Origin of the sequence: Actinoallomurus rhizosphaericola, from assembly GCF_024055675.1 — a bacterium.
GTDB lineage: Bacteria > Actinomycetota > Actinomycetes > Streptosporangiales > Streptosporangiaceae > Actinoallomurus > Actinoallomurus soli.
This window is the reverse complement of record NZ_JAMXMW010000009.1, coordinates 1-113779: the sequence shown is the minus strand read 5'-3', so window position 1 is coordinate 113779 and position 113779 is coordinate 1. Positions and strand designations below refer to the sequence as shown.

General features: G+C 69.5%; 107 protein-coding genes and 2 tRNA genes (1 of these 109 cut by a window edge). 45 read left to right on the top strand and 64 right to left on the bottom strand.

Annotated elements, in window-relative coordinates; all coding sequences use genetic code 11:
• A protein-coding gene (locus NE234_RS21065; protein WP_252782184.1) for a helix-turn-helix domain-containing protein crosses the window boundary here: on the top strand, window positions 1-803 show its 3' portion. Its footprint begins 79 nt before the window's first position; only the last 803 of its 882 coding nucleotides appear in the window; its start codon lies beyond the left edge, outside the window; the stop codon is at window positions 801-803.
• A 100-nt stretch (window positions 804-903) separates the two neighbouring features.
• Window positions 904-1209 (top strand): hypothetical protein, encoded by a 306-nt coding sequence (locus tag NE234_RS21060; protein WP_252782183.1) that lies wholly within the window; start codon window positions 904-906, stop codon window positions 1207-1209.
• A 28-nt stretch (window positions 1210-1237) separates the two neighbouring features.
• On the opposite strand, the gene NE234_RS21055 is transcribed toward NE234_RS21060, so the two are convergent.
• Entirely contained in the window at window positions 1238-2104 is an 867-nt protein-coding gene (locus NE234_RS21055; protein WP_252782182.1) for a LysR family transcriptional regulator, read from the bottom strand.
• A gap of 70 nt (window positions 2105-2174) precedes the next feature.
• On the opposite strand from NE234_RS21055, the gene NE234_RS21050 reads away from it, so the two are divergent.
• Complete coding sequence (locus NE234_RS21050; RefSeq protein ID WP_252782181.1) at window positions 2175-2771, top strand: short chain dehydrogenase; 597 nt, start codon at window positions 2175-2177, stop codon at window positions 2769-2771.
• A gap of 166 nt (window positions 2772-2937) precedes the next feature.
• Window positions 2938-4401 (top strand): WGR domain-containing protein, encoded by a 1464-nt coding sequence (locus NE234_RS21045; RefSeq protein WP_406567038.1) that lies wholly within the window; start codon window positions 2938-2940, stop codon window positions 4399-4401.
• Between the two features lie 113 nt (window positions 4402-4514).
• Here NE234_RS21045 and NE234_RS21040 read toward each other — a convergent pair whose 3' ends face one another.
• On the bottom strand, window positions 4515-5600 hold the full coding sequence (locus tag NE234_RS21040; protein WP_252782179.1) for a DUF5937 family protein: 1086 nt from the start codon (window positions 5598-5600) through the stop codon (window positions 4515-4517).
• A gap of 100 nt (window positions 5601-5700) precedes the next feature.
• Between NE234_RS21040 and NE234_RS21035 the strand changes: the two genes are divergently transcribed.
• Window positions 5701-7002: an MFS transporter gene (locus NE234_RS21035; protein ID WP_252782178.1), complete on the top strand. Its 1302-nt coding sequence runs from the start codon at window positions 5701-5703 to the stop codon at window positions 7000-7002.
• Here NE234_RS21035 and NE234_RS21030 read toward each other — a convergent pair.
• Window positions 6926-7363, bottom strand: a complete 438-nt coding sequence (locus NE234_RS21030; protein WP_252782401.1) for a winged helix-turn-helix transcriptional regulator — start codon at window positions 7361-7363, stop codon at window positions 6926-6928. The genes NE234_RS21035 and NE234_RS21030 overlap by 77 nt on opposite strands.
• 121 nt (window positions 7364-7484) lie before the next feature.
• Between NE234_RS21030 and NE234_RS21025 the strand changes: the two genes are divergently transcribed.
• The 5 genes from NE234_RS21025 (at window position 7485) to NE234_RS21005 (ending at window position 11453) form a co-directional block, all read left to right on the top strand.
• A complete protein-coding gene (locus NE234_RS21025; protein WP_252782177.1) occupies window positions 7485-8423 on the top strand; it encodes an alpha/beta fold hydrolase in 939 nt (312 codons plus the stop codon).
• 44 nt (window positions 8424-8467) lie between these two features.
• The gene (locus NE234_RS21020) at window positions 8468-9088 is read left to right on the top strand and encodes a TetR/AcrR family transcriptional regulator (RefSeq protein WP_252782176.1); all 621 of its coding nucleotides are present in this window, start codon (window positions 8468-8470) and stop codon (window positions 9086-9088) included.
• 317 nt (window positions 9089-9405) lie between these two features.
• Window positions 9406-10113, top strand: coding sequence for an SDR family NAD(P)-dependent oxidoreductase (locus NE234_RS21015; RefSeq protein ID WP_252782175.1), 708 nt, complete (start codon window positions 9406-9408; stop codon window positions 10111-10113).
• Between the two features lie 64 nt (window positions 10114-10177).
• The gene (locus NE234_RS21010) at window positions 10178-10549 is read left to right on the top strand and encodes a YybH family protein (RefSeq protein ID WP_252782174.1); all 372 of its coding nucleotides are present in this window, start codon (window positions 10178-10180) and stop codon (window positions 10547-10549) included.
• A 97-nt stretch (window positions 10550-10646) separates the two neighbouring features.
• The gene (locus NE234_RS21005) at window positions 10647-11453 is read left to right on the top strand and encodes an SDR family NAD(P)-dependent oxidoreductase (RefSeq protein ID WP_252782173.1); all 807 of its coding nucleotides are present in this window, start codon (window positions 10647-10649) and stop codon (window positions 11451-11453) included.
• Between the two features lie 98 nt (window positions 11454-11551).
• On the opposite strand, the gene NE234_RS21000 is transcribed toward NE234_RS21005, so the two are convergent.
• Complete coding sequence (locus NE234_RS21000; RefSeq protein ID WP_252782172.1) at window positions 11552-12526, bottom strand: aldo/keto reductase; 975 nt, start codon at window positions 12524-12526, stop codon at window positions 11552-11554.
• Window positions 12527-12738: 212 nt separating this feature from the next.
• Here NE234_RS21000 and NE234_RS20995 point away from each other — a divergent pair, with 212 nt between their 5' ends.
• Together NE234_RS20995 and NE234_RS20990 are read left to right on the top strand one after the other, a co-directional pair.
• Window positions 12739-12906: a hypothetical protein gene (locus tag NE234_RS20995; RefSeq protein ID WP_252782171.1), complete on the top strand. Its 168-nt coding sequence runs from the start codon at window positions 12739-12741 to the stop codon at window positions 12904-12906.
• A gap of 162 nt (window positions 12907-13068) precedes the next feature.
• A complete protein-coding gene (locus tag NE234_RS20990) occupies window positions 13069-13647 on the top strand; it encodes an MmyB family transcriptional regulator (RefSeq protein ID WP_252782170.1) in 579 nt (192 codons plus the stop codon).
• Window positions 13648-13817: 170 nt separating this feature from the next.
• On the opposite strand, the gene ssuE is transcribed toward NE234_RS20990, so the two are convergent.
• From ssuE to NE234_RS46260, 19 genes are all read right to left on the bottom strand, one after another.
• Window positions 13818-14372: an NADPH-dependent FMN reductase gene (gene ssuE, locus NE234_RS20985; protein WP_252782169.1), complete on the bottom strand. Its 555-nt coding sequence runs from the start codon at window positions 14370-14372 to the stop codon at window positions 13818-13820.
• Window positions 14373-14416: 44 nt separating this feature from the next.
• Window positions 14417-15343 carry an alpha/beta hydrolase gene (locus tag NE234_RS45400; protein WP_252782168.1) on the bottom strand — a complete coding sequence of 309 codons (927 nt, stop codon included), beginning with the start codon at window positions 15341-15343 and terminating at the stop codon, window positions 14417-14419.
• A gap of 43 nt (window positions 15344-15386) precedes the next feature.
• Window positions 15387-15809 (bottom strand): cupin domain-containing protein, encoded by a 423-nt coding sequence (locus NE234_RS20975; RefSeq protein ID WP_252782167.1) that lies wholly within the window; start codon window positions 15807-15809, stop codon window positions 15387-15389.
• 32 nt (window positions 15810-15841) lie between these two features.
• Window positions 15842-16291: an RrF2 family transcriptional regulator gene (locus tag NE234_RS20970; protein ID WP_252782166.1), complete on the bottom strand. Its 450-nt coding sequence runs from the start codon at window positions 16289-16291 to the stop codon at window positions 15842-15844.
• Between the two features lie 78 nt (window positions 16292-16369).
• A complete protein-coding gene (locus NE234_RS20965; RefSeq protein WP_252782165.1) occupies window positions 16370-17572 on the bottom strand; it encodes an ABC transporter permease in 1203 nt (400 codons plus the stop codon).
• Window positions 17569-18273 (bottom strand): ABC transporter ATP-binding protein, encoded by a 705-nt coding sequence (locus tag NE234_RS20960; RefSeq protein WP_252782164.1) that lies wholly within the window; start codon window positions 18271-18273, stop codon window positions 17569-17571. The genes NE234_RS20965 and NE234_RS20960 overlap by 4 nt, the downstream gene beginning before the upstream one ends.
• Entirely contained in the window at window positions 18270-19445 is a 1176-nt protein-coding gene (locus NE234_RS20955) for an efflux RND transporter periplasmic adaptor subunit (protein ID WP_252782163.1), read from the bottom strand. Before NE234_RS20955 ends, NE234_RS20960 begins: the two co-directional genes overlap by 4 nt.
• Entirely contained in the window at window positions 19432-19947 is a 516-nt protein-coding gene (locus tag NE234_RS20950; RefSeq protein WP_252782162.1) for a hypothetical protein, read from the bottom strand. Before NE234_RS20950 ends, NE234_RS20955 begins: the two co-directional genes overlap by 14 nt.
• Before the next feature lie 68 nt (window positions 19948-20015).
• Complete coding sequence (locus NE234_RS20945) at window positions 20016-21131, bottom strand: sensor histidine kinase (protein WP_252782161.1); 1116 nt, start codon at window positions 21129-21131, stop codon at window positions 20016-20018.
• Window positions 21124-21831 (bottom strand): response regulator transcription factor, encoded by a 708-nt coding sequence (locus NE234_RS20940; RefSeq protein WP_252782160.1) that lies wholly within the window; start codon window positions 21829-21831, stop codon window positions 21124-21126. The genes NE234_RS20945 and NE234_RS20940 overlap by 8 nt, the downstream gene beginning before the upstream one ends.
• A gap of 190 nt (window positions 21832-22021) precedes the next feature.
• Window positions 22022-23143 (bottom strand): hypothetical protein, encoded by a 1122-nt coding sequence (locus tag NE234_RS20935; protein WP_252782159.1) that lies wholly within the window; start codon window positions 23141-23143, stop codon window positions 22022-22024.
• Window positions 23136-24407, bottom strand: coding sequence for a hypothetical protein (locus NE234_RS20930; protein WP_252782158.1), 1272 nt, complete (start codon window positions 24405-24407; stop codon window positions 23136-23138). The genes NE234_RS20935 and NE234_RS20930 overlap by 8 nt, the downstream gene beginning before the upstream one ends.
• 80 nt (window positions 24408-24487) lie before the next feature.
• On the bottom strand, window positions 24488-25195 hold the full coding sequence (locus NE234_RS20925) for a vWA domain-containing protein (protein WP_252782157.1): 708 nt from the start codon (window positions 25193-25195) through the stop codon (window positions 24488-24490).
• Window positions 25192-26388: a protein kinase domain-containing protein gene (locus NE234_RS20920; protein ID WP_252782156.1), complete on the bottom strand. Its 1197-nt coding sequence runs from the start codon at window positions 26386-26388 to the stop codon at window positions 25192-25194. Before NE234_RS20920 ends, NE234_RS20925 begins: the two co-directional genes overlap by 4 nt.
• The gene (locus tag NE234_RS20915) at window positions 26385-27413 is read right to left on the bottom strand and encodes a hypothetical protein (protein ID WP_252782155.1); all 1029 of its coding nucleotides are present in this window, start codon (window positions 27411-27413) and stop codon (window positions 26385-26387) included. Before NE234_RS20915 ends, NE234_RS20920 begins: the two co-directional genes overlap by 4 nt.
• Window positions 27410-28612, bottom strand: coding sequence for a hypothetical protein (locus NE234_RS20910; RefSeq protein WP_252782154.1), 1203 nt, complete (start codon window positions 28610-28612; stop codon window positions 27410-27412). The genes NE234_RS20915 and NE234_RS20910 overlap by 4 nt, the downstream gene beginning before the upstream one ends.
• A gap of 34 nt (window positions 28613-28646) precedes the next feature.
• Window positions 28647-31019: a hypothetical protein gene (locus NE234_RS20905; RefSeq protein ID WP_252782153.1), complete on the bottom strand. Its 2373-nt coding sequence runs from the start codon at window positions 31017-31019 to the stop codon at window positions 28647-28649.
• 57 nt (window positions 31020-31076) lie between these two features.
• Window positions 31077-32141, bottom strand: coding sequence for an AfsR/SARP family transcriptional regulator (locus NE234_RS20900; protein WP_252782152.1), 1065 nt, complete (start codon window positions 32139-32141; stop codon window positions 31077-31079).
• Window positions 32138-33571 (bottom strand): helix-turn-helix domain-containing protein, encoded by a 1434-nt coding sequence (locus NE234_RS46260; RefSeq protein ID WP_252782151.1) that lies wholly within the window; start codon window positions 33569-33571, stop codon window positions 32138-32140. Before NE234_RS46260 ends, NE234_RS20900 begins: the two co-directional genes overlap by 4 nt.
• A 461-nt stretch (window positions 33572-34032) precedes the next feature.
• Between NE234_RS46260 and NE234_RS20890 the strand changes: the two genes are divergently transcribed.
• Window positions 34033-34857, top strand: a complete 825-nt coding sequence (locus tag NE234_RS20890) for a helix-turn-helix domain-containing protein (protein WP_252782150.1) — start codon at window positions 34033-34035, stop codon at window positions 34855-34857.
• A gap of 43 nt (window positions 34858-34900) precedes the next feature.
• Here NE234_RS20890 and NE234_RS20885 read toward each other — a convergent pair whose 3' ends face one another.
• The 3 genes from NE234_RS20885 to NE234_RS20875 form a co-directional block, all read right to left on the bottom strand.
• Window positions 34901-35092, bottom strand: coding sequence for a DUF397 domain-containing protein (locus NE234_RS20885; protein ID WP_252782149.1), 192 nt, complete (start codon window positions 35090-35092; stop codon window positions 34901-34903).
• A gap of 166 nt (window positions 35093-35258) precedes the next feature.
• A complete protein-coding gene (locus tag NE234_RS20880) occupies window positions 35259-36236 on the bottom strand; it encodes an acyl-ACP desaturase (protein ID WP_252782148.1) in 978 nt (325 codons plus the stop codon).
• 202 nt (window positions 36237-36438) lie between these two features.
• On the bottom strand, window positions 36439-36822 hold the full coding sequence (locus NE234_RS20875; RefSeq protein ID WP_252782147.1) for an STAS domain-containing protein: 384 nt from the start codon (window positions 36820-36822) through the stop codon (window positions 36439-36441).
• Between the two features lie 409 nt (window positions 36823-37231).
• On the opposite strand from NE234_RS20875, the gene NE234_RS20870 reads away from it, so the two are divergent.
• Window positions 37232-37456 carry a hypothetical protein gene (locus NE234_RS20870; RefSeq protein ID WP_252782146.1) on the top strand — a complete coding sequence of 75 codons (225 nt, stop codon included), beginning with the start codon at window positions 37232-37234 and terminating at the stop codon, window positions 37454-37456.
• Here NE234_RS20870 and NE234_RS20865 read toward each other — a convergent pair.
• Window positions 37446-38192 (bottom strand): hypothetical protein, encoded by a 747-nt coding sequence (locus NE234_RS20865; RefSeq protein WP_252782145.1) that lies wholly within the window; start codon window positions 38190-38192, stop codon window positions 37446-37448. The two genes, NE234_RS20870 and NE234_RS20865, sit on opposite strands and share 11 nt — an antisense overlap.
• 135 nt (window positions 38193-38327) lie before the next feature.
• Here NE234_RS20865 and NE234_RS20860 point away from each other — a divergent pair, with 135 nt between their 5' ends.
• A complete protein-coding gene (locus NE234_RS20860; protein WP_252782144.1) occupies window positions 38328-39989 on the top strand; it encodes an ABC-F family ATP-binding cassette domain-containing protein in 1662 nt (553 codons plus the stop codon).
• A gap of 97 nt (window positions 39990-40086) precedes the next feature.
• On the top strand, window positions 40087-42399 hold the full coding sequence (locus NE234_RS20855; protein WP_252782143.1) for an NACHT domain-containing protein: 2313 nt from the start codon (window positions 40087-40089) through the stop codon (window positions 42397-42399).
• A gap of 3 nt (window positions 42400-42402) precedes the next feature.
• Here the strand turns inward: NE234_RS20855 and NE234_RS20850 are convergent, their stop codons facing one another.
• A complete protein-coding gene (locus NE234_RS20850; protein WP_252782142.1) occupies window positions 42403-43425 on the bottom strand; it encodes a LacI family DNA-binding transcriptional regulator in 1023 nt (340 codons plus the stop codon).
• 216 nt (window positions 43426-43641) lie between these two features.
• On the opposite strand from NE234_RS20850, the gene NE234_RS20845 reads away from it, so the two are divergent.
• From NE234_RS20845 to NE234_RS20820, 6 genes are all read left to right on the top strand, one after another.
• Complete coding sequence (locus NE234_RS20845) at window positions 43642-45588, top strand: glycoside hydrolase family 127 protein (RefSeq protein WP_252782141.1); 1947 nt, start codon at window positions 43642-43644, stop codon at window positions 45586-45588.
• A 52-nt stretch (window positions 45589-45640) separates the two neighbouring features.
• Complete coding sequence (locus NE234_RS20840; protein ID WP_252782140.1) at window positions 45641-46885, top strand: sugar ABC transporter substrate-binding protein; 1245 nt, start codon at window positions 45641-45643, stop codon at window positions 46883-46885.
• A 173-nt stretch (window positions 46886-47058) separates the two neighbouring features.
• The gene (locus NE234_RS20835) at window positions 47059-48036 is read left to right on the top strand and encodes a carbohydrate ABC transporter permease (protein ID WP_252782139.1); all 978 of its coding nucleotides are present in this window, start codon (window positions 47059-47061) and stop codon (window positions 48034-48036) included.
• Entirely contained in the window at window positions 48033-48863 is an 831-nt protein-coding gene (locus tag NE234_RS20830; RefSeq protein WP_252782138.1) for a carbohydrate ABC transporter permease, read from the top strand. The genes NE234_RS20835 and NE234_RS20830 overlap by 4 nt, the downstream gene beginning before the upstream one ends.
• A gap of 142 nt (window positions 48864-49005) precedes the next feature.
• A complete protein-coding gene (locus NE234_RS45395; RefSeq protein ID WP_252782137.1) occupies window positions 49006-50718 on the top strand; it encodes an RICIN domain-containing protein in 1713 nt (570 codons plus the stop codon).
• Window positions 50719-51011: 293 nt separating this feature from the next.
• Window positions 51012-54149: an RICIN domain-containing protein gene (locus NE234_RS20820; RefSeq protein WP_252782136.1), complete on the top strand. Its 3138-nt coding sequence runs from the start codon at window positions 51012-51014 to the stop codon at window positions 54147-54149.
• A 160-nt stretch (window positions 54150-54309) separates the two neighbouring features.
• On the opposite strand, the gene NE234_RS20815 is transcribed toward NE234_RS20820, so the two are convergent.
• The 10 genes from NE234_RS20815 to NE234_RS20770 form a co-directional block, all read right to left on the bottom strand.
• A complete protein-coding gene (locus NE234_RS20815) occupies window positions 54310-55854 on the bottom strand; it encodes an alpha/beta hydrolase (RefSeq protein WP_252782400.1) in 1545 nt (514 codons plus the stop codon).
• A 113-nt stretch (window positions 55855-55967) separates the two neighbouring features.
• Window positions 55968-56885, bottom strand: a complete 918-nt coding sequence (locus NE234_RS20810) for a CPBP family intramembrane glutamic endopeptidase (RefSeq protein ID WP_252782135.1) — start codon at window positions 56883-56885, stop codon at window positions 55968-55970.
• A 128-nt stretch (window positions 56886-57013) separates the two neighbouring features.
• A complete protein-coding gene (locus tag NE234_RS20805) occupies window positions 57014-57703 on the bottom strand; it encodes a response regulator (RefSeq protein ID WP_252782399.1) in 690 nt (229 codons plus the stop codon).
• Window positions 57704-57705: 2 nt separating this feature from the next.
• A complete protein-coding gene (locus NE234_RS20800; protein ID WP_252782398.1) occupies window positions 57706-58890 on the bottom strand; it encodes a sensor histidine kinase in 1185 nt (394 codons plus the stop codon).
• Between the two features lie 385 nt (window positions 58891-59275).
• A complete protein-coding gene (locus NE234_RS20795) occupies window positions 59276-59530 on the bottom strand; it encodes a hypothetical protein (RefSeq protein ID WP_252782134.1) in 255 nt (84 codons plus the stop codon).
• 16 nt (window positions 59531-59546) lie between these two features.
• On the bottom strand, window positions 59547-60971 hold the full coding sequence (locus tag NE234_RS20790) for an amidase (RefSeq protein WP_252782133.1): 1425 nt from the start codon (window positions 60969-60971) through the stop codon (window positions 59547-59549).
• A gap of 157 nt (window positions 60972-61128) precedes the next feature.
• Window positions 61129-61875, bottom strand: coding sequence for a GntR family transcriptional regulator (locus NE234_RS20785; RefSeq protein WP_252782132.1), 747 nt, complete (start codon window positions 61873-61875; stop codon window positions 61129-61131).
• A gap of 148 nt (window positions 61876-62023) precedes the next feature.
• On the bottom strand, window positions 62024-63694 hold the full coding sequence (locus NE234_RS20780; RefSeq protein ID WP_252782131.1) for a purine-cytosine permease family protein: 1671 nt from the start codon (window positions 63692-63694) through the stop codon (window positions 62024-62026).
• 996 nt (window positions 63695-64690) lie between these two features.
• On the bottom strand, window positions 64691-66478 hold the full coding sequence (locus NE234_RS20775) for a S53 family peptidase (protein ID WP_252782130.1): 1788 nt from the start codon (window positions 66476-66478) through the stop codon (window positions 64691-64693).
• A 1277-nt stretch (window positions 66479-67755) separates the two neighbouring features.
• The gene (locus NE234_RS20770) at window positions 67756-68406 is read right to left on the bottom strand and encodes a TetR/AcrR family transcriptional regulator C-terminal domain-containing protein (protein ID WP_252782129.1); all 651 of its coding nucleotides are present in this window, start codon (window positions 68404-68406) and stop codon (window positions 67756-67758) included.
• 99 nt (window positions 68407-68505) lie between these two features.
• On the opposite strand from NE234_RS20770, the gene NE234_RS20765 reads away from it, so the two are divergent.
• From NE234_RS20765 to NE234_RS20750, 4 genes are all read left to right on the top strand, one after another.
• A complete protein-coding gene (locus tag NE234_RS20765; RefSeq protein WP_252782128.1) occupies window positions 68506-70014 on the top strand; it encodes an FAD-dependent monooxygenase in 1509 nt (502 codons plus the stop codon).
• Window positions 70015-70275: 261 nt separating this feature from the next.
• Window positions 70276-70707, top strand: coding sequence for an Rrf2 family transcriptional regulator (locus tag NE234_RS20760; RefSeq protein ID WP_252782127.1), 432 nt, complete (start codon window positions 70276-70278; stop codon window positions 70705-70707).
• A gap of 91 nt (window positions 70708-70798) precedes the next feature.
• On the top strand, window positions 70799-71062 hold the full coding sequence (locus NE234_RS46000; protein ID WP_406567037.1) for an SDR family NAD(P)-dependent oxidoreductase: 264 nt from the start codon (window positions 70799-70801) through the stop codon (window positions 71060-71062).
• A gap of 156 nt (window positions 71063-71218) precedes the next feature.
• Complete coding sequence (locus NE234_RS20750) at window positions 71219-71635, top strand: nuclear transport factor 2 family protein (protein WP_252782126.1); 417 nt, start codon at window positions 71219-71221, stop codon at window positions 71633-71635.
• 281 nt (window positions 71636-71916) lie between these two features.
• Here NE234_RS20750 and NE234_RS20745 read toward each other — a convergent pair.
• Window positions 71917-72002 (bottom strand) — tRNA-Leu (locus NE234_RS20745).
• 227 nt (window positions 72003-72229) lie between these two features.
• Here NE234_RS20745 and NE234_RS20740 point away from each other — a divergent pair.
• The 3 genes from NE234_RS20740 (at window position 72230) to NE234_RS20730 (ending at window position 76249) form a co-directional block, all read left to right on the top strand.
• Window positions 72230-73537 carry a M20/M25/M40 family metallo-hydrolase gene (locus NE234_RS20740; RefSeq protein WP_252782125.1) on the top strand — a complete coding sequence of 436 codons (1308 nt, stop codon included), beginning with the start codon at window positions 72230-72232 and terminating at the stop codon, window positions 73535-73537.
• Window positions 73538-73642: 105 nt separating this feature from the next.
• Window positions 73643-74407 (top strand): hypothetical protein, encoded by a 765-nt coding sequence (locus NE234_RS20735; RefSeq protein WP_252782124.1) that lies wholly within the window; start codon window positions 73643-73645, stop codon window positions 74405-74407.
• A gap of 141 nt (window positions 74408-74548) precedes the next feature.
• On the top strand, window positions 74549-76249 hold the full coding sequence (locus NE234_RS20730; protein WP_252782123.1) for a chaplin family protein: 1701 nt from the start codon (window positions 74549-74551) through the stop codon (window positions 76247-76249).
• Between the two features lie 374 nt (window positions 76250-76623).
• Here NE234_RS20730 and NE234_RS20725 read toward each other — a convergent pair whose 3' ends face one another.
• Entirely contained in the window at window positions 76624-76809 is a 186-nt protein-coding gene (locus NE234_RS20725; protein ID WP_252782122.1) for a DUF5703 family protein, read from the bottom strand.
• A 147-nt stretch (window positions 76810-76956) separates the two neighbouring features.
• Here NE234_RS20725 and topA point away from each other — a divergent pair, with 147 nt between their 5' ends.
• The 3 genes from topA to NE234_RS20710 all read left to right on the top strand — a co-directional run bounded on the left by topA (window position 76957) and on the right by NE234_RS20710 (window position 83072).
• Window positions 76957-79590, top strand: a complete 2634-nt coding sequence (topA, locus tag NE234_RS20720; protein WP_252782121.1) for a type I DNA topoisomerase — start codon at window positions 76957-76959, stop codon at window positions 79588-79590.
• A 26-nt stretch (window positions 79591-79616) separates the two neighbouring features.
• Entirely contained in the window at window positions 79617-81635 is a 2019-nt protein-coding gene (gene tmk / locus NE234_RS20715; RefSeq protein WP_252782120.1) for a dTMP kinase, read from the top strand.
• A 282-nt stretch (window positions 81636-81917) separates the two neighbouring features.
• Window positions 81918-83072, top strand: coding sequence for a DNA polymerase III subunit delta' (locus tag NE234_RS20710; protein ID WP_252782119.1), 1155 nt, complete (start codon window positions 81918-81920; stop codon window positions 83070-83072).
• Window positions 83073-83164: 92 nt separating this feature from the next.
• Here the strand turns inward: NE234_RS20710 and NE234_RS20705 are convergent, their stop codons facing one another.
• The 3 genes from NE234_RS20705 to NE234_RS20695 form a co-directional block, all read right to left on the bottom strand.
• Window positions 83165-83446, bottom strand: a complete 282-nt coding sequence (locus NE234_RS20705) for a winged helix-turn-helix domain-containing protein (RefSeq protein WP_252782118.1) — start codon at window positions 83444-83446, stop codon at window positions 83165-83167.
• A 44-nt stretch (window positions 83447-83490) separates the two neighbouring features.
• Complete coding sequence (locus NE234_RS20700) at window positions 83491-83958, bottom strand: hypothetical protein (RefSeq protein ID WP_252782117.1); 468 nt, start codon at window positions 83956-83958, stop codon at window positions 83491-83493.
• A gap of 160 nt (window positions 83959-84118) precedes the next feature.
• On the bottom strand, window positions 84119-85633 hold the full coding sequence (locus NE234_RS20695) for an outer membrane protein assembly factor BamB family protein (RefSeq protein WP_252782116.1): 1515 nt from the start codon (window positions 85631-85633) through the stop codon (window positions 84119-84121).
• A 165-nt stretch (window positions 85634-85798) separates the two neighbouring features.
• On the opposite strand from NE234_RS20695, the gene NE234_RS20690 reads away from it, so the two are divergent.
• The 5 genes from NE234_RS20690 (at window position 85799) to NE234_RS20670 (ending at window position 89779) form a co-directional block, all read left to right on the top strand.
• Window positions 85799-86278 (top strand): low molecular weight protein-tyrosine-phosphatase, encoded by a 480-nt coding sequence (locus NE234_RS20690; RefSeq protein ID WP_252782115.1) that lies wholly within the window; start codon window positions 85799-85801, stop codon window positions 86276-86278.
• A gap of 2 nt (window positions 86279-86280) precedes the next feature.
• Window positions 86281-87138 (top strand): fructosamine kinase family protein, encoded by an 858-nt coding sequence (locus NE234_RS20685; protein WP_252782114.1) that lies wholly within the window; start codon window positions 86281-86283, stop codon window positions 87136-87138.
• 86 nt (window positions 87139-87224) lie between these two features.
• Window positions 87225-88052: a PSP1 domain-containing protein gene (locus tag NE234_RS20680; RefSeq protein WP_252782113.1), complete on the top strand. Its 828-nt coding sequence runs from the start codon at window positions 87225-87227 to the stop codon at window positions 88050-88052.
• 86 nt (window positions 88053-88138) lie between these two features.
• On the top strand, window positions 88139-89644 hold the full coding sequence (locus NE234_RS20675) for an alpha/beta hydrolase (protein WP_252782112.1): 1506 nt from the start codon (window positions 88139-88141) through the stop codon (window positions 89642-89644).
• 62 nt (window positions 89645-89706) lie between these two features.
• A tRNA-Thr gene (locus NE234_RS20670) sits at window positions 89707-89779 on the top strand.
• Here NE234_RS20670 and NE234_RS45995 read toward each other — a convergent pair.
• The 9 genes from NE234_RS45995 to NE234_RS20625 all read right to left on the bottom strand — a co-directional run bounded on the left by NE234_RS45995 (window position 89735) and on the right by NE234_RS20625 (window position 95240).
• Window positions 89735-90877: a tyrosine-type recombinase/integrase gene (locus tag NE234_RS45995; RefSeq protein WP_406567046.1), complete on the bottom strand. Its 1143-nt coding sequence runs from the start codon at window positions 90875-90877 to the stop codon at window positions 89735-89737. The two genes, NE234_RS20670 and NE234_RS45995, sit on opposite strands and share 45 nt — an antisense overlap.
• A gap of 425 nt (window positions 90878-91302) precedes the next feature.
• Entirely contained in the window at window positions 91303-91509 is a 207-nt protein-coding gene (locus tag NE234_RS45390; protein WP_252782110.1) for a helix-turn-helix domain-containing protein, read from the bottom strand.
• Window positions 91510-91601: 92 nt separating this feature from the next.
• Window positions 91602-93362 carry an FtsK/SpoIIIE domain-containing protein gene (locus tag NE234_RS20655; RefSeq protein WP_252782109.1) on the bottom strand — a complete coding sequence of 587 codons (1761 nt, stop codon included), beginning with the start codon at window positions 93360-93362 and terminating at the stop codon, window positions 91602-91604.
• Window positions 93359-93712, bottom strand: a complete 354-nt coding sequence (locus tag NE234_RS20650) for a hypothetical protein (protein WP_252782108.1) — start codon at window positions 93710-93712, stop codon at window positions 93359-93361. The genes NE234_RS20655 and NE234_RS20650 overlap by 4 nt, the downstream gene beginning before the upstream one ends.
• Window positions 93709-93918 carry a hypothetical protein gene (locus NE234_RS20645; protein WP_252782107.1) on the bottom strand — a complete coding sequence of 70 codons (210 nt, stop codon included), beginning with the start codon at window positions 93916-93918 and terminating at the stop codon, window positions 93709-93711. The genes NE234_RS20650 and NE234_RS20645 overlap by 4 nt, the downstream gene beginning before the upstream one ends.
• Complete coding sequence (locus tag NE234_RS20640) at window positions 93899-94519, bottom strand: DUF2637 domain-containing protein (protein ID WP_252782106.1); 621 nt, start codon at window positions 94517-94519, stop codon at window positions 93899-93901. Before NE234_RS20640 ends, NE234_RS20645 begins: the two co-directional genes overlap by 20 nt.
• A gap of 61 nt (window positions 94520-94580) precedes the next feature.
• A complete protein-coding gene (locus NE234_RS20635) occupies window positions 94581-94775 on the bottom strand; it encodes a hypothetical protein (RefSeq protein WP_252782105.1) in 195 nt (64 codons plus the stop codon).
• 7 nt (window positions 94776-94782) lie between these two features.
• The gene (locus NE234_RS20630) at window positions 94783-95049 is read right to left on the bottom strand and encodes a hypothetical protein (RefSeq protein ID WP_252782104.1); all 267 of its coding nucleotides are present in this window, start codon (window positions 95047-95049) and stop codon (window positions 94783-94785) included.
• A complete protein-coding gene (locus NE234_RS20625; protein ID WP_252782103.1) occupies window positions 95049-95240 on the bottom strand; it encodes a hypothetical protein in 192 nt (63 codons plus the stop codon). The genes NE234_RS20630 and NE234_RS20625 overlap by 1 nt, the downstream gene beginning before the upstream one ends.
• A 264-nt stretch (window positions 95241-95504) precedes the next feature.
• Between NE234_RS20625 and NE234_RS20620 the strand changes: the two genes are divergently transcribed.
• Together NE234_RS20620 and NE234_RS20615 are read left to right on the top strand one after the other, a co-directional pair.
• Entirely contained in the window at window positions 95505-96248 is a 744-nt protein-coding gene (locus tag NE234_RS20620; protein WP_252782102.1) for an XRE family transcriptional regulator, read from the top strand.
• A 2-nt stretch (window positions 96249-96250) separates the two neighbouring features.
• Window positions 96251-96727 carry an NUDIX domain-containing protein gene (locus NE234_RS20615; protein ID WP_252782397.1) on the top strand — a complete coding sequence of 159 codons (477 nt, stop codon included), beginning with the start codon at window positions 96251-96253 and terminating at the stop codon, window positions 96725-96727.
• Here the strand turns inward: NE234_RS20615 and NE234_RS20610 are convergent.
• From NE234_RS20610 to NE234_RS20590, 5 genes are read right to left on the bottom strand one after another with little or no spacing between them, the layout of a single operon-like run.
• Window positions 96720-97277, bottom strand: coding sequence for an HD domain-containing protein (locus NE234_RS20610; RefSeq protein WP_256529094.1), 558 nt, complete (start codon window positions 97275-97277; stop codon window positions 96720-96722). The two genes, NE234_RS20615 and NE234_RS20610, sit on opposite strands and share 8 nt — an antisense overlap.
• A gap of 53 nt (window positions 97278-97330) precedes the next feature.
• The gene (locus NE234_RS20605) at window positions 97331-97780 is read right to left on the bottom strand and encodes a GntR family transcriptional regulator (protein WP_252782101.1); all 450 of its coding nucleotides are present in this window, start codon (window positions 97778-97780) and stop codon (window positions 97331-97333) included.
• Window positions 97781-97831: 51 nt separating this feature from the next.
• Window positions 97832-98017, bottom strand: coding sequence for a hypothetical protein (locus NE234_RS20600; RefSeq protein WP_252782100.1), 186 nt, complete (start codon window positions 98015-98017; stop codon window positions 97832-97834).
• Window positions 98014-98259 carry a winged helix-turn-helix domain-containing protein gene (locus NE234_RS20595; protein ID WP_252782099.1) on the bottom strand — a complete coding sequence of 82 codons (246 nt, stop codon included), beginning with the start codon at window positions 98257-98259 and terminating at the stop codon, window positions 98014-98016. Before NE234_RS20595 ends, NE234_RS20600 begins: the two co-directional genes overlap by 4 nt.
• Entirely contained in the window at window positions 98256-98663 is a 408-nt protein-coding gene (locus tag NE234_RS20590) for an ATP-binding protein (RefSeq protein ID WP_252782395.1), read from the bottom strand. Before NE234_RS20590 ends, NE234_RS20595 begins: the two co-directional genes overlap by 4 nt.
• 200 nt (window positions 98664-98863) lie before the next feature.
• On the opposite strand from NE234_RS20590, the gene NE234_RS20585 reads away from it, so the two are divergent.
• Window positions 98864-99595 (top strand): XRE family transcriptional regulator, encoded by a 732-nt coding sequence (locus NE234_RS20585; protein ID WP_252782098.1) that lies wholly within the window; start codon window positions 98864-98866, stop codon window positions 99593-99595.
• 1641 nt (window positions 99596-101236) lie between these two features.
• On the top strand, window positions 101237-103567 hold the full coding sequence (locus NE234_RS20580) for a hypothetical protein (protein ID WP_252782097.1): 2331 nt from the start codon (window positions 101237-101239) through the stop codon (window positions 103565-103567).
• Window positions 103568-103613: 46 nt separating this feature from the next.
• On the opposite strand, the gene NE234_RS20575 is transcribed toward NE234_RS20580, so the two are convergent.
• From NE234_RS20575 to NE234_RS45990, 6 genes are all read right to left on the bottom strand, one after another.
• Window positions 103614-103943, bottom strand: a complete 330-nt coding sequence (locus tag NE234_RS20575; protein WP_252782096.1) for an abortive infection family protein — start codon at window positions 103941-103943, stop codon at window positions 103614-103616.
• An 8-nt stretch (window positions 103944-103951) separates the two neighbouring features.
• A complete protein-coding gene (locus NE234_RS20570) occupies window positions 103952-104509 on the bottom strand; it encodes a hypothetical protein (protein ID WP_252782095.1) in 558 nt (185 codons plus the stop codon).
• Between the two features lie 547 nt (window positions 104510-105056).
• Window positions 105057-105365 (bottom strand): SbtR family transcriptional regulator, encoded by a 309-nt coding sequence (locus NE234_RS20565; protein ID WP_252782094.1) that lies wholly within the window; start codon window positions 105363-105365, stop codon window positions 105057-105059.
• A gap of 107 nt (window positions 105366-105472) precedes the next feature.
• Window positions 105473-107248 carry a hypothetical protein gene (locus tag NE234_RS20560; RefSeq protein ID WP_252782093.1) on the bottom strand — a complete coding sequence of 592 codons (1776 nt, stop codon included), beginning with the start codon at window positions 107246-107248 and terminating at the stop codon, window positions 105473-105475.
• 718 nt (window positions 107249-107966) lie between these two features.
• Entirely contained in the window at window positions 107967-108107 is a 141-nt protein-coding gene (locus tag NE234_RS20555; RefSeq protein WP_252782092.1) for a hypothetical protein, read from the bottom strand.
• Between the two features lie 62 nt (window positions 108108-108169).
• On the bottom strand, window positions 108170-108664 hold the full coding sequence (locus NE234_RS45990; protein WP_256529115.1) for a transposase: 495 nt from the start codon (window positions 108662-108664) through the stop codon (window positions 108170-108172).
• On the opposite strand from NE234_RS45990, the gene NE234_RS45985 reads away from it, so the two are divergent.
• The 3 genes from NE234_RS45985 (at window position 108578) to NE234_RS20540 (ending at window position 111923) form a co-directional block, all read left to right on the top strand.
• Window positions 108578-109351: a zinc-binding dehydrogenase gene (locus tag NE234_RS45985; RefSeq protein WP_406567036.1), complete on the top strand. Its 774-nt coding sequence runs from the start codon at window positions 108578-108580 to the stop codon at window positions 109349-109351. The genes NE234_RS45990 and NE234_RS45985 overlap by 87 nt on opposite strands.
• A 422-nt stretch (window positions 109352-109773) precedes the next feature.
• A complete protein-coding gene (locus tag NE234_RS20545) occupies window positions 109774-111129 on the top strand; it encodes an FAD-binding oxidoreductase (RefSeq protein ID WP_252782090.1) in 1356 nt (451 codons plus the stop codon).
• 2 nt (window positions 111130-111131) lie between these two features.
• Entirely contained in the window at window positions 111132-111923 is a 792-nt protein-coding gene (locus NE234_RS20540) for a bestrophin-like domain (RefSeq protein ID WP_252782089.1), read from the top strand.
• Between the two features lie 127 nt (window positions 111924-112050).
• Here NE234_RS20540 and NE234_RS20535 read toward each other — a convergent pair whose 3' ends face one another.
• Window positions 112051-112644: a tyrosine-type recombinase/integrase gene (locus tag NE234_RS20535; protein WP_406567035.1), complete on the bottom strand. Its 594-nt coding sequence runs from the start codon at window positions 112642-112644 to the stop codon at window positions 112051-112053.
• 418 nt (window positions 112645-113062) lie between these two features.
• Here NE234_RS20535 and NE234_RS20530 point away from each other — a divergent pair, with 418 nt between their 5' ends.
• Window positions 113063-113440: a hypothetical protein gene (locus NE234_RS20530; protein WP_252782087.1), complete on the top strand. Its 378-nt coding sequence runs from the start codon at window positions 113063-113065 to the stop codon at window positions 113438-113440.
• Window positions 113441-113779 lie beyond the last annotated feature (339 nt).

The following is a 113779-nucleotide window of genomic DNA, read 5'->3' as shown; positions in this document are numbered from 1 at the left end:
CCTACGGCGGCAACCGCCGGGTCAAGGGGCTGCGCCGCGAGGAGGTCGCGATGCTGGCGGGCGTCTCGGTCGACTACTACGTACGGCTGGAACGCGGCAACCTGTCCGGCGCCTCCGACGGCGTCCTGGACGGCGTCGCCCGCGCCCTGCACCTCGACGACTCCGAACGCGAGCACCTGTTCGACCTGGCCCGGCGCGCCTCCGCGCCCTCCGCCGCCCGCCGCAAGGCGCCCGCGCGGCGGCTGCGGCCCGCCCTCCAGCACATGCTGGACGCCATCGACGCTCCCGCCTGGATCCGCGACGACCGTCACGACCTGGTGGCCACCAACCGCCTGGCCCGCGCCCTGTACGCCCCGGTCCTGGCCGACCCCCGGCGCCCGGCCAACACCGCCCGCTTCATCTACCTGGACCCCACCGCCCGCGAGTTCTTCCCCGACTGGGACAAGGCCGCCGACGACATCGCCGCGTTCCTCCGCGCGGCGGCCGGACGCAACCCCTACGACAAGGCCCTCACCGACCTCATCGGAGAGCTGTCCACCCGCAGCGAGGTCTTCCGCCGCCGCTGGGCCGACCACAACGTCCGCCACCACCGCACCGGCGTGAAGAGGATGCACCACCCGGCCGTCGGTGACCTCGAACTCCACTTCGAGGCCATGACCCTGACCTCCGACCCGGGCCTCACCCTGATCATCTACACCGCCGCGCCCGGCACCCCGAGCGCCGACAACCTCCGCCTCCTGGCCACCTGGGTCGCCACCCAGGACCAGCCCGCCCCCGACCTCCACGACGACCACCAACCCTGACCGTTCGTCGCGTGGTGACCCCCATGAGGCGGGCCGGTGGGAGGGCCTCCTGACGCGACGCTCGTGGTGCTGTGCGCGGAGGCGCTGCTCGCGGCCGCCAGTGCCGTGCTCGGCCCAGACGCACTTCGCCTCCGCCTCCATCCACCGCACGTCGTCCAAGAGCACCGTCGAAGGCCGGGTCACCGACTGGCACAGCGGGCAGGTCTCCTTCTCGACCCTGCACGGCCTGAAGGTCCGCCTGTACTACCGGGCGCACGGTTCCAAGACCTGGCACTACTACCGGACGGCGACCCTCGGCAAGAACGGGTCCTTCACCGTGTCCGCGGCCAAGGGAAAGAAGTACTACTTCAAGGTCGTCTTCCCGGCCCAGGGCGTCTACCAGACCTCCACCAGCCGCACCCTGTGAGCGGCGCGTCCGCGTTCCGAGGAGGCGGCTATGACCCCGCCTCCTCGGCGCCGGCCATGCGCCGTAGATGGTCGAGGAGGGCGAGGGTCGCCGGATGCGCGGGCGTACGCGGCCAGGCCAGGCGGACCACCACCGGGGGTGCGTCGGAGAGAGGCAGATAGCGGACGCCGGGGTGCGGGTGGCTGTGGGCGGTGGCTTCGGCGGTGACGCCGATCGCGTCCCCCGTGGCGATCACGGTGAGCCATTCGTCCACGTTGGCCACCTCGAACGTGCGGGGGCGCCGCCCCTCGGGCCAGAGTCCGGTCGTGGTCGCGGCGGTGGCGCAGAGCACCACCGCCCGGTCGGCGAGATCGGTCAGGCGTACGGACGGGTGCCGGGCGAGAGGGTCGTCTTCGGGTACGGCGGCCAGGCGCCGCTCCCGGTACAGCGACCGGACCTCCAGCCCGGCGTCCGGGACGGGCGCGGTGCGCAGAAGCGCCGCATCGATCTCCCCGCGGCGCAGCGCGGCCTCCGGGTCGTCACAGCGGTGGACTTCGAGCGGGGTGCCGGGGTGTTCCTCGCGCCAACCGCGCAGCAGCGGCACGGTACGCGCGCCGAGCGCGGCCCAGGGGAAACCGATCCGCAGCGGCCGCGTCCCCGTCGCGGCCTCCGTCAGCGCGTCCTCCAGCTGATGGAGGATCCGGTGGGCTCGCTCGTACAGCCGCCGACCGGCCTCGGTGAGGGCGAGACTGCGGGTGGTGCGGTCCACCAGGCGTACGCCGAGACGGCTCTCCAGTTGCTCCAGGGTGCGCGAAAGCGCGGGCTGGCTGATGTGCAGCACGGCCGCGGCACCGGTGATGGTGCCCTCGTCGCCGATCGCGGCCAGCGCCCGCAGGTGCCGCAGCTCCACATTCATGACCACGGAGCATAAATGCTCCCCGGAAGGCATTTCCCTCCCGCCACCGGCCGGACATAGCGTTCCGACCATGAAGATCCTCCTCATCGGCGCCACCGGCACGCTCGGCACGGCCGTGCACAAGGCCCTGGCCGACCGCGGACACGAGATCCTGACCGTGGGACGCAGCGGCGGTGACCTGCGCTACGACGTCACCGACCCCGCACAGGTCACCGAACTGTACGACCGGGCCGGCCCGGTCGACGCGGTGGTCAGCGCCGCCGGTGACGTGCCGTACAAGCCGGTGATCGCGATGGAGCCCGACGACTACCTGGCCGCTTTCCGCGGCAAGGTGCTCGGCCAGATCGACCTGGTCCGTCAAGGCGTCCCGCGCATCGCGCCGCGCGGCTCCTTCACTCTGATCACGGGCGTGCTGGCCCGCGAGCCGATCCCCACCGGAAGCGCGGCCTCCATGGCCAACGGCGCGGTGGAGGCGTTCGTGCGCGCCGCCGCCATCGAGATCGCCCCGCAGCGCGTCAACGCGGTCAGTCCCACGGTCTTCACCGAGAGCCTCGCCGACTACGGCGACTACTTCCCGGGCATGGCGTCGGTGGATCTCGCCGACGTGGCTCAGGCGTACATCCGGTCCGTCGAGGGCGCCCAGACCGGGCAGGTCTACGCCCTCTAGGAGCCGGCCTGAGCACAAGCCCGCATCAGCGCACCGGCGGGAGTCGGTGAAAGAAGGAGCGACGCTGATTGTCGTACCGGGCTCGTACGGTTCGGGGTGTCGACGCGGAAGGTGACGTTCATCCGCCTTTTCGCTTTCGTGTCCCGAGTCCTCGTTGGAAGGCCCGATGTCCGTGGAAACGACCGCAGAGACCACCTACCTCGAACTCTCCGAAGAGGGCGGGGGAGCACACAAGTTCTATGAGGTCACGGTCGACGGCACGACGATGACCATCCGGTACGGCCGGATCGGTGACGCCGGGCAGCGCAAGACCAGCACATTCCCGGACGAGGTGCGCGCGAAGGAGATGGCCGCGAAGAAGATCGGGGAAAAGGTCCGTAAGGGCTACGCCCCCGCCGTGCGCGGAGCCCGGAAGAAGCGGGGCTTCTCCCGTCGCCAGGCCATGAGCGCCCACGTCGATGGCGCATCCGCCCCCATCAGTCGCGCGGCGACGCGGCGGGCGCCGGTCCTGTGGCGTTACGACTCGGGCTCCGCCGCATTCGGGATCTTCATCGACGACCGGGTCTGCATGGTGGGCAACGAGGCCGGTCTGATCACCTCGCTGACGCATGACGCCCAGGTGGTGCAGCAGGTACGGCTGCCCGACGGCGTGAAGTGCATGGTGGCCGACGACGCCTGGCTCTACGCGGGCTGCGACGACGGCAACGTCTACGACCTGTCCGGGAAGGTGCCCAGGCTGGCCTACCAGATCTCCCCGGCCATCGACATCTACTGGCTCGACATTCACGACGGCGTCCTCGGCGTGTCCGACTCCGGCGGTGGCGTCGTCGCGATCGACCACGAGGACGAGTTCCTGTGGCGCAGGCAGGGCCGCGGAACGGCGGGCTGGATGGTGCGCTGTGACGACGCCGCCGTCCACCACGGTCACAGCGGGGGCGTGACCAGCTATGACTGGCGCACCGGCGAGGAGCTGTGGCACCAGTCCACCGGGTCGGTGCTCTTCGGCTGGCAGGAGCGGTCGACGGTCTATGCGGGGACCGCGACGCGTACGGTGGTGCGGCTCCGCAAGGACGGCGGCCGCGAGCGGACCTATCACTGCGACGCACCGGTCTTCTCCTGCGCGACCGCGGAGGACGGCCGGTACGTCTTCGCGGGGGACAACCAGGCTTCGATCTACTGCTTCGACGAGGCGGGCACCCGTCTGTGGAAGCTCGGCACCGGCTGCGGCGCCGCCTACTCCATGCAGTACCACGATCAGCGCCTGTACATCGTCACCACGAACGGCTCACTGGCCTGCGTCGACGCGAGCGAGGAGGCCATCAGGTCGGCGGAGCAGGGCTCGGTCCCCGACGTCGTGGATGTCAAGGCGCCGGCCGCCGTCGAGACGGTCACCCCGTCGACCACCGTCGACGTCGTCGCCGACAGCAACGGGGGCGTCGTCGTGGAGTGCTTCGAGGAGCACGGCCACCTTCGGGTCCGTGTGCTCTCTCCCGGATACGACCGGAGCTGGCGGGTCCAGTTCCCGAAGGGGATCCGCGAGCACGGTGCCCGGTACGTCGTCAGCGAGGTGCGCGAGGCGGGTCGCGGCGGTTTCTACCGCGCGTACGGCGACATCCACCGTCTCGCCTGAGGAGCGAGGGACCGGCGGGAGGGAGTCGTCGGCCTCCCGCCGGGTCCGGATCAGCTGGAGAAGTAGATCTGGCCGCTGGTGGTGCCGCTGAGCCGCTGCAGCCGCTCACGGGCTCAGCGCAGGACGGCGGAGAGCAGGTCGGTGCCCAGGGCCGCCACCACGGAGCGGTCCAGGGCGTAGTGGACGTAACGGCCGCGGCGGTGAGCGGTGAGGAGTCCGGCGCGTCGTAGGACGGCGAGGTGGCGCGAGACCTCCGGCGGCGTCAGCGCCCAGGCGTGGGCCAGCTCGCCGGTGGTCTGGGGGCCGCGGGCCAGGGTCCTGACCAGTCGTAGGCGCACCGGATGCGCGAGTGCCTCCAGCCGCGCCTCCAGTCTCTCCAGGGGCACCGGCTCACCCGCGCCGGGCTCGGCGAGGGGGTACTGCACCACGGGCTGCCAGCCTGGCGCGTGGACGGTGACGAGATGCGGGCGGCCGAAGGCACTGGGGATGAAGGTGACCCCGGAATCGCGAGCGCTGGTGGCGTTGTCCTGCAGCTTGTCGAGCAGGATGCGGCCGCCGTCCGGAGCGAGTGAGAGGGCGGTGGACACCGACGAGAGCGCCGTGCCGAGTCCCTGGTGCCGGACGAGATCCTTCTTCACCCGTGCGTCGGCCACCAGCCGCGGCCGGACGTCCGGCCAGGCTTCTTCGAAGAAGGCATCGGCGCACTGCTCGAGTGTCTCGCGCACGCGTGTCCGTACCGTGGACGGGTCGGCGAGCAGCCGCTCCGCGAAGGCCTCCTGCAGGAGACCGCGGGCCTGAGCCTGACCCAGGGCGCGGTCGCGCGCGGCCGTGTCGGCCAGTGGGGACGGTCCGGTGAAGAAGACGCGGTTGCTGCCGCAGGTGGTGACGAGCGCCGAGGTCACGTACGTCTCGTCGTCGATCCGGTCCACGTCGTCCAGCTCGTCGGCGAGGGATGTACGGGGCCGGGCGGGGAGCAGGAAGTCGGCGCGGGAGGAGCCCCAGAGGAAGTCGGCCTCGTGCAGGCGCTCCGCCAGCTCGTGCGGCAGCCCGGCCCGCACGCCCGCGGCCCAGTCCGCGAGGCCCGGATGGTGCTCCGGAGCGGCCAGTACGTGCAGCATCGCCGTCAGCTCGGCCAGCGGGGAGATGGTGAAGAGCAGCCGCTCGGGAGGCAGGCCGGTGATGTCGATGCGCAGCGTCACCGGTCCATCATCACCAGCCGGGCCACGGGCCGGCACGCCGGTTGACGCGATCCGTCAACCGGCGTGACGCGGCCGAGGCGGCGGACGCACGGTGGGCGCCATGACGATCTCCGCTCGAATCCGGCGGCCACGGCAGATCCGTGCGCTGGACCTCGTGCGCGCCTTCGGCGGTGCGCGCTACGCCGTCGCGGTGGCCGTGGACGCGGTCGGCACCGGCCTGCTGCGGCCTTTCCTGGTGCTCTACGGGGTCGCCGTGCTGAGGCTGCCCGCGCCGATCGCCGGGGCGGCGCTGACGGCAGGGGTGGTCGCGGGCCTGGCCTGCACGCCCGCCGTCGGCCGGTGGCTGGACCGGGGCGCGCGCAGTACGGCCGTGGCGGCCTCGATGCTGGTGCGGGTCATCGGGTCGGTACTGCTGCTGGCAGCACCGGCGGGCGACGTCGGGCTGTTCACCGCCGCGGCGCTCTTCCTCGGTGTCGGCAACCAGGCGTTCCCCGCGGCCCACTCCGCTCTCGTCGCCACCGTGGCGCACGGCCGGGAACGGGACGCGGCCCTCGCGGCCGGCCGCTCGGTGCGCAACGCGGGCCTGGGAGTGGGCGCGCTGGTGGCCACCGCGGGTCTGGCGGGCGGGACCACGGCCCTGCGCGCGCTGGCGGGCGGCACCGCGCTGACCTACCTCGGCGCGGCGGTCCTGGCATGGTCGGTCCGCATTCGTGCGCACCCGGCGGTCCAGCCCGCCGGCGCTGGGGAGGACGAGCCCGCGCCGCGGCTGCGCGCGCTGCTGGCGGCCAACGTCGTGTACGCCTTCTGCCTCAACGTGCCCGAGATCGCGCTCCCGCTGGTCCTGGTGACCCGGCTGCACGCCTCCGCGATGTGGGCCGCGGGCGTCTTCATCGCCAACACGGTGCTGGTCGTCACGCTCCAGGTGCCGGTGACCGTGCGGATGGCGGTGCTCTCTCGGCGGACCGCCCTGGCCATCGCCGGTCTGGTCCTGGCCGCGTCGTACGTCGGATTCCTCGGCGCCGCCACGTTGGGCGGCGGCTGGGCCGCTCCGGCCGTCGCCGCGGTGTCGGTGGTGTGCACTCTCGGCGAGATCATCTACGCCGGGGCGGCGACTCCCCTGGTGACGGCCCTCGCCCCGCCGCGCTTCGTAGGGCGGGCCCTCGCCCGCTTCCAGCTCTCCACGGGCCTCGGCCTCGCCGTGTCCCCGGCGGCCATCACGACACTCGCCGCGCACGGTTCCCTGGCCCTGTGGGGGACTCTCGCCGTGGCGACGCTGCTCGCCGCCGCACTGATCCGCCGGCACGGCTCGCCCGAGAAGCCGCAGGTCACTCGATGGGCCGGAAATCGCCGAGCCGGGTCTCATCGCGGCGCAGAGGGCGTCCGTCCGGCCGTACGTAGGTGACGCGGGCCAGCGGTTCGCCCGTCGTCTCGTCGATCAGCGTCCGGTACTCCTCGCCGGATTCGAACGCGTTGCGCTCACCCCACTGCCGGAGGGTGACGATCAGATCGAAAAGTTCCAGCCCCTTCTCGGTCAGCACGTACGCGTGGTAGCTCGTCCCGTCCGAGGCCGGTTCGGTGCGCATGATCCCGGACGCCACGAGGGCGGCGAGGCGATCGCTGAGGATGTTCTTCGCGATGCCCAGGCTGCGCTGGAACTGGCTGAAGCGCCGCAGCCCGTCGAAGGCGTCGCGCAGGATCAGCAGCGTCCACTTGTCGCCGATGAGGTCCACCGTCCGCATCACGGGACACGGCGCCGTCCGCATACGGGCCACTCGAAATCCTCCTCCGCGCAGTTGCCGGTTTCAAATCAAGACTAGTAGGTTTTGATTTGAAACCAGCTTGCCCTGCTCTCAGAGAGCCACGACCCGAGGAGCCACTGTCCCGATGATCGGCACCCACGAGACCTTCGACGGCACCTTCCCTTTCCCGCCGCACTTCAGCACCGCTCCCGGCTTCCGCATGCACTACGTGGACGAGGGCGCCGGGCCGGTGCTCCTGTGCCTGCACGGCGAGCCCACCTGGGGCTACCTCTTCCGGCACCTGATCACGGAGTTCTCGGGCACCCACCGGGTCGTGGTGCCCGACCACATGGGCTTCGGCAAGAGCGAGACCCCGGCCGACCGCACCTACTGGCTGCAGGATCACATCGACAACCTCGAGGCGCTCGTCCTCGATCTGAGGCTGCGCGACATCACCCTGGTCATGCACGATTTCGGCGGCCCGGTCGGGATGGGGCTGCTCTCGCGGCACCCCGAGCTGATCTCCCGGGTGGTCAGCGTCAACGGGCCGACGCCCTTCGGCCAGCCGGAGCTGGGAGACACTCTCGCCGCCAACGCGTCCCAGGCCCCGTGGTTTCAGTGGATCATGCGGGCCCAGGAGGACGGGAGCCTCGACGACGTGCTCGGCGCACTGGGATACAACATCCTCAGCACGTTGAAGCTCAACGGCTTCCAGGACGGCGCGATCATCACTCCCACGTGGGTCCGGGCCTACGCGGCCGCCTTCCCGACGCGGACCGAGACCCTCGGGGCCCTCGGCTGGGCCAAGGGCTTCGCCCTGGGCGCACACGTCTTCGAACCCCCCACGGCCGGCGCGCGGGAACTCCTGGCGACGATCCCGGCACTGGCCATCTGGGGGGCGGAGGACCGGACGCTCGACGCGGCGCGATTCCTCCCCCTGTTCCGCGCGGTGTTCCCCCACGGTCTCGTCAGCGAACTCCCGGGCGTGGGGCACTACAGCCTGGAGGACGCCCCCCGTACGATCTCCGCGCTGCTGAGACTGTTCCTCGACGCGACGGACAGGAGTGCGTCCATCGCCGCGTGATGCTCCGGGGTGGCGATTAGTCGACCGGTCGTACAGTTGACGGTGTGGGGCGGAACAGTGATGCGAGACAGAAGATCCTGACGGTCGCACAGTCCCTCGTCGAGCTGCGGGGCTACTCGGCGCTGGGCGTGGCGGAGATCTGCAAGGCCGCGGGCGTGCCCAAGGGCAGCTTCTACTACTTCTTCGAGTCCAAAGAGGCGCTCGCCCTGGCCGTGATCGACGAGCGCTGGACCGCCCAGCTGCGGGACTGGACCCGCATTCTGAACGGCGAGGGCGAGCCGCTGTGGCGGCTGCAGCGGTTGTTCGAGCACACCGAGGAGTCCCAGCGCGCCGGTCAGCGGAGCTGCGGCATCGTCGCCGGCTGCCTGTTCGGCAACCTCACCCTGGAGATGAGCGCCCACACCCAGGCCGTCCGCGACCGCCTGCAGCAGATCTTCGAGGCCCAGGTCGACCTGGTCGCCGCCGTCATCGCCGAGGCCCTGGACCGCGGCGACGTCGCCGTCGCCGACGCCCACCAGGCCGCCCGATCGATCGTCGCCCAGCTCGAAGGCCAAGTGCTCTTCGCCAAGCTCTACAACGACACCGCGCCGCTGGGCGCCCTGTGGGCCAACTGTCTGGCCCTCCTCGGCGCCCACGCCGGCCAGGACGCGCCGGCCGGCACCTGAGACCTCGGCCACCTATTTCCCCTCTGTTCGTGAGCGCGGTGAGCCGCGTGTCCTCTGCCGGGCCTGCCCGGTGATTCATGCCAGCGCAGGCGGCGCGGGTCGTGGCGTCGTGCTGCCGGTCTCCGACGCCCTCGCAAGCAGGACCGTCCCGCTGACCTGCGCTGGGAGGAAATGCCTATCAGCTGGGAGGAAGCCGGTCCCGGCCCGAGCGCCTCTGGCGGTTGTCTTCTCCCCGTCGGGTGACTAAACCAATAGTCGACCGGTCGGCTAGTAGCCCTCCGGTCGCGGAATCCTCACTCATCTCGGAGAAGGTCATCATGAGTTCTCAGAAGGTCGCGGTCGTCACCGGCGCTTCGCAGGGCCTCGGCGCCGCCATCGTCGACGCCTACCGCAAGCTCGGCTACGCCGTCGTCGCCACCTCCCGTACGATCGCCCCCTCCGGCGACCCGGACGTCGTGACCGTTCAGGGCGACATCGCCGACCCGGCCACCGCCGAGCGCGTCATCGCCGCCGCCAAGGAGCGCTTCGGCCGCGTCGACACGCTGGTCAACAACGCGGGGATCTTCGTCGCCAAGCCGTTCACCGATTACACGCGGGACGACTACGCCGCCGTGAAGAGCGTGAACCTCGACGGCTTCTTCCACATCACCCAGCTGGCCATCGAGCAGATGCTCGCCCAGGGGAGCGGTCACGTCGTCACCATCACCACCAGCCTGGTCGACAACGCCGACTCCCGGGTGCCCTCCGTGCTGGCCTCGCTGAGCAAGGGTGGACTGCAGTCCGCCACCAAGTCCCTCGCCATCGAGTACGCCACCCGCGGCATCCGCGTCAACGCCGTCTCGCCGGGCACCATCAAGACGCCCATGCACCCGGAGGAGACCCACGAGTTCCTCGCCGCCCTGCACCCCGTCGGCCGGATGGGCGAGGAGAGCGACGTCGCGGAGGCGGTGATCTACCTGGAGAACGCCCCGTTCGTCACCGGCGAGATCCTCCACGTCGACGGCGGCATGAGCGCGGGCCACTGAAGACCCGGCTCCCGGAGCCGACGGCCGCGATCCCGATGTCCCTCCACTGGACAGGAGAACCGTGATGCATGACATGACGGACACCGAAGAGATCCTGCGCGGCGTCCTCGATCAGTGGAAGGCGGCCGTCGACGGTCACCAGCCGGATCGGGTCGCCTCCTACTTCACCGAAGACGCGATCTTCCAGGGATTGCACCCCTACAGCGTCGGAAGGCAGGGAGTCGCCGACTACTACGACTCCCAGCCGCTGGGCCTGTCGCCCGCGTACCGCATCCTGGAGAGCCGGCGTCTTGCCGACGACATCGTGCTCGGCTACACGGCCGTCGACTTCTCCTTCGCCGACCGGCCCACGCTGAGCGTCAAGCTCGCCGTACTGCTCACGCGTACGGGAGACGACTGGCTCATCGCCCACTATCAGGTCTCCCGCCTCGACTAGGCGGCACCGGTCCCGGTCCTGGTCTCCTCATCGGCCGGGCGGCCTCTCCCGCCGCCCGGCCGCGTTACCGCTGTGCTTGGAAGGAATGACGACAGAAATGAATGAAACGGTGGGAACCGCCCTGATCACCGGTGCCTCCTCCGGCATCGGCGCGGTGTACGCCGACCGGCTGGCCCGGCGCGGTCACGACCTGATCCTGGTGGCCCGCAATCGCGAGCGGCTGGAGGCCGTGGCCGAGCGGATCACGCGTGAGACCGGCCGCTCGGTGGAGGTGCTGACCGCGGACCTCGCGCGCGCCGAGGACCTGCGCCGCGTCGAGCAGGTCCTGCGTTCGAACGAGGACATCTCGGTGCTGGTGAACAACGCCGGCTTCGGCGCGGTGGCACCGCTGGTCGACTCGGACGTCGACGCCATGGAATCCATGATCACTCTCAACGCGACCGCGCTGACCCGGCTCACCTACGCGTTCGCGCCCGGTGCGGTGTCCCGGGGCGGCGGCACCGTGATCAACATCGGCTCGATCGTCGCCATCGTCCCCGAACTGCTCAACGGCGTCTACGGCGCCTCGAAGGCGTTCGTGCTCGCGCTGAGCCAGTCACTCCGCCACGAGCTGGGCGAGAAGGGCCTGCGGGTGCAGGTCGTGCTGCCCGGGGCGATCGCGACGGACTTCTGGCAGATCGCCGGCAACCCGGTGGAGAACCTGCCGCAGGAGTGGGTGATGACGGTCGACGACCTGGTCGACGCCGCGCTCGCCGGGCTGGACGACGGCGAGTTCGTGACCATCCCGGCGCTGCCCGACGTCGAACTGTGGGACGCGTACCAGGGCGCGCGCCAGGCCTTGAGCGGCAGCCTGTCGGCCTCCCGCCCCGCCGAGCGGTACCGGCGCACCACCGCGGCGCGCTGAATCGAGAGCGCCGGGTGAGCGCGGGTGGCCCCACCGCCGGCGCCGCGACGCCGCCGCGACCGCGTGGCCGTCGCCGGTCGGCGCCGGCGGTGGGCCGGTCAGTACCGGGCGCCGACGGGGGCCGGGATGGCGTCGAGCTCGGCGAGGTCGGCCGGAGACAGCCGTACGTCCGCCGCGCCCGCGTTGTCGGCGAGGTACTCCGGGGTCTTGGTGCCGGGGATGGGGACGACGTACGGGCCCTGGGCGATGAGCCAGGCCAGGGCGACCTGCGCGGGGGTGACGCCGATCCGGTCGGCGACCTCGCGGACCTTGGCCGCGATGTCGAGGTTGGCGCGCAGGTTGTCCTGCTGGAAGCGCGGCAGACGCCGGCGCTGGTCCTTCTGCGGCAGCTCGTCGAAGGAGGCGAAGCGGCCGGCGAGGAAGCCGCGGCCCAGCGGCGAGTACGGCAGGAGGCCGATGCCCTGCTGCGCGCAGTAGGGCAGGACCTCGGCCTGGACGTCGCGGCTCCACAGGGAGAACTCGGACTGGACCGTGGTGACCGGGTGCACGGCCTGGGCGCGCCGGATCTGCTCGACGCCGACCTCGGACAGGCCCAGATGGCGGACCTTGCCGGCCGCGACGGCCTCGGCCATGACACCCCAGGTCTCCTCGATGGGGACCGCGGGGTCGACCCGGTGGAGCTGGTAGAGGTCGACATGGTCGGTGCCCAGGCGGCGCAGGCTGCCGTCGATGGCGGCACGGACATGCTCGGGCCGGCCATTGGGCCGGACCAGCGGGGAACCACCCGGCCCGCCGGTGGGGTCGATGGCCTCCATGCCGACCTTGGTGGCGATCACCGCACGGTCGCGGCGGCCGGCCAGGGCCCGGCCGAGGAGTTCCTCGTTGGTGTACGGACCGTAGACGTCGGCGGTGTCGATCAAGGTCATGCCCAGGTCGAGGGCCTGGTGGATGACGGAGACGGAGGTCGCCTCGTCACGCGGGGCGGCCATGTCGTAGGCGAAGCTCATTCCCATGGCGCCCAGGCCGATGACGCCGACCTGCGGCCCGTCGGCACCCAGAGTGGTGTTGCGCATGCCGTGTTCTTCCTTCGTGTCGGACCGGTGGGCTGCCGGGTCACAGCCCGTGTACGGGAGGCCGCTGGATCGACGCTCCCTCGCGGCCGTTCCACTGTCGCGCCCCGGGCGGCACGGCGGCAGGCCGCGCGGTGCAGGGGAGCGGCGTGCCGGGGAGCGACACGGCCCCTCACGGCCACCTCGACCCGGTCAACGGAAAGGAGGACTTCTCGATGAGTCCTGATCAGCACGGCAACGACCTGGCGGGGTTCCTGCGCGCCCGCCGGACCCAGATCACTCCCCGGCAGGTCGGCCTTCCCCCGGGCCCGGGGCTTCGCCGTACCCCGGGACTGCGCCGCGAAGAACTCGCCACCCTCGCCGGGGTCAGCATCGACTACTAAACCCGCCTGGAACGCGGCAAGGAGACGCGTCCCAGCCCCGCCGTCGTCGACTCCCTCGCCCGCGCGCTGCGCCTGGAGGAGGACGAACACGAGCACCTGCGCCGGCTGGCCATCCGGGCCGCGCGAAACACCCTCGGGCCGCCCACCGCGCCCAGCCGCGCGGTGCGGCCGGGTGTCGAACTCCTGCTGGAGGGCCTGCGGCCGAGCCCGGCCTACGTCCTGAGCCGCACCCTGGACGTGCTCGCCGCCAACCCCGGCGGCCTGCACCTTTACGCGGGCATCGACGACTGGCCGGTCGAGCAGCGCAACCTGGCCCGCTACTACTTCCTGCACCCCGCCGCGCGCGACCTGTTCACCGACTGGGGCACCCAGGTCCGCGGGTGCGTCGCACGCCTACGCGCCCTGGCCGGCACCGACCCCGATGCTCCCGACCTGGCCCGCCTCGTCGGCGACCTCCTCCTGAAGAGCCCGGACTTCGCCCGCCTGTGGGAGCGCTACGACGTCCGCGCCCATCGCCCCGGCACCAAGCACTTCCAGCACCCCCGCGTCGGTGACCTGACTCTCGGCTACCAGTCCATGCACCTCGACGGCACCCCCGGTCAGCGCCTCGTCGTCTACTACGCCGACGCCGCGAGCCCCGACCACGACGCCATGGTCCTCCTCGACATGCTGGGCGGCCGGAACGCCCTCGAACCCGCCGACCGGACCACCGGCACAGACGCCCGAGACCGTACGCGCTGACGCGATCGGCGACCGCGCGTCCGTCGCGGGGGCTGACGCCTCCCGTCGTCCCCGCAGAGGCCGCTTGCCGGCCGTCGTCGCTCCGACGGCGCCCGCGCTCACGTCGACGCCGACGTGAGCGGCCGCCCGGCCCGCGGAACCCCCTCATGGGCGCCGACGGGATCGCGGGCTCAGCCGGCGGGCGCCAGTCGTGCGGTGCGGCCGGTGGCCGTGGAGAACTGGTCGATCACGCGGCCGAGGGTCTCATCGGTGCTCGTCTCGATGATCGTCGTGCCGTCCTCGTGCACGGTGATGTCGCGGTCCAGGACGAACCACCCCTGAACGATGTGGTCGGCGCCCATCGACGTCAGAACCGGTCGCAGGGCGTAGTCGATGGCCAGGACATGCGCGGCGGACCCGCCGGTGGCCAGGGGCAGGACCGTCTTGCCCGTGAGCGCGAACTGTGGAAGCAGGTCCAGCAGGGACTTCAGCAGGCCGGAGTAGGCGGCCTTGTAGACGGGTGTGCCGATGACGATCCCGTCGGCGCGTTCGAACAACTCGGTGGCGGCGACGATGGCGGGGTGCCCGAAGTCGGCCCCGAGCAGGGCCTGGCCGGGCAGGGTGCGGATGTCCAGGGTGGTGATCTGGTGGCCGTCGGCGATGAGCCGCTCCGCCACGTGGGTGAGGAGCCGGGCGGTGCGGGAGGTGGTGGACGGGCTTCCGGAGACGGTCAGGATGCTGGCCATGATGACCTCGCCTTACTGTCGAGGGGGGCGGGACGGACTCGTTCTCAGCTGAGGGTCTCGACGGTGACGACGGGGGCGCGTCCCGGGCCGGAGCGCAGGCGTTCCAGCCACTGGACGATGTGGGCGGCGACACTCCGGTGATCGATGTCGTTGAGGACGTCGTGGCGCCCTCCGCGTACGATGCCCAGCTCGGCTCCCGGGAGCCGAGCGGCGATCGAGCGGGCGATCTCCGGTGCGGTGACCGGGTCCGCGTCGCCGTGCAGGAGGAGTACGGGCAGGTCGACCCGGGCGAGCGGGAGTCGCGCGGACAAGAGCGCGGGCGGCGGCGGTCCGGACAGCGCGCCGCGGACGAACCGGTCGTCCTCGGTCAGCCGCGCCCGGTGCGTGGGGCAGGCGGTACGTGCCTCGAGTTCGTCGTCCCACGAGAGCCGGGGCTGCGTGTCCAGGTCGGCGAGACCGGCGAGGATGACCCCGGCCGGCGGCCGGGGGAGCGCGGCGGCCACGGCGAGGGCCTGCAGGGCGCCGGTGTCCGAGCCGGCCAGGACGAGAGGGCCGGACACCGGCGTCTCGCTCACGAGCCGGGCGTGGTCCAGGCCGGGCACTCCCCTCACCGCGTCGAGCGCGCTCTCCATGTCGTCGGCGGGCGTGCCCAGCAGGAAGGTGGTCTCGCGCAGCCGGCGCAGGACGAACGCTGCGGTCTCGGCGCCCTGCGCCTCGGCCGCCTTGGCCGCGAGCGAGGACGGCCGGCTGCTCCGCGCCACCCACCGAAGCCGGGAGGCGTACGGGGCCCCGGTGTGCGCGGCGACTCCGGCGATGTACCGGTGGTACCAGGCGGCCTCCGCGTCGGGATCCGGCGGCGGATCGTCATCGTCGTCGAACAGGATCCCGTAGACGCGGCGCCAGGTGGCCACGTCGTCCAGCGCGGCACGGAGCCAGCGGAACTTCGGCTCCGACCCCAGGCCCACGGGCACGCGGGATCGGTGACCTCCACGACGGTCAGCGGGCCGCCCGCGCTCATGGCCGGTCGACCGGCGACCACAGACTGGGAAGGTTCACCACGACGCCCTCCTGGCTGCTGCGTGAGATGACGACGACCGCCTCGGTGTCGCCGGGGTTCTCCTCCCGGTGCGGGGCGTACGGCGGCACGAAGATGAAGTCGCCGGGCTCGGTCTCCAGGCGTACCTCGTTCTCACCGTCGGCGAAGACGAACACCGGGTTGCCGGACACGACGTAGATGGAGGTCTCCGTGTCGCCGTGATGGTGATCGCCGGAGTTGGTGGCGGGCGCCACCAGCGTCTTGCCCGTCCAGAGCTTCGACGATCCGACCGTCTTGCCGGAGATCGCCTCCAGCCGGGTCATGCCCGTGGTCTGACCGGTGTCACCGGTCAGCTGCGCACCGCGGATGTGCCGCAGCTCGCCGTGCCAGTCGTCCGCCATCGCAGAAACTCCCATCGGTGTGGTCAGGCGCGTCACGCGCTGAGAGCCGCGTCGCGCAGCAACGACACGGCCGGCTCGGGTGGGTCGTCCGCCAGCAGGTCGGCCAGGCTCACGCCGGCCAGGATGTCCTCGAACCGCTTCCGCAGTCCGGCCCACAGCTCCGACAGCCGGGCGGCCGGTCCGGGATAACCCTGATCGCCGAGGGTCTCCCCGTGTACGGTCATCAGCCGGCCGTCGACCGCGGCGACGATGGCCGCCAGCGAGATCGAGGCCGCGTCACGGCTCAGCCAGTAGCCGCCTTCGCAGCCGCGCTGGCTGCGCACCAGTTCGGCTCGCCGCAGGTCGCGGAAGACCGCCTTGAGGAACCGGGGCGGGATGCCCTGGGACTGGGCGATCGCCTCACAGGTCAGCGGTCGGCCGGTGTCGGCGGCCAGCTCCAGGAGCGCCCGGATCGCGTAGTCCGCTCGCGCCGAGATTCGCATAGACCATTACGTTACCAAAATAGTCCTATCCAGGTGTCTTTTGTGGACTTCGGTCGGCGGCTGCGATTCGAATGGTGCTCAGAGCGTCCGCAGCGCCTCGGTGGGGGAGAGGCGGGCGGCGCGGAGGGCCGGCAGCAGGCCGGCGATCGCGCCGATCACGATCGCGGCGCCGATCCCGCCGGCCCACGCCTGGACCGGGATGACCACCGCCCAGCCCTTCGTGTTCGCGTAGATCGCGGTGGTCAGCGCCCCGGCCGCCACCCCGGCCACGCCGCCGAGCAGCGCGAGCACGACCGCTTCGGAGAGGAACTGGGTGCGGATCTGTCCTCGGGTGGCGCCGAGCGCCCGGCGCAGCCCGATCTCCGATCGGCGTTCCAGCACCGAGATGATCATGATGTTCGCGACCCCCACCGCGCCCACGATCAGCGCCACCAGCCCGAGCCCGAGGAACAGACTGTTGAACGCGCCCTTCGCGGCGGCTCGCGCGGTGAGCGCGTCGGAGGGCTGGCTGACGTCGACCTCGTTGGGCGACTCGGGGTTCGCGGTCCGTGCGAGCACGCCCTGCACCGAGTGCACCTTGTCCGTACGCGCCCGCACGTACACCGTCGTCGCGGGTCCGGCCACCGCCTTGCCCTCGTCGACGGTCACGTAGCCGAGATAGCGCTCCGCGGCCGGATAGCCGATCAGGGCACTGGTATCGATGTCGGTCGACAGCGTCGCGGGCCTCAGGATGCCGGCGACGTAGAACCACTGGCTCTTCAACCAGATGCGTTCGCCCGGATCGACGCGATCGATTCCGAGGCGCTGCGCGGCGAGCGCGCCGAGCACCGTGACCGGCTCGCGCTCGGTCGCCGGGTTCAGCCAGCGGCCCTGCGCCACGCCGGTTCCGACCACTTCGGGGAGGTTGAGGCTGGCGGCCCGTACCTTCAGGGCGTTGGTGTCGACCACCGGGATCAGCGGGCTGCGGTACACGTTCGTGTTCTCGATGGCGGCGGCGTGCGCCACGTGCTCGACATCGGGCAGGTGGGAGATCCGTTGCGGTGCGGCGACCGGGAGCTGTGCCGCCCCGCCGCTGAACGACTGGCCGGTGTTCGCGGTCAGCAGGTTCGTGCCGAGCCGGTCGATCTCGGCCAGGAGCCCGGCCTGGGACGACGCGGACAGGCCGAGCACCGCCACGATCGCCGCGGTGCCGATCGCTATCCCGAGCGCGGACAGGGCCGCCCGCAGGCGGCGCGCACGGATCCCGGTACCGGCCACGCGCAGCTGGTCGGACAGCCTCATACGTCCTCCATCGCAGGTGCCGCGCTGTCGGCGACGATCCGCCCGTCGAGGACGTGCAACCGACGGGGGAACCGGGCGGCCAGCCCGCTGTCGTGCGTGATCACGAGGATGGTCGCGCCGTCGGCGTTGAGTTCGTGCAGCAGCTCGATGATGGCCGCCCCCGTCGTGCTGTCGAGGTTCCCGGTCGGCTCGTCGGCGAGCACGATGGCCGGGCGGCCGACCAGAGCGCGGGCGATCGCCACGCGCTGGCGCTGTCCGCCGGAAAGCCTGCCCGGGCGAAAACCCGCCCGGTCCGCCAGCCCGACCCGGGTGAGCGCCTCGGCGGCCCGCTCACGCCGCTCGGCGGGTCTCACGCCGCGGTACAGCAGGCCGTCGGCGACGTTCTCCAGGACGGTGGTGTGCTCGGACAGGTGGAACTGCTGGAAGACGAAGCCGATGCTGCGCGCCCGCAGGGCGGCGAGCCGGCGGTCGGTGAGCGTCGCGACGTCCTGCCCGTCGATCCGTACCGTGCCGCCGCTGGGCCGGTCGAGCGTGCCGAGGATGTGCAGCAGCGTGGACTTGCCCGATCCCGACGGGCCGACGATCGCGACCAGTTCCCCGCTCCGTATGGTGAAGTTCACGCCGCGCAGCGCGTGGACGGGGGGCTGCGAGCCGTACGTCTTGGTGACGCGCTCCAGTTCGAGGACGTTCGTCTCGCTCATGTCGACGGCACCACCACTCGGTCACCGGCCGACAGCGTGCCGGAGACCTGCACCTTTCCGTCGGCGTCATCGAACAGGCCCAGCGTGACCGGCACGATCCGCGTCCGGCCGCCGTCCCCCGCCGCGACCTCGACCGCGTATCCCCCGCCGGCCTGACCGATGAGCGCGGTCACCGGCACGATCAGCGCGTTCTTGACGCCGGCCGTGGTGATCTGCACCTGGACCGGTGCCTCGTCGAGGGTTCCGGCGTCCTTCGGGTGCTTGAGCGTGATGTAGACGGGGATCGTGGCGGATCCCGCGTCGGAGTCGTTCTTGCCGGAGGAGGTCGCGACCGTGCCGATCCGGCGGACCACGCCGGACGTGATCCGGTTGTCCGGCAGGGTGATCTGCGCCTGATCGCCCTTCTCGACCTCGGACTGCTGGGAGGCGTCGAGCTTCACGATCACTTCGCGCCGGTTCGACGACGCCTCCATGATCGGACGGCCCGAGCCCGCGCTGGTGCCGTTCCCGGCCATCACCTTGCCGATCCGCAACGGGCCGGGCAGGAACACCGCCTGGCCGAGGTCCAGCCTGCCCGTCACGTCGGCGCCGCGTTCGTCCTGAAGCTTTTCCAGGGCCGCGGCGGTTCCCGCGCTGAAATAACCCGAATCCGGATCGAGCCCGGACCTGCCGGCATAGCCCTCGTCCACGAGGGTCTCGTTCAGCGCCCGGACGTCCTTGCCGTGGTCGCCCTCCGCCAGGTCCCGGTACGCGGGTGTGCTTCCGCAGATGAGGAGCACCGGCTTCTGATCGACCTTGTACAGCGTCTCGCCGCAGTCGATCCGGGTGCCCGTCGCCGGCACCCAGGTGTACGTCCCGCTCGCCCGGTCGACCACCCTGTACGGGGTCCCGTCGGCACCGGCCGAGTACGAGAGCGTCCCGCTCTGGCTGACCTGCGAGGACAACGGCCCCTCCTGGACCGCCGCCAGCGACGTCCCGTCACCGGCCCTCGTGGCGGGTTCGCCGCCGTCGCCGAACGGGTTCGTCATGGCGAGGACCACGCCACCGACCACGAGCACGACCGCGACGCCGCCGCCGAGTAGTCCGCGCCGCCTGCGTCTCCACCACGGGCGGCCGGGCGGCTCGGCGGGAACACCGGTGCTCGCCGGAGTCCCGATCTCAGCCGTTGCCATTCTCGGAGCCCCCTCCCACGTGGCCCGCGTCACGGCATGCGTTCAGCGCGTTCTTGAACTGCGGTGAGTTGGTGTTGATGCGGTCCCTCGGCACCAGAAGGCGCCCGTCCTTCGGGTCGGGGAAGTCCTGGATGCCGTTCTTACGCATGCACTGCGCGAACTTCAGCCACTCCTTCTGGTCTTTGGCGATCTCCGCGGGATTCTCCTGCAGCCCGGGCGGCTCCTGCGATTTGCACGCCTGCTGTGCCTTCTTGAACTGCGGTGAGTTCCGGTCCGGTCCCCCCGCCGCGATCATGAACCTGCCGTTCTTGTCGGGGTCGGGAAAGCCGGTCACACCGTTCTCGCGCATGCACTGCGCGTACTTCACCGCCTTCTCCAGAGTGGCGTTCGCGTTGGAGCCGGACGAGCTCGATTTCGAGGCGCCGGAGCCGCCGCATCCCGCGGCGGTCAGGGCGAGGGCCGCGGCGGCCAGCAGCACGGAGGCCTTGGTCATCTGGTCCATGCCTCTACTGAAGACGGAGGACCGTTGTGGCGGCGTATGCGATTTTCGATACGTGCGCGATATGCCGGTCAGTCGTCGCTCGGACTTATTCCAGGGAGCCGGATCGTGACGAGGAGACCGCCGGCGGGGCGGGGCGTGAGGTCGAGGGTCCCGTCGTGTGCGCGGACGATGCTGTGCACGATGGCCAGCCCGAGGCCGACGCCGGCGTGCTCGTCGGTGCGGACGCGTTCCGTTCCGCGCTGGAAGGGCTCGGTGAGGGTCGGTATCAGGTCCGCCGGCACCCGATGGCCGGTGTTCTCGACCCGTAGCACGCTCGCGTCGTGCCGCGCTTCGGTACGGACGGTCACGGTGCCGCCGGCGGGCAGGTTGTGGACGATGGCGTTCTGGACGAGGTTCGTCACCATCCGCAGGAGGAGCGCCGCGGAGCCGGCGGTCTGTGCCTGCTCGCCGGTGACGTCGAGGGTGATCTGGCGCCTCTCGGCGAGGGGCAGCAGCGTTTCGGCGGCTTCCTCGGCGATCAGGGACAGGTCGACGGGCTCGCGGGTGAAGCTCCTGCGGTCGGCGCGGCTGAGCAGCAGGAGGGCCTCGGTGAGGTCGATCGCCCGGGTGTTGACGGTGTGGAGGCGATCGAGGACTTCGCGCTGGTCCCGCGTGGGGTCGTTGCGGGCGGCGTCGAGGAGCGTCCGGGAGATCGCCAGCGGGGTGCGCAGTTCGTGGGAGGCGTTCGCGGCGAATCGTTGCTGCTCGGCGACGTGGGATTCGAGTTGTTCGAGCATGGTGTCGAACACGTCGGCGAGTTCGCGGAATTCGTCTTCGGGACCTTCCAACCGGATCCGGTGGGACAGCGATCCGTCCGAGGCCATCCGGGCCGCGTCCGCGATCCGGGTGAGTGGCGCGAGCATCCGGCCGGCGAGGATCCATCCTCCCAGGAGGCCGAACACCAGCAGGAAGGCCAGGGTGATGGCCGCGGCGGGGGCGAAGCCGCGCAGGAGCTCGGTGCGGCTGGTACTCACAATGATCACGCCGCTGAACTTCTTCCGGATGGTCTCGGGGTCGGTGTCGGGCACGTGGCGCAGCACGAACACCCAGAGCACGGCCAGCAGAAGAGCACCGGCGAGGACGAGGAATCCGGCGTAGCTGATGGTGAGTTTCAGGCGGGCGCTGAGCCCTGGGCGTCTATGCACGGGTGCTGCCAGGGCGGGTGGTGTCCATTCCGCGGTCGACGCCGGTGTCGATCCGGTAGCCGACGCCGGGCACCGTGGCGATGAGCCAGGGTTCGCCGAGTCGTTTGCGCAGGGCGGAGACCGTGATGCGTACGGCGTTGGTGAAGGGGTCGGCGTTGGCGTCCCAGGCCCGCTCCAACAGCTCTTCGGCACTGACGACACCGCCTTCGGCGGCGACCAGGACCTCGAGCACTGCGAACTGCTTGCGGGTGAGCGCGACATAGCGTCCGTCGCGGAAGACCTCCCGGCGGAAGGGGTCCAGCCGCAGGCCCGCGATCTCGCTGACCGGGGGCCGGGCGTGCGCGCGCCTGCGGTCGAGCGCCCGCAGCCGCAGGACGAGTTCTCGAAGCTCGAACGGTTTGGTGAGGTAGTCGTCGGCGCCGAGGGCGAACCCGGAGGCCTTGTCGTCGATCCGGTCGGCGGCGGTGAGCATGAGGATCGGGATGCCGCTGCCGGAGGCGACGATCCGCCGGGCGATCTCGTCGCCCGAGGGGCCGGGGACGTCGCGGTCGAGGACCGCCAGGTCGTAGGAGTTGATGCCGAGCAGTTCCAGGGCGGTGTCACCGTCACCGGCGATGTCGGCGGCGATCGCCTCCAGCCGGAGACCGTCACGGACGGCTTCGGCCAGGTAGGGCTCGTCCTCCACGATCAGCACGCGCATGCCCTGAAGCCTAGGCAGCAGGGCATATCGCCGGCATATGCGAACCGGACACCGGCACCGCAGACGTTCCCGGGACCTTCCGACGGACCGCGGACCGCCGGGCACCGGATGCGGGGCACCGGACGCCGGACGCCGGGCACCGGGCTCCGGGCACTGCGCACCGGGCTCCGGGCACGGGGCGGTGCGGCGTTCACACGTCGTCGGGCGTGCGCCGGTCGAGGTGGTACCGGTCGGCGATCGGGTTCCAGAGTCCGATGAACGCCGTCTTGTCGTCCCCGGCCGCGGAAGAGGCGCTCTCTCCCTGGCGATAGTCGCTCGTCACGTCCGCATTGCCGTCACAGCCGTTCGTCTGCGTGTCCTCGGCCCAGGACAGGAACGCCTCGTCCGCGGTCAGGGAGTCCTGGAGCGCCTGCACGAGCTTGTCCTTCATCTCGGTACCGCCGTCGATCCCATCGACCGACAGACCGCGGGCGTCGGCGAGCTCGGACCGCCGATCGTCCGTGATGCTCCGGAGCGTCGAGACCCCGCCGTCCACGTCGGAGCAGTCGAGGATCCCGTCGATGGCGGTGCGCAGATTCGAACGGGTCGCGGAGCTGCGCGACAGCAGCGCGTCGACCGCACCCGCCTGCTCCTCCCCGGTACCGGAGTCACCGACCGGGGAGGCGTCGTTGCCGCCGGTACTCGGGCTGCCGCTGGTCTCCGTGGGGGTGCCCGTCGGGCCGCCGCTCGGGCCGCCGGATCCGCCGGCCGAGAGGGCGGCGATCAGGACCACCACGACGATCGCGGCGGCGGTCACCACGCCTACCAGTGTCTTGGACGACTTCCGGCCGCCCGGCGGCCGCGCGATGGGATAGGGGGTACCGGACCCGGGAAAGTAGGGCTTGACCGGGGGGAACTCATGCGGCAGGCCGAAATCCGCGTCGGCGCCCGGTGACCGGGCCCAGCCGGTGGCGGCCTCGGTTCCGGGCGGCTCGGCCGGACCCGGCGGAACCGGCGGCGGGGAAACGGCCGATGGATCAACGAGGTCCCATGAGGGGCCGCGAACCCGTCTCCGGGCATTGGGCCCCGGCGCCGGCCTGCCGGGCACCGGCTCGGTGTCCGGCTCGGTGGCGAGGGCCCGTCTGGTGTCACAGCCCTGGCAGGAGTTCCGGTCCGCCTCGTTCCACACGTCGCACTGCCGGCACCGCCAGGTCGGCCCCGAACCTCCGTCCGCCGGCGACCGGCCGCGCTGCGTGTCGCAGACCATGCACACGCCGGCGTTCGCGTCGTTGTAGGTCTCGCAGGACGAGCAGCGCCAGGTCACATCAGCCATGCAGCGACCTCCTCTCCTCGCCCGGTGCGTCCGCCGCGCCGGGCCTCTCCCGCTGCGGCAGCCGGGCGATCAGGCGCTCGGTGTCCGGGCCGGGGCGGAAGCCGACCCACTGATCGTTTTCCGGTGCGGTCGTCACCGTGGGGACGCCGGACGGGTCCGCCGCGGGCCGGTCAGCGGACGATGCCGGGAACAGCGGCGGCGCCTCGGACGCCGTCCGGCCGGAGAACGCCGCCTGCCCCGGTGTCCCGTCCAGCGGCGAAGGCCGGTCGTCTCGACCGGGATCGAACAACGGATGGGTCCTTCCCCGCTCTCGTGTCCGCACCGGTTGGGCCGGCCGCCCCGACTCGATCGGCCGCCCCGACTCGATCGGCTGGGCCGGCGGGATCGGTTGGACCTGTTCGGCCGGCTCCCAGGGCTCATCCGGGGGCGGGGACGTATCGATGCCCTGCCAGAGCCCGGGTGCGTCCGCACCCGCCGAAGGCGCGTCACAGGGCGGGTGCGTCCCACCACGTCCCTCGATTCCGCCGGTTGGAGCCGCCGGGCCGGCCGTGCCCAGCCGGTCGGACGCCGCCTCCCGCGGATACCCGTACGCGTCCTCGGGCGTGCCGGGGGAGACCGGCGATCCGCCTGGCGCCCCGCCGAAGGATCCCGGCGCCCCGTACGCCTGGCCTTCCAGGGCCCCGTACGCCTGGCCTTCCAGGGCCCCGTACGCCTGGCTTTCCAGCGCTCTGTACGCCCGGCCTTTCGGCGCCGGGGCGGTGGGCGTCTGGACCGGCAGGTCGGCCGGATCGGCCGGCCGGCTCTCCCCAGGAGCCCATCGGCCGTCGGCATGCCGTTGAGGCTCCCGTACGTGCGACGGCCGTCCGGAGGAGCCGGGCGCGTGGCCGGCCGAGGATGGGCCGTCCGCCGGCGGCGCGCCGTCGGACGCCGCGGGCGGGGACGCCTCCCACCGGTCCGGCGGATCCGAGGCCGCGGAGCCGGCTTCGCGTAGCGCCTGGGCGATCTGGAAGGCGGTCCCCCCGTGTTCGGCCGGCACGGACAGCCGGAACGTGACCAGGTCCGGCGACCCCGAGATACTCGTCGGTGCGGTGAAGCGGCAGCTGAACTGCAGTTCCCCCGCCGCGAAGAGCACCTGCGCGTCCCCGCACCAGGCCGCCGGGAGGCTCAGCATCCCGAACCGTCCCCAGTCGATGGTCAGGTGGCCGTCGGACAGCACAAGGAGGGCGTTCCCGCAGTCGATCCGCATTCCGGGCAGCGGCGGCATCCCACCCCCACGGCGGTGCTCCGGCGCGGTGGACCGGGGACGGACGCTCTCGTGGCGGCCCCGATTGATCCAGCGCGGTGTCACAGGCTGTACGCAATCGTGTTGATGATCTCGTCCATCTCGAACTCCTCGAGGCCGTGACCCGCCTTGGAAGGAAAGTGCATGGCGAGGCTCCACTCCTCGGAGATCTCCGTCCACGGGGAGATGTCCGGCGCGAAGAGGACGAGACGTTTGGCGGCGTTGTCCATGACCGCCGTCTGGCTGCGTCCGTATCCCCACTGGGCGGAGAGCTCGTCCATGCTGCGCGGGATGTTCGGCGGGTAGGTGTGGGCGGCGGTCGAGGCCGGGCTGCCCAGCGGGTGCGCCGGCGCGTCGGTGAACATGACGATGACATGCCGTCGCCGGTCCAGCCCTCGCTCCCAGTCGGCGTTGATGGCCAGGGCGAGGGCCTCCAGGCCGGACTCCGGAGCGTCGCCGCCGCCGTCGGCCTCCAGCCGCCCGACGAAGTCGTCGAACACCGCGGCCTGCTCGGGGAAGACGAGGAAGTCCGTCTGCTCGATGGCGTCGTCGGCGTAGTCCGCGAAGTCGCGGAAGGCGATGACCTTGAGGCGAAGCTGGCTGATCTCCTTCCCCTTCTCGTGCATGACGGACTCGAGCCGGTCGCGGAAGACCAGGGCGCTCTTCTTCACGTTGCCCAGCACCGGGTGCATGCTCCCGGTGACGTCGATGCACATCACGATGTCGACCGCGTACTGCAGGCTCCCCTGGTACTGGCCATTGGACGTCATCGCCGTTCTCCTCTCGTTCTGGGGGATCGGCCGCCGGGGTCCACCGGCGGCGGGAGGTTGATGCGCACCCGGGAGACGGTGGGCCTGTCCGGGGCCACCGGTTCGGTTCTCCCGGTCGTCTCCGCGCTGTCGCTGCCGTCGGTGCCCTCGGTGCCGCCGGTCCTGCCGGTGCCGCCGGGGCCGTCCGGCGTGCCGCGGGTCCTGCCGAACAGGTTCTTCTTCACCCGGCTGTCCGCCGGCCGGGCACTCCCGGCCGGGGGCCGGGCCGGCGGGGTCTCGGCGGTGGGCGCCGGAGTCCGAAGGTCGCAGACGTCGGTGTCCTTCAGCGCGGCCAGCAGCGCGGCGACGTCCGGGCGGGCTCCGGGGGCGCGCGCCGTCATCGCCCGCACCATGTCGGTCATCACCGGGCCGATCCGCGGATCGATGCGCAGCGCCTCACCGGCCGTGACCGCGTCGGCGGGGAACTGGAAGCGGTCGTCGTGGTCGGGCAGGGCACCGGTGAGGTAGTAGTGGATCATCAGGCCCAGCGCGAAGACGTCGGCGGCCGTGGTCAGGTGCTCCGGCTGCACGCTCTCGTCCCCCTGGACGTAACGCCGCCATTCGGGTGCGCCGTAGAACTGGTCCCCGCCGATGACCTCGCGGGCCGGTGGCCGGCCGGAGATGAAGGAGTCGTCGAAGTCGATGAGCTTGGCGACGTGGAACGGACTGCCGGGCTTCTTCTGGACGAGGACGTTGTCGGGCTTGAGGTCGCCGTGGACGACGTCGATGCCGTGCAGCAGCTGCACGCTCAGTGCGAGAGTGCGCAGAAGGATGGCCTTCTCCCGGGAGCCGAGCCGCTCGGGGTGTTCGAGGCTGGACGTCTCGATCCGCTCGGTGACCTTGTAATAGGTGCACCCCTCGTGGAACAGGTCCACGGCCAGGACGAGGTTGCCGCCACCGCTCATGTCGTGCGACAGGCGTTCCATGATCGAGCGGTGCCGCTCCTCGAACTCCTCGCACTCCTCGAGCATCAGCTTCCGGGCGGCGGCGTTCGCCGGCGAACCCTCCTTGGGGCGTTTCGGCTCCAGGAAGCGCTTGATGAAGTACTGCCGGCCGTCCTTCTCGGCGAACGCCCACATGCAGTTCGCGCCGCCCTCGTTGGTGGGGTCGGTCAGCAGGCGGTAGCCGCCGACCTCGTCGCCGCGTCTCTTCACGCGCGCACCTCCGTGTACGCGGGCATCCGTTTCTCGTACAGCTCCCGGTAGGCGTGCCAGGTCTCCGTCTGCCAGGCCCGTACGGCCTCCGGGTCGTGGTCGGACGGTGGTCCGGCCGCGACGTACTTGATGTGGACGTCGTTCGCGCGGACGCTGAAGCTCTCGCGCAGGTGCGCGAAGTCGTGGAAGCCCAGGGCGACGACGCTGAGCGAGGCGTCGTCCGCGGTGTACCCCATCACCCGGCGGGCCAGAAGCAGGCCCCAGTTCCCCTCGTCATGGGCCTGGCCGAGCGTGTCGAGCAGGTGCCATTCGAAGTACGCGGGCGCAGGAACGTATCCGAAGAATCCGTCGGTCGCGGTGACGAGCACGCACGGCAGGCCGACGGTCAGGGTGTTGACGTCCACGTCGAACGGCCGTCCCGCGCTGAGCAGGTTGGTCATCGGCGGATCCCGGCGCAGTTGTTCCAGCGCGTCGGTCTCGGCCGTGTGATCGCGGGTCAGCGCCTGGAGCCCGGCGCGGGGCGTCAGCGCGTACACCCGGGAGTCGCCCGCCCAGAGCGCGCGGCAGTGCGCCTGGCCCTGACGGAGCTCGTACTGGGCCACCGCCATGGTCGTCGGCAGGTCCTTCCGTACGGTTCCGACGACCTTGCTCCGGCTGGACGGCCGCATCGAGGTGAGGAACTCGTCCGCCCGGCGGCGCAGCGACTCGGTGTCGGGGGCGGTGCCGCGTTCGACGTGGCCACGGAACCAGGACTCCACGGCGGCCCGCGCGGTGCGCGACCCCACCCAGGCGCCGTTGCGGACGGTGCCGTCACCCGGTTCGTACGCCGCTGACGCCCCGGCCCCGGCCGCCCCGTCGAACACTCCGGTGATGCCCTGGGCCGTCGGCAGGTGGTGGGCGAACAACGGCTCGGCGTCCTCGCCGTATCCCGGGCGTCTCTCCGTCCACACCGCGACGGCCAGCACGGCATCGCTCCGGTGGGTCCAGACGGCCCCTCCATGCCAGCTGGTCGCGTCGACGTTCATGGGCGACGTCCCTCGCCGGGGTGGCGCGCCGGGCGTGCCCCCCGTATCCGGCTCGTCTGCCGCGCGCCGCCACCCGCGCCGCCGCCCGGTTTCGGCGGCTCACCCGGCGCGGCGCCGCGCGGGCCGAGCCGGTCGGCGCCACCGTCCGGCTCGTCCTCCGGCGGTCCCTCCGACGGCCCCGGCCGGCCGCCCGCCCGTTCGCCGTGCATCGTGCCGCCACGGCCCGTCGCGCCGCCGTGCTCGGCCGCCCGACGACCGTCCCGGTCTGCGACGCCGCCCCGGCCTGGAGAGCCGTCCCGGTCGTCGTCGGGCAGCGGTCCGGACGCCAGCTCGGGGGGTGCGGAGGCGGCGGGGATCGTGCCGCGCAGGCGGCCCGACCGGGTGCCTCCGAACGGCGCGCTGGACCCCTCCATCAGGCGCCGCAGTACGGTGCGCTGGGCCTCCACCATGTCGAACGGCTCGACGTCGGAGTTGTTCAGGACCGTCTGCCAGGCCCGCATGAGCTCCTCGCGTTCGGCGTCCTCCGCGGCCGCGATCCGGTCCAGGACGGCCTGGGGCCCCTCCCTCTCGAAGATCTCGGCCAGGAGCGCCTCCACTCCGTCGCGGCGCAGTATCGCCAGGTGCCGGTCCCGGCGCCGGTCGCTCAACCGGGCGTCCCGTTCGGCGTCGCGGTACGCCCGCCCGCTGGCGACGACCTCCTCGTCGTCCACCTGCAGTTCGACCGTGACGTCGCGCAGCCGGATCGCGGAGTCGCCGGTGAACCCGCGCACCGCGACGTTCAGCGCGCGTTCGGCGTCGTGGAACTGCGCGATGTCGTAGTCGCGCGACACCTGCCGGAGCAGCCACCTGGTGTGGTCCTCCAGCGCGCGGCCGACGTCGCGGATCCCGCGCGCGACCACCTCGATCGGGTCGTTGACGCCGGCGAGCAGCCCGACGGAGCCGCGGAACGCGAAGCTGGGGTCCTTGCTGAGCAGCGAGAGCTCGATCTTGAGCCAGTGCTCGGTCATGTCGACCAGGTAGGACGATTGGTACTTTCCGACCCAGGCGGAGGGCACCGATCCACCGTGGTGGATCGCGTACGGCTCACCCGAGCGCGGCACCAGGACGAGCGCGCGGCCCGGCTCGGGCGGCCGCAACGGGCTGAGCAGCCGGAGGGACCGCAGCGCGCGTATCTCGACTATCGGGTCATATGTCGTCATCGATCTGCCTCTCGTCGCCGTTTCTTGGGGGTGCTCAGCGCGCCCGCGCGAGCGCGTCACGGATGTGGGCGGCGGATGACGAAGGACGGTCGTCGTCGCGGGCCCATGCGCCGAGGTGCCAGGCCAGCCGCTCCCGATGCCGCCCCGGGCGGGTGGCGACCTCGACCAGCACGGCCGTCAGATTCCGCCGGATCACGGGATCGTGGTCGGCGTACGCGTCCAGGCAGTCCCGCAGTCTCTCGAGGGCGTACGTCTGGGCGGGCTTGCGGGCCAGCGCGCGCGCCCACAGTTCGGCGAGCTGCGGCAGGTGGTCGCGGGCCTGCGCGAGCAGGAGCGGCGGCGGGCCGTCGCCGGGCGAGCTCCGCCGCACCAGCCCGGCGTCCTCATCCGCCACCGTCGCCGGCGGCTCGCAGGTCACGGTGGCGAAGATGCCCAGGGCCTTGGCCACCAGCGGAGAGGAGTCCTGCGGCTCCGACCACTCCAGCAGCGCGTTCAGGACCTCGGCCGTACGGTCGAGTTCGACCAGCCGGGCGAGGCTGAAGACCGCGGGGAGAAGCGTGCGGGAGCCCTCGCCGTCGAGGGCCTGCCGGATCAGCCGCAACGCCCGCTCCGGCTGTGCGCCGCCCAGGTGGCCGCCGACCGCGGTGACCGCGGTCGCGGCCAGACGCCGCCCGGCCTCCGTCTCGTCCTCGCGCGCCCACGACTCCAGAAGTCGCCACGTCGCGGCGGTCAGGCCGGGGTTGGCCCCCATGACCGCCAGCGCGGTGGCCGCTCCCTGACGCAACGCCCAGGAACGGTCGAGCGCCCAGGACCGCAGGTACCGGCGGACGGCATGGCCGTGGTCGCACCAGGCGATCACGCCCGCCGCGACGGCCGCGCGGGCGCGTACGCCGATGTGCCGGTCGGTGACGAGACCGCGCAGCCACTCCAGCAGCGCCGGCCGCCGTCCGTCGAAGTTGGTCCACACGTAGGCGAGGACCGCCTGCTGCACGAGCGGGTTGCGGAACCGTACCCGCGGCGGTGCGGGGCCGTCGCCCGCCACCACTTCGATCCAGGGGTGACCCGCGCTGAGCTGTTCCCAGAACCGCAGGTCGGGCGGGGGTCCGGTCGTCGGGGTCAGCGCCTCGTACAACCGCACCGCCGCGTCGGAGAACGCGAGGTAGGCGCCGTCCTCCAGGACCGCCGCGGCGATCGCCATGCAGATGCTCTCCACGTCGCGATGCTGACCGAACCAGGCGTGCACCTGACCCGTCGGATCGCGCAGCGCCGTGACCGTCCGCGCCAGGTCCTCGTCGTCGCGGACGGCCGTCGCCACCTGGATGGCGACCTGCGGCTCCGGCCGCTCCTCGGTCAGCAGGGTGAGGGCGTTCGACTCGGCCAGCCGCCGGCGCAGCGCCGCCCTCGCGCCGGCGTCCGGAGCCGGGCCGAGCGCGTGGCGTTCGACGACGGCGAGCAGGTCGACGTCGCCGAGCGACGTGACGACGTGGAGGCTGCGCGCGGACGCCTCCACCAGCGCGCCACGGGGTGGACCCGTCACCACGACCATGAAGCTGCGGGCCTCCCGCAGCCGGTCGGCCTTGGCCGCGAGCCAGTGTTCGTCGATGGCCTCGGCGGTCCACATCGTCGACGCGCTCATGACGCCGTCGAGCAGGACGACGTAGCCGCAGCCCTCCGTCGGCGGCTTCCAGTCCGTGTCGGCGACCGCCTCGATGTCGGTCACGTGGAAGCAGGATCCGTCTCCCTCTCCTCCGTCACCGCTCATCGCCAGGACCTCGGCGAGGAGATTCAGTGCCGCGGTCTGCCGGCCCGTCCCCTGCCGCGCCGCGAGGACGAGCAGACGGTGCTGCCACAGACGGTCCAGGGCGTCATCGAAGTGCGGCGGCCGCAGATACCTCTCGACCTGCGCGGCGAGACGTGCGGCGTCGACGCGCCGTACCCCGCGGGCGCCGGTGGCGGGGGACCCGTCCGGCGCGCTGAAGTGGAAGCCGCTGCCGACGGTCACGCTGCCGTTGAACAGCGCGAGGTTGCCGATCCGCATGCCCGACGGGTCGCGTTGCAGACGCGACGCCACCCGCTCGGCGATCAGCTTGGCCTGGATCGCGTCCTGCAGGTCGGTGTCGTCGGCGCCGTGCTCTCCGAGCGCCCGCAGCTGGTCGTCGACGGACGGCTCGGGCTCCTCCTCCGGAGCGGCCGGCGGAGCGGCGTCCGCGGGCGGGTCCTCGTCGGCGTGGGGGGTGTCGGCGCGGGGCGGGTCGGCCGCCGGGCGGCGCCCGGCAGGAACCGCGGGGCCGCCGGCACCTCTCCCGCCCGCCGGGTGGTCCCGGCCGGCGGGGCGGCCGCCGGCGCCGCGCGGAGGTACGGGGCGTCCGGGCGGGTCCGCGGGATCGCCGTCGGAGGGTCTGGTCATGAGGGTTCCGTTCGTGGTCGCGGTTCGGGAGAGGTGGGGGCCGCGGAGGGCGCGGCGTCAGGAGGCGGTGAAGTTGAAGCCCTCATGGACCGTGACCGGCGCTTCGAAGACGGCGACGTTCCCGATCTCCTGGGCCGTGACCGAGGTGCCGCGCCGCGGCTCCTCCTGCTCCGTACGGGCGGTGTCCTTCGTGTCCTGGGCGTCATCGGCGTCGGCCCCGCCGGCCCCCTCCGCGCCGGTTCCGCCGGCGTCGGTCCCGCCGGCGGCCGGGCCGTCGCCGGCGGGCAGGGCACCGGGCGCTCCGGACCGGCCGAAGGGGATCGTGACCGCATCGGCGGTCATCAGGCCGGGATCACTCGCCAGCATGCGCTGGTGCAGGTCGGCCAGTGCCGCGAGGCTCGGTACGGCGAGTGTCCGGTCCAGGTGCTCGGTGATCTCGCGGTAGACGGCGAGCGCGTCACCCTGCCGGCCCGAGCGGTAGAGGGCGTGCATGGTCAGCCAGGCGACCGACTCGTCGTCCGGCCGCTCGTGCAGGAGGTTGGTGAGCGCGGGCACGACGTCCCGTGACTTGCCGAGCCGGATGGCCAGCTCGTACAGGGCGATCTCCGCCATGTGGTACTCCTCGGTGATGGTGTGCCGGTAGGCGTCGATCCAGGTGCCCTTCAGACCGGCCAGCGGGACGCCCCGGTGCAGTCCGAGCGCCTCCTCCAGCAGCTCCCCGGCGCGGTGGTCGTCATGACCGAGCAGCCGGCGCGCCTGCGCGGACATCGCGCGGAAGCGGTGCAGGTCCACCTGCTCGGGCGGCACTTCCAGCCGGTACGTCGCGCCGGTGCGCTTGAGGACGTCGGTGAGACCGGCGTCCTGCAGGCGGCGGCGCAGCCGGGAGACGAGACGCCAGACGGCGTCGGTGGGGTCCTCCGGCGGAGTGTCGTCCCACACGGCCTTGATCAGGCGATCCCGGGGCACCGACTTCCCCCCGGCCGCCAGCAGGACGACCAGGAGGCACTGCTCGTGGTCGGGGCCGAGGTCGACCGGGTCGCCGGTGCCCGGCGCGTACGCCGCGATGGGCCCGAGGAGCAGGAACCGCGCCGCCACGGACGGGACTGAAAGCCGGTCGGTCATGCCGTGTGCTCCGATTCGTCGTCGTTGTCACCTGGCGCCGAGGAGTGCCGCGACCAGGCGGGCGGCCGGTCGGCCGACCAGGCGGCGACCCAGCGGTACGCCCAGTGGGGGATCGGACCGTGTGATCCGGCGGCGGTGATCCGACACCGCCGACGGAGCGGGAGGAGAACCCGATGAACGAGAACACGCGGATGGCGTTCCGTAAGAGCACCTACTCCGGTGCCGCGAACAACCAGTGCGTCGAGGTCGCCGCCTTCACCGGCGCCACGCCGGCGCGTGAGGCCGGTTCCGGCGTGACGGGGCCGGCGCGTGCTCCCCGTGCGCGCCGCGCCGTCGTGGCCGGTGCGGCGGACGGCACCAAGGGCGCTTGACCCCTCGAAGACGGGGCGAGGGTGCCTGGACGGTCCGATACGGTGCCCTCGCCCGTATCGAATGATCCGCAGAGCGCACCCTCGCCCGTCTCCGGCCGCCCCGTTGCGGCCTCCCCGCGCACGGCGACGCGGCCGATCCTGAGAACACCCCGTCGGCCGGTCCACGTCAGCCTCTTCCGGCCAGCGCGCGCAGGAAGTCCAGGGAGCGCTGCCGGTCCATGCCCGCCGTGACGCCGCCTCGTACGCCTCCGCGTAGCGGGCGACCTCGTCGGCGTCCTCGGTGAAACGCTCGTGGTCGAGGAACTCCAGCTGCATGATCCGAGCACCGTCCCCGTCGAACTCGAAGATGTGGAAGGCGAATCCCATCGCCCGGTGCGGTCCCGCGGTCAGCGGCAGCACCTGCAACGTGGTCGTCGGCATGGTGGCCACCTCGATGAGGCGCTCGTACTGCAGCCGCATCACGTCCGGCCCGCCGACCGGCCGGCGCAGAGCCGCCTCGTCCAGCACGACGGCCAGCCTGGGCGGGCGGTCACGCAGCAGCACCCGCTGCCGGGCGGCCCGCAACCGCATGCGTCGCTCCACCTCTCCGAGCGGCAGATCGCTCAGGGTGCTCATCAGCTCCCAGCCGTACCGGTAGGTCTGCAGCAGGCCCGGCACGAGGTTCGGCTGGTGGGTGCGGACGCAGTGCGCCTCGTCCTCCAGGATCAGGAGGGTCTCGAAGGCGTCATCGACGAGATCGGCGTACGGATACCACCAGTTCCGTCCCGCCGTCTCCTGTGCCGCGTGGAGGAGATCGTCCCGCTTCGCGGCGGGCACCCGATAGAGGTCGAGCAGGTCGCGGGCCTCCGCCATGCGCAGGGCCGCCAGCCCGTCCTCGATCCGCGTCACCCGGGCGGGCGGGCAGTCGAGGTGCTCGGCGGCCGAGCGGATCTCGACCTCTGCGGCGAGACGGCATTCGCGCAGCACCGCGCCCATCTCCCGCCTCCGGGCGTACGAGTTCACCACGTGGACCCCCGTCCATCGGCCCTCCGGCCCTCTTCCGGCGGGACGGTCGAGCATCTTACGATCAGCATGTCGAAGTATGCACTTCTCTTTGCGAAAGTTGCAACATGTAGGAACGGATCGGGAGCCTCCGGTCGTTTCGCCGGGAGAGGTTCCGGAGCGTCACCCTGGGGCGACGGATGGGAAGCGGTGTCGGAATCGATGGGCGCGAGCGATCGGCCGGTGATGACAGGGGGAAAGCGTTGCTCTCGCCGCTGCCGCCGGTCAATCCCCGGGTTCGGGGGTGGGCCGGCCCGATGCCGGGACTGGAGGCAGGCGCTTATTCCTGCCAAGGGTTGCGTGCCATCCCGAGCCTCGATCCGGCCAGGGTGATGCATACTGCAAATTGCAAGATGGAAGGTGCATGGATATGCTCACCGCATCAGACGTACTGGGCGGTAGTCATAATTGATCTTCGGCCGGTCCGGTAATGACGACGGATGGATGGTCCGATGACCGCAGGTGGCAGGAGCCCCGTGATGCGACGCCGCAGGCTGGCCGCTGAGCTGCAGCGGCTGCGAGCCGCCTCCCGCCGTACGCTCGACGAGGTCGCCGAATACCTCGAATGCTCCCCGGCGAAGGTGAGCCGCATCGAGAACGCCCAGGTCGCCGTGCGGATTCAGGACGCCAGAGACCTCCTCGACCTCTACCAGGTCACCGACGAGCGCCGGGAAGTGCTCCTGCAGATGGTGCGCCAGGCGCGCAGCAAGGGCTGGTGGGCCCACTATTCCGACGTGGTCGAAGAGGGAACGGAGACCCTCCTCAGCCTGGAGGACGAGGCCGTCGCCATCTCGATCTACGAGACGAACCTCGTGGCCGACCTGCTGCAGACCCGCGACTACGCCCACGCCCTGATGGACTCGTGGAACGACGTCCCGCTCGACCAGGTGCGCCGTCGGCTGGACCTGCGCATGGAGCGGCAGGAGATCCTGGTACGGCCGGAGCCGCCGCGCGTGGACCTCGTGCTCGACGAGTCCTGCCTGCGACGGATCATCGGCAGTCGGGCCCTCATGGTCGAGCAGTACAACCGCCTGCTGAGGGCGGCGGTCCAGGAACACGTGACGGTGCGCATCCTCGCGTTCGACGCGGGACCGCACCAGGCGATGGGCTTCCCCTTCCAGATCTTCGAGTTCTCCGGCGAGGACCCCTCGATCGTCGCCGTCGAGTTGCTCAACCGGAATGAGTTCATCGAGACGGCCGAGGAGATCGGCCGGTACCGCGCGGCCTTCACCCAGGCCCGCGAGCGCGCCCTGTCCCCGGAGGACTCCATCACCCTCCTCAAGCGGCTCGCGGAGAACGACTGAGAGGACGTTCCCGCGCCCTCGCGGACGCGGAAACGCCGCATTCTCACTTCAAGAGCTCATTGATGCCCTTGCGCACCAGCGCCAGGAACGCCTCCCAGGCGGCGGCGGCGATCAGCAGCCGCGGCGCGGAACGATCCCGCGACCTCCGCACCTCGCCCGCGCCGCGGGCGTTCGCCGTGTTCGACCCGGGGTCGCCGGCGCCGTCCGGTCCCGTGTTGGTCGGCTCGTCACACATGGCCCACTCCCTTCACCGGCGGCCTGCTGCCGTCCGGTGAGTCCGATGGTGGGAGGAGCCCCTGGTCGTCGTACTGGTCGCCGCACCGACCGCCGCAGCGGGCGCGGCGCCGCCGAGGGGCCGAGCCCCTCAGACCGGGATGTCAGGCCAGGAGATCATCGCCTGGTCAGTGCGCCGATGAGCGCGACCGCTCATCGGCCGGCGCGTCGGCCGCCCGCGCCCGGCGTTCGGCACGGCGCTCGGTGAATCGGGTCGCCGTCGTCTCCAGCCGTTCCAAGAAGTCCGACAGTTCCTGGCGGGCCTTGTCCCCCTCGGCGCCCAGACCTTCGAGCTCGAAGACCCGCCATTGCCGCAGGACAGGGGACAGGACGTCGTCGAGGTGGACGCGCAGGTCGTAGATTCCCGCGTTGGCGATGGCGGCCGACTTGCGGAGGAAGCCGTCGATGGTGTGGCCGGGCATCTGGAAGTTCGTCACGACGTCGGTGACGGCGCGCATCGTCTCGTCGGGGGACAGCTCGAAGGCCGCGGCGAGCAGGTTGCGGTAGAAGAGCATGTGGAGGTTCTCATCGGCGGCCACCCGCGCCAGGAGCCGCTCGCATACCGGGTCTCCCGAGGCCTTGCCGGTGTTGCGGTGAGAGACGCGCGTCGCCAGTTCCTGGAACGAGACGTAGGCCAGGCCGTGGAGCATCTTGTCGCCGTGGTCGGCCTGGTAGCCGCTCTGCATGTGCGTCATGCGGGCCCGTTCGAGCGCGACCGGATCCACGGCCCGGGTGACGGTGAGGTAGTCGCGGATGACGATCCCGTGGCGGTTCTCCTCGGCCGTCCAGCGGTCCACCCAGGTGCCCCACGCGCCGTCCCGCCCGAAGATCGTGGAGATCTCGCGGTGGTAGCCCGGCAGATTGTCCTCGGTGAGGAGGTTGACGATCAGCGCCTCCCGCGCCGCGGGCGAGACCGTGGAGTCCTCGGGTGACCATGGTTCGCCGTCCAGCGGACCGTCGAAGTCACGGCCCCGGCTCCAGGGCACGTACTGATGCGGGAACCATTCCTTCGCCGTGGACAGATGACGGTCGAGCTCGGCCGCGACGACCGGTTCGAGCTCGGTGAGCAGCTCGGACGTCGACTTGGGCCCGGATGTGAACGGCACTCGATCCCCCCGAAGAGACATGACGTTAACGCTGCCGACCGATCGGCAGCGATGATCTTCATACCTGAGACCTCCTCCGCCATGCGGCATCGGCGCGAACGAAGAGGCCTCGCCCGTCCTCATACCCGTGTCCGCGGCTCGCTGCCCGCCTGCCGGCGAGTGGCGGCTTCTCGCTCCTGGAACGGTCAGGCGTGAGCCAGGGTCACGCCGCGGCGCAGTGTTGATCGGTACGCGCGTGGCCGAGCCGGGCGTCGGCAAGGGTGGGGCTGACGTCGAAGGCCCGGTCGAGGCCGGTGATGCGCAGCAACTTGGCCACGTTCGGACGGGGCGCGGCGAGGGTCACGGCGAGCCCGTGCAACCGCGCGCGACGGTGGGTGCCGACGAGCAGGGCCAGGCCGGAGGCGTCGCAGAACGATACGGCGGACAGGTCGATGATGATCGGCGTGGCGGTGTCCGCGAGGATGGTGAGGATGCGAGTGCGGAGCGCCGGGGTCGTCGCGATGTCGAGTTCTCCGCGGATCGCGATGACGGTACGGCCGGGTAGGCGCCGGCTGAAGAGCCTGGCGCGGACGGTGCTGTGATGCATCGGTGAGTCTCCGGTTCGAGATGACGCGGCCGAGTTCGGCCGCGGTGAGCATGGATGTCGAGGCGCGTTCCGTCTCCGATGGAGAACGGGTGCCCCAGCCGGTAACGCGCCGACCGTGCTGGGAATGGCTAGATCACGGCGAGGGGACGAGCCCGCTCGGTGGCCGGCTCGCTCGATGGAGCGCGGCGCCGCCGCACCGTCGTCATGGAACGACATGCGGGGGTACGAGGCGTAATGATCGCCGACCTGTCTTGACCTGTGACTGAAGGCCGCGCTAGTGAGTCGCCGACGAGGCGTCGGCCCGACTGGCAACGCGGAAGCTCCTCGGTCACGATCTAGCATACTCCCCCGGTAGCAGGCCGGCACGGCCCCGTCGCGGTGGGGCGAGGGGATGGCCTACTGTGGCGTAATGAGAGCCGCTCGCGCCGCCACCCGGCGTCACCTGCCCACCAGTCCCTTCAAAGCCCCGGTCGTCACGCCTGTCGAGCAGTTCGCCGTGCGGGACCAGGTGAGCCATGACAGGTACGGCCTCGGCGTGGTCACCGCTGTCGAGGACGGCATCGCCGTGAGCGTGGACTTCGGTTCGCAGACGGAACGGATCCCGGCGCCGTACGCCAAGCTCGTCAAGCTGTGAGCGGGCCGTCGCTGCGAGCCGTGGCTCTGCGGCGATAGGCCGTCATCGTGCTGTGGGTGTGCCGCCAGGGGATGTGGTGGACGCTGGAACCGATCGGCGTCCACGCCCGGGCGAGAAGCCGGAAGAAGCCGTCATCGGCGCAGCGGCCGCCCGCACCCTGCCCGATGTAGATCAGCAGGTCGCCGGCGTAGGCGTGGAGTGCGTCGCTCGCCCATGGGTCGCCGGGAGACGGCCAGCACAGCAGCAGGGCCCGGTCGGGGTGGCGCCGGGCGGCGGTTGGGCCGCCTCTCCGGACGGCGGAGTACTCGGTGCCGTCGGTGTAGGCGTTGGTGGAGGAACTGACGGGCTCGTAGGCGATGGCGTCGATACCGGCCTGTTCCGCCTGCCACGCCCAGTAGCCCGAGCCCGCACCGATCTCGACCAGGCCGCGACCGCCCAGGATCCGGGCGAGCCAGGCGAGGTCGCCGGGTGAGGGGATCGCCCATGCGTAGCGCTTGGTCAGCAGGTGATGCCCGACGGGAAGCCCGCGGGCGAAACCGTCGGGACAGACCCCCTGCCCGGCTTCGTGCACCGAGGGCAGCTGCCGGACGAGCTCCCAGTACGGGTTGTCGACACCGGCGGGGGCGACCTGGTCGTAGGCGCTGCCGGCGATCCGGAAGGCCGTACCCTGGCCCGTGAGGCCGGATCGTTGCGCCCACCACTGGTGGATCTCGGCGAGTTCCGCTGACACGGTCACCCTGGCCTCCTCGGCAGACTCCTCGGACGATATACACCCGACCGCGGGCAAAGGAACGAGATGTCCTGTCAAGGAGGTCGACGACCGGACCGCTCTGGATGCGGACGACGTCGCGGTGGATAGCGTGGGCGTTCTATGACAGCAACCCTTGTCGCGAAGGATCTCGCCGCCGGGCACGGTGACCGTGTCCTGTTCTCCGGGCTGGACCTGGTCGTCTCCACGGGAGAGGTCATCGGGCTGGTCGGCGTCAACGGCGCGGGAAAGTCCACCCTGCTGCGGACCCTTGGCGGGCTGCTCGCTCCCGAGGCCGGTTCCGTGACGCTCAGCCCGTCGTCGGCGGCCGTCGGCTACCTGCCGCAGGAGCCGGACCGGCGTGACGGCGAGACGGTGCTCGGCTTCCTCGCCCGGCGTACCGGGGTGGCGCGGGCGCAGCGGGAGCTGGACGCCGCGACCGAGGGCCTCGTCGACGGGCGCGAGGGGGCGGAGGACGAATACGCCTCCGCCTTGGAGCGGTGGCTGGCCCTCGGTGGCGCCGATCTGGAGGATCGGGCCGGGGAGGTGGCCGCCGAGCTGGGGCTGGCGGCCGGTCTCGATCAGGCGATGACCTCGTTGTCCGGCGGGCAGGCGGCCCGTGCGGGAATGGCGTCGCTGCTGCTCAGCCGGTATGACATCTTCCTGCTCGACGAGCCCACCAACGATCTGGACTTGGACGGTCTCGAGCGGCTGGAGCGGTTCGTCACAAGCCTGCGGGCCGGCACGGTGCTGGTCAGCCATGACCGCGAGTTCCTGGACCGTACGGTCACCCGGGTGGTGGAGCTGGACCTGGCCCAGCAGCAGGTGAACGTCTACGGCGGTGGTTACGCCGCGTACCTGGCCGAGCGTGAGGTCGCCCGCAGGCACGCCCGCGCCGACTACGAGGAGTACGCGAGCAAGGTCGCCACCCTGGAGCAGCGGGGCCGGACGCAACGGGACTGGGCCGCCAAGGGCGTCAGGAACGCCAGGAAGAAGGCCCGGGGCGCCAACGGAGGAGACAACGACAAGGTCGGCCGGAACTTCCGCGCCGACGCGAGTGAGAAACAGGCCGCCAAGGTCCGTCAGACCGAGCGTGCGCTCGAACGCCTCGACGTGGTCGAGGAGCCCCGCAAGGAGTGGGAGCTGCGCATGGAGATCGCCGCCGCGCCACGCGCCGGTGCCGTGGTGGCGACCCTGCGCTCCGCGGTGGTGCGGCGCGGAGACTTCACCCTGGGCCCCGTCGATCTGCAGATCGGCTGGGCCGAACGGGTCGCGATCACCGGACCCAACGGGGCGGGCAAGTCGACGCTCCTGTCGGCGCTGCTGGGCCGGGCCGCCCTCGCCGAGGGCCACGCGGCGCTCGGCCCGGGCGTGGTCATCGGCGAGGTCGACCAGGCGCGAGCGCTGTTCCTCGGCGAGGGAGCCCTGCTGGACGCCTTCGGCGCGGAGGTCCCCGAGCTGCCGCCGGCGGAGATCCGCACGCTGCTGGCGAAGTTCGGCCTGCGCGCCGCGCACGTGACCCGCCCCGCGGCGACGTTGTCCCCGGGTGAACGCACCCGGGCGGCTCTGGCGTTGCTGCAGGCACGGGGCGTGAACCTGCTCGTTCTGGACGAGCCGACCAACCATCTCGACCTGCCGGCGATCGAACAGCTGGAGTCCGCGCTCGACTCCTACCCCGGCACCCTGCTGCTGGTGACGCACGACCGTCGGATGATCGACGCCGTGCACACCACGCGCCGTCTGCACGTCGGCGACGGCCGGGTCGCCGAGCTGAACCCGCGCTGAGACCAGAGCGGACGGCACGGAGCCGGGCAGCCGGCCCGTGGACCACAGTCGGACGATTCAGCCGTGTCCCGGCCGGGTTCGCCGTACATTGACGATCATGGCCAGGGCTATCGCGATCACCGGGCTTCTGTTCGGGCTCGTGCTTGTGATCGTCTTTCCGCTCGTCGGGCTGTCGGACGCGGACTCGCTCTCCTCGATCATCGGCATGTTCATGGCGCTCTTCTCGGGGGTCGTGGGGTTCGTCGACCGCGTCCACGACCGCCAGGGCAAGGGCAGAGTACGAGAGATCGGCGAGGCCCAGGCCATGCTCGGCGACCGGGTCCGCGGTCAGTGGCTCAAGGAGAAGGCGCTGCGGGGGCTGGCCGATCCCGCGCCGCTGCCGGTGGCGTGGTCCTCGACCGGCAGGCCCGTCCAGTCGTCCCCCCAAGCGATCACCGGGAACCGGCACGTGATCCGGCTGCGGCTCGAAGGAGACCTGACCCAGGTCGCCCAGCGGTTCCGGGAACTGCCGCTGGACCGGCATCTGGTGGTCATCGGTGAGCCGGGGGCGGGCAAGACCGCCCTTTCGATCTTCCTGGTGCTCGGCCTGCTGGCGGACTTGCGGGAGGGCGAGCCCGTGCCCGTACTCCTGTCGCTCTCCTCCTGGAACCCGCAGGATGATCTGGACGAGTGGATGGCCGAGAGGATCGCCACCGACCATCCCCAGCTTGACGATCTCGCGATTGAGACCCTGGTCCAGGGCCGTCGGATCATGCCGGTGCTCGACGGCCTGGACGAGATCGCGGCCGAGGCCCGTGAGGAGGCCCTGGAGAAGATCGACGCATTCGCCGTAGGCGGCCCACTGTGGCTGACCTGCCGTGCGGATGAGTATGAGCAGACGATCGAGCGGTCCGGCAGAGCGCTGTCCCGGGCCGCGGTCGTGGAGATCCGAGAGATCGATGTGGAGGAGGCCATCGCCTTCCTCACAGCGCAGGGCCTGCCGGGCGACGACCGCTGGAACGCCGTCGCCGCCGCCATGCGCGCTGCTCCCCGCGGCCCCCTCGCCTCGGCCTTCACGACGCCCTTGATGTGCGGACTCGCCCGCACCGTCTACCGGGATCGCGACCCGGAAGCGCTGCTCGCCTTCGACACCCGCAAAGAGGTCGAAGACCATCTCCTCGACGAACTGATCCCCACCGTCTACGAGGGCCGGAGCCCCGCCAAGGCCCGCCGTTACCTCGGCAACCTGGCGACGATCATGAACAGCCGGCGCACGCGCGACCTGTCGTGGTGGAACGTCAGCTCTCCGGTCTGGCGGTGGTTTCTTCCTCTGGTCTACGCCGTCCCGGCCGCGATCTACTCCTTCCTCTGGACGGGTGACCTCCTCACGGAGGTGTTCGCGACGCTGGCGATCGTGGCGGGCGTCTGCCTGCTCCCGATCCCGGACCCGTCCCGGGCCGAAGCGGCGTCCGCCGCGCCCGATCCGCGCGGCGCACTGCGGCGGCGCCGCCGGTCGACCGCCTGGGCGGTCGCGCTCGGCGGGCTCGCCGCGGGCCTGCCGACGGCCGTGTTCCTGCTCCCCTCGGGCGACATCAGCCCGGGGTACAAACTGACCTTGTCGCTGGCCCTCACCCTCTCCATCGCTCTCGCGTGCGCGCTCCGTACTCCCTGGGGGACGTTCGCCGTATCCCGGCGGCTGCTGGCCGTGACCGGACGTCTACCGTTCGACCTTCCCCGCTTCCTCGAGGACGCCCACGAGCGCGGGGTCCTCCGGCAGGCGGGCGCGGTCTACCAGTTCCGCCACGCACGGCTCCAGGACCGGCTCGCGGCCCGTCCCGCGGACGACGACACCGAAGCGGAGGTCTCCGCGGCCGAAGGCCAGGATGATGACCTGGCCCTACCCCTCGGATTGATCCGTGTAGGACTCGGCCTGCTACTGATCATCGGACCGACGCTCTGGTTCGAGAACGCCGGGAGTCCCACGCTCGTGTACGAGTCGGGCGCAAAGCCCAAGGCGGTCACCCTCAGCGGCGGCTGCATCGACACCGGCGGGGGCGGGGGCGGGGTGGCCGCCTGCGTTCCGGACAGGCGTCACCAGGACTGGACGGTCCGACCGGGAGCGACGTTGAACACCGTGTTCCGGATCGACTTTCCCGACGTCCGGGGCCGTCTGACCGGCCTTGGAGGCTCTTTCGTCGTCAAGGACGGCTGTCCCGCCTCCTTCGCGGTCGCCTCACCTTCGAGCGGCCCCCTGAACGTCGCGCCCAGGCACAGCGTCCCCATCGACGCGCTCTACCCCCCGGGCAGGCCGCCGAAGCGCATCGCGCTGACCCTGACCCGTACCGACGATGAGACCTGCACGGCCGGCCTGCGCTGGGAGGACATCGTGCTCGACTACACGGTGCCGCACACCCAACCGGGCCTGTCCTGACCATCAGGCGGAGTCGCGTACGACCAGTCGGCAGGGGACCGAGTGCACGCCCGGGGAGGGTTTGTCGTCGATGGCGTCGAGCAGCCGGAGGGCCGCGATGCGGCCGATCTCGCTCAGGTCGACGTCGATGGTGGTCAGCGGGGGGCGTGCGGCGAGCGCCATGGTGTCCCAGTTGTCATAGCCGACGACGGCGATGTCGTCGGGGACCGCGACGCCGCTCTCGCGCAGGGTGTCGGTGACGCCGCGGGCGATCTGGTCGTTGCCGCAGAAGAAGGCGTCGGTGTCCGGCGCGGCGCGCAGTACCGCCTGGGCGGAGCGCCGGCCCCACGCCTCGCTCCAGTCGCCGAAGTGCGGTTTGCCCAAGACGAGTTCGAGGCCCGCTTCGGCCAGGAACTCCTGGGTGAAGCGGGCCCGGTCGGACGCCGCCGCGTGGTGGGCGGGGCCGGTGACGTGCGCGATCCGGGTGCGGCCGGTGGAGATCAGGTGGTCGATGGCCAGCCCGCAGCCCTGGTGGTCGTCGGAGACGACGGAGATGTCGCCGGGGTCGGTCGAGGGAGAGAGCGCGTAGACCACGGGGACGTCGTCGTGAACGCCGGTGAGCGGTGGCCGGGGGTCGGTACGGCGGCCCGTGACGATGATGCCGTCGACCCGGCGGTCCATCAGATTGCGCAGGTGGTGCTGCTCGCGGATCAGGTCGCCGCGCGTGTCGCAGAGCAGGACTGAGATCTTTCCCGCCCCGAGCGCGTCCTCGGCGCCGAGGAGCACCGGGGTGCTGAACCGGCCGATGCCGTCGGTGGTCATCAGCCCGACGGTCCAGCTGCGCCCGGTATGCAGGCTCTGCGCCTGCTGGTTGGGGCGGAAGCCGAGGGTCTGTGCCGCGTCGAGGACCCGCTGCCGGGTCTCAGGGCGCATGCGGCCCGAGCCGCTGAGCGCCCTCGACGCCGTGCCCACACTCACGTCCGCCAGCGCGGCGACATCGGTGAGTGTGGCCCTGGTTCTCGTGGTCGCTCGACCCGACTCCGCCACGCGCAATCCTTTGCTTCCGCTATTCCGTGAGGTCATAGTGCCATCGTTTCCGCTCATTGGCCAGTCGTGCGCAAACAAGAAAGCATCGTGCAAACACCCTTGACGCCTCCCATGGTTAACCTTATGTTTCCGGCAAGAAAAACGTTTGCGCATTTGCTCACCTGCGGGAGAGCCGCGTCGTCGTCATCGCCGTGAGGCACAGATCCGGGGAGTTCCATGTCCCGCACGTCTTCCACCCCCTCCGCCGGCCCCATCCGGCTCGGTCCGCGGTCGCGGACCGTCCTGCGTCCTGCGGCCGCGCCGACGGTGACGGCGGGGTTCTGGCACGACCGCCGTACGGTCAACGCGGAGGCGTGCATCCCGCAGGGGATCGAGCTGCTGGAGTCCGCGGGCAACCTCCACAACCTGCGCCTGGTCGCGGGCACCCGTTCCGGCGCGTTCGAGGGTGACTATCCCTTCCAGGACACCGACGTCTACAAGTGGCTGGAGGCCGCCTCCTGGCAGCTGGGCCAGGACGCCGCGGTGGGCCGGGACACCACGGCCCTCACCGCCGAGGTCGACCGGATCATCGCTCTGGTGGCGGCCGCCCAAGCGGAGGACGGCTACCTCAACACCTGGTTCCAGTCGGGCAAGGGCGAGGGCCGCTGGAGCGACCTCCGGTGGGGGCATGAGCTGTACTGCGCGGGCCACCTGATTCAGGCCGCCGTCGCCCATCACCGCTCCACCGGACGTACCGAACTGCTGGACGTGGCGGTGAAGTTCGCCGACCACATCGACGCCGTCTTCGGCCCCGAGGGCAGCGGCCGGCCGATCGACGGCTTCGACGCCCATCCCGAGGTGGAGACGGCCCTGGTCGAGCTCTACCGGGAAACGGGCGAGACCCGCTACCTCCACCTCGCCGGCTACTTCGTGGACCGTCACGGCCACGGTGTCCACGGCCACGAGGCGTACTGCCAGGACCGGGTACCCGTCCGCGAGGCCCAGAACGTCGAAGGTCACGCGGTGCGCCAGCTCTACCTCCTGGCCGCCGTCGCCGACCTGGCCGCCGAGACCGGGGAACGGGCCCTCGCCGAAGCAGGAGCCCGGCTCTGGCACGCGATGGCCGCCACCAAGACGCACCTGACCGGCGGCGTCGGCGCCCATCACGACGAGGAGGACTTCGGCGACCCCTACGAGCTGCCCAACGAGCGCGCCTACTGCGAGACCTGCGCCGCCATCGCCTCGATCCAGTTCAGCTGGCGGATGGCGCTGCTCACCGGCGAGGCCCGTTACAGCGACCTCGTCGAGCGAACGCTGTTCAACGGCTTCCTGGCCGGGATGTCCCTGGACGGCGAGAGCTGGCTCTACGTCAACCCGCTCGCCGTACGCGACGGTTACGTCGGCCGCGGCGGGGACCACTCCTCGCGGCGCACCCGGTGGTTCCGCTGCGCCTGCTGCCCACCCAACGTGATGCGCCTGCTCGCCAGCCTGGAGCACTACCTCGCCTCCACCGACGGCAGCGGCATCCAGCTCCACCAGTATGCCACGGGGCGTTTCCAGGGCGATGCGGACGGATCTCCGGTCGTTGTGAGCGTCGAAACCGAGTACCCGCGGACCGGCCGCATCGCGGTCACCGTCGAGGAGAGCCCCGGCGCTCCCTGGACCCTCTCCCTGCGCCTGCCGCAATGGTGCACCGAGTACACCCTGGTGCACGCCGACGGCACCACGGTGGCCGACGTCGTCAGCGACGACGGCTGGCTGCGCGTCGAGCGGGAGTGGGCCGTCGGGGACACGATCGTCTTCACCCTCGATCAGGCCCTGCGGCTGGTACGGGCCGATCCGCGGGTGGACGCGGTCCGCGGCTGCGTCGCGATCGAGCGCGGCCCTCTCGTGTACTGCCTGGAGCAGGTCGACCACCCCGGCGGCGGCCTGGACGACGTGGTGCTCGACACCGGCGTCCCGCTCGTGGTCAAGGACCGTCCCGACCTGCTGGGCGGCGTCGTCACCGTCGTCGGCGCCGGCCACCGGCGAAGCATCCCCGACGTGGGCTGGTGGCCGTACCGGCCGGAGGCAACCCCCGACTCCCCGGCGACGGGCAGCGCGCTCGAGCTGACCGCCGTGCCCTACTACGCCTGGGCCAACCGCACCACCGGCAGCATGCGCGTCTGGCTGCCCGTCACCTAGCCCGCAACGCCCCTTCGCTCGATCACGACCATCCCCCGACTACGAGGTCACCATGAGACACCTGCGCCGCACCCTCATCGCCGCCGTGCTCGCCACCGGCACGCTCACGTCCGCCGTGGCGTGCTCCTCTAGCGGCAGTGACGACTCCGGCGGCTCCGCCAAGGGCACCTACACCTTCTGGGACCCCTACCCGCAGTTCGACGCCTCCTCCGAGTGGGGCAAGCGGGTCGCCGGCTGCGGCACCCAGGCCGGCGTCACCGTCAAGCGCACCGCCATGGACACCACCGACCTGGGCAACAAGGCGCTGCTCGCCGCCCAGCAGGGCAACGCCCCCGACATGATGCTGGTCGACAACCCGGTCGTCTCGACCCTGGTCCAGGCGGGGATCCTCAACAAGACCAGCGACCTGGGCCTGGCCACCTCGTCCATCCAGCCGAACATCCTCGGCGCGGGTGTCATGGACGGCTCCGCCTACGGCGTCCCGATCGGCGCGAACACCCTGGCGCTGTACTACAACAAGGACATCCTCAAGGCCGCCGGCGTCGACCCGGCCGGCATCAAGGACTGGGCCACCCTCACCGCGGCGCTGCAGAAGGTCAAGACCGCCGGGAAGAAGGGCATCACCTTCTCCGCGATCGGCACCGAGGAGGGGAGCTTCCAGTTCCTGCCCTGGTTCTGGGGCGCGGGCGGTGACCTGACCAAGCTGAACGACCCCAATGGCGTCGCCGCGCTGTCCCTGTGGAAGGACTGGGTGTCCCAGGGCCTGGCCCCCAACGACGTGCTGCAGAACACCCAGACCACCAGCTGGCAGGAGTTCGCCACCGGCAAGTACGCCTTCGGCGAGAACGGCACCTGGCAGCTCGCCAACGCCGCCAAGGCCGGCTTCCCCTACGGCATCATCAACATCCCGGCCCGGAACGGCGGCTCCGCCCCCGCGCCGACCGGCGGTGAGTTCGTCACCGTGCCGGTACAGAAGGCCACCGGCCGGTACGACGTGACGAAGAAGATCGTCAACTGTCTGATCAGCCCCACCAACCTGCTCGCCACCGACACCACCCTGTCCTACATCGCGCCCACGAGCGCGGTGCAGCAGCAACAGGTCCAGCAGAACGCGGCCCTCAAGCCGTGGGTCTCGGCGGTCGCCGCAGCCCGCGGCCGTACCAGCAACGGGCTGGGCACCAAGTACCCGGTCATCTCCCAGCAGATGTGGACCGCCGTGCAGTCCGCGCTGTCCGGTGGCAAGAGCCCGCAGGCCGCCCTCGACGCCGCGCAGGCCGCCGTCGGCCGTAAGGGCTGACCCGTACGGCTGCCGGACGCCGCGCCGGCCCCCGACGCTCCCGAACGGGGCCGGTCCTGGCAGCGAAGAATCCAGCGACTCCGAGATGTGGCCGGTGTCATGCCGCGCGGACCACGTCTCCGCACCCTGAGCACAGCGTCCTGGACGCCGTTCCCCGCAGCTAGGAGCCCCGCATGACCCTCGTCCGAGCCGACCGCTCGCAGCGGTCCCCGGCCGCGTCCAGGGCGACCGTGAGCACTCCGGCCAATGCCGGCAAGGGCCGGCGGCGCCGGCCCGGCAAACGCCAGTGGGCCGCCTGGGCCTTCACGCTGCCGCTGGTGGTCTATCTGGCCGGGTTCTACCTCTATCCCCTCTACCGCAACCTGGATCTGAGCCTGCACCACTACACGGTGCGGTCCTTCGTGGCCGGCGGGGCCCCGTTCTCCGGATGGGACAACTTCGGCCAGGTCCTGCACGACCCGACGTTCTGGCCCGCGATGCGGAACACCTTCGTCTTCACGCTGGTCTCCATCGCCGTCCAGTACTGCGCGGGGCTGGCCCTGGCCGTCTTCTTCAACCGGAACTTCCGCCTGTCCGGGCTACTGCGGGCGCTCTTCCTCATCCCCTGGCTGCTGCCGCTCATCGTCTCCTCCTCGACCTGGGCGTGGATGATGAACAGCGAGTCCGGCGTGCTGAACTACGCCCTCCACTTCGTCGGCGTCTCTCCGGTCGACTGGCTCACCTCGCCCCACTGGGCCCTGACCTCGGTCGTCATCGCGAACATCTGGATCGGCATCCCGTTCAACCTGGTCATTCTCTACAGCGGGCTGCAGAACATCCCCGCCGACCTGTACGAGGCGGCCGCGCTGGACGGCGCCGGATCCTGGCAGGTGTTCCGCCGGATCACCTTCCCGCTGCTGCGGCCCGTCTCCGCGGTCGTGCTGCTCCTCGGCTTCGTCTACACGCTGAAGGTCTTCGACCTCATCTGGATCATGACCAAGGGCGGTCCGGGGGACTCCTCCTCCACTCTCGCCACCTGGTCGTACCGGCTCGGATTCGGCTCCCTCCTGCCCCAGTTCGGGCCCGGCGCCGCAGTCGGCAACATCCTCATCCTGATCGCCCTGGTCTTCGGGCTGCTCTACATCCGCGTCCAGAAGTGGCAGGAATCATGACCGCCCCCACCCGGCACCACCGCAGCGTCCGCACCACCGTCATCGGCGTCGTCCTGACGGCGATCATGCTCTTCCCCGTCTACTGGATGCTCAACGTCTCGCTGACGCCCCAGCAGGACATGCGGAAGAACCCCCCGGACCTCATTCCGCTCCACCCCACCTTCGAGGGGTACAAGGCCGTCCTCAACGACCAGATGCCCTACCTGCTCACCAGCCTCCTCATCGGCCTGGGCACCGTGGTCCTCACCCTGCTGCTGGCGGCACCGGCCGGTTACGCGCTCGCCAAGCTGCGCCCCCGCGGCGGCGGAGCCCTGAGCATCGTGCTCCTGATCGCCCAGATGATCCCCGGCATCGTCATGGCCATGGGCTTCTACGGCATCTTCCTCAACCTCGGCCTGATGAACACCTGGTGGGGCCTGATCGTCGCCGACTCCACCATCGCCGTGCCGTTCGGCGTGATGATCTTCACGGCGTTCATGTCCGGCATCCCCGACGAGCTCCTGGCCGCCGCCGGCATCGACGGCGCCGGAACCCTCCGCACCTTCTGGTCCGTCGTCCTGCCGGTCAGCCGCAACGCCCTCGTCACCGTCTCCCTCTTCAGCTTCCTGTGGGCCTGGTCCGACTTCGTCTTCGCCAACACCCTCGACACCGGCGGCCGGCTGCGCCCGATCACCCTCGGCATCTATCGCTACATCGGGAACAACAACCAGGAGTGGAACGCCATCATGGCCACCGCCGTGGTCGCCTCGATCCCCGCGGCACTGCTCCTCGTCCTCGCCCAGCGCTACGTCGCGGCCGGTGTCACCGCCGGCGCCGTCAAGGACTGAGATCCATGCCTCTCCGGCCCGCGGCAGGCCGTGCACGCGGCCCCCCGCGCCCGCGACCTCTCACACACCGCCTGAAACCGCACCTTCGCAGGCCTTCGCCGCTCCCACCCACGAGTCCCCTCACTCAACAAGAGAGCCCGAAGTGAAAACAACCAGAACCAGAGCCGGAAGAGCCGCCGCCCTCCTCACCTCGCTGACCCTCACCGCGGCCGGTGCCACGCTCGCCGCCACCCCCGCGCACGCCGCCACGACCCTGGTGGTCAACGCGAACCAGGTCCTGCGTCCGGTGACGCATGTGGCGACGGGTTCGCTGTACGGTCTGGCGAACGCCTCGACGCCGGCGGACGGCCTGGTCGAGCCGATCAAGCCGAACACGTTCGTGCAGAAGCCGCAGGGCGGCAAGCAGCAGCCGACGGGTGACATCCTGACGGTGGCGCCGGAGGCGGCGCGGGCGGGTGCGAAGGTCGTGGACCGGCTTTCGGATCTTTACGCCGGCTGGCCGTACCAGTTCAGCTGGAGCAACTGGTTCAGCCTCGTCGACCAGCAGATCGCCCAGGTCAAGGCGTCCGGGATCACGAACCTGGCCGCGTACGCGCTGTGGAACGAGGCGGACGGCACCTGGTCGTCCTCCAACGGCACCTTCGAGGACTTCTGGACCAAGACCTACCGTGAGGTGCGGTCCAAGGACGCGACGACCCCGATCCAGGGCCCGAGCTTCTCGGACAACATCAGCGACATGCAGAACTTCCTCAAGAACGCGGTCGCGACCAACACCGTGCCGGACATCCTGGCCTGGCACGAGCTGTCGAACTCCGCCAAGATCGCCGGTGACGTCGCCAACGTCACCACGATCGAGAAGAACCTCGGCATCAGCCCCCGCCCGATCGCCATTGAGGAGTACGCCGCCCCGTCCGAGGTCGGCATCCCCGGTCCGCTGGTCGGCTACATCGCCAAGTTCGAGCGGCTGGGGATCCACGACGCCGAGCTGGCGTTCTGGAACCAGTCCGGCGCGCTGGGCGATCTGCTCACCGGCCAGGGCGGTTCGCCCAACGGCGCGTACTGGCTCTACAAGTGGTACGCCGACATGAGCGGCCAGATGGTCGTCACCACCCCGCCCGCACAGACCGGGATCGACGGTGCCGCGGCACTCAACAGCGCCGGCAACCAGCTCAGCGTCATCGTCGGTCACGGCTCCGGGGACAGCGCCGTGACCATCAACGGACTCGGCACCTTCGGAAGCACCGTCCACGTGAAGGTGGAGTACACCCCCTCACCCGGGCGCACGGTGGCGGTCTCGGGGCCCAGCACGCTGGCCGAGTCGAACTACACCGTGACCAACGGCTCCATCACCGTCCCCATCTCGAACATGAACGCCAACTACGGGTACCACCTTGTGGTCACTCCGGGCAGCGGCGGAGGTTCGACCTCACTGGCCGGCACGTACCAGATCAAGAATGTGAACAGCGGGCTGGCCCTGGACACCCAGAACTCCGGTACCGCCCAGGGGACCCTGGTCGACCAGGCCACTCCCTCGTCCAGCGGCACCCAGACCTGGACGCTCGTCGACGCCGGCTCCGGCCTCTACAAGATCATCAACAAGGCCAGTGGGCTGGCCCTCGGCATCACGAACATGAGCACGAGTGACGGCGGAACCGCCCTGATCTGGGGCGACAACGGCACCGCCGACCACCTGTGGCAGTTCGCCTCCGACGGGAACGGCCACTACAAGATCATCAACCACAACAGCGGCCTCCTGCTCGGTGTGACGAACATGAGCACCGCCTCCGGCGCCCAGGTCCTCCAGTGGGAGGACAACGGCACCGCGGACCACCTCTGGACTCTCACCGCCCGCTAGATTCCACCGACCTGCCCGACGTGTGGTGCCGGGCCGCAAGGATTCTGAGAATTCGGTGTCCCAGTCTCCTCCGTGGTGTTGCGCGCTTGCGCCGCCACGGAGGTAGGGGCCGGCGGGGCGTATCCGCGCGGCCCCACTCCGATTCGCACTACCTCATGCAAGGAGCAGAGGTGACACGCAGTCAGAATAGAAGAATAGGCGTTCCGGCGACAACCTCGCCGGGCCGCCGCGGAGTCCGGCGCCTCGCGGCCCTCGCCGCCGTCGTCACCGTGACGGTCGGTACCCCCGCCGTCATGTCCCCGGCTCAGGCCGCCACGGGTTCGGGCCCGACCTCGGCGAACACCCTGGAGGTGCACGCCGATCAGCCGTTCCGTCCGGTGACGCATGTGGCGACGGGTTCGCTGTACGGCCTGGCGGACGCGACGACGCCGGCCGACGGCCTGGTCGAGCCGATCAAGCCGAACACGTTCGTGCAGAAGCCGCAGGGGGGTAAGCAGCAGCCGACGGGGGGCATCCTGACGGTGGCGCCGGAGGCGGCCAGGGCGGGTGCGAAGGTCGTGGACCGGCTGTCGGACCTGTACGCCGGCTGGCCGTACCAGTTCAGCTGGAACACCTGGCTGACTCTGGTCGATCAGCAGATCGCTCAGGTCAAGGCCTCGGGGATCACGAACCTGGCCGCGTACGCGCCGTGGAACGAATCGGATAACACCTGGCTGTCGTCCAACGGCACGTTCGAGGATTTCTGGACCAAGACGTACCGGGAGATCCGGTCCAAGGACGCGACGACTCCGATTCAGGGTCCGAGCTTCTCGGACAACATCGGCGACATGCAGAACTTCCTCAAGAACGCGGTCGCAACCGACACCGTTCCGGACATTCTGGCCTGGCACGAGCTGGAGAACTCCGGAAAGATCGTCGGTGACATCGCCAATGTCACGGCGATCGAGAAGAGCCTGGGCATCAGTCCTCGCCCGATCGCGATCGAGGAGTACGCGGCCCCGTCCGAGGTCGGCATTCCCGGTCCGCTGGTCGGCTACATCGCCAAGTTCGAGCGGCTGGGGATCCACGACGCCGAGCTGGCGTTCTGGAACCAGTCCGGCGCGCTCGGCGATCTGCTCACCGGCCAGGGCGGTTCCCCGAACGGCGCGTACTGGCTCTACAAGTGGTACGCCGACATGAGCGGCCAGATGGTCGTCACCACCCCGCCCGCACCGACCGGAATCGACGGCGCCGCGTCGGTGACCGACGACAAGAAGGAACTGGACATCGTCGCCGGCGGTGCCTCGCGTTCGTCCGCCATCAGGATCGACGGACTCCGCAAGCTCGCCATGGGCGGGCACGTCGAGGTCAAGGTGGAGTTCACCCCGGGATACGGCCGGACCGTGCCCGTGGCCGCCCCCGTCACGATCTCCGACACGACGTACCGGGTCGGGTCCGACGGTTCGATCACCGTCCCGGTGGTCATGAACGCGGCCTATGGCTATCACGTCGTGGTGACCCCCGGCCGTAAGTCGACCAGTCTCGCCGGCACGTACACGATCACCAACGTCAACAGCGGTCTCACCCTCGACACCGCCGGTTCGGGGACCACCGAGGGCACGCCCGTCGACCAGGCCTCGGCCACAGGCGGCAGCACGACACAGACCTGGAGGCTCGTCGACGCCGGCTCCGGCCTCTACAAGATCGTCAACGTGGCGAACGGGCTGGTCCTCGGCGTCCAGAACGCCTCCACCGACAACGGCGCCCCTGCGGTCATCTGGTCCGACAGCGGGACTCCCGACCACCTGTGGCAGCTCATCCCCGACGGCAAGGGGCACTACCGGTTCGCGAATTACGGCACCGGCCTGGTTCTCGGCGTCACCGGCATGAGCAAGGACACCGGCGCCCAGGTCATCCAGTGGACGGACGGCTCTCCCACCAGTGGCTGCACGGCCACCGGTCCGCGCCGGCCCGGCAGGCTCGGCAAGGCGCTGTCGTTCTGCAACTCCACCGCCTACGCGACCCTGCCCGACGGCGCCGTCAGCGGCCTGACCGGCGACTACACCGTCTCCGCCTGGGTCGATCCGGCCGCCAACGCCGGTTGGTCCCGGCTCTTCGACATCGGCACCGGTTCGAACGCCAGCATGTTCCTGACCCTCAACGACGGCAAGGAGCTGCGGTACGCCATCACGACCAGCGGCGCCGGCGGAGAGCAGCGCATCAACGGCACCGGCCTGCTGCCGGTCGACCAGTGGTCGCTCGTCACCGTCACGGTCTCCGGCACCACGGGAACGCTGTACGTCAACGGACAGGTCGTCGGCACCAACTCCGCCATGACGGTCCATCCGTCCGACCTCGGGAAGACCACGCGGAGCTACATCGGCAAGTCCCAGTACGGCAGCGACCCCGCGCTGAACGCGACCGTCGACGACTTCAACGTCTACAGCCGGGCGCTGAGCGCCTCCGAGGTCGCCGACCTGGCCGGTGGCAAGGTCGGAGCCGGAGACGTGGTGCACTACGCCTTCGATGAGGCCGGTGGGGCGACCCTGGTCGACTCCTCGGCCAACGGCCGCAACGGCACCGTCGTCGAGGGGACCACCACCGTCAACTCGACGAGCTCGGACCAGGCGACCGCGGACCACTTCTGGACCCTGACGCCCGTGCTCGTGCCCACCGCGACGCTGAAGGCCGGCGCCGCGCCGGTCAACGGCTGGTACGCGAGCAACGTACGCGTCAGCCTGACGACCGACCGGACCGACGGCACGATCGAGTACCAGGTCGACGGGGGCGCCTGGCAGACCTACACCGTCCCCTTCACCATCGCGGAGCCGGGGAGGCACACGGTCAACGACCACCTGCTGTCCGGCAACGGGATCGTCGACGGATCCAGCGGCGGCTTCCCCGTCGACATCGACACGACCGCCCCCGACGTCTCCGCGACGAGGAGCCCGGCCAACGGCAAGGGCTCACCGCGCAACCCGGTCACCGTCACCTTCGACGCGACGGACACCACCTCCGGCGTGCAGGCGATCTCCTACCAGGTGAACGGCGGCGCCTGGAAGACCGTCCACGCGGGCGAGCCGGTCACCTTCGACACGGTCGGCGCCTACGACCTCGGCTACCGTGCGACCGACAACGCCGGCCACGTCAGCGGCACCAAGGTCGCCACCGTACGGATCGCGGACGACCCTCCGACGGCCGTCGAGATCAGGCCGGCGAAGATCGTCGCCGGTGAGGACGGTTCGTTCACCCTCACCGGGTTCCACCGGAACACGGTGGTCGACCTCGCCCTCGGCTCCACCGCGCTCGGCTCGGTCACCACCGACGTCGACGGGGCCGCCAAGGCGACCCTGCGAATCCCTTCCGGCACTCCTGCGGGGACCTACACGGTGACCGCCACCGAGAAGGGCGGTGACCTCTCCACCACCGCGTCCCTGAACGTCACCGGTTAGCAGCCCCGAGGCACCCGGCGCCGATCGTGTGGCTGTCGCGGTCCGCCGACCGCGACAGCCGTGAAGACGCGGCGAGGCTGCCGGGACCCCGGCAGCCTCGCCCTGTGCTTCGGTCTTGTCTCTCCCGTGGTGCACACCCCCGGGCGTCGTGGTCACCGCATCAGCTCAGCGGCTTGGCGGTGCAGTGGAGGTCCCTGGCCGGGAGCCTCCCGTGGGCGAGGAATGCGACGGTGGCGTCGTCGGCGCACGTGGAGCCCGCGTGATAGACGTAGTGGCCGCCGTTGTCGACACCGACGAAGCCGGCACGGGAGCCCAGGGTCCGGCGCAGGCCGAGACCGGTTTCCCACGGGGTGGCGTTGTCGCGGCGGTTCTGCAGGATCAGGACGTCGCGGGGACCCTGCGATGTGACCTTCACGGGGGCCTCGTTCGGAGCCTGCCAGAACGCGCACGGCCAGATGTTCCTCGGCATGCCGTCGGTCAGGGGCCACGCCTTCCGGTCCGCGGCGGTGTCGGCGGCGTACTTCTGCACGTCGTGGGACCAGGCGGCGTCACCGCAGGTGAGGGCCAGGAACATGCTGGCCTGGTTGTCGGCGGGCACGCCGGGCTCGGGCGGGTTGGTGGTCGACACCTGTGCCAGCACGGTCTTGTCCTGGTCTGACGGCTTCCCGTCGGCCAAATCGGCCGAGGCCTTCCAGAGCCGGGTCAGCAGTGGAAGTGTCTCGTTGTGCAGCAGCAGTGAGTAGGTGACCTGCCGGAAGGTCAGCCCGTTCAGGGACGCGTCGGTGCCCGGTAGCGGGGCGGGCTTACGGTCGAGGCGGTCGGCCAGGGCCAGGTAGTTCCTGGTCACCGTGGGGACGTCGGTGCCGAACCCGACGCTGTCGTTGTGTGCGGCCGCGACGCGGGCGGCGTCGGGGAACCGGTCGGCCATGCCCTTGTTCCAGGTGGCGGCCTGCCGTTGCCAGACGAGGTTCGGGTCGACGTTGCCTTCGAGGATCATCCGGTCGGTGTTGCCGGGGAACAGCGCGCGATACACCGTGCCGAGGTAAGTGCCGTAGGACTGGCCCCAGTAGGAGATCTTCTTCTCTCCCAGGGCTCGGCGGACCCGGTCCAGGTCCCGGGCGGTGTTCGGGGTGGTGAAGAACCTCAGGTCGTCTCCGACTGAGGAGGCGCACTGCCGCGCGGTCGTACGGGCCTGGGCGATGTTGGCGGTGATCGAGCCGTCGGCGGCGGGGTAGGGGAACAGGTCCGCCAGGTCGGGGTCGCTCAGGTGGCAGCTGATCGGGGTGCTGTGCCCGACCCCGCGCGGGTCGAATCCGATCAGGTCGTACCGGTCGAGGACCGATGCCGGCAGGGTCGGCGCCATCTGCCCGGGCATGTCCAGGCCCTCCAGGGCCGGTCCGCCCGGGTTGAGGAGCAGCGCGCCCCGCCGCTTGCCGGGCTTGGCCGTGGCGATCCGGGACACCGCGATCGAGATGCTCTTACCGCCCGGGTGCCGATAGTCCAACGGCACCTTCACCGTTCCGCACTTCTCCCGCGGGTCCCTCGTCGTTCCCTCCGCGAGCTGAGGACAGGCGCCCCATGTGATCGTGTTCTTGGCCGAGGTGGTCGAGGCCGAAAGCGTCGTCTGAGCCGCCCGCTCAGCCGAACTCGAGTCGTGCGAACACGCCGTCATCATGTTCGCCAGCAGCCCGATTCCCGCCAGCATCGCCACCGCGGCGCCCCTCCTCACATGAGGGTTGTCGGATGGATGAATGCTCTTCATCGTTAAGCCAGGCCTTTCGGTCGAGGGATGAATTCGCCGGAGGATTCAGAGACGGTTCAGGCGGGTGCGACGGAGGTCTCACGCCGGCGGATCCGACCGGCTCGCCGGGCCTTGCGCAGGAACAGGACGGTCATGGTCCCGCAGACCAGGAGCGCGATGATGCTCGCCTCGGGGCCGAAGCTCCCGCCGCTCAGCACCGGCGAGCCGGACACCGTGCTCTCGAACAGACCCAACGTGTGGTCGGACGAGCCGGAGACGTTGGTCCCGAAGATGCCGCCCTCGGCGAAGTTCCAGCCCAGGTGCAGCCCGATCGGCAACCAGAGCGTACGCGTGAGGGTGTAGGCCGCGGCGAGCATCAGCCCGCCCTCGATGGCGATGGAGATCGCGCCGTAGAGCGTCGCGCCGGAGTTGATCAGATGCAGCGCGCCGAACAGGACCGCGGAGACCGCCATCGCGCCCCACGTGCCGGTCTTCTCCTCGACGATGCGGAACAGCACGCCGCGGAACATCACCTCTTCGACGATTGCCACCGCGCACGTCATGCCGAACGCGCCGATGGCGGCGGCGAGGTTGCCCCACCCGTGGATGCCGTATCCGCCGAAGACCGCGATGATCGCGATGGTGATCGAGAACAGCCCGATTCCGAGGAGTGTCCCGCGGCCCAGCTCGGCGACCGCGCCGGACCGGCCGACCTCGCCCGCCTGGCGGCGTTCGAGGACGCGCACCATCGTGGTGTACCCCAGCAGCACGAGCCAGGTCAGGAGCGGCCCGACCAGAACCCCTACGACCAGAAGCGCGACGGCGTTGCTCTGTACGCCCGAGTAGATCGAGCCGATGACGCCGTCGGCCACCACGCTCAGCACCAGCAGCACGATCAGGCGCACCCACGGCGGTCGCGGCCCCCGATGAGGCTTCTCCTCAAGCCGCTGGGTGGCCCGCTCCCGCTCCGCCGTCGAATCGGCGTGTCTCCCCACGATGTCCTCCGTCAGGTCGCGGCCTCGGATACGGGCCGAACAGCCGGAAACACTACGGAGAGCAAAGCCGGGGAATCATCCCGCTGAGGCGGATGATCTGGGTAGCTCGCGCGAGGGAGTGACGCCGGTCAGTATCCGCTGACCAGGCCGTTCTGGTAGGCGAAGACCACCGCCTGCACGCGGTCGCGCAGGCCGAGTTTGGTCAGGATGCGTGAGACGTACGTCTTGACGGTCTCGTGGCTGATCGTGAGGGCCTTGGCGATCTCGCTGTTGGACAGCCCGCGCGCGATCAGCATCAGCACCTCACGCTCCCGGTCGGTCAGTGGCTTGGCCGGGTCCTCCCACTCGCGTTCCGCGACGCGGACCCGCTCGCCGAACCGGCCGATCAGCCGGCGGGTCACGGCGGGCGCCAGCAACGCCTCACCGGCCGCTACGGTGCGCACGGCCGCCACCAGCTCGTGCGGCCGCGAGTCCTTGAGCAGAAAGCCGCTGGCCCCGGCGCGGAGCGCGTCGTAGACGTACTCGTCGAGGTTGAACGTCGTCACGACCAGCACCTTCACCGGGTCGTCCACGTCCGGACCGGCCAGCAGCCGGGTCGCCGCGATGCCGTCCAGTAGCGGCATCCGGATGTCCGTCACCATCACGTCCGGGCGCAGCCGCCGGGCGAGTTCGACCCCGGTCCGGCCGTCCTCCGCCTGACCGACCACCTCCAGGTCGGGCTGGGCGTCGATGATCGCGGCGTAGCCGGCCCGGATGATGCTCTGGTCGTCGCAGACCAACACGCGAATCGGGCTCCCCGCTGCAGGCGGGTCCGGCATGGTCACCGCTCGCCTCCCGCCGGGATCCGGGCGTGCACGGTGAAGCCGCCGTCCGGGCGGCCGCCGGCCCGTAGCTCGCCTCCGACCACGCTGACCCGCTCGCGCAGCCCGGTCAGTCCGCGTCCGTCGGCGGAGCGCGGTGCGGCACCGCTGGAGCCGTCGGGGCCATCCGTGCTCACCTCGATGTCGACCTCGGCCGCGTCGTGGCGGACCCGGACGACCGTACGGCGGCCGGGCGCGTGTTTGAGGGCGTTGGTCAGCGATTCCTGTACGACCCGGTACGCCGCGAGCTCGGCGCCGCGGGTCATCGGCCCCTGCTCGCCTACCTCGTTCAGCTCGATCGGCTGTCCCGTCGAGCGGGTCTCCTCCACGAGATCCCGCAGGCTCCCGACCGTCGGCGCGTGCTCCGGCTCGTCGTCCACCGGGTCGAGCACGCCGAGGAAGTAGCGCAGCTCGGCCAGCGTTCGGCGACCGGTCTCGCCGATCTCGGCCAAGCCGCTCGTCACCTGCTCAGGCGAGTCGGCGGCGAGAAAGGTGGTGGCGTCCGCCCGGATCACCATGTTCGTCACGTGATGGGTCACCACATCGTGCAGCTCCCGGGCGATACGCGCACGCTCCTCCGCGATCGCCGTGACGGCGGCCTGTCGCCGGCGGTCGGCCTCCTGCCGGGCGCGCACCCGCATCCAGGCGCCCAACGACCAGCTGCCGGCATAGGCGATCAGAAAGAACGCGACGAAGCCGGCCGGGCGTTCGGGTGAGCCCTGGGCGTCCACCACGACCGCGAGGACGACGTACGCGGCGATCCCGGCGACGGCCGGCACCCGGCGAAAGCGGTCCTGGTACGCCCCGACGCTGTACAGCGCGACGATCAGCCCCTCGCTGGCGAACGTGGGCGGATAGCCGAGCATCTCGTGGACTGCGAACCCGGCGGCGATGACCGCCAGACACAGGCCTGGCCGGATTCGGCGCACGACCAGGGGAACACACTGAGCGAACAAGAGCACGAGACCGAGTGCGTCGATGGGACGGCGGGCGTTGTCCGCCATGACCATGCCTTCGTGCTCCACGCCGGGGGTGAACGCCAGGACCACGAAAAGCGCTGCCAGCGCACCGTCACGTACAACCAGGCTGCGCGCCTGCCACCATTTCCCGATAGGTAGGACTTGATTCGGCATCGCCAGAATCATTTCGAACACGCAGAGAGCCTAGTCCAGGCACCCGCAATACCGGCCGGCGTTATCAAGTTGTCCGGTGGTGAGCGCATCGGCCCCGCACCCGCCCGGCCGCGGCCGCCGGCGACAAGGCGCGTTCCTTCCGCCTCAACCGCGCCTACCTGCGCGTGCGCCATAAAGGCCAGTGGGCTGGCCCTCGGCATTACGACCATGAGCACGAGCGACGTAGATCCCATCCCCCCGACCGAGGTGTGGTGCCGGGCCGCGCCCCGGCACCACACCCACCGGCCATCCGAACCGGGCTGAAGAGGACTCACGGTCCCGGCGGCCGCCGCCGGACCGGGCGCCGCAAAACCCTCGCGGGAGAAGTCCCCCACCCGGCGGTGCGCGGCCGGCCGGTTCAGTCGGCCCAGTCGACGATCCGGGCGTCGGCGCGGAATCGGAGCGCGGGGTCGACGTAGCGGGCCTCGGGCACCGCGTACAGCAGGGTGATGCCGGCGTTCTGCGCCTCGTACCCGGCGGCCAGCAGGGCGGTCTCCGGCTCGCTGACGGCCAGGCCGGCACGCATCAGCAGTACGCCGACGTCGGCGAGCGCCTGCGCGTCCGGTGCGGCGGCCGGGCCGGACGGTGCGATGAGCGACGGGGTGGTGGTCATCGGTGTTCTCCTCGGATCAGGCGGTGACGGGGGCGGGGGCGGCGGCGAGTTCGGGCACGCGACGGTGCCAGTCGGTGACCCGCTGGAAGGCGTCGCCGGCGGCGAGAATCGCGGCCTCACCGAAGGCCGGGCCGGCGAACTGGACCGACAGCGGCAGGCCGGACGCGGTGAAGCCCATCGGCGCGGCGAGAACGGGATTGCCGATGCAGTCCCAGTACTGAGTGAAGATGTACTGGAACATCCCCTCGATGTTGATGTTGCCGTCGGCGTCGGTCACGTCCTCATAGCGCGGCGCGCCCATCGCCGTCGTGGGGCAGACGATGACGTCGACGTCGTCGAACAGCCGCGCCACCGCCTCCTGCGCGACCCGCCGGACGCGCTGGGCCTGAACGTAGTCCGCGCCGGACACCAGCGCGCCGCGGGCCAGCATCAGCCGGGTCGCGGAGAAGTAGTCCTCCCACCGGCCGGCCAGATCGTTGCGGTGGTAGGCGAGCGCCTCGGAGGCCATGGTGACGATATTGGCGACCAGCATCTCCGGCCAGTACGGCAGCGAGATCTCGGTGAGCGTGGCGCCGAGACCGGTCAGTGCGGCGAGCGCCCCGTCGAACGCCGGGGCGAGCGCCGGGTCCGCGTCCGCGGGGAAGTGGTGCTCGCGAACGACGCCGATCCGTACGCCGTCCAGCGAACCGTCCAGGTCCGGCATGGTGAACGGCTGGTCGACGCAGTCCGGGTCGCTCGGATGGCGGCCCGCGATGATCTCGAGAACGGCGGCGCAGTCGCGAGCGCTGCGGGCCAGCGGGCCGACGTGGTCGAGGCTGTAGCCGAGCGGCGCGCACCCGGACTTCGGCACCCGGCCGAACGTCGGCATCAGCCCGGTCACCCCGCAGAACGCCGACGGGATGCGGATGCTGCCGGCCGTGTCGGTGCCGAGCCCGGCGAAGAACATGCCCGCCGCCACACCGCTGCCCGTACCGGAGCTCGACCCGCCCGGCCAGGTGGCGGTGTCCCAGGGGTTCCGGGGGATCGGGAACGGCTTGCTCGGGTCGGGCATGCCGCAGGCGAATTCCATCGTCGTGACCTTGCCGGTGATCACCGCTCCGGCGGCCTTGAGCCGGGAGACCACCGGAGCGTCCTTGCCGGCCCCCCACTCCGGGTCGAGGACCAGGCTCTGTGCCGTCGTCGGTCCCTCGGACGCGGCGAGGATGTCCTTCACTCCGAACGGGATGCCGTGCAGGGGACCGCGGTCGACGCCGTCCGCGAGTTCCCGGTCGGCGCGTTCGGCCGCGGCGAGCGCGGTCTCGTCGAAGCGGGTGAGGTACGTGCCGAGTTCGCCGTCGAGCCGGTCGGCCTGGGCGATCGCCGCGTGGGTCAGTTCGGCGCTCGTCACCGTTCCAGCGCGCAGGGCCGCCGCGGCCTCGGTCACGGTCAGGGGTGTCTCCATCCGGATTTCCTCCAAGGGGGACGCGACCGCCCGTACGGCGGCCGGGGGACGGGGACCCGCACGGCCGTCCGTACGGCGGACGGTGCGGGCCCGGGCTTCAGCCGGGTCATTGCGACGACGCGGAGTCAGGACTCGACGGGACGTCCGGGACGTGACGTCACGGTGTGGCCCGTACGGCGCGGGACACGAAGAGGAAGCGGTCGCCGCGCGTGTGAATGTGCGCCAGGTTGAACGGCCGCCCGTCCGGATCGCGGATCACCTGCTCGAACGTGATCAGCGGAGCGCCCTCGGCGACGGCGAGCAGCGACGCCGTGGCCGGATCGGCGGCAGAGCAGCCCATGATGAACTCCGACTCGCCGAAGCGGAGACCCGCCTCGCGCAGCAGGGCGTACCAGTCGGAGTCGAACGGCGGGGCGAGCAGTCGCTCACCCTCCGGGAACAGCACGTAGTTGGTGGCCAGTGCGGTCGGTTCGTCCTCGACCAGGGCGACGTACTCCAACCGGAGGCACGGCGCGCCGGGAGGCGCGCCGAGGCGTTCGGCGGCGACCGCGGGCAGCGGAACCTCCGAGCGGTCGAGCACGCGGGGGCGCATCCGCCGGTTGAAGATGCTGTCCGCCATCGGGTCGGCCGCGCCGTGCGCCTCGGCCATCCGGGCCAGGACGGCGTTGACGACGACGTGGGTGCCGACTCCCTGCCGCCGGTCGATCAACCCTTCGCGGCGGAGCAGGCCAAGGGCCTCGCGTACCGTCGCCCGGGTCGCGCCGTAGGAGGCCATCAGCTCCGCTTCGCCGGGCAACTGGCCGCCGTCGAAGCGGCCGCGCAGGACCGCCGAGCGCAGCAGGTCGCGCAGGCGACGGACCTGGGCGTCATGCGCTCCTCCCGGTCCGTGTCCCCGAGCCGCCATGGGCGGGCACATTACGGGCGTTCGATTTCGCGGTGATTCCCGGTCCATTATCCGGGTGTTACGCGGCCTGGTCATGAGCGACGTCGTCACGAGCCCTCCTTCGCCGGAGAGCCGACCGTGCTTTCGCTTCCCTCGCTGCACTCGGTCGTCACCGCCCCATCTCCTCGGCGGACGCGGTGGCCACCGCGGGCAGGGTCGCCGCGCGCTTCTCCGGCATGCCGAGGAGGGTCGGCTCCCCGGCCGGGCGCCAGGCGTTCGGTTTACACCGGTCGCGGCACGAGCCCTCGGTCGAGCAGCACAGTGAGCAGATCGTCCCGTCGTGGAACGGGCAGGCGGCCATGTCCGCGGTGTCGTACGAACCGGCGCAGACCGCGCACGGCAGCACCTCCGCGTCCGCCGGCAGGTCGCTCGTACGCGCGATGTACCAGCGGCCACGCGTGGCGCCCGCGAGGATCGGCGGCAGCAGGAACGCCAGGACCAGCGCGATGAACGGCGAGAGCGCGGCGGCGGTCGCCCCGAACGCCCCGTAGTAGGCGACGATCGCGACGACCGCCGCGACCACCATCGAGCCGAAGCCGACCGGGTTCACGTTGTAGAGGTGGGCGCGACGGAACTCCACACCCGGCGGGGACAGCTTGAGCAGCCGCTTGTTGAGGAGCAGGTCGGAGCCGACGGCGGCGATCCAGGCGATCCCGAGGTTCGCGTACCAGGCGAGGACCGTGACGATGTGGTGGTAGACGTCCAGCTCCATGAGCAGCAGCGCGAGCGCCACCTGCAGGAACACCCACGCCGCCCGGCCGGGGTGACGGTGCAGAAGCCGGGAGAAGAAGTTCGACCAGGACAACGACCCCGAGTAGGTGTTCATGATGTTGATCTTGATTTGGGAGAGCAGGACGAGCAGGCCGGCGAGCACGAGCGCCACCGTGTGGCTGCCGGTCATCCGCTGGTAGACCACGGTGAACAGCTCCACCGGTTCGGCCGCCCGGTCCGGCGTGGTCTGGGTCTCGGCGTACCCGACGAGGAGCGTCGACGCGAAGAAGATCACCACCGCGAACAACGTCAGGCCCGGCCCGCCGAAGATGACCGCGAGCTTCCACCGGCCGGCGCGGCCCGGCCGTGGATCGGGCATCAGCCGCAGGTAGTCGCCCTGCTCGCCGACCTGCGCGGCGAGGGAGAGCTGGGCGGCGGCGATCGTGAACACCGCCAGCACGGTGACCCCGGTGGCCGCCGCCGCGGGAACGTGCGGCTTGACCATGTGGTGCACCGCGTGCGGGGCGGTCGCCGCCGACCACAGCGCCAGCCCGATCAGCGCGACCCAGATCGGCCACGTCCACGCCTGGAACCTCGCGCTGAACGTCATGCCGTACACCGTCAGCGGGATCATCACCACGGCGACGACCGCGTACGCGATGTGCAGTTCGAGGTGCGTCAGGGCGGTCAGCGCCTGCGCCATGATGGCGCCCTCGTACGCGAGGAAGATCAGGGTGTACGTGGCGTAGACGAGCGACGTGAGCGTCGACCCCAGGTAGCCGAAGCCGGCGCCACGGGTGAGCAGGTCGATGTCGATGTGCCGTCGTGCGATGGCGAACGCGGCGACCAGGGTCAGCGGGAAGGTCACCGCCGTGGCGACCGCGAAGCCGATGAGCGCGTTGCCGAATCCGAAGGCGTTCACGAACGCGGCGTCGAGCGCGTAGCCGGCCATGGCCGACAGGCCGACCAGGCAGCTCAAGAAGATCATCCACGGCGACCAGGAACGGAAGGCGCTGGGCGCGTAGCGGAGCGAGTAGTCCTCCAGCGCCGGATTCTCCGCGAGATCCATCTATCTCCTTCGTTGCGTCGATCCCCGCCGGGGACGCTAAGAAGGGCGGGTTGCCGTGGAATGACGGAGCTATTGCGCCCTGTTACGCCGCGACGCGGCCATCGGCCACCGGGGCTGAGCTGCGCCATCGTGAGCAGGACGGGGCGTTTCGCCGGATATTGCCGGATTGCGCCTCATGTACGAGACGCCTGACTATGGTGCGATCAGCGCCCGGCGTCGACCGGCGTCAGGTAGACCGGACTGCACGAGTCCGTCCTCAGGGTTCAGGAGCCGTCGTGTCCCAGCCTTCACCCAGTGAACGACCATCCGCTCCCGAGCCGAAGACGCGACGCCGAAACGCCGTGCCGACCCTCATTGATGCGGACCGGATTCCCGAGGGGACTTTCCTGTACTTCACGACGAAAGGGCAACGGGAGCGCGAGTTCGTTGATCCATGGCTTGCTGTGGACCCGCGCCGTCGGCAGGCGACCTGGGTGAACGACCGCACGAAGCCGCTTCGATGGCTTCATGACGGTCATCGGTATTCTCCATCAGGCCTTCAGGCCAAGATCCGGGAAGAGTCGGGATGGCCGAATCCCCCTGATGCCGATCATGGACCAGGTCAGTGGCACGTACCAGGCGAGGGCTCTCTCTGGGATCTTGCCGAGGCCATTCAAGATGGACGCCCAGGATCGGGCCGGACCCGTCCACGGAGGTGATCTGGGCAGCGGCCGGATTTCGCCGTCTGCACGGCGCTCACGGCCGCCGCGGGTGGTACCCGTCTATGCGGGGGTGCGGGGGCGGAGCCCCCTGTCACGGCTCCGGGGACAGCGCCGTGACCATCAACGGACTCGGCACCTTCGGAAGCACCGTCCACGTGAAAGGCTCCGGCCTCTACAAGATCAGCAACCTGTGGCGTATGGGGTGCAGCTGTGGGTTCCTTCCAGTCCGGTCCGAATGGTCGGTGGGTGTGGTGCCGGGGGCGGCCCGGCACCACACGCCGGGTCGATCGGCCGATCATCCCGTCGTCTTTCGTCGAACGAACGCTTCGAGGTATCCGCCGGCGGGTGACCCAAGTCCGGTGGCGTCGTCGTAGCCGGGTCCTGCGCTCAGGTCTCCGTCGCGGCCGTCGGTGATGAGGGTGGCGGTTCCGGGAACGGCGTTGTGCGAGGCGTCGGTCTGGGCCCACACCCGGGCGATGGGCCGCGGGTCGAGCGGGTGATCCGTGACGTCGTGGAGTAGAGGCGAACCGTCAAGCGAGTAGAGCATCGGATTCGCGAAGCCGATGGGGCCGCCCGCCGCCTGCTGCGCGTCCGCCTGTACGGCCGCGAAGAGCGGAGCGGACATGCTGGTTCCCCCGGCCGATTGCCCGTTGGGGAGCAACTCGCCGATCCAGGCCCCGCCGTAGAAGTCGGCCTCGGCGGACACGTCGGGAACCACCCTCATCGGAGCGCCGTGTCCCTGAGCCAGCGTGTCGGGCACCACCGTTCTCTGGTAGTCGGGCTGGGGGAACAGGCCGCTCACACCACCGCCCCCGCCGCTGTCCTTTTCGCCAGGAGGCCGCGTCGACCAGCCCTTTCCGTCAGCGGTCGCGTCAGTGGTCATCGAGCCCCAACTGGTCTCGAATTCGTAGTCGCCGTTCTTGTCGACCTCCAGGGTGGTGCCGCCGACCGCGGTCACCCACGGCGATGAGGCGGGAAAATTTGTACTCGGCCGTCCGTTCGGACCGGACGAGTTGTCACCGGCGTCGCCGGCGGCGACGTACACGCCGATCCCTTCCACCGCCGCCTGCTGGAGCGTGTGCTCCCAAGCCGCGATCATGGCGGGGGCGACGGTGTATTCCTCCGTGCCCCACGACAACGACACCACGTCGGCCGCCCGCCGATCGACGATCCGGTCCAGCCCGTCCAGGAGATCGGGGATGACGACGCCCATGTCGGTGTCGTCGGTCACGCAGCCCCCTGAGGAATAGACGACATTGGCGTCGGGGGCCATTCCGTGTGCCATCTCGACGTCCAAGGCGCGTTCCGCGCCCCAGGAATCCCGACACTCGCCGCCCGGCGCCGTCGCCGGTTCCTGGGAGAACTGGCCTGGCCGGAACGGCGCGTCGCCGACCTGACCGGCGTAGTGGTCCGCGGACCGTTCAAGATCCGGGTCTGCGTTGATGCCGACGATTCCGATCGTGACGCCCTTGCCCGTCATACCGGACCGGGTCACGCCGTAGGCCCTGCGAAGCTGCGCCGGTTTGTAACCGCACCCCGTAGCGGGAAAGGACGTCCGTCCGTAGGCGGCGGGAAGGTGCTTGACGACCACCTCGCCGTAGTAGCGGGAGCACGGCGCCGTCGTGTCACCGGCGAGGCGTGGGGCGTTCCGGCCGTCCGCCGCAGACCGCTGTTTCCGAGCGGGTGCGGTGATGTCGCCGTACGGGACGACCCCGATGACCCCAGGAGGGAGCCTGGTCTGCCGCACCAGCACGGTCGCCTGATCGCGGGTGGCGTCGAGTGTCACATAGTGGTCCGTCGCGCCGGTGACCTTCACGTCGAATGACCGGAGCCAGCTTTCCGCGCTCGCCGTCTGTGCCGGGGTGGCCGCGAACCGATCGCGGAACTCTTGGACGGTCAAGAACCGCCGGTACCGGGGGCTCCGGGGGTTGGACACGTCGTATGCCAAGGCGGCGAGCCCGGCCGGGTCCCGCCCCGCCAGGTAGGCCCGCATGGACACGAGATCGGCAGCCGCCGAGACCGGCGCCGAGACCGGTGTGAGCAGGGCCGTCAGGATGAGTGCGCCCGCTGATCCGGCGCGCACGATGCGATTCAAACCGGCTCTTCCTCTCGATGGTGGCCCGGGCACCGACGCCGGCGTTCGGCACGGCCCGTCGTCGTCCCAGGCGGCAGTTGATCTCCCTGAACGCACCAACCCCCTCGGCGGCATGATCGGTTGTCACCGTCGCCGACGTATTCGGGCACCGCTCCGGCCAGTCGGCCTCGCGTACGGCCGGTTCGCTCGTACCGCCTTGGTCGGTCACGGTCACAGCCGCACCCCCGCGCCGGCGTCCAGGCCCGGCAGCCTGTCCTCGGCCTTCGTGGCGCACGCCGGTGTCCGGCCGTCGGCGTACCGCAAGATTTCGTCGACAGGGGACAATCCGGCGCATGGTCCGAGCCGACCGGGCCGTCCTAGCGTGGCAGAGTGCCGTACAGCTATCGCGTGACCTCTCATTCCCCGGCGAACCCCGGCGTCTCGACGCGGTGGGGTCTCGTTCGAGCGAGGTCCCGATCGGCTTGTCGGACGTCGCCCGCCGGGTGGAGGTGGATGTCCACCCGGGACACGGCGGCCGACCCACGACGACGGGTGGCCGGCTTCCTAACGTGGCGGCGTCCAGATGACGTACCCGCGGAGGAGGTGGGATCGGTGAGCGGTCCCGTCGAGATCATCCTGATCCATCGGTGCGGTCTTCGCGGCGCTCGTTCACGCGGCCATCTGGCCGTCGTGGTCGCCGATCGGCGCCGCCGAGATCGAGGGCGGTGGCGACCCCGGAGACCGGCAGCACGGCGGGTGAGGGGCTCGTCGGCGCCCGCGACCTCGCTCAAGCCCAGGTAGCGGCCAATCGTTCCGATCGAATCGGCCGGCGGCAGGTCCAGCGCGCCGAGCGGCTCGTCCCGCAGGAGCGCCCACGGGCATTGACCAGCGCGTGGGCCGGTGCGACCCGCTGCCGCAGAGAGTTGGCAAGGATTCGTCGGAACATGTCGAGCCGGCCCGTGGTCTGCGCGCGCCGGCTCTCCTAACGTGAGCGCGGCACCGGCCGCCCTTCCCGAAGATCCGCCAGTACCGCGAACCGTCATTGGTGGATCGGAGCGGCCGCCCTGGCGGCCGTCACCTTCGCCGCCGCCTGGTTCGTGCGCGAGGTGCCGCTTCGGAGCAATCCGATCACCGGCGGGCCATCTCTCCATCACCGACCGCCGGTGACCCATGACGCCATGGATGAGGCGGGTGAGACGGTGCGGCGTGCGGCTCTGTCGCATGCCCGGCCCTCCCGGCGATTCTTGCGGACTGCCGCGAGGGCACGGACGGTCCCCGTGGTCCGGCTACGGCACGTCGCTGGTGAGGAGTTGCAGGCCCCGTTCGTAGAGTTGGGTGAAGTCGGTGCCGGTGAGCTCTTTGTGGGTTTCGGCGAGCTGAGGGTATTCGCCTTGCGCGATCGCCTGGTGCAAGTCGTCGATTTCGGTCAGCAGTTCCGGGTCGGCGCCGGTCGCGGCCTGCTCTTCGAGCACGTGTCCGGTGGTGAAGTGGACGATCAGCAATGCGGTCTGAACCGCGGCCGCTGCATCAACGCCCGCCTGGCGTAGCGCCCCGATGAGGGTGTCAGAGAAGCCGAGCGTGTTCGGTCCGACGGCGTGGGTGCCCGCGTACACCCGGGCGCCGTCGCGGTGAGCCAGTAGCGCCGTCCGCAGGCCGCGCGCGAGTGCCAGCACCTGCTCGCGTGGTGTGGCCGCGTTCTCGCCGGCATCCTGGCAGCCGCTCATCATCGCCTCGGCCATTGCCGTGAGCAGGGCGCGTTTGGTCGGGAAGTAGCCGTAGAGGGTGCCGGCCTGCACGCCGAGGGCGTCAGCGAGTCTGCGCATGGTGAGCGCGTCGAGGCCCACCTCGCCGAGCAGGCGGAGGGCGGTATGGACGACTTGCTCTCTGTCGGCGCGGGGAGGGCGTCCGCGGGGGCGAGCGGCCGTGTGTTCTGCCATACGAACCGCAGACTAGCACCGGGTTTGACAGAGGGGCCTCCTGGCCGGACACTGCTCTGACCGATTAAATGAACGTTGTTCGGAAATTCAGGAGGCGTCGTGGATGCCGATGTGGTGATCAGCGGCGCAGGCCCGACCGGCCTGCTGCTGGCAAGCGAGTTGGCTCTGGCGGGGGTGCGGGTGCGGGTACTCGAACGCCGACTCGCCAGGCATCAGGAGTCTCGTGCCCTGACCTTGCACCCGCGCAGTATCGAGATCATGGACCTGCGCGGGATCGCGGACCGTTTCCTGGAGCTGGGGCGCACCGTCCCCGGCTGGCATTTCGCGGGTCTGCCCCAGCGGCTGGATTTCTCCGCCCTGCGGACCCGGCACGGCTACTGCCTGTTCCTCGAGCAGGCCCGCGTCGAGCGGGTGCTGGAGGGACGAGCTCGCGAACTCGGTGTCGAGATCTCCTACGGACACGAGCTCTTGGCGGTGGCGCAGGACGAGGACGGAGTCGAGGTGGCGGTTCGTGCGCCAGGTGGCGAGTCGGGGCTGCGCGCCGCATATGTCGTGGGATGCGACGGCGGGCGCAGTCGTGTCCGGGACAGTGCGGGCATCGGGTTTCCCGGTACGGACGCCACGATGACCTCGATGCTCGGCGACTTCATGGTCATCGACCACGACGCCATCGCTGCTGTGGGTGAGGACTCGCCAGTGCTCATCGCGCCGCTGGAAAGCGGGGCCACCCGTCTCGTCGTCACCGATCCTCTGCGGATGCGGGTGCCCGCGTCGGAGCCGGTCACGTTCGAGGAATTCCGTGACGCCTTGGTCCGGATGGCGGGCTCGTCGTTCGGCATCGCCGAACCACGATGGCTGTCCCGCTTCGGCAACGCGACTCGGCTGGCCGAGGCCTACCGGGCAGGCCGCGTCCTGCTGGCGGGCGATGCCGCCCACATCCACTTCCCGGCGGCCGGCCAAGGACTGAACACCGGTCTCCAGGACGCGATGAACCTGGGCTGGAAACTCGCCGCCGAGATCAACGGCTGGGCTCCGGCCGCCCTCCTCGACAGCTACCACACCGAACGGCACGCCGTCGGGCGAACGGTCACCGCCAACACTCAGGCCCAGACACTGCTGCTGGAACTCACCCTGCTCCCGGACTACCGGCAACCGGTGACCGCGCTGCGGGAGCTGATGAATGACCTGTTGCAGATCCCGGAGGTCAACAGCCACCTGGCCGCTCTCGTCTCGGCGCTCGGGATCTCCTACGCGTCCTCGGACGACGATCCGCTCGTCGGCGCACGGATGCCCGATATCCCGTCCACCACCACGGACGGCCGCCGGCTGCGAGTTTCGGAGCTGCTTCATACCGGACGGTTCGCCTACCTCGACTTCACCGGCGCCCGCGAAGGGGCCGCCGCGGTCGCGGCCGGCTGGGGTGACCGCGTGGAGGTCATGGCCGGTGACCCGCCCTCCACGGCCGGAGATCTCGCCGAAGTGCTCGTCCGGCCTGACGGTCACGTCGCATGGGTGCGTCGCCGCCACGAAACACCGGACGTCGCCGCCCGGGAATCGGCACTGCGTACGTGGGCCGGGGCGCCTCGGCAGGCGGCGGTGACCGCGTGAGCATGACCGATCTCCGCCGGCGAAGCCGGACGTGCTGAGTGTGGGTAGAGCTCGATGTGAACACGGGCTCTGGTGAGCAGGGCGGGACCGCTCAGCCGCCGCCAGGTGGCGTCCGCCATCGCCGCGCCGATGACGAAGCCGGCCGGCAGCCGGGTGGCGGACGCGAGGCTGACGAGGCCGGTCCGGCCGGATTTGCCGCATGCAGTTGTAACAATTATCGTTACGACCAGCGCCGAGGGGCGAGGTGAGGTGGAGTCCGACGTGAGCGCCAACAGCAGACTGACCATCGCGGCGCATGCCCTGACGTGGATCGGGCTATATCAGCGGCGTGGCCACGAGGTCGCCACCTCCGAGCAGATCGCGACGAGCGTCAACACCAATCCGGTGGTGATCCGCCGCCTGCTGGCCCAGCTGAGCAAGGCCGGCCTGGCCGAGTCCCGGCGGGGGGCGGGGGCGGGCTGGATGCTCGCCCGGGATCTGGCGGCGATCACCCTGCTCGACGTCTACCGGGCGATCGAACCGGGACCGGTCTTCGCCCTGCATCGCGCGGCACCGGACCCCGAGTGCGTCGTGGGCCGCGGCATCGGACCGGCGATGACCGCCGTGTACGACGAGGTGGAGGCCGCCCTGCGCAGGGAGTTGGCCAAGACCACGCTGGAGGACGTGCTGCGGGACGTCTTGGAAGCCGCCTGACCTCGGATCGCCGACGTCCCCTGACCGGGAGGTCGCATTCTGCGTCCGTCGATGTAACAAAACTAGTTACATCAAGAAACCGGAGTATCGCATGGGACATCTGGACGATAAGACCGCCATTGTCACCGGCGCCTCCAGCGGCATCGGCCTGGCGATCGCCCGCCGTTTCGCCGCCGAGGGCGCGACCGTCTACCTGACCGGGCGCCGTAAGGCGGCGCTGGACGCCGCCGTCGCGCAGCCGGTCCACTACCGGGCGGTCGACGCGGCAGCCCGATCCCCGCCACCAGGACGCAACCAGGTCGTTCTCCTCGCCGGTGACGACGAGAGCGCCAGGCATCCTTCACGCGGCCGCTGACCGCATTCGGGCTCGCGCCGACCGGCCTTGGCGCGCAGCACAAAGGCCGGCGCTCATGCAGCCCGGCGGGCCGCTGAGCGGCAAGCACTTCCTGTTCCAGGGCTGAGGCCCCGACCGGTAGACCTCATACGAACGAAGAGACAAAGTACAAGGACGATGGCAACAGATACTCAGACCTCGCGAACCGTGGCCGAGAAGTTCGTGGAGCGCCTCGGCAGGCAGGACCCCGACGGCATCCAGGAACTGTTCGCCGAGGAGATCGACTGGTACGTCCCCGGCAGTGACGCGCTGCCCTGGACCGGGCGCCGTACCCGCCGGGAGGAGGTCGCGCCGTACTTCACCACGATGTGGCCGCACTTCGCGCCCGGCAAGAGCAAGATCGCACTGGAGCGCATCATCGTCGACGGTGGTGACGTGGTACTGCTGGCGGTCTGGACGCACACCGTCGTGGCCACGGGTAAGGAGTTCACCACATCGGCCGCCCTGCACCTGATGGTCGAGGACAACCGGATCGTCCGTATGCACCTGTACGAGGACACGCTGACCGTCGACAAGGCGTTCAACGCCGGCTGAGTGGAGAGAGTGCCCATGTGCCCCGTGGCCCGGGGCGCATGGGCGCCAGGACCGACAGGAGATCACCGCGATGCCGACCGAGCTCGGCTACCTCGTGTGGGTCGTGGTCCAGGCCGACCCCGCCGACATAGCCGATCTTCACCGTGATCGCGGAGGCGGAGCGGGGGTGCGGGGGCGGAGCCCCCCGCCTCGGGGGTCCGGGGGTCGTCCCCCGGGAGGAATGACGAAGGGCCAGCGGGGAGGAAGCTTCGCTTCCGACCACACTGGCCCCAGGACCGAAGTGTCCGAGGGGGGACTTGAACCCCCATGCCCCGTAAAGGGCACTAGCACCTCAAGCTAGCGCGTCTGCCTATTCCGCCACCCGGACCGGTGCGCCTACGCGGCTGTCCGCGTCGGCTGCCACAGATTAGCAAATCCCTGGTGATGGCGCGAAGTCGGTTTCGGCGGGGTGGGCCCGGAGGCCATCGGGCCAGGGCTGGGGGAGGATGGGGGTGCCGGAACAACCCGGGTGTAACGAGCCGAGACGCCGGTCACGGGCGACCCGCAGCGGCGGGAGGCCCCGCCGGCTCGGCGCCGTGTCTGCGAGGAGGCAACGTGAGCAATCCTTCGGCGGAGGACGAGGTCGTCCAGCTGTGCAGTGACCTCATCCGTATCGACACCTCGAATCCGGGTGATCACAGCGGACCGGGGGAGCGGGTGGCGGCGGAGTACGTCGCGGAGAAGCTCGCCGAGGTCGGCCTCGAGCCGAAGATCTACGAGTCGCACGCGAAGCGGTCGAGCGTGGTCGTACGGATCGAGGGGACCGATCCGCAGCGGGACGCGCTGTTGATCCACGGGCACCTCGACGTCGTTCCGGCGCGCAAGGAGGACTGGACGCGCGACCCGTTCGGCGGGGAGGTCGCCGACGACTGCGTGTGGGGGCGCGGCGCGGTCGACATGAAGGACATGGACGCGATGGTCCTCGCGACGATCCGGGAGCGCCTGCGTCAGGGCCGGCGGCCGGAACGCGACATCGTCCTGGCCTTCCTCGCGGACGAGGAGGCGGGCGGCAAGTGGGGCGCGCACTGGCTGGTCGACAACCATCCGGAGCTGTTCGAGGGGTGCACGGAGGCGATCGGGGAGGTCGGCGGGTTCAGCCTGACCCTGCCGAACGACGACCGTCTGTACCTGATCGAGACGGCGGAGAAGGGCCTGGCCTGGATGCGCCTGATCGCCGAGGGAACGGCGGGGCACGGGTCGATGGTGCACCCGGACAACGCGGTGACGGCGCTGGCGGCGGCGGTGGGCCGGCTGGGGGAGCATCGGTTCCCGGTACGGCTGACGAAGACGGTGCGGGCCTTCCTCGAGGAGGTCTGCGACGCGACGGGCGTGGAGTTCGATCCGGACGACATCGAGAAGACGGTGGAAGAGCTCGGTCCGCTGTCCCGGATGATCGGCGCAACCCTCAGGAATACCCTTAATCCGACTGTTCTGGACGCAGGCTACAAAGCCAACGTAATTCCGCAAACCGCCACCGCTCAGGTCGACGGACGATTCCTTCCGGGGTACGAGGAGGAGTTCTTCGCGACCGTCGACGAACTGCTCGGCGAGCACGTACGGCGAGAGTTCGTCCACCACGACATCGCGGTCGAGACGGAGTTCGACGGGCCGCTGGTCGAGGCGATGGCCGCGGCGTTGAAGGCGCACGACCCGCACGCGCGGCCGGTGCCGTACTGCCTGTCGGGCGGCACCGACGCGAAGTCGTTCGCCACTCTGGGCATTCGCTGCTTCGGTTTCGCACCGCTCAAACTGCCGAAGAATCTGGACTTTTCCGGAATGTTCCACGGCATCGACGAGCGCGTTCCCGTCGAGGGACTTCGCTTCGGCGTGCGGGTTCTCGACCATTTTCTTGATCACGCCTGAGAATTCTCGGCGATTGTCGATTCAATGCGCTCCGTGGTGATAGCGTGACTCACCGTACGGAACGCCTTTGCGTTCCGCGCGGTGGGTCGATGCCGAGGAGGGCGCGTGGTTTCCAGGTGGTCGCGGTCACGGAGGTGCACCTCCGTCGTCCCGCGCCGCCCTGGTCTCCGTGCGCTCGCCCGGCGCCTGCGCGGTCTCCTCGCGCGGCCGGCCACCCGGCGCCTGCTGACCATGGCGGGCATCGCGGTCGCCGGCTGGCTGTTCGGAGCCGCCGGGCAGGCACATGCCAACACCGTTCCGGGCGCACGCCTTCCCAGCGTCGTCACGCACGCGGGCTCGCAGGTCACCAGGCTTCCCGGTGACCTGCCGCCGCTGCGCGCCGCCGTACCGGCCGTGCACGTTCCCCGGGCGGCCCTTCGGCACCCTCACCCGCCCTTGATCCCCGTCTCGCCGGCACCTGCGGCGGGCGGATCGGCCGGAGCCGTACGGCCCGGCACGTCGGAGGTCACGGCGGATCCTTCTCGGGCACCGCGGCACTCCGGTCACGGCCATCGCGTCGCGGCCGGTCGCGGGCCGGTGACGAACACCGGTCCGGTCGCCGCAACGGGGGCGTCCGAGAAGGTCTCCGTCGATCATGCGACCCGTTCCCGGGTCCCCGCGCCGGTCATGCCACGCATGCCGCAGCAGTTGCCGCATCGGGCACAGGCGTTCCTTCCGTCCATCGGCGACGGCGTCACCCAGACGGGGCTATGGCGTGCCCCCGGGTTCGGGGCGGCCTCGGGCCGCTCGCGCGCGTCCGCTCTGATCGTGCGGACGGTCCCCCCGGCCGTCCGCACCGCGGCGGACGAGCCCTCCTTCTCACCTGACTAGGCCCCCACCGCGGCCCGGCCCCCGCCGGGTCGTCGAGGCGTGCCCGCATGCCCGCGGCCGCGCCCTGCATCCCCCCCAGGGACGTTCTCCGACTCCTGCGAGACGTACCCCCCAACCCCCCTGTATCGAAGGAGTTCCTCTATGCCTACGTGGGCGAAGAGCACCGCGCGTGCCACGCTGCTCACCGCGAGCTTCGTCGCGCTCGGCGCCGGTCCGGCCCTTGCGGACGTCACCAACGGCTCGGGCAGCGTGCTCGGTGGCAACCAGGTCAAGGCGCCCGTCTCGGCCCCCGTCAACGTCAGCGGCAACGCCGTGGCGGTCATCGGCCATGCGCTCGCCGGCTCCACCGGCGGCGCGTCCGTGCACCGCGTCGGCGGCGTCGGCGGCGGCCGGCAGTCGACCTCCGGCCGGCACAGCATCGGCGGCGGCAACCAGGTCGACGCCCCCATCACCGCGCCGGTGAACGTCTGCGGCAACGCCGTCGCCGTCATCGGCCGTTCCGCGGCCGGGTGCGAGGGCGGCGCCTCCGTCTCCGGCGGCTACGGGAGCGGCCACCGCGGGCGCACGACCGGAGCGGGATCGGTGCTCGGCGGCAACCAGGTCAACATCCCGATCACCGCGCCGATCAACATCTGCGGCAACGCGGTGGCCGTGATCGGCGACGCTCTCGCCGGGTGCAAGGGCGGCGCCGCGGTCAAGTCCGGTGGCCACGGTCACGGCCGCAGTGGCGCGGGGTCGACCTCCGGCCGGCACAGCATCGGCGGCGGCAACCAGGTCACCGCTCCCATCACCGCGCCGATCAACGTCTGCGGGAACGCCGTCGGCAACGCCCTCGCCGGGTGCGAGGGCGGCGCGTCGGTGACCGGCCACGGGACCAGCGCCGGCGGGGGCCGCACCAACGGCCGGCACAGCATCCTCGGCGGCAACCAGGTCACCGCTCCCATCACCGCGCCGGTGGACATCTGCGGCAACGCGGTCGCCGTCATCGGTGGCGCGGCCGCCGGATGCGCGGGCGTGATCCCCCCGGTGCACGGTGGCTCCGCCTCCGGCGGCCGTACGAACGGCCGGCACAGCATCGGCGGCGGCAACCAGGTCACCGCCCCCATCACCGCGCCGATCAACGTCTGCGGCAACGCCGTCGCCGTCATCGGCCACGCACTGGCCGGCTGCGTCGGCGGCGCATCCGTCTCCGGCGGCCACGGGGGTCACGGTGGCCACGGCGGTGGCCACCACTGCGTCTCCCCGCAGCACGCCACGGCGGCCCGGACCATGAGCGCGCCCGCGTCCGCGGCCATCCCCGGCGCGCCGCGGCCGCCGGCGCCCGTCCCGGTCCCGCCGCTCCCGCCCGTCCCGCCGGTCCCGGTGCCGCCGCTCCCGCAGAACGCCGCCCTCGCCGCGTACGACGGTCCGGCCGCCCCCGCCGACGCGATCCCGGTGCTGCCCGGCACGACGCTGCCCGGCACCACCGGGCTCGGCGACGCGGTGAACGTTCCGCAGTCCGGCTCGGACACCTCCGAGACGGCCGCCGGCACTGAGCGGACGGGCGCTCCCGTCGGTTCGGGAGTCGCCGACACGGTCCCGGGCGCGCGGGCGCTGCCCAACCTGCCGAACGCCCCGATCACCCGGTCGGTCCCGGCCGCGGACGCGGTGCTGCCCCTTCCGGCCCGGCAGGGTCTGCCGCCGGTGGGTGAGCCGGTGAAGGGGATCCCCGCGATGCGTACGGTCGCGGCCCAGGAGCCGGCCCAGGCGCAGCGCGGAGCGGTGGCCGCACTGGCCCTCGCGGCGCTGCTCGCGGCCTCCTCCGGCGTCGTCGCGATGGTCCGCCGGTTCCGCGACCGCTGACGCGGGACCCGCAGGGTCTCTTCGGCGCCCGCGCGGCCGCCGAAGAGACCCGGCGACCCACGCGGCCCGAGGGGTCGGCGCGGCCCGAGGGGTCGGCGCGGACCGGGTGGGCCGACGCGATCTCGCGGAGGTCCTGACGGTTCGAGCGGCGCCTGAGGGTTCGCGCGGCCCGATGGAACGCGTCCGTGACCGCTGACGCGACCGTGTGACCGCTGACGTGGTCGGCGGTCACGGACGTCCACGTTCGTCCGGCTCGGGGCTTGACTCGGGCGCGGCAAAGCCCGGTAAATGGAAAAGTTTGGACCAAGGTGTGCCCTGCGCTCACGCGTGGGGCACATTGCTGTAGCGTCGAGGAGGTCGAGTAGTGGCCGCCTCTACAAGGTTCGCGTGGCGCGGATGACCTTGCGGCGGAGCTGGATTCGGCGGCGCCCGTCGGGGTACACCCGCACGCGGACGAGTTCCCACCCGCCATGTTCGGCGTGCTCGACCATCACCTGCCTCGCGGCGTCCCGTGTCGTGCCGCGTGGTAGATGCAGTACTAGGTAGGAGTACTCCAACATTGGCCTTATTCTGCTCCGTCTAGGGTCCTCACGGGGAGCGGGTGATCCTCTTCCGCGGATCCGGTCTGCCGACGTCCCAGGTCGACCGGCTTCGGGGTGGCACTTGACGACTCCCGCCGCAGTCGAGATTTGTGAGGTTCAAGCACCGTGCCCGACAGCAACGGCACAACGAGGTCCAGCCGCAACCGCCTGGTGATCGTCGAGTCGCCCGCCAAGGCCAAGACGATCGCGGGTTATCTCGGCCGTGGCTACGTCGTGGAGTCCAGTATCGGCCACATCCGTGATTTGCCGGAGAAAGCCGCTGATATTCCCTCGAAGTACAAGGGTGAAATCTGGGCTCGCCTTGGCGTGAACGTCGACCATGGCTTCGAACCGCTGTACGTCGTCAACGCCGACAAGAAGCAGCAGGTCGCCAAGCTCAAGAAGCTGCTGCAGGAGGCCGACGAGCTCTACCTCGCGACAGATGAGGACCGCGAGGGCGAGGCCATCGCCTGGCACCTGCGCGAGGTCCTCAAGCCGAAGGTGCCCGTGCGCCGGATGGTGTTCCACGAGATCACCAAGGACGCCATCCGCGCCGCCGCGCAGAGCCCCCGCGAGCTGAACCTCAAGCTCGTCGACGCGCAGGAGACCCGGCGCATCCTCGACCGGCTGTACGGCTACGAGGTCAGCCCGGTCCTGTGGAAGAAGGTCATGCCGAAGCTGTCGGCGGGCCGGGTGCAGAGCGTCGCGACCCGCCTCGTCGTCGAGCGTGAGCGTGAGCGCATCGCGTTCGTCCCGGCGAACTACTGGGACCTGTCGGCGACCTTCGACACCGGTAGGCCGGAAGAGCCCTCTGCCTTCGCCGCCACCCTCGTCTCCCTCGACGGCAAGCGCGTCGCGCAGGGCCGTGACTTCACCGCGCAGGGCACGCTGAAGAGCAAGGACGTCCTGCACCTCGACGAGGCCGCCGCACGGGGTCTCGCCGAGCGCCTGCGCGACCGGCCGTACGCCGTCACGTCCGTGGAGCGCAAGCCGTACCGCCGCAGCCCGTACGCCCCGTTCCGTACGACGACGCTGCAGCAGGAGGCCAGCCGCAAGCTGGGCTTCTCGGCGAAGTACACGATGCAGATCGCGCAGCGGCTCTACGAGAACGGTTTCATCACCTACATGCGTACCGACAGCATCACGCTGTCGGAGATCGCCATCAACGCCGCGCGGCAGCAGGCGAAGGCGCTGTACGGCGCCGACTACATCCCCGACAAGCCGCGCGTGTACCAGAGCAAGGTGAAGAACGCCCAGGAGGCGCACGAGGCGATCCGCCCGGCCGGCGAGACCTTCCGCACGCCCGGGGAGACGGGCCTGTCCGGCGACCAGTTCAAGCTGTACGAGCTGATCTGGAAGCGCACGGTCGCCAGCCAGATGAAGGACGCCACCGGGCAGTCGGTGTCGGTGCGCGTCGGCGGCGAGTCCACGACCGGCGAGCGGGCCGAGTTCGGCGCCTCCGGAAAGATCATCACCTTCTACGGCTTCCTCAAGGCGTACGTCGAGGGCGCGGACGACCCGTCGTCGGACCGCGACGACCAGGAGCGCCGCCTGCCGCAGCTGGAGGAGGGCGACCCGCTGACCGCGACCGAGCTCGGCGCCGAGGGTCACTCGACCCGGCCGCCGGCCCGGTACACCGAGGCGAGCCTGGTCAAGGAGCTGGAAGATCGAGAGATCGGCCGGCCGTCCACGTACGCCAGCATCATCGGGACGATCCTGGACCGCGGGTACGTCTTCAAGAAGGGCACCGCGCTGGTGCCGTCCTTCCTGGCGTTCGCCGTCGTCAACCTGATGGAGAAGCACTTCGGCGAGCTCGTCGACTACGACTTCACCGCGCGCATGGAGGACGGGCTGGACGCCATCTCGCGCGGCGAGGCCGAGCGGGTCCGGTGGCTGCAGCGGTTCTACTTCGGCGAGGAACGGACCGGTCTCAAGGAGCTCGTCAGCCACCTCGACGAGATCGACGCCAAGGAGGTCAGCTCCTTCCCGCTTCCCGACAGCGACATCGTGGTCCGGGTCGGGCGCTACGGGCCGTACCTCGACCGCGACGGCCAGCGGGTGAACATCCCCGAGGACATCGCGCCCGACGAGCTGACGAAGGAGAAGGCCGAGGAGCTGTTCGCGCAGCCGAGCGGCGAGCGCGAGCTGGGCGTCGACCCGGAGAGCGGCCACCCGATCGTGGTGAAGACCGGCCGGTTCGGCCCGTTCGTCACCGAGATCCTCCCGGATGACGCTCCGAAGAGCGCCAAGCCGCGCACGGCGTCGCTGTTCAAGACCATGTCGCCGGAGACCGTGACGTTCGAGGACGCGCTCAAGCTCCTGGCGCTGCCCCGCGTCGTCGGTGAGCTGGACGGCGAGCCGGTCACCGCGCAGAACGGCCGGTTCGGCCCGTACCTGAAGAAGGGCACCGACAGCCGGTCGCTGCAGAGCGAGGACCAGCTCTTCACGGTCACCATCGAGGAGGCCAAGGAGATCTTCGCCCAGCCGAAGCAGCGCGGGCGCGGCCGGGCCGCCGCCGCGCCGCCGCTGCGCGAGCTGGGCGAGGACCCGGGGACCGGCAGCAAGATCGTCATCAAGGAGGGGCGCTTCGGCCCGTACGTGACGGACGGCGAGACCAACGCCAGCCTGCGCAAGGGCGACGAGATCGAGTCGATCACCATGCAGCGGGCGCTCGAACTGCTCGCCGAGCGCCGCGAGAAGGTCGCCGCGGGTGGCGGGAAGAAGCCCGCCCGGCGGCGTACCGCGAAGTCTCGGTCCTGACGCTCTCAGGTGGATACGCTGACACAATGACCAGAACGGGCAGCTCTTCCGGCGTGCTGTCGATCAAGCCGTTCCGTCGGCTCTGGATCGCCCTGTCGTTGTCGAGTTTCGGCGATTGGCTCAGCATTCTGGCGCTGACCGCGCTGGCCGGCTCGCTGACCAAGGGGTCGGCGGAGGGCTACGCGATCGGCGGCGTCCTCGTCGTCAAGCTGCTGCCGGCGCTGGTCTTCGGGCCGCTGGCCGGCGCGGTGGCCGACCGCTTCGACCGCCGCACCACGATGGTGATCGCGGACATCCTGCGGTTCAGCCTGTTCCTGTCGATCCCGATCATCGGCCGGCTCGACTGGCTGTACGTCGCGACCTTCCTGGTCGAGATCGTGACGTTGTTCTGGATCCCGGCCAAGGAGGCCACGGTCCCGAACCTGGTGCCCAAGGACCGGCTGGAGCGGGCCAACCAGATCAGCCTGATCTCGACGTACGGCTCGGCGCCCGTGGCGGCGGGGACGTTCTCGGTGCTGGCGCTGATCTCCGGGGTGGTCTTCTCGACGCACCGGCAGCAGGCGAACCTCGCGCTGTACATCAACGCGGTGACGTTCCTGGTCTCCGCGGTCACGATCTTCTCGCTGCGCGAGATCCCCCGGCAGGGCGGCAAGGTCTCGGTCCCGTCGGTCCTCAAGCAGATCGTCGCCGGCTGGCGGTTCGTCGGCTCGACGCCGATGGTGCGCGGCCTGACCGTCGGGATCGTCGGCGCGTTCGCCGCGGGCGGCGCCGTGATCGGCGTCGCCAAGGTCTACGTCAAGGCCCTGGGCGGGGGCGACGCCGCGTACGGTGTCGTCTTCGGCATGGTGTTCGTGGGCATGGCGATCGGGATGTTCCTGGGCCCCCGCATCCTGAAGGACTTCAGCCGCCGCCGGCTGTTCGGCCTGGCGATCATCGGGGCCGGCGTCGCGCTCGCGCTCATCGCCGTCATCGAGAACCTCGTCATCGTCGCCCTGCTGACCGCCCTGCTCGGCGCGGGCGCCGGCATCGCCTGGGTGATCGGCTACACGCTGGTCGGCCTGGAGGTCGAGGACAGCCTCCGCGGCCGTACGTGGGCGTTCCTGCAGTCGCTGGTACGGGTCGTGCTGTTGCTCACGGTCGCCGCGGTGCCGTTCATCGCGAACGCGGTCGGCGAGCACCGGATCAAGGTCGCGGACGCCGCGTACCACTTCGACGGCCCGAACGCCGTGCTGCTGCTCGGCGCGGTGGTCGCCGTCATCGTGGGCCTCCTCGCCTACCGGCAGATGGACGACCGCAAGGGCATCCCGCTGTCGCGGGACCTCCTCGCCGCGCTGCGCGGCGAGGAGTACGTCCCCGAGGAGGCGGGGCACGGGGAGCGCGGCGTGTTCCTCGCGTTCGAGGGCGGCGAGGGCGCCGGGAAGACCACCCAGGCCCGGCTCCTGGCGATCTGGCTCCGCGACCAGGGCTTCGACGTCGTCACGACCCGCGAGCCCGGCTCCACGAAGATCGGCATGCGCCTGCGCGCCCTGCTGCTCGACAAGGAGACCTCCGGCCTGTCCGCCCGCGCCGAGACGATGCTGTACGCCGCGGACCGCGCGCAGCACGTCGCCGAGGTCATCCGGCCGGCGCTGGAGCGCGGCGCGATCGTCGTCACCGACCGGTATGTCGACTCCTCCCTCGCCTACCAGGGCGCCGGACGCGAGCTGAAGGTCAAGGACATCGCCGAGGTGAACCGCTGGGCCACCGGCGGGCTCACCCCCGACCTGACCATCGTCCTGGACGTGCCGTCCGAGATCGGGCTGAACCGCTTCGCCTCCCCGGCCGACCGGATCGAGTCCGAGCCCCGGGAGTTCCACGAGCGCGTACGCCGCGGGTTCCGCGCCCTCGCCGAGGCCGAACCACACCGCTACCTCGTGATCGACGCCGCGCAGCCGCAGGAGGACATCACCCGGCAGATCCGCGACCGGGTCCGCGCAATCCTGCCGGATCCCGTCCCGGCCACCGCCGAGGCCGTCACGAGCACGATGCCGGTCATCACCGACTGACCCCACCGCCCCGCCTCGGCGGGACGCGGCCGGCCGAATGGACCGGCCACCTTGACGTCGGTGGTGACGCCGCAGACCGGGCGAACCGGTCATCCGTCGGTCAACGTGGCGGCAAGGTGACCATGGCGGCGGTGAGGTGACCGCGGTGGCGGTGAGGTGACCGCGGTGGCGGCACGGCGGAGGATCGGTCCGCCTCACGTCACCGAGTCGCCGGCTCGGGCGGCGGATGCTCGCGTCAGGCCATAGCATCGAAGGCGCCATGGGGCTGGAGGAGATCGACGCGTGACGGTGTACGACGACCTGGTCGGGCAGGAGCCCGTCATCGAGCAGCTGCGCTCCGCCGCGGCCGCCGGAGCCCGGGCCCTGGCCGGTACGGGCGGTGGCGGCATGACGCACGCGTGGCTGTTCACGGGGCCGCCCGGATCGGGCCGTTCGACGGCCGCCCGGGCGTTCGCCGCCGCGCTGCTGTGTCCCGACCAGGGGTGCGGGCACTGCGCGTCCTGCCACCAGGTGCTGTCCGGCAGCCACGCCGACGTCGAGGTCGTCCGCCCCGCCGGCCTCTCGTACGGCGTCCGGGAGACCCGCGCGCTGGTGCTGCGGGCCGCCTCCTCGCCGACCGGCGGGCGGTGGCGGATCGTGCTGTTCGAGGACGCCGACCGGTCCACCGAGCAGGCCGCGAACGCCCTCCTCAAGGCCATCGAGGAGCCCCCGGCCCGTACGGTCTGGCTGCTGTGCGCGCCGTCGCCGGACGACCTGGTCGTGACGATCCGGTCCCGCTGCCGGCTCGTGACACTGCGGACGCCGCCCGCGCGGGCGGTCGCCGACGTCCTCGTGCTCCGGGACGGGATCGACCCGGACGTCGCCGCCGCGGCGGCCCGGGCCGCGCAGGGTCACGTCGGGCGGGCGAAGCGCCTGGCCACCGACGAGCAGGCGCGCCGTCGCCGGGCCGAGGTGCTGGCGATTCCGGGCCGGCTGAGCGGCGTCGGGCCCGCCGTCGAGGCCGCCGAGGCGCTCGTGAAGGCCGCGGAGGCCGAGGCCAAGGAGCTCGGCGCGAGCCTCGACGCCGAGGAGACCGCGGCGCTGCGCCAGGCGCTCGGCGAGAGCGCCAAGGGCCGCATGCCGCGCGGTACGGCGGGAGCCCTGAAGGAGCTGGAGGACCGGCAGAAGTCACGGACGACCCGGATGAAGCGCGACGCGCTCGACCGCGCGCTCCTCGACCTGGCCTCGTACTACCGTGACCTGCTCGTCGTCCAGCTCGGCGCCGGAGTCGAGCTGGTCAATGCGGACCGGGCCCGGGAGCTGCGGTCGGTGTCCGGGCCGCCGGAGGCCACGCTCCGCCGCCTCGAGGCCATCATGGTCTGCCGGGAGCGCCTGGAGGCGAACGTCAATCCCCAGCTCGCGGTCGAGGCCATGGCGATGGCCCTGCGCACCGGCTGACCCCGCCGCCCTCGGCGCGAGCCGATCGACGCCGTCCGGTTCACGTCGCCGTCTCGGCCCACACCGCCGTCGTGGCCTCGCCCACGCCGTGGCTACGCGTCCTGCGGGGCGGGCCGGTCGGGTGCCTGGGCGAGGTTCTGCAGCCAGGTGAGGTGGTCGGTGAAGGCGGTACGGCCCTTGGGCGTGAGCCGGAACCACGTTCGGGGGCGGCGCCCGACCGCGCCCTTGCGTACCTCCAGGTAGCCGGCGTCTTCGAGCACGCGGGAGTGTTTGGACAAGACCGAGTCACTGATCCCCACCGTGTCGCGAACGACCGCGAACTCCACCCACTCCGCGCCGGCCGCGAGCACTCCGCAGATCGACAACCGGGTCATGGGATGAATGAGCTCGTCCGGCCGTCCGCGACCCTCGGGGCGGTTCATCGTGAGGTCGCCCGCCCTTCGGTGATGTCCTTCCGGACCGCGGCGGTCCGGCGTACGAGGAGGCCCACGGTCACGGCCGCCATGATGACGACCACGACGACCGCGAGCGCCGTCTGACCATGAGCGAGGAGCAGACGCTCCGTGACGTACCCGACGATCGCCACCGCGAGCGTAACCCATCGGATCGGCCGGACCGACGGGTAGCTGCGTGTCATCCGGCGGGGGAGTTTCACGCCGGTCGTGCGAGCCCAGAGCCGATCAAGGCCGATCATCACCAGCAGGGGTACGAGCGCCGCCCACTCGCTCACCACCGGTGAGAAGTACTCCGAGAGGAACGGGGCGGTCATCACCGTCGCCATCATCACTGCGGCCACTGTCAGGTACCACCAGGGCAGCCGGATCCGCTCGGCCAGCGTGGCGCGCTGTCGACGAAGCTGCTCCAGATCCTGCGGCGTAGCGTTCACGACGACTCTCCTTCCGCCTGGAATCCTCTTTCCGTTCCGGAAAGTACATTCCCAGCGTTCCTCCCGCAAAACCACGCCCCGCCCCCGGCGGTCCGGCACGGCCGGTGAATGAGCACGGCCCACCCGCGGCGCGGGTGGGCCGTGATCGTCCAAGGCCAGGTCAGCGGGCGCGGAAGACGGCGACCGGGGCGTCGCCCGGATTGGTCGCCCGCTCGGTGAGGACGACGTAGCGATCCCCGGTGGAGTAGAAGAGCGGGTCGTCGTCGGGGTCCGCGATGCGGGGGAGGCCGACGTAGCTCAGCTTCCCGTCGCGCAGGGACAGGGCCCACAGACCCGGGTGCCAGGTGGCGTCGCCGAGGAGGTGGACGCGTCCGGGCTCGGCCTGCATCGCGGCGAAGTCGCCGACCTTGGTCGACCAGCGCGACCGGCCGTCGGCCAGGCCGTAGCCGATCACGCGGTACTTACCGCCGGGCAGTTGCGCCTTGGCGACGAGGAGCCCGTCCTGCAGGACGACGTTGCGGGCGGGCGTCGCACGGAACGCGTGGTCGCCGAGGTCCAGCCGCCGCTGCCCGTCGTCGACCGGGATCGACGCCTGCGCCCGGCCGGTCTCGTCGAAGGAGGCCACGACGTTGACGCCGCGCTGCCCGCCCTCCTGGATCCAGAGGACCGCGGGGTCCGCCGACAGCGGCCGGATGTTGGCGGCGTCGCTCTGGATCGGGGCCTTGGTCGTCCACCGGACGTGCCCGGTCGCGGCGTCCAAGGCCTGGATCCGGGGCACCTGCTGGAAGCACGACACCGTGGTCAGGACCTGGTCGTGCCCGGCCGCGACGGTCGCCAGGCGGCACCGGTCGGCCGTCCTGTCCTGCCAGAGGGGCGTGCCCTCGCGCAGCCGTACGGCCATGAGCGCCTGCGGGGTCTGGATCACCGCCATGCCGTCCGTGACCGCGATGACGTCCGCGCTGATCGATGACGAGATGCCGGCGGCGGGCACGGCGTGCTCCCACAGGGCGCGGCCGGTGGTCAGGTCGACGGCCGTGACCCGGTCGCACGGCTGCGTCTCGGCGCCGTGCGCGATCAGGCCGACGCCGTCGGCGGCCGTACGGCTCATCGCGCACAGGACGTCGCGTCCGGGCACCGTGTACGTCCAGCGGACGGCGCCGGTGGCGACGTCATAGCCGACGAGGCGGTCGAAGCGGGCGCGGACCACCGTCGTTCCGGAGAGCCAGCCGCCGAGGCCCTCGGCCGTGGCCGGCCGGTCGGGCGGCGCCTGCCACACCGCGGCGAGCGTCCTGCCGTGCGACCAGCGGAAGACGGCCAGCCCCGGAAAGATCCCCACCAGGGCGAGGACGACGGCGCCGAGGCAGCCGATCCGGCGGGACCCGATCTTCGCCAGGCCGAGCAGCGCGGCCGGCACCACGACGAACAGCGAAATGATCGAGACCGGCAGCATCCACGCCGTGCCGCGGGGGCACGGACCGTGAGAGATCCCCTCGCTGCTCGTTCCGCACGACCCGCCGGCCTCGACGGCCAGGGTCCAGAAGCTGGACACGAGCAGGGTGAGCACCATCCCCACCAGGACGGCGCCGATGACACCGATGACGATCGGGGTGATGCTCCTGCGGGGCTTCTTCGCCGGCTCCGGCGGCACGATCTGGAATCCCATGTCCACGGACATCCCAGCGTTTCCCTTCTCCGCTTGCGGCTGGGATGGAACGGCCAGTCCGGAACAGCCGAAGCGCTGAACCTGAGACTCCCGAAGCGCGTTTTCGGTTGCCGCGATCGGAGGGCTCGTCCACAAGCTGTGGATGCCGAATCGGCGGACGCTGAATAGTCTTTCCGCATGCCGTACCGCGTCACGTTCGTCTGCACGGGCAACATCTGCCGCTCCCCGATGGCCGAGCACATCTTCCGCCGCCACGTCGAAGAGGAGGGTCTCGACGTCGAGGTCGACAGCTCCGGCACGGGGCACTGGCACGTCGGCGACCCCGCCGACGAGCGCGCCGTCGCCACGCTGCGCCGCGCCGGGTACACCTCCGCCCACCGGGCGCGGCAGTTCGAGGCCGCCTGGTTCGACCGGTACGACCTGATCATCGCGCTCGACCAGGGGCACCAGAGCGACCTGCGGTACCTCGCGCCGGACGAGGAGGCGGCGGACAAGATCCGGCTGCTGCGCGAGTTCGATCCGGACGCCCGGCACCTGGACGTCGCCGACCCGTACTACAGCCGCAACTCCGCCTTCGAGGAGGTCCGCGAGCAGATCGAGGCGGCCGTCCCGGGCCTGCTCGACCACGTACGCGGGCGGCTCAAGGACGCGAGCTGACCATGGACCGGCTCCTCGGCACCCCCGTCGCCGAGGTCACCGACCTCGGCACGAGCCACGAGTGGTCGCTGCGGCGGGCCACCCTCACCGACGGGCGCCGGGTCTTCGTGAAGGAGGCCCGGCGGCGCATCGACGGGCTGTTCGCGGCCGAGGCGGCGGGGCTGCGCTGGCTGGGGGAGGGCTGGCGGCGGGTCGCCGGCGACGACGCGCCGGGCCCCGTCCCCGAGGTCCTCGACGCCGGCGAGACGACCCTCGTCCTGCCCTGGATCGACACGGCCGCGCCGACGCCGGAGGCGGCCGAGCGGTTCGGGCGGGAGCTGGCCGCCCTGCACGGCGCGGGCGCGGAGTCGTACGGCGCGCCGTGGCGCGGCTACATCGCCGAGCTGCCGCTGGACAACACCGCCGGCACCTCCTGGCCGGAGTGGTACGCCGAATGCCGCGTCCTGCCGTACGTCCGGATGGCGGTGGACCGCGGCGCGCTGTCGGCCGGCGACGCGGCCGAGATCGAGCGCGCCGCCGCCCGGATCCCGGACGCCGCCGGTCCCCCCGAGCCGCCCGCCCGGATCCACGGCGACCTGTGGTCCGGCAACGTCCTGTGGGGCCGCGACCGGGTCTGGCTCGTCGACCCGGCCGCGCACGCCGGGCACCGCGAGACCGACCTGGCGATGCTGACGTTGTTCGGCGCGCCCGAGCTCGAACGGATCCTCGCCGCGTACGACGAGGCGGCGCCGCTCGCGGACGGCTGGCGGGCGCGGGCGCCGCTGCACCAACTGCATCCGCTGCTCGTCCACGTCGTCCTGTTCGGCCGCTCGTACCGGGGCCAGGCCCTCGCGGCGGCGCGCTCCGTACTATCCGCCTGAACGGTTGTGATCTCGCTCACGACGGAGCGATACCGGTTGCGCGTAGGCTGACGGCCAGGTCGACCCCCCGGCGGACGGAGCGAGTCATGGGCATGATGATGGCCGTCAGCTTCACGCGGTACGGACGTCTCTACTACCTCGACCCCGGTCCGTACTCCCCGAAGGTCGGCGACAAGGTGCTCGTCCCCACCGACGCCGGCGCCGAGGTCGCCGAGTGCATCTGGGCCCCGCAGTACGTCTCGGAGGACGTCGACCTGCCGGTCTGCGCCGGCCTCGCCGACGAGGAGCACCTCGCCCGCGACGAGGCGAACCGGCGGCGGCGCGCGGAGGCGCGCTCCATCGCCAAGCGGCTCATCCGCAAGCACGAGCTCCCGATGAAGGTCATCGGCGTCGACTACCTCGACCAGGACAACGTCTACAAGATCTACTTCACCGCGCCGCACCGCGTCGACTTCCGCGCGCTCGTCCGCGACCTCGCCCGCGCGATGAAGGCCCGCGTCGAGCTGCGCCAGGTCGGCCCGCGCGACGAGGCGCGCCTGCAGGGCGGCATCGGCCCCTGCGGCCGCGACCTGTGCTGTGCCACCTTCCTCAAGGACTTCGAGCCCGTCTCGGTGCGCATGGCCAAGGAACAGGACCTCCCGGTCAACCCGCTGCGCATCGCCGGCGCCTGCGGGCGGCTCATGTGCTGCCTGAAGTACGAGCACCCGCTGTACGTCGAGGCGCACCAGCGCATGCCCCGCCTCGGCGCGCGCGTGCAGACCGAGTCCGGCCCCGGCCAGGTCGTCGGCCGCAACGTCCCCTCCGACACGGTCGCCGTACGGCTCGACGGTGGCGGCCGCTGCGCCTGCCCGTCCGCGTCCGTCTGCTCGCCCCGCAAACAGCACGACCAGCGCTATGGCGACACTCTGGGGTGACTCGCCCGTACGCTGAGTAGCGAAAACGAGGCCCGATCCGCGTAGGCTGCCCAGAGACTCTGAACGGCGACGAGAACGGTGACGGCGTGAACAAGTTCCGTACGGTCTCCGTGCTGGCGGCGGCCGCGATCGTGGTGACGGCCTGCACGGACGCCCCGAAGTCCACGGCGTCGGCCCCCACGCCGAGCGGCAGCACGCCGGTCTACGGCCAGCGGATCTCCTGGCGGGACTGCGGCGGCGGATTCCAGTGCGGCAGCATCCGGGTCCCCCTCGACTACGCCCACCCGACCGGCCGCCTCCTCGGCCTCGCGGTGATCCGCCTGCCCGCCGAGGGCGGCCAGCGCAAGGGATCGCTCGTCCTCAACCCCGGCGGCCCCGGCGGCTCCGGCGTCGAGTTCGCCCGCGGCTCCGCCCGCTCGTTCGGCGCCGACCTGCGGCGCAACTTCGACATCGTCGGCTTCGACCCGCGCGGCGTCGGCCAGAGCCGCCCCGCGGTCCGCTGCCTGACCGGCAAGCAGCTCGACCGGTTCTTCGAGGCCGACACCTCGCCCACGGACCAGGCCGAGCTCAACAATCTCGTCGACGTCAGCAAGATGTGGGCCGACGAGTGCAAGACCCGCATCCCCACGCTGCTCCCGTACGTCGGCACCGCCAACGCCGCCCGCGACATCGACGTCCTGCGCGCCGCCCTCGGCGACAAGGGCCTCACCTACTACGGCGCCTCGTACGGCACGTTCCTCGGCGCGTACTACGCCCAGGAGTTCCCCAAGCACGTCCGCGCCCTCGTCCTCGACGGCGCCATCGACCCGAAGCTCAGCGCCGCCGAGATCAACATCGAGCAGGCCAAGGGCTTCGACACCGCCACCAGGGCGTTCGCCGACGACTGCGTCAAGACCAAGGACTGCCCCCTCGGCAGCGGCAGCACCGACGAGGCCCTCGACCGGCTCGGCCGGCTGTTCGACGAGACGAGGAAGAAGCCGCTCTACAACGGCCTCAAGGACGGCCGCGTCGTCGACGGCTCCATGGTCGAGCTCGGCGTCGCCGCCGCGCTCTACAACAAGCAGACCTGGCCGGTGTTGAAACTGGCCTTGAAGAGCGCCATCGACCAGAACGACGGCACCACCCTCCTCCGCCTCGGCGACCTCCTCATCGAGCGCAACAAGGACGGGTCCTACTCGAACCAGACCGAGGCCAACATGGCCATCAACTGCATCGACAAGCCGTACGACCGCGACCTGGGCGCCTGGAAGGACCAGGCCGCCCGCGCCAAGAAGGAAGCCCCGCTCTTCGGCCAGTTCGTGGTCTGGGGCACCCTGCCGTGCGCCTACTGGCCCGTCCAGGACAACACCAAGCCCCAGGCGTTCACCGCCAACGGCGCGAAGCCCATCGTCGTCGTCGGTACCACCCGCGACCCCGCCACCCCGTACAAGTGGGCCCAGGGCCTGGCCTCCCAGCTGAAGTCCGGCGTCCTGCTCAGCCTCGACGGCGACGGCCACACCGCCTACCTCCAGGGCAACCCCTGCATCACCACGGCCGTCGACCGCTACCTCCTCACCGGGACTCCGCCGAGGAAGAACACCATGTGCCGCTGATATGGGTGTACGAGGAGCCCGGAGAACCCGGTAGACTCGTCGCGTCACACGGTGTGTGGCAGGCCGCCTTAGCTCAGTCGGCAGAGCGATTCACTCGTAATGAATAGGTCGTCGGTTCGATTCCGACAGGCGGCTCGTCTGTGACGTGGGCGTCTCTCCTTCGGAGAGGCGCCCTTCGTCGTTCCCGGTCTCAATGGTGGTCTCATTCGCCGTGAAGAGCGCGCGTCCGATGCGTTGTGCGGCGTCGTGGACCAGGGGTGAGGCGACGTGCGTGTAGCCGCGGGTGACGCGGATGTCGGAGTGGCCCAGGATCTCTTGAACCACGGCGAGGGCTACGCCTTGTTCGAGGAGGAGCGTCGCGGCCGTGTGGCGGGCGGCGTGGACGCGGTAGTGGGGGAGGTCGGCGGCACGGAGGAGATCCGCCCAGGCGTCCCAGTCGCGGCGAGGGTCGATCGGGCGGCCGTTCGGCTGGCAGAACACGAGATCGTGTCCCTCCCAGACGCTGCCGGCTATCTTGCGCTGCCGCTCCTGCCAGGCGAAGTGGTGGCGTAGGACCTCCACCAGCTCGTCGGCGAGGGCGATCGTCTTCTTCCGTCGTTCCTTGATCTGCCGGAAGACCAGCCCTCCGTCCGTGCGCTTCGGGCACGTGGACGCGTGCCTGATGCAGTTCTTCGGGCAAAGGCCCTTGGCGTCCTCGGGGACGCACTTGTGGCGGCGTCCGGACGTCCGCGTGGCCTTCGGGCAGTCGTCGGGGCAGGGGCGACGGTGCTTGTCCTTCGTGCATTCGGCGAGATCGTCGCAGCCGTGTTGCCAGGTGGTCCGTTGGAGCTGGAACCACACGCGCGCCTCGGCGCGGTAGCGGTCATTGCCGCACTTCGGGCACTTCGGCGAGTCGGTGACCCACCAGCCGATCACCGATCCGCTGTGGTCGCAGCCGAGGCAGGTGGCGACGAGGTACGGCCAGCGCAGCCCCAGGACCTCGCCCTGACGGAGACCGCATGACAGCCCGACGGACCAGCGTGCCCCGTTGGGGCGCTGCTGAGCCTCGGCGAGGACCTTTCGAGCCTCGTCGCGGGTCAGGGACTTGAGTTCCGGATTGTCGAGCCGAGGCGGCTGCACGAGCTCAGCGGGATTCCGGCCGACGCGTTGCCGCCGTACGGCGACGCTGTAAGCGCTGGAGATGATCGCGTGGACCTTGCGTACGTGGCTCGGCTTCTTGCCGGCGGCGAACATCTTCGAGTAGAGGGCTTCGAGGTGTTCAGGCTGGCAGCGATCGATCCGGTGACGGCCGATGTTCGGGAAGATCCAGTTTCGGCAGTCCGACCAGTAGGCGCTGATCGTGTTGGGTGCCGTCTGTTTGAGCGGCAGTACGGTCGTGAGCCAGTACGTCATCCACTTTTCCACAGTCGGTGGACGACCAGGTTTGTCGACCTTTCCGGCGTCGCGCTTCGCCTCCAGCTCACGAACCTTCTTCGTCACCTCCCTTTCGGTCTTCGCGGTGACGTGGCGCCGGTCGGGGCTGCCGTCGTTCTTCACGCCCATCGTGACGCGGCCGTGCCAGCGGCCATCGCTGCCTTTGTAGATGGTCGAACGGCCGTCGGGCGTACGCGTGGACTTCGTTCTGCCCTTCGGCTTACCGGGTTTGTCGGCCAAGCTGATCACTCCTTTCCTGCGGTGCGGAGACGGTTGACGTAGGCGTCGAGGGCGGTGGCGGGGATCTTGCGGCTTCGGCCGATGTAGACGGATTCGATCTCGTTCGCGGTGAGGAGTTCATAGAGCTTCGTCCTGCTGATTCGAAGGAGCGCGGCGGCTTCGGGGAGCGTGTAGAGGAGCGGCGTGTCGGGTGTGGTCGTCGTGGTGTTCACCTCCTTCCGGGGGTTGTTCGTCCGCGCGGACGTCCGGACGTTCTGCGGCTCTACGCGCGCAGGCGCACGCGAGGACGCGGACGAACGAGCGGTCACGGACGCTGGGCGGCGCGCCAGCGGCCTCGGGAGACCTGCTGGACGCGTTCGGCGTGGCCGTGCTCTTGGAGTCGGCCGTAGACCCAGGTGCGGCCCATGCCGGTGATCTTCATGAGTTGGGAGACGGACAGCCCTTCGTCGGGTGCTTCGAGTAGTGCTGTCCAGAGGGTTCGTTCGGGGTCGTCGGTGATGATCTCGGCGTCGATTACCTCTACGTCGGCGGTCGTGTGGGCGATGGCATCCGCGGATAGGGCGTCGAGACGGGGGCGGCGGTTGCGGTGGGCGCGGGCGGTGGCGCGTACCCGCTCGTCTGTGAGCAGGTAGGCACGGGCTCGGCGAGGGACGTCGAAGCCTGGTGCAGAGATAAGGAACTTGCCGGGTGCGTCGAGGGTGTGGGCGTGCCAGCCGGCGGTGTGGGCGCCTTGGCCGAGGATGAGATCGGTGTCGCGGCGTTCGCGGACGCGGAGGCAGATGCGGATGTCCATTTGGGAGCGGACGGCGCCCTTGCCCATGGCTGCCTGTGTCGGGCGTTGGGTGGCGGCGAGGAGCGTGACGGCGACGGCACGGCCTCGGCGGGCGATCGAGTCGGCATGGGCCATCGCGTCGGGCGATTCGTCGGCGAGTTCGGCGTACTCGTCGGCCACGATGATCAGCGCGGGCTCTCCCGCAGTCGGTATCCACAGGCGAGCGCCTTGGCGGGTGAGGGCGGCCGCGCGGGCGTCGAGGATAGTGACGGCATCGGCGAGGAGTTCGGTGGCCTGGCGCGGGTCGGTGGCGATCCGGTCGAGACAGGATGCCCAGGGCTGGAGTTCCATCCCGCCCTTGAGATCGATGCCCCAGATCACCACGTCCGGGTAGGCGGTGAGGACGGCGAGGATGACGTTGAGGACGCCGCTCTTGCCAGATCCGGCGATGCCGGCGACGAGGGCATGCCGATGCAGGAGCCTGACCCGCACGGGTGTGGCGTCCTCGAAGACGCCGAGTTCCACGGGGTCGGCGACGCTCGTGCCGGTCGGCGCGGGCCAGGGGATCGGACGGGCGTGCGGGTCCTTTTCGAGGACATGCAAGACGCAGTGATCCGCGCGAGTGGGGTCGGGTTCGACACGGACGGATCCGGGGCGCGTACCGAGACCGGATTCGATCGCCGGGAGTCTGCTGATGACGTCGGTGACGGTCTGACCGCGCTTGAGGGCCAGACGGGCGCGCCAGCCCCACAGGTCGACGACGGCGGACAGGACGCGTGATCCGGCAAGACCGATCGTCTCGGCGAGGTCGGGCCAGGCGTTCACGGTGCGTTCGATGCGGACGCGGGAACGGCGTCGGCGGTGCGACCACCACGGCGCGCCGCAGATGAGGGTGGTGGCGACGAGCAGGCCGGGGAGCGGCGGCGAGGTCGGCCCGTGCGCGGTCGCCGTGGCGAGCCATCCCCCGGCAGCGGTTGCGACGACGGCGGCGTAGGCGCGTTCGATGCCTCGATCGAGCCAGCGCTTACCGCCCGCCAAGATGACGGCTACGGCAACGACGGTGAATCCGAGGACGTCTGGCCAGAGCCCGCGGTGGCTGTGGTGGAGGAACGCTGCGGTTCCAGCGAGGAGCAGCGCCGTGGTGAGGGGCGCCAGTTCGGAGCGGTAGCGGAACAGCCGTCGGGTGAGTACCGCGATGGCCTCGCCCGCCTGGCGGTCGTCCGTGACGACGTACAGCGGCATGGGCTCGGAGCGGCCCCACCGGTGCTGGCGAGTCGGGTAGCGCTGCCTCATCGGCCACCCTCCCGAAGGTCGACGAGGGCGAGGAGTTCGGCGGCGTGCAGGTCCTCGTCCGGAAGCTGGCCGTGCTCGTCGAGTTCGTCCCGGAGATAGAGCAGCGGATCACCCTCGCCGTCCCGTTCGGCTGCGACGGTGGCACGGGCAGCGGCGAGCAGAGCGGCGTACTGAGCGCGGGCGAGTGCGAGCAGGGACCGGAGACGTTCGACCTCGGCGATGAGCATCGGGAGGTCGGCGACGGCGACCCACAGCGCGACGGGTACGCGCGCGGATCGTGCTTCGTGCAGGTGAGTACGGACGGCGTTGAGGTCAAGGGTCGGGCGTGGAGCCCGTTGGGGTCGTGTCATGGGCAGTCCGGCACCTCCTTTCGGTCGGGGACGTCCTTGGAGAGCGGCGCGGCGGGCGTCACGCCGAGTGCGGACAGCAGCGCCTCGGCGGCAGACACGGCGTCGCCGAGCTGGACGAGCGTGTAGCGGGTCTTGACGCCCTGGCGGGCCAGCTCCTTCATAAGGAGGTCGACCAGGGCGTACGGGTCATAGGTCGGCTTGCTCATCTGCGGTACCTTTCTCGATCAGTTGGCGTCGGAGTTCGGTGGCGCGGGCGTTGCTGACGCGCAGTGTCGTGCGGAGCGCGTCACGGGTGATGGGGCGGCCGTCGTTGGCTTCCCGGTGTCGTACGTCGGCAGCGCGGGCGGCGTGGATCAGTTCGTCCTCGGTCCGGTACCGACGGTGGCGCTTGCGGCGAGTACGGCGAGAGTGCCGGTCGCGGTCGCCGGTACGGTTCTCGGCGGTGGCTTCGATTCGTCCTTGTAGGGCGTGAAGGTGGGCGGTGAGTCCGAGGACGGCGGCGGGGACGGCGCCGACGAGGACGACGATGGGCCAGGACACCGACAGGAGTCCGGTACGGGCTGCGTGGTACGTCGCGTTGCCCGCGATGCTGGCCGCGATGGCGCCCAGGGCGTTGAAGCGGGCGAAGCGCCGAGCGACGGCCGATCGCGTCGAGGCGGCCAGCCATACGCGCGCCGAGGTCATCGCGTAGGCGTCCAGAGTGACGGGCAGCAGCCACGACAGCCGTGACGGCCAGCCGGCGATGTGCGCCAGCCCTTGCAACCCGGAGAAGCTGGCGATGGCTGCGGATACGGCGGCGACGGTCATCCCTGCCATCACCCACCAGTCGCGGTCGGCGTGTGTTGGGGGCGTGGTCACGGGGGTCCTCTCAGAGCTTAATTCCGGACAGGAAGTGAGCGAAGGACCGCACGCCTTGGTGGATCTGCGGCGCGAGAGAGGTCGAGGCGAGATAGAAGCCGAAGAGCGTGCAGACGACGGCGTGCCAGGCGCGGAGGCCGGCGTAGCGGTACAGGCCGTAGACCAGCGCGCCGAGCACGATGACGAGCGAGATGGACAGCGCCAAGCGGAGATCACCTTCCTTCCGGTCGGACCAGGGCAACGGACTCGCGATGGTCGGAGCGGACCACCTGGAGGTCGTCGCCGCGGGTGTGGTCGTTGTCGGGCTTGCGGACGTGGACGCCGAGGACGGAGCGAGCGAAGGCGGCGAGCGGTGTGGGGGCTGCGGCGTCCAGTCCGGTCCACGGCGCCTCGCGATGAGTACCGACGATCACGAGGCCGATGAGTACGAGGGCCATGGCGGCGAGGACGAGGGAGAGTCCGGCGATCGCGATGGCCATCACCGGCTCACCGCCTCGGCGTCGCGGCGGAAGATGCGGCGGACGCGCGTTGCGCGTCGAGCGCGGGCGGTGCGGCGGAACCAGGCGGCGCGGGCGCGGCACTTGCGGCACAGGCCGAACCGGTACTCCGAGCGCGCCCCGCACGGGCACTGGCGCTGCCAGTCGTCCAGGGGGAGGGGACGAAGATGCATTGAGGGCTCCTCTCCGAGCCCACGTTCCGGCGACCTTTAAGATATGAACAGGACTAGTCATGTGCACGATTACAGTGCGCCGTCTTAGCACCTGTCAAGGTCGGGGGTTGTCCGCCGGGACGCAGGCTCTGGCTTATCGGGATTTCCTTACGCCATCGAGGATGCGCCGATCAGCAGTGACGAGCACCTACATGACTGGACGTGTTCATGACGTCCTGACTAGGGTGTTGGCGTCCCAAGACGTCCTACGATCCGGTCGGGTAGATGGCGAACGAACGGCTACGAGCGGTCCTGCTAGAGCAGGGAATCACCGTTGCCGCACTCGCCGAGGCGATCGACGTCGACGAGAAGACCGTTGAGCGCTGGATCAGCAAGGGACGCACGCCGTACCGTCGACACCGCTATGCAGTGGCAACGCGCCTCGGCGTGGACGAGACCTACCTGTGGCCCGAAGCGCTCTCGAATGAGCAGGTCACCGCAGCCTCTCAGAGTGAGCTCATCACCGTCTATCCGCAGCGTACGGCCGTCCCGCGGGACGGATGGGGACGTCTGTTCTCACGGGCAGAGCGCGAGATCGGGATCCTTGTCTACGCCGGCCTCTTCCTCTCCGAAGACGGCGGCGTACAGAAGATCCTCATGGACAAGGCTCGGGCAGGAGTGCGGGTCCGCATCCTGCTCGGCGACCCGGACAGCCCCGAAGTGGCACAGCGTGGCGCCGACGAGGGCGTGGACGACGCCATGGCGGCCAAGATCCGCAACGCCCTCGTCATGTACCGGCCGCTGCGCGCCGTCGAGGGCATCGAATTTCGCTTCCACAAGACGATCTTGTACAACTCGATCTACCGGGCCGACGACGAGTTGTTGGTCAACACGCACGTCTACGGCGTGACCGCGCCACGCGCGCCGGTTCTCTACCTTCGCAAGGTCGCTGGCGGCGACATCGTGAACACCTACCTCGAAAGCTTCGAGCGCGTCTGGGAAGGCGCGACTCCGATACCGGAGGCGTGACGTTGGGGCGACGGATCGACTACTACGACGACCCCGACGCGCCGGCCGCGAACAGCATCGTCCCGTCGGTCAACGTGGTCGTCGCCAACGACCAGGGCGAGATCCTGCTCATCCGCCGCACCGACAACGACAACTGGGCGGTTCCCGGCGGTGCCATCGATCTCGGCGAATCGCTCGCGCAGGCAGCCGTCCGGGAGACGAAGGAAGAGACCGGGATCGACTGCGAGATAACTGGCCTCGTCGGCATCTACACCGACCCGAAGCACGTCATGCACTACACGAGCAACGACGAGGTCCGGCAGGAGTTCTCGATTGTCCTGACGGCTCGGCCGGTCGGTGGCACACCGACCCCGAGCAGCGAATCGAGCGAAGTGCGTTGGGTCGCGCCAGATGACGTCCGCGGCTACACGATGGACCGCTCGATGCGGCTGCGCGTCGAGCGTTACCTCTCCGGGCAGACCGCTCCGGAGGTCAGCTGATCGGCGCCTCGGCCTGAGCTCTTTCGATCGCCCGAACGGATCCGACGATGTGCGGTGACGAGCGCCTTATCGAGCGCGCCACGAGATGGCCGGCGCCATATCGTGACTGGATCTCGGCAAGACGGTCCTCTACCTCGATGGGTTCCCCGTCCGGCGTCGTGGTCATGTCGCAGTAGGTCAGGGCGTCGGAGAAGAACGGATCAGCAGGCTTAAATTCGCCGGTCAACTCGGCGATCAGGCCACGTTCGCTGGCTTCGTTGATGGCGCAAGAATGGTAGGCGACGAGGCTGCACAACGCGTCGTCGGCGTGCTCGACGTCCCGAAGGTGACGGGCGCCGTCGAGAGAGTGCAGGCCGGTGTCCACAAGGTCAGGGGAGTAGCCGACATCGTGCAGCCACGCGGCGGCTTCGAGGAGATCGGCGTCATCGCCGAGGATTGGCGCGAGGCTCCGGGCCTGCCGGGCAACGCCTTGACTGTGTGCCCAACGACGGGGAAGCGGCACTTCGAGGAGCTTGCGAGCGATCTCTTCGGCCCAGGCGGCTTTTCTCATGTCTCCGACGCTACGCGGCGACCTCGGGACGTCCACGGACGCAGGCGAGGCGTCTACGGACGTCTACGAACGAAGCGGCCCTTGCCGTGACGCGCCTCGATCAGGCCATCTCGCTCTAGAGCGGCCAGCGCCTGGCGCGCGGTGCCGCGTGCGACCCCGTACTTCTCGACGATCGCAGCCTCACTCGGCAAGGCGTCGCCGACTGCCAGGTCACCGCCCTCGATCCGCTTCCGCAGTTCCGCAGCGATGCGGCGGTACTCATACTGCGTCGGTGCCTTGCCACGCACGACACGCCCCTTGCCCGGAAGCGTCTCGATCAGCCCCTCATCCTCCAATGCGGCGAGAGCCCGACGGACCGTGTTACGCACCACGGCGAACTCGTCACACAAGGCCGCTTCGGAAGGCATTGGAGAACCGGGTACGAGTTCCCCGCCGCTGATGCGCTGCCGCAGAACCTCGGCGATCTGCGCGTACGCGCCCCATGCGGTCTCTCGTGGGCTCACCGGGGATCCTCTCACTACGCGTCTCCCGCACTGCGCGGCCATGCAGTCGTATCACTCTGGGCGTCCCCGCTCGTCCTGATCGGCGAGGAAGCGCCGTGCCTGCTCCGGATACTTGCCGACCAGGACCTTGAGGTGCTGAATTTCGACGACCTGAGAGGCGCCTGTGAACCGCATGTTGTCGAGCATGGCGTAGAACTCCGCCAGGGAGCGCTGTAGCCGCTCCTCGCGTGGATTCACGAGGACTCCTCGCGCCAGTCCTCGGCCGGCCGCGCGTAGCTGCCCTTGTGCGGCAGCGTCCAGACGTACCCGCGCTCACGAAGATGAGCGATGGCGTCGGAAACCGTGCTGCCCGATACACCGAACTCCTTGGCCATCTTCGCTTGAGAAGGAAGCTGGCTCCGAGGCTGCCAATCGCCGCGTGCGATCCGATCACGGATGACCTCCGCGACCTCTTGGTAGCTCCTCCGCCGTGTACTCATGCCGACCTCTCGATCAAGCACTCGCACCAGACGATCTTTCCGCCCGTCGGTAGGAGGACACAGCCCCATTCCTTCGACAGCGCTTGCACGAGCACCAGCCCGCGGCCGCTCTCTTCGTCGTCCGCTACCGCACGCTGTAGCGGCAGCGTGCTGCTGGAATCCCAGACCTCGATCAGCACGTCCTCGGGCCGGACCGAGAGACAGAGGTAGATGGGCTTCGCCTTGCCGACGAGTTGGTTGGTGTCTTCCGGGATCTCGGTAACGCCGGTCGCGTTGATGGCGTTCGTCACCAGCTCGCTGGCCAGCAGCTCGACGGTGTCCACCATCGAAGGCAGCTTCCACGCGTCGAGAAGCCATCGCACGTACTGTCGCGCTGTACCGGCCGTGTGTGGCAAGGCCGGCATCAGCATGCAGCTCGATCGGGAGCCTTCAGTCATCTTGCGCCTCGCAGCCTGCGATCTGTCCGCGAGCGACGGACCGGATCGATCCGCCACATGTCCAAACAGACTTGCGTGAGAGCACGGACCTCTCATGGGCAGCTTGGGGACGTCTAGGGACGTCTTGTGTTAGCGTCGGCTCAGACAGCGCGGTTTGGAGGATCGCGGTGAACGAGGTGTTGAGACGTGCTCTCGCTGAGGCCTGCCTGTCCGAGCAGGACGTAGCCGCGCGCCTGGGTGTAGATGTGAAGACCGTGCGACGCTGGCTGGACGGACGACGTCCATACCTGCGTCACCGCTCTCAACTCGCCGATCTCCTTGGCGTCGAGCAGGCGAAGATCTGGCGTGCTGAGGTACCTGCGCCGCCATCGCCACAACATGGCGGCGCCGAGATCGAGGCCTTCTACGCGCACCGATGGGCCGTTCCCCGCAACGTATGGCAGTGGCTCTTCAGCCAAGCCGAACGCGAAATCGGCATCCTCGTCTACTCGGGCCTTTTCCTCGCCGAAGACATTGGAATCCTCCGCATAATTGAGGAAAAAGCAGACGCTGGCGTCCCCGTGCGAATATTGCTCGGCGATCCGAATAGCTCGCATGTCGCCGAACGAGGCGCCGATGAAGGTGTGGGTGAGGCTATGGCGGCCAAGATCCGAAACAGCATCGTTCTGCACCGGCCGCTCCGAGAAATCAAGGGTGTGGAGATCCGGCTGCACAGGACTGTTCTATACGCCTCGCTCTACCGCGCCGACGACGACCTCCTCGTCAACCCCCACGCCTATGGCATCGCGGCCTCGAACGCGCCTGTTCTCCACGTTCGGCATGTGGAGCGCAATGACGTGGCTGGTACGTACCTCGACAGTTTCAACCGCGTGTGGCGGTTGGCTCAACCATTGGCGTAATCCGCACCCAGAAGTCGCAGATGAGGACTTGTTGATAAGCAAGGTGCATGATCGACGCCATCTGAACCTTAAGCGCCAGCCGAATATTACGTCTTAACCCACCCGAACCGGGCGTTGGACCTTCGAGGTCGACTCCCACCGCAGCCACGCGACCGACCGGACTCTTGCGGGCTCGAGGCCTCCGTGGACCGATCCGAGACCGAGCCGCTCTGGCGTCACTGACAGGTTGGTCCCGCCTCCTTGATCCTTCGGTGCAGTGATCTGCTGCCGTGCCGACCCAGCTTGAGGCCATCACCACTCGATGCCGGACCTTGACCCCCGGATGGGTCTACACTCCTCAGAACGACAACGAGGCGGCTGTGACACGAAGGGCGGCCCTCATGGCGGCGCCAGATAAGGGACTGGGCGACCAAGAGGTCCGGCCCGTGCCCGAGCTTTATCGGGCGCGCGCTCAGGCCGCTGCGAACCATGTAACAACGGTTGCCGGAATCATTGCTGCCGGAGTCGTACTAGGGGATCACGACAAACTGGCGCGTATCCCGAAGGCAGCCGCAGCTGGTGCTGTCCTGCTTTTCGTCCTGAGTATCGCCGCGTATGTTAGAGGATCTCAGTACTCAAGTCTAGAGGTCATAGACGACAAGGACTTCGAGTCAACAGTACAGGCAATGACAGCCACAATCCGATCGTGGCTGCGCCTGGGGGGTCTCCTATCGCTCGCCGCTGGCATCCTGACTGTAGTTATGCTAGTGGCGATCGCGGTTGATTCCCCCAGTGCTTCGAAGCGCTTCCGGCTAGTGCTTACCTCAGAAGGTTACCGCGATATTCAAAAGGTATGTCCAAAGCTGAGCGGTAGTATATCTGCGCGCATCGAGGACAAGGCGCTAGAGTCTAGTAGCTCGTCGATAAAACTCATGATTCCGCCTGGCGCATGCGAACAAGGGTCAGGCTCAGTAACTCTCTACATACCCAGGTCCTCCATCTTGGTTGCTCGAGGGACGGGGAAGTGACCCTTCAGGACGCTATGGGGCACGGTGCCGCGATTGTCGAATGGCATGCGATATCAGGCCTTGATCCAAGATGGGAGGTTTCTTTCCTCGATGCGATTGATTCCTTCCCACCCTCCGTCGTCGCCCTCCAGGATGTAGGTACACAGCCCCGCGGTCTTCCTTCGCTAGTAATGTTGGCGTATCCCGCCACTGCCCACGGGCATCGGGAAGTATCTACGGCGCTGAGGCGTTTGTGTGATCAGCAAGTGGCGAATCCCGCGATGAGATTGAGTGTGGCTGCCTGTGGGCGATCGGACGTTACAGTCACTGTGGAAGACATCACCAAGGGATGGCCGCCTTCTAAAGTGTTGTACCACCGGCACTCGCTTAGGCCGCTCACGCCGGCGGAGCTAAGGGCTGAGACTGAACCGCTGATACAGATAGTGACTCGACGAAGATCTAGACCTAATCAAGCAACGGCTTTGTATGAGGGATACGATTCAGAAACGCTGATCGCCCGCAGTAAAGACATAGGAGGGGGAAAGCGTTGGCTAGGCGGAGTGTAACCGGCATTGAGTGGATCGCCAGTGGTGTAACGCCTAGGACTATCGCGCCGCACCCCAACTTTTCATCTGACGAGGCAACAGCGCCCGGAATGCTCGCGCTTCTTACACAGCTTCGGCTTGCCGACTTCAGTCGGAAACGGGAGGCGCTTGATGTCGACGATTGGGAAGATTCAATCCTGTCATCGGTATTCTCTCTTCTAGTCGAAGATGAGCATGAAGGATCACTCGCAGCCTTGACGGGATTGGCCGTTAATAGGCGCGTTCCTTTCGGTGCTGCAGCGTGCGCGGCGCTATGGGCTAGCTATGCGTATTCGGTAGAAGATTCAGCAGAGCGAGCAGTCGAGTTTATCGGTAGTGTCCACGAGAACTGGATAACAGGTAGCTTCAGACATAACGACTACAGTGGCAGTTTGGCGCTGATAGAAGCCGCACTTATGCAACAAAGGCTTTTGCGCCTTATAGAGTGCGGAAGAAGTCAAGAAGCGCTAGAAGTAGCTAATGAAGTTCGCGACAAGCTGCATATTCTCAAAGATCGTAATACTGAAGGACTTGAGTCGTTCTCAATGTCCAAAGCTATCGGCTGGTCTGCGCAGCAAGTCCAGTTGGATATGGCTGAATACATCGACCGCAGTGCCCTATCTGCAATCTCACTGCTCGAAGACTTCGAAGGGCGCACGTGGGTATCCCTAGTGCAAGGACGCCCATCTTTGCTATCTGTGCAAGCGGATAGTCGGCAAGCGGGCGCACTCTCTATTCATGTCCGCGACCAATTCAAACAACAGGCGAATGCAGATACCGTTCGCGATGCGCGGGGATTTGGAAGTCGAGTCATCGGGCCGATTCAATCTTCGCTTTTGAGTGCTGAGTTGTCGGGTGACATCTCTGGCGTGCGGGATAACAGAGCCACGCTTGGGCAACTTCTATTTCTTCATGCTCGTCCAGACAGTGAGGACTATGGCGAGCAACTTGCTGAAGCTTTGCATGTTATCTTTCGGTCGGGAGCGAAGGATTCGCTGCAAAGTGCGTTGCGCTGGATCAGGGCACAAGGTCCCAATAGATCAATCGCTGAGCTGGCTCGAAAAATCATAAATCGTTCGTCGTTCCCTGAAAAAGTTTCAGGTTGCGACTTGGCGGTAATCGCGGCAGCGGCGGAATTTCTAGCGCCCGAAGAACTTGTTCGTGCAGTTCAAGGTGCACTCAATTATGCGGAGCATGAAGAAGTTTCAGGGCTTTCGGGAACTCGCGTACTTCCATGGGCGCGCGAAGATGAAGCGTGGCGGACAATAAGGAAGTTTGTGGGCCATCCGGAGGTCGATAGCGTCGTCGGCTCGGATCTCCATCAGTTGCTCGCGTCGGCCCACACAATAGATCAGCCCTTGAACTACGCCGTGGCTGAGGTGGTCCAGGCCATCAATTGGCGAAGTATGCCGGCGGCCCTAAAGGACTCACTCGCCCAATGGGCGCATAACAATCATCAGGGCGAAAATTTGCTTCCTATAGCGGAGGCGCTTGTCATTGCGATTCAAGGCCCTGTTGTGGCGAAACAAAGTCTGCCACGCCCTTCTGGTTTGGAACTAGCCTCCCGTCTCATCATCGAACATAGCCAAGGTTTGAAGGCTAATCGCTCAGAACTGCGCGAGGCTGTTGAGGCATGTAAGGACGCGATCGCAAGTATCCGCAACTCTGCCGCTAACGGTGTGTATTCCGTCGGGGCGTATGATCCCGGTGAACTCGCCGTGCTGGTGGCGCATCAGTTCGACGTGGAATCACTATGGGGGCCGATCGTTGATCTTCTGCTAGACCAATCAGTTTCTCCCAGAGACAAAATTGCGGCTCTGGACCGGATTTCTCAGACCGTTCCTAGGTTGCCGGTGCCGGATTTCGCAAGGCTTCGGTTGGGATGGCAAAATGTCATCAACCTTTCCGATCGCCAGTCGGTTATCTATCCTGCACCTGCGCCCGTGCTCCCTGCGGCTGTTCGTGCAGGTGCCGCTCTCTCGCTGATGTCGCCGGAAGAGATCCTTTCTGCTGTAACTGAGCTTTCTGGGCTTAACAGGTTCGATGCAAAGATTGAAGCCGTTCGTTGCATAGAGGTGATTCTTTCTAGATCTCCCCAACAGTCATGGGAAGGTGTACTACTGCTTCAGCTTAGTCACGACGATTCTCCTGCAGTTCGCGCTGAGGCAGGTCGGGTGCTCGCGAGGGTGGTTTCTCGACCAAGCGTATCCCCGGCAGTTATTAAGCGTCTGGTCGAGCTCGTGAAATCGGATGGCCTATTGATACCCATTCTAGCTTTGCGAGGTTTGAGCCAGATTGCGGAAACGCTTCCGGTTGATATCCAGCAGGCTGTCGAGGAAGTATCCAATCAACATGCTGCTCTCGCGATCCGCCGACTGGCTAGGGAGCTCCTGAATATATAAGCGATGACGAGTTGCGGTGAGTTGCGCTTATAGAATGCGACTGGCTTCAGCTAGAGAGTTCATTGATGCGCGCGCTGATGAAGCATGTCATGGTATATGCGGAATCTACGACGAGCAGCACGTGGCTCTCTTGAAGTCCTTTAGGTGCCGTAGGGCCGTGCCCCGATCCAACCTCGTTGCGGATTTCCGCGATGCCTGTGATGATGTTATTCATTCCGGGAAGTATTCTGGCGGCGCCGTGATCCTTCCCCCCTAGGGAAGGATCTGCGAAATGGTCCTGCTGAATGAGGTTTCGCAACTTTCTCCGTAGTACTGGCATCTTGTCTTTTTCCAATCCAGTGGCGCCGGGATCGATGTATTGGATAGCCCCTTTCATCGTTGCTTCTACGAGTTCCTTGGCGGCGCCAATGCCGTCCGGCGCTGTGCGATCGTCCGACGAGTCCTCATGACACGCAGATAACCGTCAAGGACGGCACTGTCGACGAGGCCGAGATCTCGGAGATGGTTCCAGCCGCCAGTGGAGTCTCGCTCAACTCGCGCCGGTCTGGGAACGGCCTCTCCAATTAGGGCGTTCACGGCTCTCGCCCGGTCGCGGATTGCAGTGCGGGCATCCTCGATAAGGTCTCCTGCATTGCTGCCGCTTCTTCCGGTAGGATGCCGCGTGATACGTTCTCGGGCTACCTTTGGCAGATAACCGCTCGCGTACTCGTCGAGATCATCTACCCACCTCTGTGCCTTTCTGATTGTTTGGTGTCTTATCTCATCGGAATGGATAGCCAGGAGGATCTCGGTGTCTTCATGGTTCAAATCCGCAGTATTGAGACTGTCGACACCTAGGCGCCGCAGCAGGGCGTCGATCGCTTCTAGCTGAGCCTCACCGCGTTGAAGGAAGGCCCGGAGCTTTGCGACGACGGACGGGGGCAGCTCACCGGAAGATGACATGGACGTAGTGTGCCTGGGAGGCGGCACGGGCGGCGACTCGCCCCGGGTTGTAATGAACCCGAGACGAGGGTCACCCAAAGCTAGGAGCAAGGAGTCGACGGGCCACCCGGCGTGGGATCTAGCCGCCACGGTCTCAAACGCGGTCTCATTCCGCTTTCGGTAAGCCGAGCGACGTGCTCGTCCGCCGATGTACGACGCGCCCCCTCTGCACTGGGCGGACGCACATCGGCGGATCTCTGCGAACTATTGGTATCGGATCTCGTAATGAATAGGTCGTCGGTTCGATTCCGACAGGCGGCTCCGGCCTTGACCTGGGCGTCTCTCCCTCGGAGGGGCGCCCAGCGTCGTTTCGGTTCATTTTTGGTCTCATTCACCGTCGGCGAGTGCGCGGCCCACCCCCGGCGGCTGGGATGCCTCCGCACCGCTGGGGCGTCCGTCAACGCCGAGCGCGTTGCCGGGTACCTGTTCCGTTGCGCTGGGTGTCCATTGGTCGCCGTCGTAGTGCCGGTGCTGGCGGTGGTCGGCCCGCTCGCCGGATTCCTCGGCGCTAACGGCGTCGTGTGCTTGCGGAGACGTCGGCCGGTTGGACGTCGGCGCGCAGGCTGCCGTCGGTTCGGTCGACGGCGAGGATGGTGGCGATGGCGCCGTTGAGGTGTTCGCGGGTTTGGCCGGAGCTGATCGCACCGCTGACGATCACCGCGCGCAGAGCCTCGGCCATGCCGCGTTTGGTGGCGACGAAGTCCTGGTAACGGCGCATCCATTCGCGCATGGCATCGGCCGGCGGTTGCTCGGCCCCCAGTTGCTCGGCCACGACGCACAGACGGGTGAGCTCGCTGCGGTAGACCTCCTCGACCAACGCTTCGCGGGGCGGTAAGTTGACTCAGGCTTTGCCCGCCAGCTCACCACGTCGAGCACCCGACACATCAACCAAAACTGATCAACTAATCGGCAGGACACGCCTAATTAGGTTCGACCGGCGTCCGATGCCTGATCATCGGGAGGCGTGACGGCAGCCCGGATCGTGTCTGTGAAGGCGGCGGGAACATTCCCTGGGCGGAATTGCGCGGCGAGGCGTATCCGCGACCACACCGTGCCGTGTTCCTCCAGCGGATCGGTGTCGCGCTTGTAATCGCAGTGATTGACGACCCACGTTACTGCGGGACACAACGCTGCCGCGTAGCGCTCCGCGCGCGACAGCGCCTCGCGTCCCCGCATTCGTCGGCGGTCCTTTGCCTCGACGACGATCAACTCGCGAGCGTAGGGCGCTGGCGTGGCCACGGTGACGTCTGGGGTCACTACACCCGTCGCCGCAGTCCGCCTCGGCTCGCGCCACACGTCCAGACACGTCGGCGACGGCGACTGCCGCAGCAGTTGGCCAACCGGTTTGTCGGCTTCCCTGCGGGGCAACTCCCAGACCCCGTCGGCGTCGGCCGTGCCGGCCAAGTGCACCCGCCAACCGGCGTGCTCGCAGGCATCGAGCGTCGCGCACAGTACCCAGACTTCGTAGAGCAGGTCCCGTTGTCGCCACAACGGAAGGTTGAGGAATTCTTCCACCGACTCCAGCAGCGTCGTCACGTCGAGAGGAATCGTCGGGTGGAGGACCTCGGTCGCCAGCCACTCGGCGGCGTCGTCGCACTGTGACGTGAGGGTGTCAAGCCATTGAGTGAGGTGCTGAGGGTCACTGAACAGCTTCGGCTCCAACTCGGCGCGGGACCTGTGACTCCAGTGTCCGTCGCGCCACTGCGCTACGAACCCCGCGAGCATCCCCATACCTGTGCCACCGCCGATCCGATCCGGCGCCGGAACGTGAACTGGTCCAAGCTGCCTGTCCAAACCGAGGAAAGTGGGCTCATCGATGCCGGTGACCTGTAGTGGAAATGCCAATTCAGCCAGTATTTCAGAACTGCGATAGCGGTCGGCCTCTTCTTTGAATTGGCGTTCCAGCTGGTTAGTGATCCAGCTGGAGGTTTCGTAGGTGAACACATCGGCCGACCTGATGACTCCATCCTCGTCGCTGAACGCGTCGAGAGACGTGAGGTAGCTGCGTACCAACCACTCAGCAATGCTGACCACCCGTTCTGCGGCACGCGTCGCCGTGGCGACGGCATCGGTGACCTCCGCCCACATCGCCGAACTGGTGCCCTGATCGGCCACCGCAGGCGCGATCCATCCGAGAGTCAAGATGCGATCGGCGAGCCGATTCCCACTCGCATCGCGGGGCGGCCACGTCCCGAAAAACTCCCCGTTGTCCGACCCGAGAAACGACTGAACGGCAGTAACGTCGATGCGACCAATCTCGATCCTCGTCAACGTCGACGTGAGGCGCCGCACCTGCTCCAGGAAGGCTGGACTGATCGTGAGCGGGCTCTCATCGACGTCGGATCGGCGTAGTCGGAACGCCTCGCTGGTACCAGTGGTCGTCGCGGTGTGCCGTGCAAGGCGTTGGTAGATCTCTTCCACCATCGAAACAAACCTGCCGCCCAAGCGCACCACCCCATTGAGCAGGACGGCCGTCGTGGGCGCGGCACCGGCCAGTTGTTCAGCAGCCGCTTCCCGAAGCAAGGTGGTTCTCTGTTGAGTGAACCGGTCTCGGGGGAACTGGCGAGCCAACGTGGCGAAGTCGAGCCCGAACGAGTAGAACAGATCTTCGATCACGTCCTGTTCGTTCTTGGTGGTGCCGACCTCGAGCGCGTCGACGATGAGACGGGCGAGGCGCTCTCGGGCCTCCGTGTCACTCATAGCGCATCACTATCCTCGGCGATGGCTAGCGCGGTCGAGCGAATAAGGGGTGGAGCGGTACCCGCGCTTCAGGTATGCGTGTGGATCGACTGGAGTGCAGTCGCCGGGCGACCGGTAGCTCACCTGCGTCGATGAGATCCGTAGCGGTGTCAATCATCTGGAGCTGAACGGCCCACCCTCCATGACCCTGCCCGCATGTACAAGCTCGCAGACGTCCGCACATGCCGCGATGAGCGCTTCTCGGCGTCCGGTTGGTGCGGTGATGACCGGCCCTGGTGGTGGCAGCACCGTGACCTGATCGGCAGGCACGGCTGTACGGATAGCCGCAGACGCTGACGAAATACCGGAGAGATGAGACGTGGACCAACCAACCTGCACAGGTTGATGTCGGCTTACTGATCGTAGAGCGGTCTCAAACGTGGTCTCATTCCGACGTATGTAGGCCGGGATACGGGTCTGTCCGCCGAGGTACGCCACAAGCTGTCTGAGCTGGCCGGACGTACCCCGGCGGACGTTGCCGAACATTTCTTACCGGTACTCGTAATGAATAGGTCGTCGGTTCGATTCCGACAGGCGGCTCCGGCCTTGACCTGGGCGTCTCTCCCACGGAGGGGCGCCCAGCGTCGTTCCGGTTCCTTTTTGGTCTCATTCACCGCCGGCGAGTGCGCGGCCCACCCCCCCCGGCGGCGGGGATGCCGCCGCACCGCTGGGGCGTCCGTCAGCGCCGAGCGCGTTGCCGGGTGCCTGTTCCGTTGCGCTCGGTGTCCATGCGGTCGCCGTCGTAGTGGCGGTGCTGGTGCTGGTGGTGGTCGGCCCGCTCGCCGGATTCCTCGGCGCTGACGGCGTCGTGATCCGCCACCATGCTCTCTGTCGCTGACCTCGTGTCTTTCCCGGTCGGTGCGCTCATGGCTCCCCTCTATGTCAAGCAGTCGTGCTGAGGGCGGTCGTAGGCTGGGTGATGGCGGGTCGGGGAAGTGGCTTGTCCGAAGTGCCGGCATGGGGATGTGAGCCGGCCGCGCTGGAGTCAGTAGTCGCTCCCCGGTGTCCTCCCGGGCCCGTCGTCGTATGCGCGAGGGCGCCGTTGAGCATGCGCCGGTAGACGATGTCGGAGAGTCGGCGTTTGAGGGATCGCATCGCTTCCATCGATGTCTTGCCCGAGGCTTTCTTCCGGTCGAAGTAGGCGCGCCCTTCGGTGGGGTTGCGGAGCTGGACGGTGGCCATGATGTGCAGTACCCGGTTGATCTGCCGGTTGCCTGCTCGGGACAGCCGGTGGCGGACCTGGTCGCCGGAGGATGTGTCGATGGGGGCGGTGCCGTTCCGGGAGGCGAAGTGCGCTTTGTTGGGGAACCGGGTGATGTCGCCGACCTCGACCAGCAGGCGTGCGGTGCCGGAGGGGCCGATGCCGTGCAGGTCCATCAGGGTGGTGCCGGTGGAGACGACCAGCTCCTTGAGCTCCTTGTCAGCGTCCTTGGAACGCCGGTAGACCCGCTCGAGGTCGCTGATCAGTTCCGCGGAGTCGACGGGCGGGCGATCGCGGCAGCCGCCGGACCGGTCGACGCGGTCGTCGACACACTCGGTGCGGTACCGAGTCCGGACCCGACGATGGCCGGATACGACGCGATACGCCCCGACGGGACCTGGACCCTCGTCGGCGGGGTACGGCAGGATCTGCCGATCCCGTACGGCGACTTCATGCACCGCCGGCTGACGCTGCGCGGGTCATGGATGTGCCGCGACACGACTGTGTCCGAGCTGTGGTCGATGATCCGCAGCGGCGTCATCGACCTCTCGGTGCTCGACGTCACGGGTCGTCGGGCTCGACGACCCCGCGGCGGCGCTCACCGCGGCGTCACACTCACACGGACTACAGATCGTTGTCCTGGTCCCCTGAATTCGGCACGCGGCCACACGGTCGAGTGGCCGCATCTTCACCCTTCTGGCAACGCCGGCAGCCGAACGTCCGCTCATGCCGCGATGAGCGCTTCTCGGCGTCCGGTTGGTGCGGTGATGACCGGTCCTGGGTGGTGGCAGCACCGTGACTTGATCGGCAGGCACGGCTGTACGGATAGCCGCAGACGCTGGCGAAATACCGGATTTGTCTAACCGTGCTTACGCCTTAATGACACAAGATTTCAGGTAGGTATTCCCGGACAGGCCACTTTCGTAATCGCCCACGGAATACCACGGAATGTCTGTAACGTCCCGCCACCCAGCATCGGTCGGCGCCCTCTTGACAATGCCTTGCGCGTGCACGAGCATCATTTGAGCCCCCTGTTATGGAAAGTGCACATCGGGAGATGGGGGGTTGCGGTGACGAAGCCAGCCGGGGGCGCCGAGGGTCCGATCGAGCCTGGGGGTTACCGACAGGAGGTGACACGGACGCCCGGTCCCTCGCGGGGAGGTTGTTCCTCCTGGCCAGCTTGTGTTCAACCGCGAGGCGCTCGAGCCCAAGCCCTGAGGCGCAAGCGTCGTCACGCATTGACGAGCGGTAGCCGTCTGACTGCCATGACAGGAAAGTGCCGCTCATGACCACGGGCAAGAGCGTGCCGGCTCAGCTCACCGGCCGGGTCATCCACCCCGACAGCCCTACGTACACCAAGGCTCGCACCGACTGGGACGGGCTCTACCGCTCCTACCCCTTGGTGATCGTCTTCGCCAACACGACGGAGGACGTCGTCAACGCGATCACCTGGGCACGCCAGAACGACGTCGCACTGCGGGCGCGCAGTGGCCGCCACAGCCTCGCGGGCTGGTCGAATGTGTCCGGTGGGATCGTCATCGACGTCAGTGAGATGAAGTCCGCTCGGCTCGACCCGGCGTCTCGTACTGTGACCGTCGGGGCGGGCCTCACCCAGGGTGAGGTCGTGACGGCGCTCGGCGAGGAGGGCTTTGCCGTGGCGACCGGAGGGGAGGCGACCGTCGGGCTCGCTGGTGCGACGCTCGGCGGCGGCTTGGGCTTCCTCACCCGCAACTTTGGCATGGCCTGCGACAACTTGATGGCGGCCGAGGTTGTCGTCCCCTCGGGCGACGACGGCGCCAAGGTGATCATGGCCGACGAGCACAACAACTCGGACCTGCTGTGGGCCCTGCGGGGTGCCGGCAACGGCAACTTCGGAATCGTGACCTCCTTCACCTACAGGATGCACCCGCTCAGGCAGGTCAGCTTGCTCGAGGCGCGGTGGAATGGCTTCGAGGACCTGCGGGGTGTCTTCGACGCGTGGCAGCGGCAGGCCCCGGCGACCGACTCGCGCCTCAGCAGCGTGCTCGACATCGGTCCGGACGGAATCGACCTCTTGGCGGTGCTGCAATCGGGGTCGCCGACCGAGGCCAAGGAACTGCTAGCGCCGGTGCTGTCGGTGGGCAAGCCCGACGTCTCCGTCCAGGCCGGGAGCTGGGCCGACACCTTTGCCCGGCTCCAACCGCCGTCGAAGAGTGCGGTTGAGAAAGCAAAGAACTGGAAGTTCTTCTCGCAGTTCGTCACCGAACCGTACCCGGCGGAGGCGATCGATATCGTCGGCAAGTTCATGAAGAACGCGCCCTCGGAGGTGAGCGATTACTTCTGCTCGAGCCTCGGCGGCGCGGTTAAGAACGCGCCGCCGGGGGGCTCCGCGTTCGCGCACCGCGACGCGCTCTTCTATGCCGAGCCGGGCGCGGGTTGGAGTGGCGACGCGATCACGCCCAGGGCTCAGGCCTGGGTCGCCGAGTTCAGCCAGGCGCTGCGACCCTACGTCAACGGCGCGTACGTCAACGTTCCGAACCCGGGCATGGTCGATTGGGAGACCGCCTACTGGGGTGACCATTACGCCCGTTTGCGCGAGATCAAGGGCACGTACGACCCTGACAACGTCTTCCAGTACGAGCAGAGCATCCCGCCGGCCTGAAGATGCTCACCATCCTGATCTACGTCCTCATTCTCTGGGGCTTCATCGCGCTCGGATGGCTTGTGGCGTGGTGGCTGAAGCGGCGCGGGGCGGCCATGTCCGGGCAGTTCACCAACGTCGTCCTGTTCGTCGGGTTCTTGTTCGGATTCCTGCTCACAACGCTCCAGGTATTCGCGACCAACCACTACTCTGACGCCCGTTCCCAGGCCCAGTCGGAGCCGGCGAGCCTGGTGGCGGTGTACGACGACCTAGGCGCATTCTCGCCGCAGGTGCGCACAGCGGCGCGTCGCGAGGTCATCTGTTACATGTGGTCGGTCGCCGAACGTGACTGGAAGGCGCAAGAGCGGGGGAGCACTCAGGAGGCGCCCGACACGGTCGCGCGGGGCGATCGCCTGCGTAACCTCAGAACCACGCTTCCGAAGGACTCGCCTGCAACGCAGGCCGCAGCTCAACAGGTCAACACGGACCTGAGTGACGCGGACAAGGCGCGCCAGCAGCTCCTGTTCCTGGCCCAACCCCGAATACCGGCGATCCTGTGGGCTGTCGTGCTCGTCAGTGGCGGCCTGCTGATGTTCTTGCTGATCGGCGACTCTCAATCACAACCCAAGATCATCAGGCGCATAGTGTTCGCTGCAGTGGCCGTGCTGGTGACAATCGAAGTCGCTTCGCTCGCCGTCCTCGACCGCCCGTTCTCTCCCATCGCTCAGGTTCGGCCCAACGCGATGACAGACGCCATCGCACTGCTGAAGTCCGGCCGTACCGGGCAACCTACCCTGCACGACTGTGGTCTGTAGCCGACGCTCAACTCGCACCGTCTCAGGACCCACGCTGGTTCGCCGTCGGGGGCGGCCGACTGCAGCAATCCGCGCGGGGAGCGGAACCAGCAGGGGCAGGGCGTTGCTCGCCCGCCGGTCACCGGCATCACGCCTCCGCATGAGCGCCCGCCGCAGGGCCGTCCGGGGGCGGGTGCGCGCTGATGGTCGATCCGATCGTCGGCGGGCTGGTGTTCGCCGCGGTTTTGGGCGGCGCCACCACGCTATGGAGTGAGTGACCAACTGAGTGACTAGGCTCGTCATCGGTGAAGATGCCGTCCATGGCCTCAGCCTCGGCCAGGAGGACCGGCCGGATCTGCTTCCGGTAGACGGTCTCGGTGACCTCGGTGCTGTTGTGTCCCACCAGGCGGGAGATGTCCTCCAGCGGCACGCCCGAGTCCGACAGCACCGACACGAAGCTATGCCGCATCTCACGAGGGATCCACTCATCCGGGTTGAGCTCCGTCTTCTGCAGGATGGCCCGGAAGGACCGCAGCACGTTGTTCGCGTTGCGCTCGGTGCCGACCGTTGAGGCGAAGACCCGATCATGGTCGCGCCAGGCCTGGCCGGCTGCCTTCCGTTGTTGCCGCTGAAGCTCCTGATGGAACCGCAACGCCTCGACGCACCGTTTGGGAAGCGCGAGGGTACGCCGTGACTTCTTGGTCTTGGTGTCTCCACCGGCGCGGACCGAACGCCACACCATGATGGACGGGGGACCGGCGGCTCAGCATCGGGGCTGCCCTCCAAGTCCACATGCGACCATATGAGGCCCCGCCCCCGCGCAAGTCCGGAACCGTCCAGCTCGCGCGGAAGTATCTGGGCTCTTGGGTTGGTCAGCGGCTCGTATACGCACTGGTAAGCAAAAGTCAACGCTCACGCAAGAGCGGTCAGCGGTAACGTGTTGTGGATTGAAATTGCGGTCAGTAAGTTCCCAATATCAGGGCACGTTACCGGCGCGAAATCCAACCGAGTAATAACTCAGATATTTATCACTAAAGGTATCCCTATCCACGTCCAGGGGAGGGCAATTGTCGACATTCTGTGGTTTCGCGCCCTCCATCCGTATGCAAGATATTAACCAGCGCAATCTTCACGGTTCCGTTCCACAAGGAGGTCTGACCATGGAGATCACGAAACGCCTGGTACTGACCATGACCGGGATGGGTCTCGTGGTAGGAAGCGTCTTCGCGGTCGGCTCAGCCACCCAGACCTCGGCCACGACGACGGTGACGGTCACCGAGGCGGAGTACAGCATCCAGCTGTCCCAAACCAGCTTCACGCCCGGCAAGTACCTCTTCGTCGTCAAGAACGAGGGAAACAAGCCGCACGCGTTGTCCATCTCCGGTAAAGGCGTGCCAACGACTACCACCGGTACGGTGGCACCGGGATCGACTGGGCGGATGGCCGTCCTCCTGCTGGACGGAACCTACGAGCTATGGGACCCGGTCAACAAGGGAATGGGCATGGACACTCACATCCGGGTCGGCCCGGCACGCTGATGACGACGTCCGGTGAGTGACCAACTGCGTGACAATCAGCGCGTACGTCGCTGGAGTCGCATGGACGCTCAGAGACGAACTCGCCAGGTGAGCGCCGCAGTAGCTCATGATCAGCGCATGGCCGACTTTCTCTCGTAATGAATAGGTCGTCGGTTCGATTCCGACAGGCGGCTCCGACGTTGACCTGGGCGTCTCTCCTTGGGAGGGATGCCCAGGTGACGACGACGCCTGAAAACTGGACCAGTGGCGACGCGTGAAAACGGACCCACCTCGAGCCCTTTGGGGCTAGTGGAGAGGGGTGCTGAGCGTGGAGGACTGGGCGGAGATCCGCAGGCTGCA

Bases quoted from the DNA above. Each gene is read 5' to 3' on its own strand.
- NE234_RS20830 (WP_252782138.1), top strand. From the start codon at position 48,033: ATGACCGCCCCCACCCGGCACCACCGCAGCGTCCGCACCACCGTCATC.
- NE234_RS20855 (WP_252782143.1), top strand. From the start codon at position 40,087: ATGGCCAGGGCTATCGCGATCACCGGGCTTCTGTTCGGGCTCGTGCTT.
- NE234_RS20530 (WP_252782087.1), top strand. From the start codon at position 113,063: ATGGAGATCACGAAACGCCTGGTACTGACCATGACCGGGATGGGTCTC.
- NE234_RS20645 (WP_252782107.1), bottom strand. From the start codon at position 93,918: ATGAGCAAGCCGACCTATGACCCGTACGCCCTGGTCGACCTCCTTATG.
- NE234_RS20935 (WP_252782159.1), bottom strand. From the start codon at position 23,143: ATGGCTGATGTGACCTGGCGCTGCTCGTCCTGCGAGACCTACAACGAC.
- NE234_RS20630 (WP_252782104.1), bottom strand. From the start codon at position 95,049: ATGGCCATCGCGATCGCCGGACTCTCCCTCGTCCTCGCCGCCATGGCC.
- NE234_RS46000 (WP_406567037.1), top strand. From the start codon at position 70,799: ATGGGACATCTGGACGATAAGACCGCCATTGTCACCGGCGCCTCCAGC.
- NE234_RS20955 (WP_252782163.1), bottom strand. From the start codon at position 19,445: ATGGCAACGGCTGAGATCGGGACTCCGGCGAGCACCGGTGTTCCCGCC.
- NE234_RS20885 (WP_252782149.1), bottom strand. From the start codon at position 35,092: ATGTGTGACGAGCCGACCAACACGGGACCGGACGGCGCCGGCGACCCC.
- NE234_RS20680 (WP_252782113.1), top strand. From the start codon at position 87,225: ATGGGCATGATGATGGCCGTCAGCTTCACGCGGTACGGACGTCTCTAC.
- NE234_RS20690 (WP_252782115.1), top strand. From the start codon at position 85,799: ATGCCGTACCGCGTCACGTTCGTCTGCACGGGCAACATCTGCCGCTCC.
- NE234_RS20610 (WP_256529094.1), bottom strand. From the start codon at position 97,277: ATGAGAAAAGCCGCCTGGGCCGAAGAGATCGCTCGCAAGCTCCTCGAA.
- NE234_RS20730 (WP_252782123.1), top strand. From the start codon at position 74,549: ATGCCTACGTGGGCGAAGAGCACCGCGCGTGCCACGCTGCTCACCGCG.
- NE234_RS20655 (WP_252782109.1), bottom strand. From the start codon at position 93,362: ATGAGGCAGCGCTACCCGACTCGCCAGCACCGGTGGGGCCGCTCCGAG.
- NE234_RS20970 (WP_252782166.1), bottom strand. From the start codon at position 16,291: ATGCGAATCTCGGCGCGAGCGGACTACGCGATCCGGGCGCTCCTGGAG.
- NE234_RS20770 (WP_252782129.1), bottom strand. From the start codon at position 68,406: ATGGCAGAACACACGGCCGCTCGCCCCCGCGGACGCCCTCCCCGCGCC.
- NE234_RS20535 (WP_406567035.1), bottom strand. From the start codon at position 112,644: ATGGTGTGGCGTTCGGTCCGCGCCGGTGGAGACACCAAGACCAAGAAG.
- NE234_RS20890 (WP_252782150.1), top strand. From the start codon at position 34,033: ATGCGACGCCGCAGGCTGGCCGCTGAGCTGCAGCGGCTGCGAGCCGCC.
- NE234_RS20815 (WP_252782400.1), bottom strand. From the start codon at position 55,854: ATGCTGGCGGGAATCGGGCTGCTGGCGAACATGATGACGGCGTGTTCG.
- NE234_RS20950 (WP_252782162.1), bottom strand. From the start codon at position 19,947: ATGGACCAGATGACCAAGGCCTCCGTGCTGCTGGCCGCCGCGGCCCTC.
- NE234_RS21055 (WP_252782182.1), bottom strand. From the start codon at position 2,104: ATGAATGTGGAGCTGCGGCACCTGCGGGCGCTGGCCGCGATCGGCGAC.
- NE234_RS20575 (WP_252782096.1), bottom strand. From the start codon at position 103,943: ATGAAAGGGGCTATCCAATACATCGATCCCGGCGCCACTGGATTGGAA.
- NE234_RS20580 (WP_252782097.1), top strand. From the start codon at position 101,237: ATGCTCGCGCTTCTTACACAGCTTCGGCTTGCCGACTTCAGTCGGAAA.
- NE234_RS20915 (WP_252782155.1), bottom strand. From the start codon at position 27,413: ATGAACGTCGACGCGACCAGCTGGCATGGAGGGGCCGTCTGGACCCAC.
- NE234_RS20695 (WP_252782116.1), bottom strand. From the start codon at position 85,633: ATGTCCGTGGACATGGGATTCCAGATCGTGCCGCCGGAGCCGGCGAAG.
- NE234_RS45990 (WP_256529115.1), bottom strand. From the start codon at position 108,664: ATGGACCTGCACGGCATCGGCCCCTCCGGCACCGCACGCCTGCTGGTC.
- NE234_RS20725 (WP_252782122.1), bottom strand. From the start codon at position 76,809: ATGTTGGAGTACTCCTACCTAGTACTGCATCTACCACGCGGCACGACA.
- NE234_RS20570 (WP_252782095.1), bottom strand. From the start codon at position 104,509: ATGTCATCTTCCGGTGAGCTGCCCCCGTCCGTCGTCGCAAAGCTCCGG.
- NE234_RS20960 (WP_252782164.1), bottom strand. From the start codon at position 18,273: ATGAGCGAGACGAACGTCCTCGAACTGGAGCGCGTCACCAAGACGTAC.
- NE234_RS20940 (WP_252782160.1), bottom strand. From the start codon at position 21,831: ATGCGCGTGCTGATCGTGGAGGACGAGCCCTACCTGGCCGAAGCCGTC.
- NE234_RS20820 (WP_252782136.1), top strand. From the start codon at position 51,012: ATGTCCCCGGCTCAGGCCGCCACGGGTTCGGGCCCGACCTCGGCGAAC.
- NE234_RS21010 (WP_252782174.1), top strand. From the start codon at position 10,178: ATGCATGACATGACGGACACCGAAGAGATCCTGCGCGGCGTCCTCGAT.
- NE234_RS21035 (WP_252782178.1), top strand. From the start codon at position 5,701: ATGACGATCTCCGCTCGAATCCGGCGGCCACGGCAGATCCGTGCGCTG.
- NE234_RS21030 (WP_252782401.1), bottom strand. From the start codon at position 7,363: ATGCGGACGGCGCCGTGTCCCGTGATGCGGACGGTGGACCTCATCGGC.
- NE234_RS20560 (WP_252782093.1), bottom strand. From the start codon at position 107,248: ATGAGTGACACGGAGGCCCGAGAGCGCCTCGCCCGTCTCATCGTCGAC.
- NE234_RS20795 (WP_252782134.1), bottom strand. From the start codon at position 59,530: ATGACCACCACCCCGTCGCTCATCGCACCGTCCGGCCCGGCCGCCGCA.
- NE234_RS20625 (WP_252782103.1), bottom strand. From the start codon at position 95,240: ATGCATCTTCGTCCCCTCCCCCTGGACGACTGGCAGCGCCAGTGCCCG.
- NE234_RS46260 (WP_252782151.1), bottom strand. From the start codon at position 33,571: ATGCTCGACCGTCCCGCCGGAAGAGGGCCGGAGGGCCGATGGACGGGG.
- NE234_RS20875 (WP_252782147.1), bottom strand. From the start codon at position 36,822: ATGCATCACAGCACCGTCCGCGCCAGGCTCTTCAGCCGGCGCCTACCC.
- NE234_RS45995 (WP_406567046.1), bottom strand. From the start codon at position 90,877: ATGTTCGCCGCCGGCAAGAAGCCGAGCCACGTACGCAAGGTCCACGCG.
- NE234_RS20620 (WP_252782102.1), top strand. From the start codon at position 95,505: ATGGCGAACGAACGGCTACGAGCGGTCCTGCTAGAGCAGGGAATCACC.
- NE234_RS20595 (WP_252782099.1), bottom strand. From the start codon at position 98,259: ATGAGTACACGGCGGAGGAGCTACCAAGAGGTCGCGGAGGTCATCCGT.
- NE234_RS20790 (WP_252782133.1), bottom strand. From the start codon at position 60,971: ATGGAGACACCCCTGACCGTGACCGAGGCCGCGGCGGCCCTGCGCGCT.
- NE234_RS20860 (WP_252782144.1), top strand. From the start codon at position 38,328: ATGACAGCAACCCTTGTCGCGAAGGATCTCGCCGCCGGGCACGGTGAC.
- NE234_RS20800 (WP_252782398.1), bottom strand. From the start codon at position 58,890: ATGATTCTGGCGATGCCGAATCAAGTCCTACCTATCGGGAAATGGTGG.
- NE234_RS21000 (WP_252782172.1), bottom strand. From the start codon at position 12,526: ATGCGCAACACCACTCTGGGTGCCGACGGGCCGCAGGTCGGCGTCATC.
- NE234_RS20925 (WP_252782157.1), bottom strand. From the start codon at position 25,195: ATGACGTCCAATGGCCAGTACCAGGGGAGCCTGCAGTACGCGGTCGAC.
- NE234_RS21050 (WP_252782181.1), top strand. From the start codon at position 2,175: ATGAAGATCCTCCTCATCGGCGCCACCGGCACGCTCGGCACGGCCGTG.
- NE234_RS20870 (WP_252782146.1), top strand. From the start codon at position 37,232: ATGAGAGCCGCTCGCGCCGCCACCCGGCGTCACCTGCCCACCAGTCCC.
- NE234_RS21025 (WP_252782177.1), top strand. From the start codon at position 7,485: ATGATCGGCACCCACGAGACCTTCGACGGCACCTTCCCTTTCCCGCCG.
- NE234_RS20965 (WP_252782165.1), bottom strand. From the start codon at position 17,572: ATGAGGCTGTCCGACCAGCTGCGCGTGGCCGGTACCGGGATCCGTGCG.
- NE234_RS20750 (WP_252782126.1), top strand. From the start codon at position 71,219: ATGGCAACAGATACTCAGACCTCGCGAACCGTGGCCGAGAAGTTCGTG.
- NE234_RS20685 (WP_252782114.1), top strand. From the start codon at position 86,281: ATGGACCGGCTCCTCGGCACCCCCGTCGCCGAGGTCACCGACCTCGGC.
- NE234_RS20840 (WP_252782140.1), top strand. From the start codon at position 45,641: ATGAGACACCTGCGCCGCACCCTCATCGCCGCCGTGCTCGCCACCGGC.
- ssuE (WP_252782169.1), bottom strand. From the start codon at position 14,372: ATGGCCAGCATCCTGACCGTCTCCGGAAGCCCGTCCACCACCTCCCGC.
- NE234_RS20930 (WP_252782158.1), bottom strand. From the start codon at position 24,407: ATGCCGCCGCTGCCCGGAATGCGGATCGACTGCGGGAACGCCCTCCTT.
- NE234_RS20640 (WP_252782106.1), bottom strand. From the start codon at position 94,519: ATGACCGTCGCCGCCGTATCCGCAGCCATCGCCAGCTTCTCCGGGTTG.
- NE234_RS20590 (WP_252782395.1), bottom strand. From the start codon at position 98,663: ATGCCGGCCTTGCCACACACGGCCGGTACAGCGCGACAGTACGTGCGA.
- NE234_RS20845 (WP_252782141.1), top strand. From the start codon at position 43,642: ATGTCCCGCACGTCTTCCACCCCCTCCGCCGGCCCCATCCGGCTCGGT.
- tmk (WP_252782120.1), top strand. From the start codon at position 79,617: ATGACCAGAACGGGCAGCTCTTCCGGCGTGCTGTCGATCAAGCCGTTC.
- NE234_RS20805 (WP_252782399.1), bottom strand. From the start codon at position 57,703: ATGCCGGACCCGCCTGCAGCGGGGAGCCCGATTCGCGTGTTGGTCTGC.
- NE234_RS20835 (WP_252782139.1), top strand. From the start codon at position 47,059: ATGACCCTCGTCCGAGCCGACCGCTCGCAGCGGTCCCCGGCCGCGTCC.
- NE234_RS20995 (WP_252782171.1), top strand. From the start codon at position 12,739: ATGAGTCCTGATCAGCACGGCAACGACCTGGCGGGGTTCCTGCGCGCC.
- NE234_RS20785 (WP_252782132.1), bottom strand. From the start codon at position 61,875: ATGGCGGCTCGGGGACACGGACCGGGAGGAGCGCATGACGCCCAGGTC.
- NE234_RS21045 (WP_406567038.1), top strand. From the start codon at position 2,938: ATGTCCGTGGAAACGACCGCAGAGACCACCTACCTCGAACTCTCCGAA.
- NE234_RS20540 (WP_252782089.1), top strand. From the start codon at position 111,132: ATGCTCACCATCCTGATCTACGTCCTCATTCTCTGGGGCTTCATCGCG.
- NE234_RS20650 (WP_252782108.1), bottom strand. From the start codon at position 93,712: ATGACACGACCCCAACGGGCTCCACGCCCGACCCTTGACCTCAACGCC.
- NE234_RS20780 (WP_252782131.1), bottom strand. From the start codon at position 63,694: ATGGATCTCGCGGAGAATCCGGCGCTGGAGGACTACTCGCTCCGCTAC.
- NE234_RS20900 (WP_252782152.1), bottom strand. From the start codon at position 32,141: ATGACCGACCGGCTTTCAGTCCCGTCCGTGGCGGCGCGGTTCCTGCTC.
- NE234_RS20545 (WP_252782090.1), top strand. From the start codon at position 109,774: ATGACCACGGGCAAGAGCGTGCCGGCTCAGCTCACCGGCCGGGTCATC.
- NE234_RS20705 (WP_252782118.1), bottom strand. From the start codon at position 83,446: ATGACCCGGTTGTCGATCTGCGGAGTGCTCGCGGCCGGCGCGGAGTGG.
- NE234_RS20905 (WP_252782153.1), bottom strand. From the start codon at position 31,019: ATGACCAGACCCTCCGACGGCGATCCCGCGGACCCGCCCGGACGCCCC.
- NE234_RS20910 (WP_252782154.1), bottom strand. From the start codon at position 28,612: ATGACGACATATGACCCGATAGTCGAGATACGCGCGCTGCGGTCCCTC.
- NE234_RS21005 (WP_252782173.1), top strand. From the start codon at position 10,647: ATGAATGAAACGGTGGGAACCGCCCTGATCACCGGTGCCTCCTCCGGC.
- NE234_RS20975 (WP_252782167.1), bottom strand. From the start codon at position 15,809: ATGGCGGACGACTGGCACGGCGAGCTGCGGCACATCCGCGGTGCGCAG.
- NE234_RS21015 (WP_252782175.1), top strand. From the start codon at position 9,406: ATGAGTTCTCAGAAGGTCGCGGTCGTCACCGGCGCTTCGCAGGGCCTC.